Origin of the sequence: Streptomyces actinomycinicus (assembly GCF_016741775.1) — a bacterium.
In the GTDB taxonomy this organism is placed as follows: domain Bacteria; phylum Actinomycetota; class Actinomycetes; order Streptomycetales; family Streptomycetaceae; genus Streptomyces; species Streptomyces actinomycinicus.
In genome coordinates this window covers 1-113,317 of record NZ_JAERRK010000022.1, presented here as the reverse complement: position 1 = coordinate 113,317, position 113,317 = coordinate 1, and the positions used below count along the sequence as shown (strand labels likewise).

General features: G+C 72.8%; 105 protein-coding genes and 1 riboswitch (1 of these 106 cut by a window edge). Of the genes, 47 read left to right on the top strand and 58 right to left on the bottom strand.

The features are described 5' to 3' along the window. From JK359_RS31415 to JK359_RS31405, 3 genes are all read right to left on the bottom strand, one after another. A protein-coding gene (locus JK359_RS31415) for an ABC transporter substrate-binding protein (RefSeq protein WP_201842790.1) crosses the window boundary here: on the bottom strand, window positions 1-215 show its 5' portion. 1,156 nt of this gene lie to the left of the window's left edge; 215 of the gene's 1,371 nt are visible here — the first part of the coding sequence; its start codon is at window positions 213-215; the stop codon falls past the left edge of the window. Window positions 216-292: 77 nt separating this feature from the next. Further along, a complete protein-coding gene (locus JK359_RS31410; protein WP_201842789.1) occupies window positions 293-1,063 on the bottom strand; it encodes a DeoR/GlpR family DNA-binding transcription regulator in 771 nt (256 codons plus the stop codon). Window positions 1,064-1,479: 416 nt separating this feature from the next. Continuing rightward, the gene (locus JK359_RS31405; RefSeq protein WP_201842787.1) at window positions 1,480-2,289 is read right to left on the bottom strand and encodes an NAD-dependent epimerase/dehydratase family protein; all 810 of its coding nucleotides are present in this window, start codon (window positions 2,287-2,289) and stop codon (window positions 1,480-1,482) included. Window positions 2,290-2,534: 245 nt separating this feature from the next. On the opposite strand from JK359_RS31405, the gene JK359_RS31400 reads away from it, so the two are divergent. From JK359_RS31400 to JK359_RS31390, 3 genes are all read left to right on the top strand, one after another. After that, entirely contained in the window at window positions 2,535-3,476 is a 942-nt protein-coding gene (locus tag JK359_RS31400; protein WP_201842785.1) for a 5-dehydro-4-deoxyglucarate dehydratase, read from the top strand. Between the two features lie 76 nt (window positions 3,477-3,552). Beyond that, complete coding sequence (locus JK359_RS31395; protein ID WP_201842783.1) at window positions 3,553-4,716, top strand: hypothetical protein; 1,164 nt, start codon at window positions 3,553-3,555, stop codon at window positions 4,714-4,716. Window positions 4,717-4,979: 263 nt separating this feature from the next. After that, on the top strand, window positions 4,980-5,777 hold the full coding sequence (locus tag JK359_RS31390; protein WP_201842780.1) for an HAD family acid phosphatase: 798 nt from the start codon (window positions 4,980-4,982) through the stop codon (window positions 5,775-5,777). Window positions 5,778-5,873: 96 nt separating this feature from the next. On the opposite strand, the gene JK359_RS31385 is transcribed toward JK359_RS31390, so the two are convergent. The 6 genes from JK359_RS31385 to JK359_RS31360 form a co-directional block, all read right to left on the bottom strand. Continuing rightward, window positions 5,874-7,331, bottom strand: coding sequence for a peptidoglycan D,D-transpeptidase FtsI family protein (locus JK359_RS31385; protein ID WP_201842778.1), 1,458 nt, complete (start codon window positions 7,329-7,331; stop codon window positions 5,874-5,876). Between the two features lie 87 nt (window positions 7,332-7,418). Continuing rightward, entirely contained in the window at window positions 7,419-8,078 is a 660-nt protein-coding gene (locus tag JK359_RS31380) for a response regulator transcription factor (protein WP_201842776.1), read from the bottom strand. Continuing rightward, complete coding sequence (locus JK359_RS31375; RefSeq protein ID WP_201842775.1) at window positions 8,075-9,331, bottom strand: sensor histidine kinase; 1,257 nt, start codon at window positions 9,329-9,331, stop codon at window positions 8,075-8,077. Before JK359_RS31375 ends, JK359_RS31380 begins: the two co-directional genes overlap by 4 nt. Then, on the bottom strand, window positions 9,328-10,296 hold the full coding sequence (locus JK359_RS31370) for a hypothetical protein (RefSeq protein WP_201842773.1): 969 nt from the start codon (window positions 10,294-10,296) through the stop codon (window positions 9,328-9,330). Before JK359_RS31370 ends, JK359_RS31375 begins: the two co-directional genes overlap by 4 nt. Window positions 10,297-10,519: 223 nt before the next feature. After that, window positions 10,520-10,990, bottom strand: a complete 471-nt coding sequence (locus JK359_RS31365) for a GNAT family N-acetyltransferase (RefSeq protein ID WP_201842771.1) — start codon at window positions 10,988-10,990, stop codon at window positions 10,520-10,522. 157 nt (window positions 10,991-11,147) lie between these two features. Further along, window positions 11,148-11,921 (bottom strand): IclR family transcriptional regulator, encoded by a 774-nt coding sequence (locus JK359_RS31360; RefSeq protein WP_201842770.1) that lies wholly within the window; start codon window positions 11,919-11,921, stop codon window positions 11,148-11,150. Window positions 11,922-12,072: 151 nt separating this feature from the next. On the opposite strand from JK359_RS31360, the gene JK359_RS31355 reads away from it, so the two are divergent. Beyond that, window positions 12,073-13,602 (top strand): aldehyde dehydrogenase (NADP(+)), encoded by a 1,530-nt coding sequence (locus tag JK359_RS31355; RefSeq protein ID WP_201842767.1) that lies wholly within the window; start codon window positions 12,073-12,075, stop codon window positions 13,600-13,602. Between the two features lie 93 nt (window positions 13,603-13,695). On the opposite strand, the gene JK359_RS31350 is transcribed toward JK359_RS31355, so the two are convergent. Then, on the bottom strand, window positions 13,696-15,078 hold the full coding sequence (locus JK359_RS31350; RefSeq protein WP_201842765.1) for an MFS transporter: 1,383 nt from the start codon (window positions 15,076-15,078) through the stop codon (window positions 13,696-13,698). Between the two features lie 49 nt (window positions 15,079-15,127). Here JK359_RS31350 and JK359_RS31345 point away from each other — a divergent pair, with 49 nt between their 5' ends. The 3 genes from JK359_RS31345 (at window position 15,128) to JK359_RS31335 (ending at window position 18,189) form a co-directional block, all read left to right on the top strand. Then, window positions 15,128-16,126: a GlxA family transcriptional regulator gene (locus tag JK359_RS31345; protein WP_236678721.1), complete on the top strand. Its 999-nt coding sequence runs from the start codon at window positions 15,128-15,130 to the stop codon at window positions 16,124-16,126. 110 nt (window positions 16,127-16,236) lie between these two features. Beyond that, window positions 16,237-16,956, top strand: coding sequence for a DsbA family oxidoreductase (locus JK359_RS31340; RefSeq protein ID WP_201842763.1), 720 nt, complete (start codon window positions 16,237-16,239; stop codon window positions 16,954-16,956). A 171-nt stretch (window positions 16,957-17,127) separates the two neighbouring features. After that, a complete protein-coding gene (locus JK359_RS31335) occupies window positions 17,128-18,189 on the top strand; it encodes an aminotransferase class V-fold PLP-dependent enzyme (protein ID WP_201842761.1) in 1,062 nt (353 codons plus the stop codon). A 4-nt stretch (window positions 18,190-18,193) separates the two neighbouring features. Here JK359_RS31335 and JK359_RS31330 read toward each other — a convergent pair whose 3' ends face one another. Next, window positions 18,194-18,694 (bottom strand): MarR family winged helix-turn-helix transcriptional regulator, encoded by a 501-nt coding sequence (locus JK359_RS31330; protein WP_201842759.1) that lies wholly within the window; start codon window positions 18,692-18,694, stop codon window positions 18,194-18,196. Between the two features lie 143 nt (window positions 18,695-18,837). Between JK359_RS31330 and JK359_RS31325 the strand changes: the two genes are divergently transcribed. Then, window positions 18,838-19,899: an alkene reductase gene (locus JK359_RS31325; protein WP_201842757.1), complete on the top strand. Its 1,062-nt coding sequence runs from the start codon at window positions 18,838-18,840 to the stop codon at window positions 19,897-19,899. 55 nt (window positions 19,900-19,954) lie between these two features. On the opposite strand, the gene thpD is transcribed toward JK359_RS31325, so the two are convergent. From thpD to JK359_RS31300, 5 genes are all read right to left on the bottom strand, one after another. Continuing rightward, window positions 19,955-20,842: an ectoine hydroxylase gene (thpD, locus tag JK359_RS31320; RefSeq protein ID WP_201842755.1), complete on the bottom strand. Its 888-nt coding sequence runs from the start codon at window positions 20,840-20,842 to the stop codon at window positions 19,955-19,957. A gap of 6 nt (window positions 20,843-20,848) precedes the next feature. Further along, a complete protein-coding gene (locus JK359_RS31315) occupies window positions 20,849-21,253 on the bottom strand; it encodes an ectoine synthase (protein WP_201842753.1) in 405 nt (134 codons plus the stop codon). Window positions 21,254-21,277: 24 nt separating this feature from the next. Then, window positions 21,278-22,549 carry a diaminobutyrate--2-oxoglutarate transaminase gene (gene ectB / locus JK359_RS31310; RefSeq protein WP_201842751.1) on the bottom strand — a complete coding sequence of 424 codons (1,272 nt, stop codon included), beginning with the start codon at window positions 22,547-22,549 and terminating at the stop codon, window positions 21,278-21,280. A gap of 13 nt (window positions 22,550-22,562) precedes the next feature. After that, window positions 22,563-23,081 carry a diaminobutyrate acetyltransferase gene (gene ectA / locus JK359_RS31305; protein ID WP_201842749.1) on the bottom strand — a complete coding sequence of 173 codons (519 nt, stop codon included), beginning with the start codon at window positions 23,079-23,081 and terminating at the stop codon, window positions 22,563-22,565. A 282-nt stretch (window positions 23,082-23,363) separates the two neighbouring features. Then, window positions 23,364-24,509: a pyridoxal-phosphate-dependent aminotransferase family protein gene (locus tag JK359_RS31300; RefSeq protein WP_201842748.1), complete on the bottom strand. Its 1,146-nt coding sequence runs from the start codon at window positions 24,507-24,509 to the stop codon at window positions 23,364-23,366. 138 nt (window positions 24,510-24,647) lie between these two features. On the opposite strand from JK359_RS31300, the gene JK359_RS31295 reads away from it, so the two are divergent. From JK359_RS31295 to JK359_RS31275, 5 genes are all read left to right on the top strand, one after another. Continuing rightward, window positions 24,648-25,496, top strand: coding sequence for a transporter substrate-binding domain-containing protein (locus JK359_RS31295; protein ID WP_201842746.1), 849 nt, complete (start codon window positions 24,648-24,650; stop codon window positions 25,494-25,496). After that, window positions 25,493-26,326 carry an amino acid ABC transporter permease gene (locus JK359_RS31290; protein ID WP_201842744.1) on the top strand — a complete coding sequence of 278 codons (834 nt, stop codon included), beginning with the start codon at window positions 25,493-25,495 and terminating at the stop codon, window positions 26,324-26,326. The genes JK359_RS31295 and JK359_RS31290 overlap by 4 nt, the downstream gene beginning before the upstream one ends. Beyond that, entirely contained in the window at window positions 26,323-27,117 is a 795-nt protein-coding gene (locus JK359_RS31285; RefSeq protein WP_201842742.1) for an amino acid ABC transporter ATP-binding protein, read from the top strand. The genes JK359_RS31290 and JK359_RS31285 overlap by 4 nt, the downstream gene beginning before the upstream one ends. Before the next feature lie 18 nt (window positions 27,118-27,135). Beyond that, window positions 27,136-28,227: an amidohydrolase family protein gene (locus tag JK359_RS31280; RefSeq protein WP_201842740.1), complete on the top strand. Its 1,092-nt coding sequence runs from the start codon at window positions 27,136-27,138 to the stop codon at window positions 28,225-28,227. Between the two features lie 134 nt (window positions 28,228-28,361). Further along, the gene (locus JK359_RS31275) at window positions 28,362-29,270 is read left to right on the top strand and encodes an SCO1860 family LAETG-anchored protein (protein ID WP_201842738.1); all 909 of its coding nucleotides are present in this window, start codon (window positions 28,362-28,364) and stop codon (window positions 29,268-29,270) included. Between the two features lie 147 nt (window positions 29,271-29,417). On the opposite strand, the gene JK359_RS31270 is transcribed toward JK359_RS31275, so the two are convergent. After that, window positions 29,418-30,014 carry an NADPH-dependent FMN reductase gene (locus JK359_RS31270; protein WP_201842736.1) on the bottom strand — a complete coding sequence of 199 codons (597 nt, stop codon included), beginning with the start codon at window positions 30,012-30,014 and terminating at the stop codon, window positions 29,418-29,420. Window positions 30,015-30,127: 113 nt separating this feature from the next. Here JK359_RS31270 and JK359_RS31265 point away from each other — a divergent pair, with 113 nt between their 5' ends. Next, window positions 30,128-31,072: a helix-turn-helix domain-containing protein gene (locus tag JK359_RS31265; RefSeq protein ID WP_201842734.1), complete on the top strand. Its 945-nt coding sequence runs from the start codon at window positions 30,128-30,130 to the stop codon at window positions 31,070-31,072. A gap of 157 nt (window positions 31,073-31,229) precedes the next feature. On the opposite strand, the gene cobC is transcribed toward JK359_RS31265, so the two are convergent. From cobC to cobM, 6 genes are read right to left on the bottom strand one after another with little or no spacing between them, the layout of a single operon-like run. Continuing rightward, window positions 31,230-32,315: an Rv2231c family histidinol phosphate aminotransferase CobC gene (gene cobC, locus JK359_RS31260; protein WP_201842733.1), complete on the bottom strand. Its 1,086-nt coding sequence runs from the start codon at window positions 32,313-32,315 to the stop codon at window positions 31,230-31,232. Further along, window positions 32,305-33,222, bottom strand: a complete 918-nt coding sequence (locus JK359_RS31255; RefSeq protein WP_201842731.1) for a sirohydrochlorin chelatase — start codon at window positions 33,220-33,222, stop codon at window positions 32,305-32,307. Before JK359_RS31255 ends, cobC begins: the two co-directional genes overlap by 11 nt. After that, window positions 33,219-33,806 (bottom strand): precorrin-8X methylmutase, encoded by a 588-nt coding sequence (locus JK359_RS31250; RefSeq protein ID WP_201842729.1) that lies wholly within the window; start codon window positions 33,804-33,806, stop codon window positions 33,219-33,221. The genes JK359_RS31255 and JK359_RS31250 overlap by 4 nt, the downstream gene beginning before the upstream one ends. After that, complete coding sequence (gene cobJ, locus JK359_RS31245; protein ID WP_201842727.1) at window positions 33,803-35,512, bottom strand: precorrin-3B C(17)-methyltransferase; 1,710 nt, start codon at window positions 35,510-35,512, stop codon at window positions 33,803-33,805. Before cobJ ends, JK359_RS31250 begins: the two co-directional genes overlap by 4 nt. Next, a complete protein-coding gene (cbiE, locus tag JK359_RS31240) occupies window positions 35,509-36,744 on the bottom strand; it encodes a precorrin-6y C5,15-methyltransferase (decarboxylating) subunit CbiE (RefSeq protein ID WP_201842725.1) in 1,236 nt (411 codons plus the stop codon). The genes cobJ and cbiE overlap by 4 nt, the downstream gene beginning before the upstream one ends. Further along, entirely contained in the window at window positions 36,741-37,559 is an 819-nt protein-coding gene (gene cobM, locus JK359_RS31235) for a precorrin-4 C(11)-methyltransferase (protein WP_201842723.1), read from the bottom strand. The genes cbiE and cobM overlap by 4 nt, the downstream gene beginning before the upstream one ends. A gap of 83 nt (window positions 37,560-37,642) precedes the next feature. On the opposite strand from cobM, the gene JK359_RS31230 reads away from it, so the two are divergent. Further along, the gene (locus JK359_RS31230; protein WP_201842721.1) at window positions 37,643-38,374 is read left to right on the top strand and encodes a ZIP family metal transporter; all 732 of its coding nucleotides are present in this window, start codon (window positions 37,643-37,645) and stop codon (window positions 38,372-38,374) included. Window positions 38,375-38,388: 14 nt separating this feature from the next. Here the strand turns inward: JK359_RS31230 and cobI are convergent, their stop codons facing one another. The 10 genes from cobI to JK359_RS31180 form a co-directional block, all read right to left on the bottom strand. After that, window positions 38,389-39,120, bottom strand: coding sequence for a precorrin-2 C(20)-methyltransferase (cobI, locus tag JK359_RS31225; RefSeq protein ID WP_201842719.1), 732 nt, complete (start codon window positions 39,118-39,120; stop codon window positions 38,389-38,391). Then, window positions 39,117-40,568, bottom strand: a complete 1,452-nt coding sequence (locus JK359_RS31220) for a cobyrinic acid a,c-diamide synthase CobB (RefSeq protein WP_201842717.1) — start codon at window positions 40,566-40,568, stop codon at window positions 39,117-39,119. Before JK359_RS31220 ends, cobI begins: the two co-directional genes overlap by 4 nt. Continuing rightward, window positions 40,562-41,161 carry a cob(I)yrinic acid a,c-diamide adenosyltransferase gene (gene cobO / locus JK359_RS31215; RefSeq protein ID WP_201842715.1) on the bottom strand — a complete coding sequence of 200 codons (600 nt, stop codon included), beginning with the start codon at window positions 41,159-41,161 and terminating at the stop codon, window positions 40,562-40,564. The genes JK359_RS31220 and cobO overlap by 7 nt, the downstream gene beginning before the upstream one ends. Then, a complete protein-coding gene (locus JK359_RS31210; protein ID WP_201842713.1) occupies window positions 41,161-43,173 on the bottom strand; it encodes a putative cobaltochelatase in 2,013 nt (670 codons plus the stop codon). The genes cobO and JK359_RS31210 overlap by 1 nt, the downstream gene beginning before the upstream one ends. Further along, window positions 43,170-46,820, bottom strand: coding sequence for a cobaltochelatase subunit CobN (cobN, locus tag JK359_RS31205; RefSeq protein ID WP_201842712.1), 3,651 nt, complete (start codon window positions 46,818-46,820; stop codon window positions 43,170-43,172). The genes JK359_RS31210 and cobN overlap by 4 nt, the downstream gene beginning before the upstream one ends. Beyond that, window positions 46,817-48,325, bottom strand: a complete 1,509-nt coding sequence (locus tag JK359_RS31200; RefSeq protein WP_201842710.1) for a cobyric acid synthase — start codon at window positions 48,323-48,325, stop codon at window positions 46,817-46,819. The genes cobN and JK359_RS31200 overlap by 4 nt, the downstream gene beginning before the upstream one ends. Next, window positions 48,322-49,266, bottom strand: a complete 945-nt coding sequence (locus JK359_RS31195; RefSeq protein ID WP_201842708.1) for a cobalamin biosynthesis protein — start codon at window positions 49,264-49,266, stop codon at window positions 48,322-48,324. The genes JK359_RS31200 and JK359_RS31195 overlap by 4 nt, the downstream gene beginning before the upstream one ends. 101 nt (window positions 49,267-49,367) lie before the next feature. Continuing rightward, window positions 49,368-49,509, bottom strand: a riboswitch (cobalamin riboswitch). A 243-nt stretch (window positions 49,510-49,752) separates the two neighbouring features. Then, a complete protein-coding gene (locus tag JK359_RS31190; protein WP_201842706.1) occupies window positions 49,753-49,980 on the bottom strand; it encodes a hypothetical protein in 228 nt (75 codons plus the stop codon). Between the two features lie 34 nt (window positions 49,981-50,014). Further along, window positions 50,015-51,262: an inorganic phosphate transporter gene (locus JK359_RS31185; RefSeq protein WP_201842704.1), complete on the bottom strand. Its 1,248-nt coding sequence runs from the start codon at window positions 51,260-51,262 to the stop codon at window positions 50,015-50,017. 143 nt (window positions 51,263-51,405) lie between these two features. Further along, window positions 51,406-52,257, bottom strand: a complete 852-nt coding sequence (locus tag JK359_RS31180) for a lysozyme (protein ID WP_201842940.1) — start codon at window positions 52,255-52,257, stop codon at window positions 51,406-51,408. A 211-nt stretch (window positions 52,258-52,468) separates the two neighbouring features. Here JK359_RS31180 and JK359_RS31175 point away from each other — a divergent pair, with 211 nt between their 5' ends. The 3 genes from JK359_RS31175 (at window position 52,469) to JK359_RS31165 (ending at window position 56,105) form a co-directional block, all read left to right on the top strand. After that, window positions 52,469-53,146 carry a class II aldolase/adducin family protein gene (locus JK359_RS31175; protein WP_201842702.1) on the top strand — a complete coding sequence of 226 codons (678 nt, stop codon included), beginning with the start codon at window positions 52,469-52,471 and terminating at the stop codon, window positions 53,144-53,146. 241 nt (window positions 53,147-53,387) lie between these two features. Beyond that, complete coding sequence (locus tag JK359_RS31170) at window positions 53,388-54,515, top strand: alpha/beta hydrolase (RefSeq protein WP_201842938.1); 1,128 nt, start codon at window positions 53,388-53,390, stop codon at window positions 54,513-54,515. Window positions 54,516-54,686: 171 nt separating this feature from the next. Then, window positions 54,687-56,105: a hypothetical protein gene (locus JK359_RS31165; protein WP_201842699.1), complete on the top strand. Its 1,419-nt coding sequence runs from the start codon at window positions 54,687-54,689 to the stop codon at window positions 56,103-56,105. A 37-nt stretch (window positions 56,106-56,142) separates the two neighbouring features. On the opposite strand, the gene JK359_RS31160 is transcribed toward JK359_RS31165, so the two are convergent. After that, complete coding sequence (locus tag JK359_RS31160) at window positions 56,143-56,577, bottom strand: VOC family protein (RefSeq protein ID WP_201842697.1); 435 nt, start codon at window positions 56,575-56,577, stop codon at window positions 56,143-56,145. A 410-nt stretch (window positions 56,578-56,987) separates the two neighbouring features. Here JK359_RS31160 and JK359_RS31155 point away from each other — a divergent pair, with 410 nt between their 5' ends. From JK359_RS31155 to JK359_RS31140, 4 genes are all read left to right on the top strand, one after another. Next, the gene (locus JK359_RS31155; protein ID WP_307788339.1) at window positions 56,988-57,815 is read left to right on the top strand and encodes an outer membrane protein assembly factor BamB family protein; all 828 of its coding nucleotides are present in this window, start codon (window positions 56,988-56,990) and stop codon (window positions 57,813-57,815) included. A gap of 116 nt (window positions 57,816-57,931) precedes the next feature. Then, window positions 57,932-59,530 (top strand): ribosomal protection-like ABC-F family protein, encoded by a 1,599-nt coding sequence (gene abc-f / locus JK359_RS31150; protein ID WP_201842695.1) that lies wholly within the window; start codon window positions 57,932-57,934, stop codon window positions 59,528-59,530. A gap of 357 nt (window positions 59,531-59,887) precedes the next feature. Next, window positions 59,888-60,109 carry a helix-turn-helix domain-containing protein gene (locus tag JK359_RS31145; RefSeq protein WP_004002281.1) on the top strand — a complete coding sequence of 74 codons (222 nt, stop codon included), beginning with the start codon at window positions 59,888-59,890 and terminating at the stop codon, window positions 60,107-60,109. Window positions 60,110-60,226: 117 nt separating this feature from the next. Then, window positions 60,227-61,030, top strand: a complete 804-nt coding sequence (locus JK359_RS31140; protein WP_201842693.1) for an enoyl-CoA hydratase/isomerase family protein — start codon at window positions 60,227-60,229, stop codon at window positions 61,028-61,030. 212 nt (window positions 61,031-61,242) lie between these two features. Here JK359_RS31140 and JK359_RS31135 read toward each other — a convergent pair whose 3' ends face one another. The 7 genes from JK359_RS31135 to JK359_RS31105 all read right to left on the bottom strand — a co-directional run bounded on the left by JK359_RS31135 (window position 61,243) and on the right by JK359_RS31105 (window position 70,005). After that, on the bottom strand, window positions 61,243-61,998 hold the full coding sequence (locus JK359_RS31135) for an SDR family oxidoreductase (RefSeq protein ID WP_201842692.1): 756 nt from the start codon (window positions 61,996-61,998) through the stop codon (window positions 61,243-61,245). Between the two features lie 5 nt (window positions 61,999-62,003). Next, a complete protein-coding gene (locus JK359_RS31130; RefSeq protein ID WP_201842690.1) occupies window positions 62,004-63,788 on the bottom strand; it encodes a glycoside hydrolase family 15 protein in 1,785 nt (594 codons plus the stop codon). A gap of 171 nt (window positions 63,789-63,959) precedes the next feature. Continuing rightward, window positions 63,960-64,796 (bottom strand): SURF1 family cytochrome oxidase biogenesis protein, encoded by an 837-nt coding sequence (locus JK359_RS31125; protein WP_201842688.1) that lies wholly within the window; start codon window positions 64,794-64,796, stop codon window positions 63,960-63,962. Between the two features lie 16 nt (window positions 64,797-64,812). After that, window positions 64,813-65,046 carry a metallothionein gene (locus tag JK359_RS31120; RefSeq protein WP_201842686.1) on the bottom strand — a complete coding sequence of 78 codons (234 nt, stop codon included), beginning with the start codon at window positions 65,044-65,046 and terminating at the stop codon, window positions 64,813-64,815. A gap of 169 nt (window positions 65,047-65,215) precedes the next feature. Beyond that, window positions 65,216-66,208: a DEDDh family exonuclease gene (locus JK359_RS31115; protein ID WP_201842684.1), complete on the bottom strand. Its 993-nt coding sequence runs from the start codon at window positions 66,206-66,208 to the stop codon at window positions 65,216-65,218. 225 nt (window positions 66,209-66,433) lie between these two features. Continuing rightward, entirely contained in the window at window positions 66,434-69,040 is a 2,607-nt protein-coding gene (locus JK359_RS31110; RefSeq protein WP_201842682.1) for an MXAN_6230/SCO0854 family RING domain-containing protein, read from the bottom strand. A 329-nt stretch (window positions 69,041-69,369) separates the two neighbouring features. Beyond that, window positions 69,370-70,005 carry a TetR/AcrR family transcriptional regulator gene (locus JK359_RS31105; RefSeq protein ID WP_201842680.1) on the bottom strand — a complete coding sequence of 212 codons (636 nt, stop codon included), beginning with the start codon at window positions 70,003-70,005 and terminating at the stop codon, window positions 69,370-69,372. Between the two features lie 102 nt (window positions 70,006-70,107). On the opposite strand from JK359_RS31105, the gene JK359_RS31100 reads away from it, so the two are divergent. The 6 genes from JK359_RS31100 (at window position 70,108) to JK359_RS31075 (ending at window position 76,551) form a co-directional block, all read left to right on the top strand. Beyond that, on the top strand, window positions 70,108-70,905 hold the full coding sequence (locus tag JK359_RS31100) for an acetoacetate decarboxylase family protein (RefSeq protein ID WP_201842934.1): 798 nt from the start codon (window positions 70,108-70,110) through the stop codon (window positions 70,903-70,905). A gap of 82 nt (window positions 70,906-70,987) precedes the next feature. Continuing rightward, a complete protein-coding gene (locus JK359_RS31095) occupies window positions 70,988-71,872 on the top strand; it encodes an SDR family NAD(P)-dependent oxidoreductase (RefSeq protein ID WP_201842932.1) in 885 nt (294 codons plus the stop codon). A 13-nt stretch (window positions 71,873-71,885) separates the two neighbouring features. After that, a complete protein-coding gene (locus JK359_RS31090; protein WP_201842678.1) occupies window positions 71,886-73,196 on the top strand; it encodes an amidohydrolase family protein in 1,311 nt (436 codons plus the stop codon). After that, on the top strand, window positions 73,193-74,419 hold the full coding sequence (locus JK359_RS31085; RefSeq protein WP_201842677.1) for an amidohydrolase family protein: 1,227 nt from the start codon (window positions 73,193-73,195) through the stop codon (window positions 74,417-74,419). The genes JK359_RS31090 and JK359_RS31085 overlap by 4 nt, the downstream gene beginning before the upstream one ends. Window positions 74,420-74,559: 140 nt before the next feature. After that, complete coding sequence (locus tag JK359_RS31080) at window positions 74,560-75,270, top strand: VIT1/CCC1 transporter family protein (RefSeq protein WP_201842675.1); 711 nt, start codon at window positions 74,560-74,562, stop codon at window positions 75,268-75,270. Between the two features lie 225 nt (window positions 75,271-75,495). After that, a complete protein-coding gene (locus JK359_RS31075; RefSeq protein WP_201842673.1) occupies window positions 75,496-76,551 on the top strand; it encodes a zinc-dependent alcohol dehydrogenase family protein in 1,056 nt (351 codons plus the stop codon). A gap of 58 nt (window positions 76,552-76,609) precedes the next feature. Here the strand turns inward: JK359_RS31075 and JK359_RS31070 are convergent, their stop codons facing one another. After that, a complete protein-coding gene (locus JK359_RS31070; protein WP_201842671.1) occupies window positions 76,610-77,986 on the bottom strand; it encodes a CoA transferase in 1,377 nt (458 codons plus the stop codon). Window positions 77,987-78,049: 63 nt separating this feature from the next. Beyond that, window positions 78,050-79,576, bottom strand: coding sequence for a S8 family peptidase (locus JK359_RS31065; RefSeq protein ID WP_201842669.1), 1,527 nt, complete (start codon window positions 79,574-79,576; stop codon window positions 78,050-78,052). A 330-nt stretch (window positions 79,577-79,906) separates the two neighbouring features. On the opposite strand from JK359_RS31065, the gene JK359_RS31060 reads away from it, so the two are divergent. From JK359_RS31060 to moaA, 3 genes are all read left to right on the top strand, one after another. Continuing rightward, the gene (locus JK359_RS31060; protein WP_201842668.1) at window positions 79,907-80,263 is read left to right on the top strand and encodes a DUF485 domain-containing protein; all 357 of its coding nucleotides are present in this window, start codon (window positions 79,907-79,909) and stop codon (window positions 80,261-80,263) included. Next, window positions 80,260-81,885 (top strand): monocarboxylic acid transporter, encoded by a 1,626-nt coding sequence (locus JK359_RS31055; RefSeq protein WP_201842666.1) that lies wholly within the window; start codon window positions 80,260-80,262, stop codon window positions 81,883-81,885. The genes JK359_RS31060 and JK359_RS31055 overlap by 4 nt, the downstream gene beginning before the upstream one ends. A gap of 170 nt (window positions 81,886-82,055) precedes the next feature. Beyond that, window positions 82,056-83,045, top strand: coding sequence for a GTP 3',8-cyclase MoaA (gene moaA / locus JK359_RS31050; RefSeq protein WP_201842664.1), 990 nt, complete (start codon window positions 82,056-82,058; stop codon window positions 83,043-83,045). Between the two features lie 57 nt (window positions 83,046-83,102). Here moaA and JK359_RS31045 read toward each other — a convergent pair whose 3' ends face one another. Both JK359_RS31045 and JK359_RS31040 read right to left on the bottom strand, forming a co-directional pair. Further along, entirely contained in the window at window positions 83,103-83,324 is a 222-nt protein-coding gene (locus tag JK359_RS31045) for a hypothetical protein (RefSeq protein ID WP_201842662.1), read from the bottom strand. A gap of 233 nt (window positions 83,325-83,557) precedes the next feature. Beyond that, complete coding sequence (locus tag JK359_RS31040) at window positions 83,558-83,965, bottom strand: DUF3099 domain-containing protein (protein WP_201842660.1); 408 nt, start codon at window positions 83,963-83,965, stop codon at window positions 83,558-83,560. 244 nt (window positions 83,966-84,209) lie between these two features. Between JK359_RS31040 and JK359_RS31035 the strand changes: the two genes are divergently transcribed. Next, window positions 84,210-84,491 carry a GlsB/YeaQ/YmgE family stress response membrane protein gene (locus tag JK359_RS31035; protein WP_201842658.1) on the top strand — a complete coding sequence of 94 codons (282 nt, stop codon included), beginning with the start codon at window positions 84,210-84,212 and terminating at the stop codon, window positions 84,489-84,491. A 211-nt stretch (window positions 84,492-84,702) separates the two neighbouring features. On the opposite strand, the gene tyrS is transcribed toward JK359_RS31035, so the two are convergent. The 3 genes from tyrS to JK359_RS31020 are packed head-to-tail and all read right to left on the bottom strand — an operon-like array spanning window position 84,703 to window position 88,942. After that, window positions 84,703-85,971 carry a tyrosine--tRNA ligase gene (gene tyrS, locus JK359_RS31030; protein WP_201842655.1) on the bottom strand — a complete coding sequence of 423 codons (1,269 nt, stop codon included), beginning with the start codon at window positions 85,969-85,971 and terminating at the stop codon, window positions 84,703-84,705. 56 nt (window positions 85,972-86,027) lie between these two features. Further along, entirely contained in the window at window positions 86,028-87,422 is a 1,395-nt protein-coding gene (locus JK359_RS31025; protein ID WP_201842654.1) for a TldD/PmbA family protein, read from the bottom strand. After that, window positions 87,419-88,942 (bottom strand): TldD/PmbA family protein, encoded by a 1,524-nt coding sequence (locus JK359_RS31020; protein WP_201842652.1) that lies wholly within the window; start codon window positions 88,940-88,942, stop codon window positions 87,419-87,421. The genes JK359_RS31025 and JK359_RS31020 overlap by 4 nt, the downstream gene beginning before the upstream one ends. Window positions 88,943-89,182: 240 nt before the next feature. On the opposite strand from JK359_RS31020, the gene fabG reads away from it, so the two are divergent. From fabG to JK359_RS31005, 3 genes are all read left to right on the top strand, one after another. Next, window positions 89,183-89,887 carry a 3-oxoacyl-[acyl-carrier-protein] reductase gene (gene fabG, locus JK359_RS31015; protein ID WP_201842650.1) on the top strand — a complete coding sequence of 235 codons (705 nt, stop codon included), beginning with the start codon at window positions 89,183-89,185 and terminating at the stop codon, window positions 89,885-89,887. A gap of 5 nt (window positions 89,888-89,892) precedes the next feature. Then, a complete protein-coding gene (gene fabI / locus JK359_RS31010; protein ID WP_201842648.1) occupies window positions 89,893-90,660 on the top strand; it encodes an enoyl-ACP reductase FabI in 768 nt (255 codons plus the stop codon). Window positions 90,661-91,007: 347 nt separating this feature from the next. After that, a complete protein-coding gene (locus JK359_RS31005; RefSeq protein ID WP_201842646.1) occupies window positions 91,008-91,358 on the top strand; it encodes a hypothetical protein in 351 nt (116 codons plus the stop codon). Here JK359_RS31005 and JK359_RS31000 read toward each other — a convergent pair. After that, window positions 91,336-92,028 (bottom strand): FadR/GntR family transcriptional regulator, encoded by a 693-nt coding sequence (locus JK359_RS31000; RefSeq protein WP_201842644.1) that lies wholly within the window; start codon window positions 92,026-92,028, stop codon window positions 91,336-91,338. The two genes, JK359_RS31005 and JK359_RS31000, sit on opposite strands and share 23 nt — an antisense overlap. An 82-nt stretch (window positions 92,029-92,110) precedes the next feature. Here JK359_RS31000 and JK359_RS30995 point away from each other — a divergent pair, with 82 nt between their 5' ends. From JK359_RS30995 to JK359_RS30985, 4 genes are all read left to right on the top strand, one after another. Continuing rightward, a complete protein-coding gene (locus tag JK359_RS30995) occupies window positions 92,111-93,424 on the top strand; it encodes a CynX/NimT family MFS transporter (RefSeq protein ID WP_372445508.1) in 1,314 nt (437 codons plus the stop codon). Window positions 93,425-93,481: 57 nt separating this feature from the next. Continuing rightward, entirely contained in the window at window positions 93,482-93,601 is a 120-nt protein-coding gene (locus JK359_RS39990; protein ID WP_094374424.1) for an SGM_5486 family transporter-associated protein, read from the top strand. A gap of 402 nt (window positions 93,602-94,003) precedes the next feature. Beyond that, entirely contained in the window at window positions 94,004-94,210 is a 207-nt protein-coding gene (locus JK359_RS30990; protein WP_201842640.1) for a hypothetical protein, read from the top strand. Between the two features lie 78 nt (window positions 94,211-94,288). Continuing rightward, window positions 94,289-94,807, top strand: coding sequence for a SixA phosphatase family protein (locus JK359_RS30985; protein WP_201842638.1), 519 nt, complete (start codon window positions 94,289-94,291; stop codon window positions 94,805-94,807). A 95-nt stretch (window positions 94,808-94,902) separates the two neighbouring features. On the opposite strand, the gene serB is transcribed toward JK359_RS30985, so the two are convergent. Continuing rightward, window positions 94,903-96,111, bottom strand: a complete 1,209-nt coding sequence (serB, locus tag JK359_RS30980) for a phosphoserine phosphatase SerB (RefSeq protein WP_201842637.1) — start codon at window positions 96,109-96,111, stop codon at window positions 94,903-94,905. Between the two features lie 475 nt (window positions 96,112-96,586). Continuing rightward, the gene (locus tag JK359_RS30975; RefSeq protein ID WP_201842635.1) at window positions 96,587-98,380 is read right to left on the bottom strand and encodes a streptophobe family protein; all 1,794 of its coding nucleotides are present in this window, start codon (window positions 98,378-98,380) and stop codon (window positions 96,587-96,589) included. A gap of 241 nt (window positions 98,381-98,621) precedes the next feature. On the opposite strand from JK359_RS30975, the gene JK359_RS30970 reads away from it, so the two are divergent. After that, window positions 98,622-101,225, top strand: a complete 2,604-nt coding sequence (locus JK359_RS30970; protein ID WP_201842925.1) for an ABC transporter ATP-binding protein/permease — start codon at window positions 98,622-98,624, stop codon at window positions 101,223-101,225. Window positions 101,226-101,303: 78 nt separating this feature from the next. Here the strand turns inward: JK359_RS30970 and JK359_RS30965 are convergent, their stop codons facing one another. From JK359_RS30965 to JK359_RS30955, 3 genes are all read right to left on the bottom strand, one after another. Further along, a complete protein-coding gene (locus tag JK359_RS30965; RefSeq protein ID WP_201842633.1) occupies window positions 101,304-102,092 on the bottom strand; it encodes a transglycosylase SLT domain-containing protein in 789 nt (262 codons plus the stop codon). A gap of 299 nt (window positions 102,093-102,391) precedes the next feature. Continuing rightward, the gene (locus JK359_RS30960) at window positions 102,392-103,546 is read right to left on the bottom strand and encodes an S-adenosylmethionine:tRNA ribosyltransferase-isomerase (protein ID WP_201842631.1); all 1,155 of its coding nucleotides are present in this window, start codon (window positions 103,544-103,546) and stop codon (window positions 102,392-102,394) included. Then, window positions 103,543-104,238 carry an SDR family NAD(P)-dependent oxidoreductase gene (locus JK359_RS30955; protein ID WP_201842628.1) on the bottom strand — a complete coding sequence of 232 codons (696 nt, stop codon included), beginning with the start codon at window positions 104,236-104,238 and terminating at the stop codon, window positions 103,543-103,545. Before JK359_RS30955 ends, JK359_RS30960 begins: the two co-directional genes overlap by 4 nt. A 227-nt stretch (window positions 104,239-104,465) precedes the next feature. On the opposite strand from JK359_RS30955, the gene JK359_RS30950 reads away from it, so the two are divergent. The 3 genes from JK359_RS30950 (at window position 104,466) to chpE (ending at window position 106,694) form a co-directional block, all read left to right on the top strand. Beyond that, complete coding sequence (locus JK359_RS30950; RefSeq protein ID WP_201842626.1) at window positions 104,466-105,644, top strand: GAF domain-containing sensor histidine kinase; 1,179 nt, start codon at window positions 104,466-104,468, stop codon at window positions 105,642-105,644. Then, the gene (locus tag JK359_RS30945; RefSeq protein WP_201842624.1) at window positions 105,637-106,278 is read left to right on the top strand and encodes a response regulator; all 642 of its coding nucleotides are present in this window, start codon (window positions 105,637-105,639) and stop codon (window positions 106,276-106,278) included. Before JK359_RS30950 ends, JK359_RS30945 begins: the two co-directional genes overlap by 8 nt. 170 nt (window positions 106,279-106,448) lie before the next feature. Beyond that, window positions 106,449-106,694, top strand: a complete 246-nt coding sequence (gene chpE, locus JK359_RS30940) for a chaplin ChpE (RefSeq protein WP_201842623.1) — start codon at window positions 106,449-106,451, stop codon at window positions 106,692-106,694. Window positions 106,695-106,845: 151 nt separating this feature from the next. Here chpE and JK359_RS30935 read toward each other — a convergent pair whose 3' ends face one another. Further along, window positions 106,846-107,634 carry an Rv1486c family protein gene (locus JK359_RS30935; protein WP_201842621.1) on the bottom strand — a complete coding sequence of 263 codons (789 nt, stop codon included), beginning with the start codon at window positions 107,632-107,634 and terminating at the stop codon, window positions 106,846-106,848. Window positions 107,635-107,785: 151 nt separating this feature from the next. On the opposite strand from JK359_RS30935, the gene JK359_RS30930 reads away from it, so the two are divergent. From JK359_RS30930 to JK359_RS30920, 3 genes are all read left to right on the top strand, one after another. Beyond that, complete coding sequence (locus tag JK359_RS30930) at window positions 107,786-108,577, top strand: ABC transporter ATP-binding protein (RefSeq protein WP_201842619.1); 792 nt, start codon at window positions 107,786-107,788, stop codon at window positions 108,575-108,577. A gap of 72 nt (window positions 108,578-108,649) precedes the next feature. Further along, the gene (locus JK359_RS30925; RefSeq protein WP_201842617.1) at window positions 108,650-109,081 is read left to right on the top strand and encodes an NfeD family protein; all 432 of its coding nucleotides are present in this window, start codon (window positions 108,650-108,652) and stop codon (window positions 109,079-109,081) included. 123 nt (window positions 109,082-109,204) lie between these two features. After that, entirely contained in the window at window positions 109,205-110,161 is a 957-nt protein-coding gene (locus JK359_RS30920) for an SPFH domain-containing protein (protein ID WP_201842615.1), read from the top strand. A gap of 113 nt (window positions 110,162-110,274) precedes the next feature. Here JK359_RS30920 and JK359_RS30915 read toward each other — a convergent pair whose 3' ends face one another. The 3 genes from JK359_RS30915 to JK359_RS30905 all read right to left on the bottom strand — a co-directional run bounded on the left by JK359_RS30915 (window position 110,275) and on the right by JK359_RS30905 (window position 112,317). Next, complete coding sequence (locus JK359_RS30915) at window positions 110,275-110,781, bottom strand: HNH endonuclease (RefSeq protein WP_201842613.1); 507 nt, start codon at window positions 110,779-110,781, stop codon at window positions 110,275-110,277. Between the two features lie 168 nt (window positions 110,782-110,949). Further along, window positions 110,950-111,489: a YbhB/YbcL family Raf kinase inhibitor-like protein gene (locus JK359_RS30910; RefSeq protein ID WP_201842611.1), complete on the bottom strand. Its 540-nt coding sequence runs from the start codon at window positions 111,487-111,489 to the stop codon at window positions 110,950-110,952. Window positions 111,490-111,534: 45 nt separating this feature from the next. Beyond that, complete coding sequence (locus JK359_RS30905) at window positions 111,535-112,317, bottom strand: sporulation protein (RefSeq protein ID WP_201842609.1); 783 nt, start codon at window positions 112,315-112,317, stop codon at window positions 111,535-111,537. 101 nt (window positions 112,318-112,418) lie between these two features. Here JK359_RS30905 and JK359_RS30900 point away from each other — a divergent pair, with 101 nt between their 5' ends. Further along, complete coding sequence (locus tag JK359_RS30900) at window positions 112,419-113,069, top strand: DNA-3-methyladenine glycosylase (protein ID WP_201842607.1); 651 nt, start codon at window positions 112,419-112,421, stop codon at window positions 113,067-113,069. The last annotated feature ends 248 nt before the right edge of the window (window positions 113,070-113,317 follow it).

The window sequence follows — 113,317 nt, the reverse complement described above, 5'->3', positions numbered from 1 at the left end:
ACCTCGATGCCGGTCTCCTCGGTGAAGTGAGCGGCGGTCAGCTTCTGCAACTCGGTCATCTGCGGGTTGTTGACCATCAGGACGTTGATGGAGTCGCCGCCGGAACCGGTCCCGCCCGCGCCGACCCAGCAGCCGGAGAGCAGCGGGGCGAGCAGCGTCCCTGCGGCGGCCAGGGCGAGCGTGGCTCGCGGCCTCCGTCGGCTCTGGGTTCGCATGGATCACTCCTGGAAATTTCGGGAGGTAATGGACGTCGAAGGGCTGGGTGTGCCCGGCCGGGCCGGGGGCGGCCGGATCAGACCCGGACCACCTGGGGGCCCAGCAGGGAGTAGCGGTGGGCCTCCGCGGCCGGCAGCTGGGTGCTCGTCACGATCGCCTCCAGGACGCCGACCTCGGCGAACCGGCAGAAGCTGACCGCGCCGAACTTGGTGTGGACGCCCGCGAAGACGGTCCGGCGCGCGGCCCGGATCGCCTGCGCCTTGACCTCGCTGACCGCAGGGTCCGGCGTGGTCAGGCCGTGCTCACGGGAGATGCCGTTGGCGCCGATGAAGGCGAGGTCGATGACGAATCCGGCGAGCATCTTCGTCGTCCAGTGGTCGACGGTGGCCAGTGTGCCGGCCCGGACCCGGCCGCCCAGGAGCAGGACCGACATGTTCTCGGTCTCGGCGAGGGCGCCCGCGACGGGCAGGGACGCGGTGACCACGGTCAGCGGCCGGTCCCTCGGCAGCGCCTCGGCGATGAGCTGGGGGGTGTAGCCCTCGTCGACGAAGACCGTCTCGGCGTCCCCGAGCAGGCCGGCCGCGGCGGCCGCGATCCGGCGCTTGTCGGGTACGTGGCTGGTGGCGCGGAAGGCGAGCGTCGTCTCGAAGCCGGCACTCTCCACCGGATAGGCGCCGCCGTGCGTACGGCGGACCAGGCCGTGGTCCTCCAGGGCCCGCAGGTCGCGCCGGATGGTCTCCTTGGCCACGCCCAGCCGGGCGGCCAGCGCGGTGACGTCGACCGAGCCGGCCGCGCGGGCGGCCAGCACGATCTCGCGCTGGCGCTCTTCCGCCGTCCTCGTGGCCATGCCCCTACCCGCCTTCCCGCGGAACTGCCCGTTCGGGCCCTCGGGGGAAGTTCTACCGGGGGTGTGCGGCGCTTACCAGGCCTATTATGAGCCCGATCCTGCCCGTCTGTGCCCGTTTTCGGGCCGAGGTGCCCGGCGCGGACCTGCGGGGTCGTGCGCGGCGGAGCGGGAGCGGGCACGCCGGATGCCCGAACGTGGCGGCGGGCGGGCCCGTTCGGTGCCCGCCCGCGCGCGTGACGGTTCGTTTTCCGCCGCCCCCGGCCTCCGCTGAAGTACTCGGAGGGGCACCCGGCGCCCCGGCGGGACCGGCGCCCTGCCCTGACCAGGGCGCCGTGGTGGATCCGGGGTGCTGTAGGGGGTCAAGGCGCCTTGGTAGGTCCAAGGTGCCGTGGTGGGTCCGGGGCTGCCCGGCGGGATCAGTGCGGCCAGATCGGCGGGTCGTCCACGAAGTGCCCGCCCAGGTGGCTGTGGGCCGGGTTCGCCGGGTCCAGTTCGCCCTGCTCGGCGATGAGCTTCCCGGCGTACGGCTCGGAGTCGTCCTGCGGTTCGTAGCCGAGCGCCCGCGCGCTGGCCAGGTCCCACCACAGCCGGGTGTTGGCGGAGGAGCCGTGCACGACCGTGTGGCCGACCTCCTCGGCGGTCAGGGCGGCGTGGAAGAGGCGGGCGCCGTCGGCCGGGCTCATCCACACCGAGAGCATGCGCACGCTGGTCGGCTCCGGGAAGCAGGACCCGATGCGCACGGAGACGGTCTCCAGGCCGTGTCTGTCCCAGTAGAGCTGGGCCAGGTCCTCGCCGAAGGACTTCGACAGACCGTAGAAGGTGTCGGGGCGGCGGGGCGTGTCGACGGGGATCAGCGGCTCGCCCGCGCGGGGGGCCGGGGTGAAGCCGACGGCGTGGTTGGAGGAGGCGAACACGATCCGCGGCACACCCTCGCGACGGGCGGCCTCGTACAGGTTGTAGGTGCCCTCGATGTTGGCCTTCAGGATCTTCTCGAAGGGCGCCTCCAGGGAGATGCCCGCGAGGTGGAGGATCGCGTCCACGCCCCGCACCGCCTCGCGCAGCGCCTCCGTGTCGGCGAGGTCGGCGGTGATGGCCCCCGGCGCGTCCTCGACCGGGCGCACGTCGAACAGGCGGAGGGTGTAGCCGTACTCCGGCAGCAGCGACCGCATCAGGGTGCCGAGCCCGCCGGCGGCGCCGGTGAGCAGGACGGTACGGGGAGCGGGCATCCTTCGGTCTCCTTGACGTCCTCGAACCGGCCACCTGGGCATCAGCGGCCTCATGTATAGACAGTATTCACATTCATGGACACGCTAAGGATCGCCGACCTGCCTCGTCAAGTGGGTCGCGGCAGGAGGAATCCGTTCCCGTGCCGCCCGTGCGCGCGCTTGACCCGCTCCGGACGGGGCCCGTAGCGTGGCGTCGTTCAGAAATATAGACATCGATCAGAAGAATGCACCGCCAGGGAGCGCCTGTGACGCCAGCCCCTCTCGCCGCCCGGCTCCGCGAACCCGGCGGGCCGCTCTTCTTCCCCGTGACCGCCTGCGGCCCCGACGGCTCACTCGACCTCGACGTCTACCGCACCCATGTGCGCCGGGGCGTCGCGGCCGGTGCCGCCGCCGTGTTCGCCTGCTGCGGCACCGGAGAGTTCCACGCGCTGCTGCCGGAGGAGTTCGAGGCCTGCGTCCGCGTGGCCGTCGAGGCGGCCGGGGGGCGCGTCCCGGTCGTGGCGGGCGCCGGCTACGGCACCGCGCTCGCCGTGCGCTACGCCCGGCTCGCCGCGGACGCCGGCGCCGACGGCCTCCTCGCCATGCCGCCGTACCTCGTGCTCGCCGGCCAGGAGGGCCTGCTGCGGCACTACCGCGAGATCGCCGCGGCCACCGCCCTGCCCGTGATCGTCTACCAGCGTGACAACGCCGTCCTCACCCCGCGGACCGTGGTCGAACTGGCCCGCACCGAGGGCGTCATCGGCCTCAAGGACGGCCTCGGCGACCTCGACCTGATGCAGCGGACCATCAGCGCCGTCCGCACCGAGGCCCCCGGCGGCTTCCTGTACTTCAACGGTCTGCCCACCGCCGAGCAGACCCAGCTCGCCTACCGCGCGCTCGGCGTCACCCTGTACTCCTCGGCGGTGTTCTGTTTCGCGCCGGAGATCGCCCTCGCCTTCCACCGGGCCCTGGAGACCTCCGACCTGCCCACCGCGCACCGCCTCCTCGACGGCTTCTACCGCCCGTTCGCCGAACTGCGCGCCCAGGGCCACGGCTACGCCGTCTCCCTGGTCAAGGCCGGGGTACGGCTGCGCGGCCTGGACGTCGGCGAGGTCCGGCCCCCGCTCCGGGAGCCGTCCGACGACCACGTCAAACAGCTCGCCCAGCTGATCGAACGCGGACACGCCCTGCTGGAGGGGGACGCGTGAGCGAGCACCGCGGGGCACGGGCCGCCGACCGGAACGGCCGCACGCGGGACGGGCGGTACTTGCACGAGGAGGACGCGTGAAGGCATCGGCGTTCGTCTACCCCTGGGACGTCAACCAGGACCCCGGGGCGCCCGCCCGCATCGCCGGGCTCGGCGTCGAGCAGGTCACGCTCGCCGCCGCCTACCACTCCACCCGCGCGCTGACGCCGCGCCACCCCCGCCACCGCATCGTCACCGCCGAGTACGCGGCCGTGCTGTACCCGCCCGGCGAGCGCTGGGCGGGACGCGGCCTGCGGCCCTATCCCGCCGGCCGCTGGGCCCCCGGCGACGCCTACGGCAAGGCCGCCGAGGCGCTCGCCGCGACCGGTCTGGAGGTGCACACCTGGGTCGTCCTCGCCCACAACTCCCGTCTGGGCGCCGAGCATCCCGACACCTCGGTCGTCAACGCCTACGGCGACCGCTACCCGTGGGCGCCCTGCATCGCCCAGCCCGCCACGCGCGCGTACCTGGTCGACCTGGCCGCCGAGGCCGCCGTACGTCCCGGCGCGCACGGCACCGAACTGGAGTCCCTCGGCTGGTACGGGCTGCAGCACCTGCACGCCCACGACAAGACCGCCGGCGTCGGCCTCGGGGAGGCCGGGCAGTACCTGATGTCCCTCTGCTTCTGCCCGTACTGCCGCGCCGGTTACGACGGACAGGGCCTCGACGCCGAGGAGGTGGCGGCCGGCGTACGGAACGCGCTGGAGCCGCTGTGGCGCGGCCGGGCGGACGACGAGGGCTGGCCCACGGTGGCCGGGGCGCTCGGCGAGGACACGGCGGCCGGCACGCGCGCGTGGCGCGAGACGACCGCCCGCACCCTCCAGGACGAGGCCGTCGCCGCGGTACGCGCCACCGCCCCCGACGGCTTCCAGGTCCTGCTGCACGCCGACCCGGTCCCGTACCACTGCGGCGCCGACGCGGGCGTCGACCCCGCCCACATCCTGTCCGTGGCCGACGGAGTGGTGGTGCCCTGCACGGGCGGTACGGCCCTGCTGGCACCCTTCGCCGGCCAGGCGCGCGAGCGCACGGTCCTGGCCGCCAACCTCACGGTGGTCTCCGGCATGGGCGGCAGCCCGGGCACCCTCGCGGCGGACGCGGCACGCGCGCGTGCGGAAGGCGCGACGGAACTGCGGCTGTACCACGCCGGGCTGGCGTCGGACGACGACCTGGCGGGGGTGCGCGAGGCGCTGCCCGCACGCTGAGCGCAAGTCACCCGGACCGGCACCGACGAGTTCCCGGGAGCCGGCCGGCGACTCCTTCGCGTTCCCGGCCCGGCCGGGCTCGGTGCCGGACCCGTACGCGGGCTGCAGCACCGGCCCGGCTCCGGACCGCCGAACCCCGCTGTGAACAGCAGCCGTTCGCGGATCCGTATCGATCCGATAACAGGGCTCGCCCTGCGCTTGTGATGCGCGTAGACAGTCTCTGACCTGGTACATCACTCTCATCCACCAGATCCGGAGAATCCATGCGGAAGTCCCTCAAGGCGGTCGCTGCCGGCGCCGCCTGTGTCGTCGCCGGGGCGGCGCTGTACGGCGCGGGCACGGCCACCGCCGGCCAGTCGACGGCGAACTCCACCCACGAGCCGTACAACATCGGGCAGTTGGTGAAGGACATCGACACCTATTACGGCACCACCGCCGACAGCAACGGCGTCTACCAGGCGTCCCCGGACAGCCCGTACGCCAAGGACCTGGCGCGCCTCGACGGCGACGCCAGGCGTTACATCGACCGGGCCGCCCGCAAGGCGCACCACCGGGGCGAGCAGCCGGCCGTCGTCTTCGACATCGACGACACGCTGCTGCTCAGCCTCGACTACGAGAAGCGCACCAACTACACGTACAACCCCACCACGTGGAACGACTACGTGAACAAGGCGGACCGGCCGGCCGTCTTCGGCAGCCCGGAACTGGTGCGGTACGCCGAGTCCAAGGGTGTCGAGGTCTTCTACAACTCCGGCCTCAGCGACGCCCAGCGCGCCGCCGCCGTCGAGAACCTGAAGAAGATCGGCGCCGATGTGAACCTCGACGCCGACCACATGTTCCTCAAGGACAAGGCCAACCCGCCGGCCTACCTGAAGGACTGTGCCACCCCGGGCGCCTGGAACTGCACGACCGTGCAGTACAAGTCCGGCACGCGCCGGCACATCGAGGACGACCTGGGCTACGAGATCATCGCCAACTTCGGCGACCAGTACTCGGACCTGGACGGCGGCTACGCCGACCGCACGTACAAGCTGCCCAACCCGACGTACTTCGTCGCCTGACCTCCCCGACGGTCGGCCGTACGTCCTGAGCAGCCGCTCCCACCCGGCCCCCGCCACCGGCAGCACCGCGCCGGTGGCGGGGGTTCGTCAGTCCGCTCAGCTCTTCAGCGCGGCTTCCATCATGGCCTTGGCCACCGGTGCGGCCAGACCGTTGCCGCTCACCTCCGACCGTGCCGCGTCCGACTGCTCGACCATCACCGCGACGGCGACCTCCTTGCCGTTGCCGTCGGACTTGCCGTAGGAGGTGAACCAGGCGTACGGCGTCTTGCTGTTGTTCTCGCCGTGCTGGGCGGTGCCGGTCTTGCCGCCGACGGTCACCCCGTCGATCAGCGCGTTCGTACCGGTGCCGTCCTTCACCACCGTCTCCATGGCCGACTGCAGCTGCTCGGCGGTGGAAGAGCTGATGATCTCCTCGGTGCCCGCGCTGTCGTCGTAGTCCTTCAGCACATCACCGCCGCTGTCGGTGATCTGCGAGACCATGTGCGGCGAGACCAGCTTGCCGCCGTTGGCTATGGCGGCGGACACCATGGCCATCTGGAGGGGCGTGGCCGTGACGTCGAACTGGCCGATGCCGGACAGAGCGGTCTGCGCCTTGTCCATGTCCGACGGGTACACGCTGGGGTACGCCCGTACCGGCACGTCCAGCTCTTCGTCGTTGAAGCCGAACTTCTCGGCCATGGCCTTGACCTTGTCCTGGCCGAGCTGGACGGCCATGTGACCGAAGACGTTGTTGCACGAGTACTGCAGGGCGACCCGGATGGGCGCGTTCTTGCACGGCGCCGACTTGTTCTCGTTCCGCAGCGGGCGCACCGTGCCCGGCATGATGTACGGGTCGGGGCTGTCGGTGTGCACGTCGACGTTCTTGTAGAGCCCCTCCTCCAGCGCGGCAGCCGCCACGACGAGCTTGAACGTGGAGCCCGGCGGCAGCGGCTGGCGCAGCGCGCGGTTGGTGAGCGGCTTGTCCTTGTCGCCGGTGAGCTGCTTCCAGGCCTTGCCGGCGGTGTTGGCGTCGGTGAGCGAGGACGGATCGTACGAGGGCGTCGAGACGGCGGCGAGGATCCGGCCGGTCTTCGGGTCGATCGCGACGGCCCCGCCCTTGGTGTCGCCCAGCGTGCGGTAGGCCGCCTTCTGCACGGCGGGGTCGATCGTGGTGATCACGTCTCCCGGATCGGCACGCTCGCCGGTGACGGTGTCCATCACGGTCTTCAGCTGGTTGTCCGTGCCGTTGAGCAGGTCCTTGTAGATGCCCTCCAGCTGGGTGGGGGCGTAGGCCTGCGAGGCGTAGCCCGTCACCGACGCGTACAGGCTGCCGTCCTTGTACGTGCGCTTGTACGCGAGGTCGCTTCCCTTCGTCCGCGTGGAACCGGTGATCGCCTCTCCGGCCACGATGATGTTCCCGAGGGGCCGCGAGTACGTCGCGATCGCGTTCCGCCGGTTGTCGTTGTCGTCCGCGAGGGCCGTGCCGTCGTAGAACTGCACCCACGTCGCCCTGACCAGCAGGGCGAGCACGAGCAGCAGCGCGAAGACGGACGCCCGCCTGATCGTCTTGTTCATCCCGCACGGAAGACGAGCGGGAGGGGGACGAACGTTCCCGGGCGTCCGGTTTTCTCATCCCGGATTCAGGTCGCGCTCAGCCCGCACTCATCGTGCGCGCAGGAAGCCGGCCTCGTACGCGGCGATCACCGCCTGGGTGCGGTCCCGGGTGCCGGTCTTCGCGAGGACGGCCGCCACGTGCGTCTTCACCGTGGCCGGGCCCACCTCGAGGCGCCGGGCGATCTCGGCGTTGGTCAGCCCGGCGGCCATGTGCCGCAGCACGTCGCTCTCGCGGCCCGTGAGCGTCCTCACCCAGGGCGCGGCCGGCGCGGACGTGCCGGAGTGCGCAGCCGCGAGGGCCCGTACCGCCGACGGGAACAGCAGGCTGTCGGTCCGCGCGACCAGCCGTACCGCCTGCACGAGGGTGTCCGCGTCGGCCCGCTTCAGCAGGAAGCCGGCGGCGCCGGCGCGCAGGGCGTCGTACACGTACGAGTCGTTCTCGAAGGTGGTCACGACGATGATCCGCGGCGGCTCGTCCAGGGTGCCGGTGATCCGCTCGGTGGCCCGGATGCCGTCGGTCTCCGGCATGCGGACGTCCATGAGCACGACGTCGGGCCGCAGCTCCCGGACCACCGAGACGGCCTCCGTGCCGGTCGCCGCCTCGCCGACCACCTCCAGACCGGGCTCGGCGGAGAGGATGGCGCGCAGCGCGGTGCGGACCATGCGCTCGTCGTCGGCGAGGACGATACGGATGGGGGACCGGTTCATGCGGATCCTCTCAGGGGCAGTCGTACGTGCAGTCGCCACATGTCCCCGGACGGTCCCGCCTCCGCCGTACCGCCCAGCAGCCGGACCCGGTCGGCGATGCCGCGCAGGCCGTGCCCGCCGCCGGGCCGGGTCGTGGGAGCGGCCGGCCCCAGCGGGTTCTCGACGGTGACCTCCAGGCGGCCGTCGGCGCTGGTGATGCGGAGGGCGACCGGTTCGCCGGCGTGCTTGAGGGCATTGCTCAGACCCTCCTGCACGATCCGGTACGCCTCACGCGAGACCAGCGGCGGCAGCGCCTCGGGATCGGCGTCCACGGTGGCCGTCACGCGCTGCCCGCCGACCCGGGTCCGGCGCAGCAGCCCTTCCAGGTCGGACGCCAGGGTCGGCGCGGGCGCGGTGCCGGGCGCGTCCCCGTCCCGCAACAGGCCCAGCACGGCGTCGAGTTCGCCGACCGTGCGGCGGGTGGTGTCCTCGATGGCGGCGAGCGCCTCGCGGACGAACTCCGGGTCGCTGTCCAGGAGCCGGCGGGCGGCGCTCGCCTGGAGGGTGACCGCGCTCAGCGCGTGGCCGACGGAGTCGTGCAGTTCACGGGCGAGCCGGTTGCGCACGGCGAGGTCTGCGGCCCGGGCCTCGGCGGCGGCCAGCCGGTCGGCCGGGGTGGGTCCCAGCAGCGCGGGCGCCCAGTGCGCCAGCAGCGCCCCGCAGGCCGCGGCGAAGGCGGCGACCGCGAGCAGCATGGCAAGCCCCGCGACCGGCGCGAGCGCCAGCGCCCAGGGCCGGTCGAAGACCTCGGGGAGAACGAGCGGGGAGTCGCGCAGGCCGGCGAACAACGGCAGGACGATCACCACCACCGCGAACGGCGGCACGGCCAGCGACATCCCGGAGACGATCCCGCCGAGACCCAGGTGGAGCGTGAACCAGGCTGCCGTGCGCGCCCGTTCGGCACGGGTGCGGGCGGGACCGTGGGCGAGTTCACCGCCGGCGTCCCCGCCGATCCCGCACAGGGCCCGGACCGCGGCGGACTCCAGCGGCCGGGTCAGCGGGAACAGTGAGGTGAGGGCGGCGATCGGCAAACCGAGGGCGAACGCGCCCAGTTGCAGCGGAAGTGAGCCGAAGACGTTGTCCACGCCGGTCAGCGGCCCGACGACGACCGAGCCGACCAGGACGTACGGCATGGCGAGGGCGCCGCCCAGGATCAGGTGCACCCAGCGGCGCCGCGCCCGCCCGCCGAGGAGCAGGCCCAACACACCCGTCATCGCGGCTCCTCGGCGGAGCGGTCCGCGAAGTAGCGGGCGACGAGGGTCGCCACGAGGAAGCCGACGATCATCTGCACAGCGTAGGTCAGGCTCATCGCCGGTGTCGGGCCTCCGGCGGGGTCCCCGGCCATGACCAGCGTGCTGAGCGTCATCCAGCCGCCCCAGCACGCGGTGGCGCCGGAGCCGGCCCAGGCCAGTACCAACGGCACGGTGACCGGCAGGGCCCGGCCCCGGCGGAAGGCGAGCTGCCAGGCGCCGGTGCCGGCGGCGACGAGGAAGAGCAGGTGGACGACCTCGAGGAGCCGGTCGGTGCTCCCGTCCAGCCCGGCCGTGGAGCCCGCGGCCCACAGCAGCCGCAGCCCACCGGGGACCAGCGCGAGCAGCAGTGCCGTCAGGGCCGTCAGCCGCTGCGCGGGCGCGGTGGCCGGCGCGGGCAGCTCCCCGGCCCGGCCGCGCCACAGCCGCCCCCAGCGCCGCTGGGCGTATCCGGCGAACAGGGTGCCCAGGGCCAGTCCCTGCACGATGAACCCGCCGTACACCACGCCGAACACCCAGTCGTCGAGGAACGCCCGGTCGTCACCGCCGCCCGAGCCGCCCGGTACACCGGAGCGGACGAGCAGTTGCAGCGGGAAGCCGACCATGATCGGCGCCAGCAGTCCGGTGGCGGTCCACATGGGCACGGCCAGCAGCCAGGCCGGCACGCGCCGCCCCCACGGCCGGGTCAGCAGCAGGGCCAGTACGACGACGCACGCGTCCATGAGCACGGTGAGGCCGTTGGCGAGGGCCAGGGGCAGACGGTGCTCCAGCAGTGGGCTGCCGGCCGGTATGCCGAGGTGACTCCCCGCTATCCAGGCCACCTTGAGGCCGAGGTAGGGCAGACAGGCGCCGATGGCGACGAACCGCAGCAGTCGCGGTGCGGAGCGGCCGGCGACGGCGGCGGGAGCGGAGGAGGACGAGTGCGTCATGGCTCAACGTTCCCGCGCCGTCCGGGCGGTCCACGTCCTGCACCGCGACGATCCGGCTCCGCCGTTCGGGGGAGACCGGATCATCCGTGACACGGCCGGGCAGCGACACCGCCGTACCGGCGAGGCCGGGCGCCGCGGGATTCCGGCCGGGGCTGCTCAGCCTCGGCCCGCCTCGGCCCCGCCGGGCAGGCGTGCCGGGCCGGCGCGCCTGGATTCCGGCGGTTCAGACCGGTAGCCGGAGGACCACTTCCTCGATGTCCTGGTTCCGCACGTTCGCGAACCCGAAGGCCCGGGCTGACTCGCGGAAGCCGCACTTCTCCAGCACGCGCAGCGAGGCGGTGTTGTCGGCCGCCGCCCTGGCGTACAGCGGCCGTTCGGGAACCTCGGAGAGCAGTGCCCGCAGCGCCGCGGTGGCCAGCCCCCGGCCCCACCAGGCGCGGTCGATCCAGTACGTCACCTCACGCCCGCCCGGCTCACCGTAGACCGCCGCGTTGCCCACCACGCGGCCGTCGGCCAGGACCGTGCGCGTCACGGCGTCGGACGCCCGGATCTGCTGCCACCAGGCGTAGAAGGCGTCCCGGTCCCCCTGGTTCTCGGGGCCGAAGGCGGCCATGCGGAGCGCCTCCGGGTCGGTCATCTGCCGGAAGAACACCGGCAGGTCCTCGTCCTCCACCGTACGCAGCACGATCTCCATGGTCCCGAGCCTACGACCGCCACGGCCCGGCGGCCCGCAACGCGCGAGGCACGGATCTCCGTCCGTTCCACCGCCCGGCCGCGCGTCCCCGCAGCCCGGTCCGGGCCGTCCGGTGCGAGCGCGTGCGGTCCCCGGCGTCCGTCCCCCCGTCGCCGGTTCAGAGCCTGCGGGTCGCCAGGGCCAGCCGGTCCCGCGCGTCGAACAGCGCGTCCTTGATCATCTGCTCGTGGGCGGGGGTCAGCCGGGCCACCGGCACCGAGCAGCTGATCGCGTCCCGGGCCGGAGTGCGGTACGGGATCGCCACGCCGAAGCACCGCAGGCCCAGCGTGTTCTCCTCGCGGTCGACCGCGAGGCCCTGCTCCCGGACCTGGTGCAGCTCCTCGATGAGGTGCTCCCGGTCCGTGATGGTGTGCTCGGTGAGGCCGGGCAGCGTCTCCGGCAGCAGCTTGCGGACCTGCTCGTCGGTGTAGGTGGCGAGGATCGCCTTGCCGAGGGAGGTGGAGTGCGCGGGCAGCCGGCGGCCGACCCGGGTGAAGGGGCGCAGGTAGTGCTGGGACTGGCGGGTGGCGAGGTAGACGACGTTGGTGCCGTCGAGCCGCGCCAGGTGGATCGTCTCCGTGGTGTCGTCGGAGAGCCGGTCCAGGGTCGGGCGGGCGGCGGCCACCACCTCGTCGCCGTCGATGTACGACGTGCCCACGAGCAGCGCCCGCACCCCGATGCCGTACCGCGTGCCCGTCGCGTCCGTCTCCACCCAGCCCAGCTCCACGAGCGTGCGCAGCAGCATGTACAGGCTGGACTTGGGGTATCCCACGGCCTCCTGGACGGCCGCGAGGGAGTGCATGCCGGGCCGGCCGGCGAAGTATTCCAGCAGCTCAACGGTCCGCACCGCGGACTTGACCTGTGCTCCGCCGGCTGTGTCGCCTGCCGTCATCGCCCTTGACCCTTCGTTCGACGAGGACCTGAGTTATATAGTCTCCGAACAACTTATTCATCATCAGAGACAGTGTTCAGTATATCGAACGCGGCTGATGGCTGACCTGGGTAGTTCTGGATAGTGCGGCCTTTACTGGGAGGGACCCGCGGTGGCAGCAGGACCAGTCTGGAGTGTCGACCCGCGCACCGGGAAGCAGCGTGAACAGGTTGCGGTGGAGGCCACAGCCCAGGAGGTGGACACGGTCGTCCGGGCGGCCCACGCCGCGCGGGGCGCCCTCGCCGACCGCACGGTCCGTGCCGCCTTCCTGCGCTCGGCCGCCGCGGCCCTGGAGGCGGCCAGGGGCGGTCTGGTCGAGACCGCCGACGCCGAGACGGCCCTGGGGCCGACCCGGCTGAGCGGCGAACTCGCCCGTACCGTCTACCAGTTGCGTGCCTTCGCCGGCATCGTCGACGAGGGCGCCTTCCTCGACGTCGTCATCGACCACCCCGACGACACCGCCACCCCGCCCGTCCCTGACCTGCGCCGCTACAAGGTCCCGCTCGGGGTCGTCGCCGTCTACTCCGCCTCCAACTTCCCCTTCGCCTTCTCCGTCGCCGGCGGCGACACCGCGAGCGCGCTCGCCGCGGGCTGCCCGGTCGTCGTCAAGGCCCACCCCGACCACCCGGCCCTGTCCGAGCTGGTCGCCAAGGTGCTGCGCCGGGCCGCCGCCGAACACGGTGTCCCGGAGGGCGTCGTCGGCCTCGTGCACGGCTTCGAGGCGGGCGTCGAACTGATCAGGCACCCGCTCGTCGCCGCCGCGGGCTTCACCGGTTCGGTACGCGGTGGGCGGGCGCTCTTCGACGCGGCCGCCGCCCGTCCGGTGCCGATCCCGTTCCACGGTGAGCTGGGTTCGCTGAACCCGGTCCTGGTGACCGAGGCCGCCGTGGCCGAGCGTGCCGAGGAGATCGGCGCCGGGCTCGCCGGTTCGATGACCCTCGGCGTCGGCCAGTTCTGCGTCAAGCCCGGGCTGGTGCTCGTGCCGTCCGGTGCGGCGGGCGACCGGCTGGTGAAGTCCCTCACCGACGCCGTCAGCGACACCGAGGCCGGGGTGCTCCTCGACCACCGCATGCGGGACGACTTCGTCGCCGGGGTGGCCGGGCGTACGCGGTTGCCCGGTGTGGACAGCCCGGTCACCCCGGGCGCCGGCGGCGAACACACGGTCAGCGCGGGCTTCCTGACGTTGCCGGCGGACCGGCTGACCGAGGAGGGCGCGTACGACCTGCTGCTGGAGGAGTGCTTCGGTCCGGTCACCGTGGTGGCCCGCTATGCGGACGACGCCGAGGCCAGGGCGGTGCTGGGTCGCCTCCCGGGGAACCTGACGGCGACGGTCCAGCTGTCCTCCGAGGAGGCCGCAGGTCAGGGACGGGGCGCGGAGATCCTCGCCGAGCTGACCCCGCTGGCCGGACGCGTCCTGGTCAACGGCTGGCCGACGGGTGTCGCCGTGGCGCCGGCCCAGCACCACGGCGGCCCGTACCCGGCGACCACCTCCACCTCGACCTCCGTGGGCGGTACGGCCATCGAGCGGTGGCTGCGGCCGGTGGCCTACCAGAACGCACCGCAGGCGCTCCTGCCGCCGGAACTCCGCGACGACAATCCGCTGGGACTTCCGCGGCGGTTCAACGGGGCTCTCGAGCGGTAACGCCGCACAGCCGCGGGCCGTCCGACCGCGGGCGGCCCGCGGCCGGCCGGGCCGCCGCAGGCGGAGCCGCGCGGTGACACCTTCCCGCGGCCCTCAGACGCCTTCGGACGCCCCGCGCCGCAGGGTGCGGTGGCCCAGCGCGAAGGACGCCGCGAAGAGGCTCGCCCCCACCAGCAGGCTCGCCCGCATCCCCGCGGCGAAGCCGTCCGACACCAGCACGCCGAACACCGCGATCCCCAGGCCGCCGGCCACCTGCCGCGCCGCGTTGAGCACCCCGGCCGCAAGGCCGGCCCGCTCGGCGGGCACGGCGTCCAGCATCACCGCGGTCAGCGTCGGGATGGTCAGCGCGCAGCCGAGGCCCATCGGTACGAGGAGGGCGGCCACCACGGCGGCGGACGTGCCGGCGCCGACGCAGAGCAGGGCCAGCAGGCCCACCAGCGCGAGCGCCTGCCCCAGCAGCATGGGCAGCCGCGGACCGTACCGTCCGGACAGCTTCCCGGACACCACGTTCGTCACCGCGATCAGCGCGGACATCGGCAGGAACACCAGCCCGGCGACCAGTGCCGAACGTCCCTGCACCTGCTGGAGGAAGAGGGAGACGACGAACAGCATCCCGTAGAAGGTGACGCTGCACGCCGCCCCCGCCGCGACCGCCACCCGTACCGACCGGCCGCGGAACAGTGCGAAGGGGACGACCGGATGCGGCTGCCGCCGCTCGATCCGCACGAACAGTACGGCCGCGACGACGGCCACGGCGAACGCCGCGACCCCGGTCGTGCCGCCCTCGATCACCGCGAACGTGACCGCGGCCAGGGCGACCACCGCCGTCAGCTGGCCCGGCAGGTCCAGCGGGGCCGGCCGGCGCTCGGAACGCGGCGCGCGCAGCAGCAGGAGCAGGGTGACCGCGCCCAGCGGCACGTTGATGAAGAAGATCCCGCGCCAGTCCCAGACCGTGGTCAGCGCACCGCCCGCCACCGGGCCGAGCGCGATCGCCACCGACCCGCCCGCCGCCCAGGCCGCCACCGCCCGGCCCCGCCGCGCCGGATCCGGGTACGCCTGCCGCACCAGGGCGAGCGAGGCGGGCAGCACCACCGCCGCCGCCACGCCCTGCACCACCCGGGCGCCGACCAGCGCGGGCAGGTCCGGTGCCAGGCCGCAGGCCACCGAGGCCATGGTGAACACCGTGATGCCGAGGGCGTACGCCCGGCTCGCCCCGACCCGGTCCGAGAAGGCGCCGGTGGAGAGCATCAGTGCGGCGAGGGCCAGGGTGTAGCCGTCGAGGACCCACTGGAGCCCGGCCATTCCGCCGCCGAGGTCGGCGCCGATCGCGGGGATGGCCACGTTCACCACGGAGGCGTCGAGGGAGGTGAGCGCGAAGCCCAGGAGGGCCGTGGTCAGCGTCACGGCGGGGTGGACCGCGAACTGCCGCCCGGATGCGGGCAGTCGGGTGCCGCGCACGGTCTGGTTCGTTGACATGCGCCCATACTGCGGATCTTGCCCGGCGTACAGTAGTGGCCTGAATGCCATGCATCCGGAGGTTCTGGCCATGCTCCGTGTCGCCGTCGTCGCGTCACCGCCCGTGTCGATGTTCAACCTCGCCATCCCCGAGATGCTCTTCGGGAAGGTCGAGACGGACGGCCGGCCCGCCTACGACGTGGTGATCTGCGCGCCGGACCCCGGCCCCGTGCCCACGTCCGGCGCGCTGGAACTGCACGTCCCGCACGGTCTGGAGGCGCTGCGGGAGGCGGACACGGTGATCGTGGCGGGCACCGGCAGGCCCTTCGATCCGGACCCGAGGGTGCTGGCGGCCCTGCGCGAGGCCGCCGCGGCGGGCGTGCGCATCGCCTCCATCTGCTCCGGCGCCTTCTCGCTCGCCGAGGCCGGTCTGCTCAAGGGGCGTACGGCCACCACCTATTGGGCGCACGCCGAGGAGATGCGCCGCCGTCATCCCGACATCGACGTCCGGGGTGACGTCCTCTACGCCCAGGACGGCCAGTTCCTGACCTCCTCCGGGTACGCCGCCGGCATCGACCTGTGCCTGCACATCATCCGCACCGACTACGGCGCGGCCGTCGCCAACGAGGTCGCCCGGCTCGCCCTGGTGGCCCCGGTCCGGCCCGGCGGCCAGGCCCAGTTCACCCAGACCCCGCTGCCGCCCGAGCGGGGCACCGCCTGTGCCGACACCCGGGGCTGGGCCATGCGCAACCTGGACAAGCCGCTGACCCTGACCGACCTGGCCCGGCACGCCGGCGTCTCCGTCCGCACCCTCAGCCGCCGGTTCCACGCCGAGAGCGGGGTCACCCCGCTGCAGTGGCTGCTGCACCAGCGCGTCGAGCGCGCCAAGGAACTGCTCGAGACCACCCGGCTGTCCATGGACCAGGTGGCCGCCGCCTGCGGTCTCGGCACCGCCGACTCCCTCCGTGCCCACCTGGTCCGCCGTACCGGCCTCACCCCGAGCGCCTACCGGGCCCAGTTCAGCCGGCACGTGCCGGGGCAGCGGGCGGCGACGCCCCCGGCCGCGTGAGCGGTGACCGGACGGCGGGGGCCGTCCGGGAATGAAGCATCCTGCTTGAACGTTCACGTACCGAGGCGGGGGAGTTCCCGCACCCGTTCGACCTGGAGAGAGCCGAAGACATGCGCGTCGAGATCTGGAGCGACATCGCCTGCCCGTGGTGCTACGTGGGCAAGGCCCGCTTCGAGAAGGCGCTCGCTGCCTTCCCGCACCGCGACGAGGTCGAGGTGGTGCACCGTTCCTTCGAGCTGGACCCGGGCCGCGCCAAGGGTGACGTCCAGCCGGTGATCACCATGCTCACCAGGAAGTACGGCATGAGCGAGGCGCAGGCCGCGGCCGGCGAGGACAACCTGGGCGCCCAGGCCGCCGCCGAGGGCCTGCCCTACCGCACCCGGGGCCGCGACCACGGCAACACCTTCGACCTGCACCGCCTGCTGCACCTCGCCAAGGAGCACGGCAGGCAGGACGAGCTGATCCAGGTCTTCTACCGGGCCAACTTCGCCGAGGAGCGGTCCGTCTTCACCGAGGGCGACGAGCACCTGGTGGAGCTGGCCGTGGAGGCCGGACTGGACGCCGACGCGGTCCGTGCCGTGCTCGCCGACCCCGACGCGTACGCCGAGGAGGTCCGCGGCGACGAGCGCGAGGCCGCCCGGCTCGGCGCGACCGGCGTGCCGTTCTTCGTCCTCGACCGGAAGTTCGGCGTGTCCGGCGCCCAGCCCGCCGAGGTCTTCGCCCAGGCGCTGGCCCAGGCCTGGGGCGAGCGTGCCCCGCTGCGGCTGGTGGACCAGGAGGACGCCGGGGCCTGCGGTCCGGACGGCTGCGCGGTCCCGCAGCACGGCTGAGAGCACCGGCACGGCTCAGGGCCCCGGCACGGCTGAAAGCCCCGGCACGGCTGAGGGCCCCAGCACGCACCGCTGAAAGCGCAGGTCGGCGCGGTCGTATAAGCGCTCCTAAGGGGAACCGCGTAAAAATTCGCAATGGACGGGGAGTTCCCTGGGCCGCAGAGTGGTCCCATGGAGACCACGGAGACGTTCGAGAGCCTCGTCCGCGCCGAGTTCAGCCCGAAGAGCAGCTTCCTCAACACCGCGTCCAACGGCCTGCTGCCCGCCCGCACCGTGGCCGCCCTCCGGGAAGCCGCGCTGCTGCGGGCCGAGGGCCGGCCGCTGGCACCGCTGTACGAGGACGTGGAGACGAGCCGGGCCGCCTTCGCCCGGCTCGCCGGCGTCCCGGCCACCCGGGTCGCGGCGGGCGCCTCGGTCGCCGCGCACACCGGTGTGATCGCCGCCTCGCTGCCCGCGGGCGCCGAAGTCCTCACCGCCGAGGAAGACTTCACCTCCGTGCTCAACCCCTTCCACGTCCGTGGCGACCTGAGGGTGCGCGCGGTCCCGCTGGAGCGGATCGCCGAGTCCGTCCGGCCGGGCACCGCACTCGTCGCGGTCAGTGCCGCCCAGTCCGCCGACGGGCGGATCGCCGACCTGCCCGCCCTGCGCGAGGCCGCCCGCGCCCACGGCGCCCGCACCTACGTCGACTTCTCCCAGGCCGCCGGCTGGCTGCCGATGGAGGCGGACGCCTACGACTTCACCGCGAGCGTCTCCTTCAAGTGGCTGCTGGGCCCGCACGGCGCGGCCTTCCTCACCGTCCCGGAGGACCTCGGCGGACTGACCCCGCTGCTCGCGGGCTGGGTCGCGGCCGAGCGGCCGTGGGACAGCTGCTACGGCCCGGTGGCCGAACTCGCCCGCTCGGCCCGCCGGTTCGACCTCACCCACGCCCTGTTCACCTTCGCGGGCCTGCGCAGGTCCCTCGAACTCGTCGAGGAGCTGGGGGTGGCCGCGATCCACGCCCACGACGTCGCCCTCGCCGACCGTTTCCGGGCCGGACTCGCGGACCTCGGCCACGAGCCGGTGCCCGCCCCCGGCTCGGCGATCGTCTCCGTCCCCGGACTCGGAACCCGGCAGCCGGAGCTGAGCGAGGCGGGCATCGAGGTCTCCGACCGGGCCGGCAACCTGCGGGCGGCCTTCCACCTCTACAACACGGCCGCCGACGTGGACCGCCTGCTGGACGCGTTGTCCGGCTGACCGCTCAGGTCCCCGCCGCGTTCCGCCCGCACAGGTTGGCCTCGACCCGGCCGAGCAGCGCGAGCAGCTGCTCGCGCTCGGCCGGGGCCAGCCCGTCGAAGCTCTCCTCCTCCAGCGCGCTCCAGGCGCGCTCCACCTCGGCCAGCAGCCGGTTGCCCGACTCCGTCGCCTCCACCAGCACCGCGCGCCGGTCCGCGGGGTCGGGCAGCCGCCGCACGTGCCCGGCCTGCTCCAGCCGCTGGAGCATCTTGGTCGCCGTGGACGGGTCGATCCCGAGCCGCCGGATCAGCTCGGACTGGCGGGCCGGGCCGCTCTCCCACAGGTGCATCATCACCAGCTCCTGGCCCGGGTAGAGCCCGAGCCCGCGGAGCAGTCCGGCCGCCGCCGTGCGGTGCAGCCGTGCCACCCGGCTCAGTGCGTGGCTGACCGGGCCGCCCCGGGCGGCCGAGGGCAGCCCGCAGACGTGTCCGGCCGCCTCCGCCGCCGGTTCCCTGGTGGCGTCCATCGCCGCTCCCGCATCTCTCCGACTTCGGGTGACCGTCCCCCGAAGCCTACTCACGGCAATTTACTTGGTCGGCCAATGAATGTCGTAGGGTGGGACCCGGCCGCTTTACTTGGCCGACCAACTATTGGACCCGGGAGACCTCCGTGACCACCGCCTTCGACCCGATCGACGTTTCCGGCCTCCGCCTGGCCAACCGCATCGCCATGGCCCCGATGACCCGCAGCCGCGCAGCCGACGGCGGCCTGCCCACCGGCCTCACCGCCGAGTACTACGCCCAGCGCGCCTCCGCCGGACTGATCGTCACCGAGGGCATCCAGCCCTCGGCGGTCGGCCAGGGCTACCCGGACACCCCCGGCCTGCACACGTCCGACCAGGTCACCGCCTGGCGTACCGTCACCGACGCCGTGCACGCCGCCGGCGGCCGCATCTTCGCCCAGCTCATGCACACCGGCCGCATCGGCCACCCCGCCCTGCTGCCCGACGGGCTCGTCAACGTCGCGCCCTCCGCGGTGGCGGCGAGCGGTCAGGTCTACACCCACGAGGGGCCCAAGGACTTCGTCACACCCCGCGAACTCACCGGCGAGGAGATCGAGGCCACCGTCGCCGACTTCGCCGCGGCGGCCCGCAACGCCGTGCGGGCCGGCTTCGACGGGGTCGAGCTGCACGGCGCCAACGGCTACCTGATCCACCAGTTCCTCGCCCCCGGGAGCAACCTGCGCACCGACGAGTGGGGCGGCTCGGTGCCGGGCCGCATCCGGTTCGCCGTGGAGACGGTCGGGGCCGTCGCCGAGGCCGTGGGCGCCGGGCGCACCGCCCTGCGCCTGTCCCCGGGCAACGTCTTCAACGACATCGAGGAGCCCGAGCCGGACGCCGCGTACACCGCGCTCGCCGACGCGCTGGAGCCGCTGGGCCTGGCCTATCTGCACGTGATGGAGGCCCCGGGCCGCCGGGAGCTGACCTCGGTCCTGCGCAAGCGGTTCAGCGGGGTGTTCGTGCTCAACCCGGCGACCGAGGGCCCGACCGGCCCGGAGGCGCTGGACCTCGTCGCGGACGGCACGGCCGACCTGATCGCCTACGGTCAGCTCTTCCTCGCCAACCCCGACCTGCCGGCCCGGCTGAAGGCGGGCGGCCCCTTCAACACGGCCGACCCGGCGACCTTCTACGGCGGCGGAGCCGCGGGATACACCGACTACCCCGCGCTGTGACACACCCCGGGGGGCCTCCGCGCCGAACGCGGAGGCCCCCCGGGGTCGCGCGGGGTCACCGAACGGGAGTGAAGTCCCGTGCCCCGATGAACTCCGGCCGGCGGACCGGTGCCGCGAACGGATCCACGGCCGTGTTCTCCACGCTGTTGAACACGATGAAGACGTTGCTGCGCGGGAACGGCGTGATGTTGTCGCCCGAGCCGTGCATGCAGTTGCAGTCGAACCAGGTCGCCGAGCCGGCCTTGCCGGTGAACAGCCGGATGCCGTACTCGCCCGCCAGCTCCGTCAGCGCCTCGTCGGACGGGGTGCCCGCGTCCTGCATCTGCAGGGACTTCTTGTAGTTGTCCTTCGGGGTGGCACCGGCGCAGCCCAGGAACGTCCGGTGCGAGCCCGGCATGATCATGAGGCCGCCGTTGGTGTCGTGGTTCTCGGTCAGCGCGATCGAGACGGACACCGTGCGCATGTTCGGCAGCCCGTCCTCGGCGTGCCAGGTCTCGAAGTCCGAGTGCCAGTAGAAGCCGCTCGCGCCGAAGCCCGGCTTCACGTTGATCCGGGACTGGTGGACGTACACGTCCGAGCCGAGGATCTGCCGGGCCCGGCCGACCACCCGCGGATCGCGCACCAGGTTCGCGAACACCTCGCTGATCCGGTGCACCTCGAAGACCGAACGGATCTCCTTCGACTTCGGCTCCACGATCGAGCGCTCGTCCAGCCGTATCGCCGGGTCGGCGACCAGCCGGTCCAGCTCACTGCGGTAGACCTCGACCTCGTCCGGGGTGATCAGCTGGTCGACGGCGAGGAAGCCGTCCCGCTCGTACGACTGGAGGTCGGCCGTCGTGATCGGTCCGGGCGTGTCCGGGGAGCCCCAGACGACCGGGTCCTGGCGGGGGACGGTCACCTCGGTGGTGCCGCGGGTGGGGTAGAGATCGGTGACGGTGGTCATGGGATGTCACACCTCCTCGGGCTCGGTGAGCAGCGGGTAGACGCCGTTCTCGTCGTGGTCCTCCCGTCCGGTGACCGGCGGGTTGAACACGCAGATGCAGTGGAAGTCCTCCTTGACGCGCAGCGTGTGCCGCTCGTGCCCGTCGAGGAGGTACATGGTGCCGGGGGTGATCGTGTACGTCCGGCCGGCCTCGTGGTCGGTGAGTTCGGCCTCACCCTTGGTGCAGACGACGGCCTCGATGTGGTTGGCGTACCACATCGACGTCTCGGTCCCGGCGTACAGGATGGTCTCGTGCAGGGAGAAACCGACCCGCTCCTTGGCGAGGACGATCCGCTTGCTCTCCCAGGTGCCGGACGCCGCTCTGACGTGCCGGTCGGTGCCTTCGATGTCCTTGAACGATCGGACGATCACGGTGCTGTGTCTCCTCCTTGCAGATCAGACGGTTTCCCGGACGGCGCGGGCGAGGATGCGCAGACCCTCGTCCAGCTCGTCGGGGGTGATGGTCAGGGCCGGCAGCAGCTTGACGACCTCGCCCTCGGGACCGGACGTCTCGATGAGCAGCCCGAGTTCGAAGGCGCGCCGGGCGACCGCCGAGGCGCGGTCCTTGTCGCGGAACTCCAGGCCCCACACCAGACCGCGGCCGCGGTACTCCTTCACGTCGGCGAGGTTCTCCTCGGTGACGGAGATCAGCGCCTGCTCGACCTGCTCACCGCGGGCGCGGGTCTGCTTCTCCATGGCCGAGCCGTCGGTCCAGTACGCCTCCAGGGCCGCGGTCGCGGTGACGAAGGCGGGGTTGTTGCCGCGGAAGGTGCCGTTGTGCTCGCCCGGCTCCCACACGTCCAGCTCGGGCTTGAACAGGCACAGCGACATCGGCAGCCCGTACCCGCTGATCGACTTCGACACCGTGACGATGTCCGGTGTGATGCCCGACTCCTCGAAGGAGAAGAAGGCGCCGGTACGGCCGCAGCCCATCTGGATGTCGTCGACGATCAGCAGCATGTCCTGCCGCTCGCACAACTCCTTCAGCGCGCGCAGCCATTCGGGCCGGGCGACGTTGATGCCGCCCTCGCCCTGCACGGTCTCCACGATCACCGCGGCGGGCTTGTTCAGTCCGGAGCCCTGGTCCTCCAGCAGCCGCTCGAACCACAGGAAGTCCGGGACGGTGCCGTCGAAGTAGTTGTCGAACGGCATCGGCGTGCCGTGCACCAGCGGGATGCCGGCGCCGGCCCGCTTGAAGGCGTTGCCGGTCACGGCGAGGGAACCGAGGGACATGCCGTGGAAGGCGTTGGTGAACGAGACGATCGCCTCGCGGCCCTTCACCTTCCGCGCCAGCTTCAGCGCGGACTCCACGGCGTTGGTGCCGGTCGGGCCCGGGAACATCACCTTGTACGGCAGGTCGCGCGGGCGCAGCACCAGGTCCTGGAAGGTCTGCAGGAAGGACCGCTTGGCCGTGGTCGACATGTCCAGGCCGTGGGTGACGCCGTCCCGCTCCAGATAGTCGATCAACGCCCGTTTCAGCACGGGGTTGTTGTGGCCGTAGTTGAGCGACCCGGCACCGGCGAAGAAGTCGAGGTACGCATGGCCGTCCTCGTCGTACATGCGGCTGCCCTGTGCACGGTCGAAGACGGTGGGCCAGCCGCGGCAGTAGCTGCGGACCTCGGACTCGAGGGTCTCGAACACGCTGAGGTCGGGCTGGGTGATGGTCACGGTGATTCGCTCCTCAGTGGGGGGTGGAGTCGGTCAGCGGGCCGATGCGGAACAGGACTTCGGGGTCGTGCGGGCCGTCCGGGAACAGGTCGGCGCCGAACAGCACCTCACGCTCGACCCGGGCGCCGTGCCGGGCGGCGAACGAGGTGAACAGGCGCTCGGAGGCGGTGTTGCCGGGGGTGATGGTGGTCTCCACCTCGGTGATGCCGCGCTCGGCGGTGAGCCGTGCGGTCAGCTCGTCCAGCAGTGCCGCGGCGATGCCGTGGCCCCGGTGGGCGGAGTCCACGGCCACCTGCCAGACGAGCAGGGTGTGGGGGCGGTCGGGACGCACGTACCCGGTGACGAAGCCGACCGGCTCCCCGTCCGCACCGCGCGCCACCGCGGAGGTGCCGGCGAAGTCCCGGCACCACAGCAGATAACTGTACGAAGAGTTCAGGTCGAGCGTTTTCGAGTCCCTGGCGAGACGCCAGAGGGCGGCCCCGTCAGTCGTTGCAGGTCGTTCGATGAGCAGGTCTGCTGGTGCGGCAGTCATGCGGCACGAATTTAGCGAGGCGAATTCGAAAATGCACGGGAGGTCCTCCCTGGCTCTCCCAGCGCACTGGTGAAATGTCCGTAATCTACCGGGGCAAATCAGGACAGATTCTTGTTTCTGTGGAGTGTGTCACAGGGCTCAAGTCGCCGGAAATCGAGCCGCAAACTCCCCGGTTTAGCTCTGCAAAAAGCGGGAAGAAGAAGACGGGAAGCTATCGTCGGTGGAATTGGCGGGGATTGTGAAAGTAAATTGAATTCGCTATTCGCGGTCCCGTCGATTCGTTCACGCAGAAAACCCGCGGACCGTCTCGTCCGTCCCCTGCGCGGCCTGCCGCCAAGCCCGCTCCACGGCCTGCCGGGCGCTCACGGGGTCGACCGTCAGCCCCTCCCCGGCGAGTGCCGCCCCCAGCGCCGCCAGCGAGTCCTGCACCGCGCCCGGCGTCGCGTCCGGCCCGTAGTGGTTGACCCGGATCATCTCCTCGGCCAGCGCGCCCCCGCCCGCGGCCAGCGGCAGCGCCGGATCGCTCTCCAGGGCCCGCGCCACCAGCTCCGACGCCACCACCCCGGACGGCACCCGCAGGGTCGTGGCCACCGGCGCCGCGTCCTTCTCCGCGTACACGTACGGCTCCAGGCCCCCGCCCAGCGCCACGGCGCCGGCCCGCGTGGCCAGCGCGGCACCCCGGTGCCGCGCCATCACCGCGTCCAGACCGGCCGACTCGATCCGCTCCAGGCACGCCTCGAGCGCCAGCATCTCCAGCTGGGCCGGAGCGTGCGGCAGCGCCCGGCGGCCGGCGTCGATCCAGCGCTCCTTCCAGTCCAGCAGGGAGAGGTAGGAGCGGCGCGGGGCGTTCGGGTTGGCGGCCATCCGGACCCACGCCCGCTCGCTCACCGAGATCGCCGACACGCCCGCCGGGCCGCCCATCGCCTTCTGCGCCCCGATCACGCACAGGTCCACGCCCCACGCGTCCGGCAGCACCGGCTCGGCGCCCACGGAGGCCACCGCGTCCAGATAGAAGAGGGCGCCGTGCTCCCGCACCACCTCGCCGATCTCCGCCACCGGGTTGGTGTTGCCGGTCGCCGCCTCGGCGTGCACCAGCGACACGAAGTCGATCTCCGGGTGCGCGGCGAACGCCTCCCGGATCTGCTCCGCGGTCACCGCGGTGTGGAAGGGGACGGACAGGTCGTGCACCGTCGCGCCGGAGTCGCGCAGCCAGTTGCCGAAGGTCTGCCCGTACGGGCCCGTGATCACGTTCAGGGCCACCGTGCCCGGACCGGCCGCCGCACGGATCGCGCCCTCCAGTGGCAGCAGCGCCTCGCCCTGGGCGATCAGGACGTCCTGCCGGGTGTCCAGCAGCCGGGCCACGCCGTCCTCGACGGCGGCGAAGCGCTCGGCACTGAGCGGGGGCAGGTCGAGGAAGGGGTGGCTCACGGCGGTGCTCTCTTCGTTCTCAGGGGTCCGACTCCACCGATCTTAGGTCGAACCGCCTCAGAGCCATCGGTTTGATTTGAGAGACTCAAACCTTTCCTTATAATCGGAACCCTCAGTTCCCCCACAGGAGATCTCCCCATGAATACGCTCGTCGGGCGCCGGACCCGCCTTCTGGCCGCCACCACCGCGACCGCCGCACTCGTGCTCGTCGCGGCCGGCTGCTCCTCCAGCGACTCGGGGAGCGGCAAGACCACCGTCAAGGGCGTCCACCTCGCCAAGGGGGGACAGCTGACCACCTGCACCCACCTGCCCTACCCGCCGTTCCAGTCGGAGATCGACGGCAAGGTGCAGGGCTTCGACGTCTCCCTGATCGACCTCGTCGCCAAGGACCTCGGCGTCAAGCAGGCCATCCTCGACACCCCGTTCGAGAACTTCAAGACCGGCGCCTTCCTGAACTCCGGCGAGTGCGACCTGGCCGCGGCCGGCATGACGATCACCGACGAGCGCAAGAAGAACGTCGACTTCTCCGACCCGTACTTCGAGGCCACCCAGGCCGTCCTCGTCGACAAGAAGAGCGGCGTCGACTCGCTCGCCGACGTCAAGGCCAAGGGCAAGAAGCTTGGCGCCCAGGCGCAGACCACCGGTGAGGACTACGTCAAGGCCAAGGGCTACGACCCGATCTCGTTCGAGTCCTCCGACGCCGTCCTCAACGGCCTGCGCACCGGCCAGGTCCAGGCCGTCGTCATCGACTACCCGGTCGTCCAGGGCTGGCTGAAGGACAAGGCCAACGCGGACAAGTTCCAGGTCGTCGACAACCTCAAGACCGGTGAGCAGTACGGCTTCACCGTGAAGAAGGGCAACACGGCGCTGCGCGACGCCATCAACAAGGCGATCAAGCAGGCCAAGGCCGACGGCACCTACAAGAAGATCTACGAGCAGTGGATCGGCCCGTACAACGCGTCCGTCGCCTCTCCCGCGGCGTCATGACCGATCTCGAGGTACCGGTCCAGCCGAAGAAGAAGGGCCTGACCCGGCGTCAGAAGCGCAGCCTGTCCCGGGCCGCGCAGTACGCCGTGTTCGTCGCCGCCGTGATCGCCTTCGCGGTCACGGCGGACTGGGGCCGGCTGCAGAACCAGTTCGCCCAGGCGGACATCGCGAAGCAGATGTTCCCGGACGTCATCACGCTGGCGCTGAAGAACACCGTCCTCTACACGCTGTCCGGCTTCGTCGTCGGCCTCGTCCTCGGCATGGGTCTCGCGCTGATGCGGCTGTCCTCCGTGGGGCCGTACCGGTGGCTGGCGAGCGTCTACATCGAGATCTTCCGCGGCCTGCCCGCCCTGCTGATCTTCATCTTCGTCGGCGTGGCGGTGCCGCTCGCCTTCCCCGGCACGGAGATCCCCGGCGGGACGTACGGCAAGGTCGCCCTCGCGCTCGGCCTGGTCTCGGCCGCCTACATGGCGGAGACCATCCGCGCCGGCATCCAGGCCGTGCCCAAGGGGCAGCTGGAGGCGGCCCGCTCGCTCGGCTTCTCACCGGCCAAGGCCATGATCTCGATCATCATCCCGCAGGCCTTCCGGATCATCCTGCCGCCGCTCACCAACGAACTCGTCCTCCTCTTCAAGGACTCCTCGCTGGTGCTGTTCCTCGGCGTCACCCTGGAGGAGCGGGAACTGTCCAAGTTCGGCCGCGATCTGGCCAGTACGACCGCCAACTCCACGCCGATCCTGGTCGCGGGACTGTGCTACCTGCTGGTCACCATCCCGCTCAGCTTCGTCGTCCGCCGTATGGAATCCAAGGCCCAGGAGGCGATCCGGTGAGCCGCCCGGAGATCGAGGTCCGAGGGCTGCACAAGTCCTTCGGCGACAACGAGGTGCTGCGCGGCATCGACCTGGAGATCGGCCAGGGCGAGGTCGTCTGCGTCATCGGCCCCTCCGGCTCCGGCAAGTCGACGCTGCTGCGCTGCGTGAACCTGCTCGAGGAGCCCACCAAGGGCCAGGTCTTCGTCGGCGGCACCGAGCTGACCGACCCAGACGTCGACATCGACGCCGTACGCCGCCGGATCGGCATGGTCTTCCAGCAGTTCAACCTCTTCCCGCACCTGAACGTCACCGAGAACCTCACGCTGCCGCAGCGCCGGGTCCTCGGGCGGGACAAGGGGACGGCCGCGAGGATCGCAGCCGAGAACCTGGCCCGGGTCGGCCTGGCCGAGAAGGCGGACGCCTACCCGTCCTCCCTCTCCGGCGGCCAGCAGCAGCGCGTGGCCATCGCCCGGGCGCTCGCCATGGGCCCCGAGGTGATGCTCTTCGACGAGCCGACCTCCGCGCTCGACCCGGAACTCGTCGGGGACGTCCTCGCCGTCATGCGCAGGCTCGCGCGCGAGGGCATGACGATGATGGTCGTCACGCACGAGATGACCTTCGCCCGCGAGGTCGCCGACCGGGTGGTCTTCATGGACGGCGGGGTGGTCGTCGAGGACGGCAGCCCCGAGCAGGTCATCGGCGACCCGCGGCACGAGCGCACCCGGCACTTCCTCTCCCGGCTGCTCGACCCGGCGATGGCCGAGGTCGAGGAGGAGACCTCCGACCAGGTGGGGAAGTCCGAGCGGTAGCTCACTAAGGTGCCGGGTATGAGCGATCACGCGGTGCTGCACGTGAAGGGCCGGGTCCTGGCGGGGCCGGAGGACGTCCGCGACGAACTGTGGGTGGTCGGGGGCCGGATCTCCTACGACCGCCCCGCCGGGGCCCGGGACGTCCGGACCGTCGAGGGCTGGGCGCTGCCCGGCCTGGTCGACGCGCACTGCCACGTGGGCCTCGGCGCCCACGGCCCGGTCGACGCGGACACCGCCGAGAAGCAGGCGCTCACCGACCGGGGGACCGGCACCCTGCTGATCCGGGACGCGGGCTCGCCCTCCGACACCCGCTGGATCGACGACCGCGACGACCTCCCGAAGATCATCCGAGCGGGCCGGCACATCGCCCGCACCCGGCGCTACATCCGCAACTACGCGTGGGAGATCGAGCCGGACGACCTCGTCGCCCACGTCGCCCGGGAGGCGCGGCGCGGCGACGGCTGGGTCAAGCTGGTCGGCGACTGGATCGACCGCGACCTCGGCGACCTGTCCCCCTGCTGGCCCCGGGGGGCCGTCGAGGCCGCCATCGCCGAGGCGCACCGGCTCGGCGCCCGCGTCACCGCCCACTGCTTCGCCGAGAGTTCCCTGCGCGACCTGGTCGAGGCGGGCATCGACTGCATCGAGCACGCGACGGGTCTCACCGAGGACCTCATCCCGCTCTTCGCCGAGCGGGGCGTCGCGATCGTCCCCACCCTCGTCAACATCGCCACCTTCCCCAAGCTCGCGGACGGCGGCGACAAGAAGTTCCCGCGCTGGTCCGCCCACATGCGCCGGCTGCACGAGCGGCGCTACGACACCGTGCGCGGCGCCTACGACGCCGGCATCCCGGTCTTCGTCGGCACGGACGCCGGCGGCTCACTGGCCCACGGCCTGGTCGCGGAGGAGGTGGCCGAACTGGTCACCGCGGGACTCCCGCCGGTCGACGCCCTCGCGGCCACCAGCTGGGCGGCCCGCAAGTGGCTCGGCCGGCCCGGCCTGGAGGAGGGGGCCCCGGCCGACCTCGTCGTGTACGAGACCGATCCCCGGGCCGACGTACGGGTGCTGGCCGCGCCGCGACGGGTGGTGCTGAACGGGCAGGTTGTCGAGTAGACGTGCCCGTGATTCGAATCGGCGAGCGAGATATCCACGTTCGAGTGAAGTGACCCTGGAGAGCTGACCGTTCACCCACAGTGCGTACAAGGTTGACGGGTCCCAAGCATGTCCCGTCTGGGGGTCCCACCGCCTTGAACAGCAATGATTTCCGCATGCCCGCTCGCCGTCTCGTCGTACTCGCGACGGCCACCGCCCTCGCCGGGGCGCCCGCGGTCCTGGGCGCGAGCGCCGCGCACGCGACCGGTGACCACGGTCGCGCCTCCGCCGTCGTCCTGCGCACCGGGCTCGACGTGTCCCTGCTCAACAAGACCGTGAACGTCCCGCTCGCGGTCTCCCTCAACGAGGTCCGGGCGCCGCGGAGCGCGGACCGGACCACCCTCTCCGCCCGGCTCGACGGCGTCGACGGCGGCAAGCCGTTCACCGTGCTCGCCGCGGACGTCGCCGAGGCCAGGGCCACGGCCACGGCGAAGCGTGCCGAGGGCTCGGTCCGGGTCGCCCACGCCAAGCTGCACGTCCCCGGCCTGCCCCTGCTGTCCCTGATCGAGGCCGACACGATCACCGCGAAGGCCACCTGCGACGCCGGCAAGGCGCCGGCCGCCTCCGCGAACGTCCTCGGCGTGGTCCGTGTCCTCGGCAAGCGCGTCACCCTCACTGCCGGCGGCTCGACGGAGGTGAAGGTGCCAGGCGTCGGCGAGGTGCGCCTCGACCTGTCCCAGCACCGGACCACGACCCGTACGGCCGCCGCGACCGCCCTCCAACTCAAGGTCTCCGTCAACCCGGCGAAGCTCAACGTGGCCGACGTGCAGGGCACGGTCACGCTGGCCGAGGCCACCTGCGACTCCCCGATGGCCCCGCCCACCGGGAAGCCGGTGCCGAGCCACGACCCGGCCGCCGACGTCCGCCCGCAGGGCGCCGCGGCGCAGGCCGGCCTCGCGCAGACCGGCGGCAGCTCGGCGACCCCGTACATCGCGGGCGGCGCCCTGGCGTTGCTGCTGGCCGGCGGGGGAGCGGTGACGGTGGCCCGCCGCCGCAAGAACTGACACCGCCAACAGGGCCGTTCCCGGGCCGGCACCCGCCGGCCGCGTCCCGGCCGCGTCCGGGGTCCGGCCGACCGCCCACCGGCCGCGTCCCCGGTCCGTGGTCACCCGCCGGCCGCGTTCCCGGACCGGCGGTCGTCCCGGGTGCGGTCATCCCGGGTAGGGAGCGGCCTCCCGGCCCGCGCGGAGGGTGCCGGCCCACCAGGACAGCTGGTCCAGCAGGACCTTGGCGTAGCCCGGGGCCTCGGTGTCGAGCGGCCGGCCGTCCTGCCACGCGGTGAAGTAGTTCGGGAAGGCCAGCCCGTCCCGGACGGTCACCGCATGCAGTTCGGTCAGCACGTTCTCCAGGTGCAGTACGGCGTGCCGGCCGCCGGCCGCGCCGCCGTAGCTGACGAAGGCGACGGGCTTGGCCGTCCACTGCGTGAAGTGCCAGTCGATGGCCGCCTTCAGCGAGGCGGGGTAGCTGTGGTTGTACTCCGGCGTGACGACGACGAACGCGTCGGCCTCCTCCAGCGCCGAGGTCAGCGGGGCCATTCCGGCGGGCCGGGGGTAGCCGTCGCCGGCGAACTTCGGCGGTGCGGCCGGCAGCGCCAACGGGATCTCGATGTCCGCCAGATCGACGACGTCCACCTCGAACCCGCCGTGGGCACGGGCCTGTTCGGCCACCCACGATCCCACCACCGGGCCGAACCGGCCCTCCCGGACACTTCCGACGATGATCAGCAACTTGTGCGTGGTGTTCTCCATGCCCTCCACGATCAGGCGCTCCGCCGACGGTAGCCAGGCCGGGCTCAGGCTGGCCCCCGCAGGGCCACCCTGAGCCCTCCACCGGCCGCGGGCGACCCCATACCCTCGCACTCATGGGAACACCACTGGGGGACTTCATCCGGACCAAGCGGGACAGCATCCAGCCGGAGACACTGGGCCTGCCGGAGCGGGGCCGGCGCCGCTCACCGGGCCTGCGCCGGCTGGACCTGGCCGCGCGGGCCGGCATCAGCGTCGAGTACCTGACCCGGATCGAGCAGGGCCGGGACCGCAACCCGTCGATCCCGGTGGTGAACGCCCTCGCCGACGCCCTCAGCCTCGACCCGGCGGAACGCAGCCACCTGCGCTACCTCGCGAAGATCACCGGCGGCGAGTGCACCGCGCACCCGCGTCCGGCCCCGCCCCGGCGGGAGGTCCGGCCCTCGGTCCTGCGAACCCTGGAACTGCTGGAGCCGGGCATCGCCGTGGTGACCAACCGGCTCGGCGACATACTCGCCCACACCAGTGGCTTCGCGACGCTGACGAGCGGCACCGGGCTGCTGGACACCGACGCCCGGACCGGCAGCGGCAACGGCACCGGCAGCGACGCCAGGAACGGGAACGGCACCGGCACCGGTAACGGGAACGGCATCGCCCCCGCCCCCGGCACCGGCACCGGCACCGGCACACCGAACCTCACCCGGTACGTCTTCACCGACCCACGCGCCCGGGCGTTCTTCGCCGACTGGGACGACGTCGCGGACGAGCAGGCCTTCGACCTGTGGCTGGGCCCGTCCGTCGAGAACTCCGAATGGCTCAGCGCGGAACTGGCCCCCGTGGCCGGCCCCGACTTCACGAGCCGTCTGAACCGTCATGTGGTGCCGCAGCGGGGAACCCTCCGGCTGAACCACCCCGCGGGCCCCGCACTCCGGTTCATCCGCGAGACGCTGGACGTAGCGGCGGACGCCCAGCAGATCGTGGTGTTCCTGCCGGCCGACGAGGAGACCACGACGGCACTCGCACAACTCCGGGAACGCCCGAAGCTCAGGGCGATCTCGTAACCGCCCCGGCCTCCCGGCCGCCCTCACCCATAATTCCCCGTGCCGGGACCCGAGTTGCGAGGCCGACGGTTCCCCGCGCCGGGGCCCCGGCCTCCCGGCGGCCCTCACCCGTAATGTGCTGGGTCTTTCGGCCGGGGTCCGCCGGGAGCGGTGCCTCTCAGCTTGCCGGGGCTGGTGGGCCGGCGGGCGGAATCAGTGCGGCCGACAGGGCCTCCAGGAAGGCGTTCACCGTCGCACGGTCCCGTACGGCCACCCGTACCCACTCCACCCCGAGCCCCGGAAACGTGTCCCCACGCCGCACCGCGTAGCCGAGGTCCCGCAACCGTCGCCGTACCCCGGCCGCGTCCGGGATCCGCACCAGCACGAACGGCCCCTGCGCAGGCTGCACCACTCGCACCCCGAGCCCGGCGAAAGAAACCAGCCCGGCCACCAGATGCGCCCGGTCGCCGGCGATGCGATGCGCCGCGTGCCCCGCCTCGGCCAGCGCCCTCGGCGCCACACACGCCTGCGCCGCGGCCAGCGCCGGTGTCGAGACGGGCCACAACGGCTGGGCCCGCGCCAGTTCGGCGACGATCTCCGCGGACGCCAGCACGTACCCGATGCGCAGCCCGGCCAGCCCCCACGTCTTGGTGAGGCTGCGCAGCACGACGAGCCCCGGCACGTCGGTCCGCCCGGCCAGCGACTCCCGCTCACCCGGCACGGCGTCCATGAACGCCTCGTCGACCACCAGCGTCCGCCCGGCACGGGCGAGCCGGACGATCGTCTCCGCCGGATGCAGCACGGACGTCGGATTGGTGGGGTTGCCGATCACCACCAGATCGGCGTCCTCCGGCACGGCCGCCGGGTCCAGCCGGAACCCGTCCTGCGCGCGCAGCAGCACCCGGCCCACGGTGTGCCCGGCGTCCCGCAAGGCGGCCTCCGGCTCGGTGAACTGCGGGTGCACCACGACCGGCTGACGTACCTTCAGCGCCCGGGCGAGCAGTACGAACGCCTCCGCGGCCCCCGCCGTCAGCAGGACCCGCTCCACCGGCAGCCCGTGCCGCTCCGCCACCGCCGCCCGCGCGGCCCGCCCGTCCGGGTAGGCCGCGAGGGACGACAGCGAGCCGGCGATCTCCTCCCGCAGCCACCGCGGGGGAGTGTCCGCGCGGACGTTGACGGCGAGGTCGACCAGCGCCGACCCGTCGTCCCGCACTTCGGCGTCCCCGTGGTGCCGCAGGTCAGGTTCCCTGCCCTCAGTGCGCATGGCTGTGCGAGTGCCCCCCGTGATGGTGGTGCCCGTGTCCGTGGTGGTGGCCGTCGTCGTCCGGGTGGAAGTGCGGCTGCTGCGGCAGCCCCACCTTGTCCTCGAAGCCCGGCAGCGCGATCCGGTACACGCACGAGTCGCAGTTCATGCGCAGATCGCCCTTGACGGCCTCCTCGTACCGCTCCATCACCAGGCCCAGCAGCTCCGGCTCGGGCCCGATGACGTCGGCCGACCGCACCTCGGTCTCCGGGTGCGCGGCGGCCCACTCCTCGGTCTGCTGCCGCACCCGGTCCGGCAGGATCCCGGTGAACAGGAAGTACGGGAGGACGACGACCCTCCGGGCCCCCAGCGCCACGCACCGGTCCAGACCGCTCGGCACGTCCGGCGCCGCCAGTGACACGAACGCGGTCTCCACACCGGCGTACCCACGGCCCTCCCACAGCAGCCGCGCCGCCTTGAACACCTCGGCGTTGGCGTCGGGGTCCGTCGAGCCGCGCCCGACCAGCAGCACGGTCACCTCGGAGCGGTCCGCGCCGTCCAGCGCCTCCTCCAGCCGCCGCTCCAGCACGTTCAGCAGCGACGGGTGCGGGCCCAGCGGACGGCCGTAGGTGTACGAGATGCCCGGGTGCCGCTCCTTCTCTCGGGCCAGCGCGGCCGGGATGTCGCCCTTGGCGTGCCCGGCGGACACCAGCATCAGCGGCACCGCGGCGAACCGGCGCACGCCCTGCTCGACCAGCTCGGTCACGGCCTCGCCCAGCGGCGGCGGGGACAGTTCGATGAAGCCGCCCGCGACGGGCAGGCCGGGGTGGCGGCGTCCCAGCTCCCGGACGAAGTCGCGGAACGCCTCCGCTCCGGCGTCGTCACGGGTGCCGTGTCCGGCGATGAGCAGGGCGGGCGGGGTGGTCACGAGGTCTCCTCAGGTGAAACGGGGTGGTACAGCAGGGCGTTGAGCGCGGCGGCGGCCACCGCCGAACCGCCCTTCTCGGACACGTTGCTCACGGCGGGCAGCCCACTCGCCCGCAACGCCTCCTTGGACTCGGCCGCGCCGACGAAGCCGACGGGCAGGCCGATGACGAGCGCCGGGGAGGCGTCCAGGGTCAGCAGCTCCTCCAGAGCGGTCGGCGCGCAGCCGATCACCCACAGGGCGCCCGGCCCGACCTCCTCGTACGCGAGCCGGATCGCGTGGGCCGAGCGGGTCAGCCCCGGACCGGCCTCCGCGTCCTTCAGCCGGCAGACGGTCTCGCGCCGGGTGATGCCGGCCGCGACCATCTCCACGTCCACGACGACGGGCGCCCCGGCGTGCAGCGCCGCATGCGCCTTCACCAGGTCGTCCTCGGCCGTGACGAGATCGGTCGCGTACTCCAGGTCGGCGGCGGAGTGGATGACCCGCTCCACCACCGCCCGGGTCAGCGGCGGGAAGTGCGAGGTGTCCAGGCGGGCACGCAGCCGCCGGAAGGACTCCTGCTCGATGGGGTGGACCACACGCTTCACCGGGCCTCCTCCTGCTCCGCCTGCCAGCGGTATCCGCGCGGGGTCACCATGCGCCCCGCGATCTCCCGGGTCGCCGTGTTGCCCACGGTCACGACCGTCATCATGTCGACCGTCGCCGGGTCCAGCGCGCCGAGCGTCGTGACCCGGCTGGTCTCGTCCGGCCGGGACGCGTTGCGGACGACCCCGACCGGCGTCGCCGGCTCCCGGTGCCCGGCGAGGATCGCCAGGGCCTTGGGCAGCTGCCAGTCGCGGCCGCGGGAACGCGGGTTGTAGAAGGTGACGACGATGTCCGCCTCGGCCGCCGCCCGCACCCGGCGCTCGATGACCTCCCACGGCGTGTGCAGGTCGGACAGGCTGATCGACACGTGGTCGTGGCCCAGCGGTGCGCCCAGGATCGCCCCGGCGGCCAGCGCGGCCGTCACCCCGGGCACCCCGACCACGTCGATGTCGTCGGAGGCCTCGGCGAGCGCCGGGGAGGCCATGGCGTACACACCCGCGTCCCCGCTGCCGATCAGTGCCACCGCATGCCCCTCGCGGGCCTCGGCGACCGCCGTACGGGCGCGCTCCTCCTCCGCGCCGAGCCCCGACTCCAGCACCCGTGTGCCGGGCCGGAGCAGGTCGCGGATCTGGTCCACGTACTGGTCGAGCCCGACCAGCACCGACGCCCGCCGCAGTTCGGCCGTCGCACGCGGGGTGAGCAGGTCCCGGGCGCCCGGCCCGAGCCCGACCACCGCGAGCCGCCCGCGCCCCGGGCGGCGTACCACGGCACAGGTCGCCATGGCCGGCTGCCCGTCCGCCCGCACCGACTTCCGCTTCGGCACGAGGAGTTCACCCCCGCGCACCAGGGCGGAGGCCTCGGCGACCGACGGCGTGCCGACGGCCGCGAGCGGCGCGTCGGACGGGTTCGGCACCTCCACGCCCGCCAGCTCCTCGGCGGAGTACGTCACCAGCGGCACCCCGAGCCGCTCGGCGGCGGCCACGATGGCGGGCTCCTCCGCCTTGGCGTCCACCGTCGCGAGTTCGGCCACGGACTTGCGGGAGAGCCCCGCCCGGTCCAGCGTCTCCTCGATCAGTCCGAGCACCTCGGCCACCGGCGCGCCCTTCGACGCTCCGACCCCGACCACCAGCGACGGCGGACGCAGCAGCACTTCCCGCTCGCCGGGTTCGACGGCCCGGTCGGTGAGCCGGACGGTGTACGCCCCCTCGCTCCCGCCCCGCACCAGCGGCAGCGGCGGCAGCGGCCACGCCACCTCGGCCTCCAGCCCGACCGGCGCACCGTCCAGCAGGGCCCGCGAGACCGCGGCGACCGCACCCTCGTACGACAGCCCGAGCGTGTCCAGGCCGGGCAGTCCCACCGCGTCCGTCGCGGTCGTCACCACCGGCTCGGCGCCGAGCAACTCCCCGACCTCGCGGGCGAGTTCGTTGGCGCCGCCGCCGTGCCCGCCGACCAGCGACACCGCGAACCGGCCGCCCTCGTCCACGCACACCACACCCGGGTCGGCCGTCTTGTCACCGAGCAGCGGCGCCAGCAGCCGTACCACCGCCCCCGTCGCCAGGAAGCACACCAACTGCCCGCACTCCGCGAACGCGGCCCGTACGGCCTCCCCGACGGGACCCTCGTACACCCGCGTACGGTCCGGCCAGGCCGCGGCCAGCCGGTCCCGCGCCGCCGCTCCCGCCGCGGTGGCGGAAATGAGGCCGATCACTGGGCAACTCCTTCACTAGGCACCGGGGACCTGACACCCCAGAGCACGAACACAGGATTGGTGGCCGCCAGCCGGGTCACGTCCCCCGGCAGCGGCGCCAGCCGCGACGACTGCAACAGCACCCCGTCACAGGCGAACCCGGCGGCCGTCAGCGCTTCCCGCGCCGCCGGCACCCGGTCCAGGGCGGCCATGGCGACGACCACCGTCCGCCGGGCCCGCCGCGCACAGGCGGTGACCACGGCGGGCAGCTCCCGGCCCCCGCCGCCCACGAACACCGCGTCGGGCTCGCCGGCCAGCCCGGCCAGCGCCTCCGGCGCCGAGCCGTGCACCACGTCCACGTCGACGCCGTGGGCGCGGGCGTTGGCACGGACCCGCTCCACCCCGTCCGCGGTCTTCTCCACGGCGACCACGGCCGCACCCAGCCGCGCGCACTCCACCGCGACCGAACCCGACCCGGCGCCCACGTCCCACACCAGGTCACCCAGGCGCGGCCCGAGCCGGGCCAGCGCCAGCGCCCGCACCTCGAACTTGGTGATCATCGAGTCCCGGTGGGTGAACTCGGCCTCCTCCAGGGCCCACCGGGCGGGCTGCTCCGGCACACCGGCCACCGTACGCACCGCACCGAGCGCCCGTGCCTCGTCCAGGCACAGCACCACGCTCACCGCCGTACCCCAGTCCCGGGAGGCCGCCTCGGCGGCCGTCACCCGCTCCACGCGCTCCCGGTCCGGGTCCCCGAGGGCACGCGCCACGACCAGCACCCGGTCACCGGGCAGGGCGGCGCCCAGCTCGGCCGGTCCGGCGCCCGGGCCCGTCAGCACGGCCACCTTCGGCCGCGCCCGGCACACGTTCACCGCCGTACGCAGGTCCCGGCCGTGCGCGCTGACCACGACCGCGTCGTCCCAGGGCAGCCCGATCCGCGCGAACGCGGTGGCCACGGAGGACACCCCCGGCCGCACGTCCAGCAGCCCGGCACCGAACCGCTCGGCCAGCACCCGCACGATCCCGAAGAACCCCGGGTCCCCGGAGGCCAGCACGACGACCGGCAGCTCCTTGCCGACGTACTCCTCGATCCTCTCCAGGGCCGGCGCCAGCGGCCCGAGCACCACCCGCTCGGCCCCCGCCGGCAGTTCCGCGGCGTCCAGGTGGCGCCGCCCGCCGACCACCAGCGCGGCCCCCGCCGCGACGGCCGCGGGAACCGGCGCACCGGTGCCCGTACCGACGACCGTGATCAACTCTTCGCCCGCTGCTCGCGCAGGGCCCGGCGGGCCTCCGGGTCGGCCTTGCGGTACCCGTGGAAGTGCCCCGGGTGGTACAGGTGCGAGCGGGTGCCCTGCGCGTCCAGCGCCGGGCCGACCAGGAACAGCGTGTGCTTCCAGAGCTTGTGCTCCTTGACCGTCTCCTCCAGGGTGCCGACCGTGCACTTCACGACCAGCTCCTCCGGCCAGGTCGCCTGGTAGGCGACCACCACGGGCGTCTCCGTGGGGTAGCCGCCCTCCAGCAGCTCCCGCACGAGCTGCCCGCTGCGCGCCGCGGACAGGAAGATCGCCATGGTGGTGCCGTGCCGGGCGAACTCGCGGACCTCCTCGCCGGGCGGCATCGGGGTCTTGCCGCCGCCCAGCCGGGTCAGCACGACGGACTGCGCGACCTCCGGGATGGTCAGCTCGCGCTCCGCCAGCGCGGCCACCGCGGAGAAGGCGGACACACCCGGGACGACCTCGGTCGCGATGCCGATCCGGTGGCAGCGGTCCAGCTGCTCCTGCGTGCCGCCCCACAGGGCCGGGTCGCCGGAGTGGACCCGGGCGACCTTCAGCCCTTCCTCGAACGCACGTCGGTAGACGGCGACGACGTCCTCCAGCGACATGGCCGCGGAGTCCAGGATCTCGGCGTCCTCGCGGGCGTGCTCGAGGACCTCCGCCTGGACCAGGCTCGCGGCCCAGATCACCACGTCGGCCTCGGCGATGGCCCGGGCGGCACGGAACGTCAGCAGATCGGCGGCGCCGGGGCCGGCACCGACGAAGGTCACCTTGCCGGTGGGGGCATCGGCCATGGGAATCGGTCCTCTCCTACAAGTCAGTACGTGAACGGCTGTCGGACGTGCGCGCACGCCGGTCCATCGGATAGCAAAGGCCTATGGCGGTCCTCGTCGCGCTCGGCGCGTTCCTGATGACGCTGGCCGGCGGCTGGACGGCACAGCGCGTGACCGACCGCCGCCATCTCGTCCTGGGTCTGGCCGGCGGGCTGATGCTGGGCGTGGTCGGCCTCGACCTGCTGCCGGAGGCGCTGCACGCGGCCGGCCACGAGATCTACGGCGTACCCGCCGCGCTGCTGCTGTTCGTGGCCGGGTTCCTGGTGGCCCATCTGGTGGAGCGCACGCTGGCCGCCCGCCAGGCCGCGCACGGCGGTGCCGAGGGCCACGACCACCGGGCGCCCGAGGTGGGCCTGGCGGCAGCCGCCGCGATGGTGGGCCACAGCGCCATGGACGGCGTGGCCATCGGCGCCGCCTTCCAGGTCGGCGGCGGCATGGCCGCCGCCGTCGCGCTCGCCGTGATCGCCCACGACTTCGCCGACGGCTTCAACACCTTCACCATCACCAGCCTGTACGGCAACGCGCGCCGCCGCGCCATCGGCATGCTGGTCGCCGACGCCTGTGCGCCCTTGCTCGGCGCCCTGTCCACGGCCTTCTTCCGCATCCCCGAACCGGTGCTCGGCAGCTATCTCGGCCTCTTCGGCGGCGTACTGCTCTATCTCGCCGCCGCCGAGATCCTGCCCGAGGCCCACCACGAGCACCCGGCCCGCTCCACCCTGCTGTGCACGGTGGCGGGGGCCGCGTTCATCTGGCTGGTGGTCGGCATCACCGGCTGACCGCACGGACGGTCTCACAGCTTCCCGCCCCGGCCGCCGTCCCGCCGCGGGGGCGCGATCAGCGTCGACAGGTACGGCAGCGGCGACCCGTCCAGCTCGGCGGCCGGCCGCACCGACTCCTCCGGCAGCCCCAGCGCCGATCCCCACACGGCGTCCCCGAGCCGTCCGGTCCGCGCCAGTGCCTCGGCGACCTCGGCGGCCTGCCGCCCGAACTTGTAGGCCACGACCGTCCCCGGCCCGGCCAGCGCCTCCCTCAGCACGGCGGACCCGGCGGTGACCGGCACCAGGGTGAGGGGCTCGGTGCCCTCCGTCAGCACGGCCCCGGACCGGGCCGCGAGATCCTGCATGGCGGTGATCCCCGGGACGGTCTCCACGACGACACCCGGCACCAGCTCGGCGATGGTCTGCGCGAGATACGTGAACGTCGAGTACACGTTCGGGTCCCCGATGGTGGCGAACGCGACGGACCCGTGCCGGCCGAGCAGCTCGGCGACCCTGGCCCCGGCCGCGTCCCAGGCCGCCTCCCGCCGCGCCCGGTCGGTCCGCTCGTTCAGCGCGAACACCACCCGGACGACCTTCTCCGCGGGCACGTAGTGGAGCACGGTCGCCTCGGCCCGCCCCTGCTCGCCGGTGTCCATGACGGGTACGACGACGACATCGGCGGCCCGCAGCGCGTTGACCCCCTTGACGGTCACCAGCTCCGGATCACCGGGACCGACCCCGACCCCGACCAGCCTGCTGCTCATGACGTCCGGCACCTCTCCACGAACCGACGGGCGACACCGGGCCGGGAGGCCCAGTGCGTGTGCAGATAACTCGCGTGCACGCCCTGCTGTACGAAACCTTCGACCCGCCGGACCGGGGACCGCACGCCCCAGGCGGGAGCGGCACCGGCGCCCGGCTCGACGACGGTGCGGTGGAACTCGTGCCCCCGCATCCGTGTCCCGGCCGCCGCCAGCACGCTGTCGCCGACGGCCACGGCGTCCCGGTAGCCGAGAGTCAGCCGCTCGGTCATCCGCGCGGTGGCGTCCAGCACGCCGCACATGGGCTGCCCGTCCAGCTCACGGCAGAGATAGAGCAGCCCGGCGCATTCCGCCGCCACCGGGGCGCCGCTCAGGGCCAGCTCGGTGACGGCCTTGCGCAGCGGCTCGTTGGCGGACAGCTCGGCGGCGTACACCTCGGGGAACCCGCCGCCGACGACCAGACCCGCGGTGCCCTCGGGGAGCCGTTCGTCCCTGAGCGGATCGAACGTGACCACGTCGGCGCCGGCGGCTGCGAGCAGCTCGGTGTGCTCGGCGTAGGAGAAGCTGAACGCGGGCCCCCCGGCAACGGCCACGACGGGCGGACCGGCGGTCCACTCCTCGGCCGACCGAGCCGGCTGCTCGTCCCGCATTTCAGCCGACCGAGCCGGATCGGCGGTCCACTTCTCGGCCGACCGAGTCGGGTGGTGGGTGGGCGAGGCGGGGGTCCAGGGGGCGGAGCCCCCTGGGAGTGCACCGGCACCACGGGCGAGCGCCTCCAGCGCGCCCAGGTCACACCCGGCGGCGACCTGCGCAGCCATCGCCTCGACGGCACCGACCGCCGCAGCGCGCCGCTCGGCGACCGGCACCAGCCCCAGGTGCCGGGAAGGCGTGTCCACCTGAGGCACCCTCCGCAGCACTCCCAGTACCGGCACCCCGGAGGCGTCCAGCGCCTCCCGCAGCAACTCCTCGTGCCGGTCGGACGCCACCTTGTTCAGGATCACGCCACCGACCCGCACCTCCGGGTCCCAGGAGGCGAACCCGTGCACCAGCGCCGCCACCGACCGCGACTGCGAGGACGCGTCCACGACGAGCACGACCGGCGCCCGCAACAGCTTGGCGACGTGCGCCGTGGACGCGAGTTCCCCCTCGCCCGCGGCCCCGTCGTACAGCCCCATCACGCCCTCGACGACGGCGAGGTCACACCCGCGCGCCCCGTGCAGGAACAGCGGAGCGACCAGCTCCGGCCCGCACAGGTACGCGTCCAGGTTGCGCCCCACCCGCCCGGTCGCGAGCGCGTGGTACCCGGGGTCGATGTAGTCCGGCCCGACCTTGTGCGGGGACACGGCGAGCCCCCGCGCGGCGAACGCGGCCATCAGCCCCGTGGCGACGGTGGTCTTGCCGCTGCCGGACGACGGCGCCGCAATGACCAGCCGGGGAACGGACGTCACCACTCGATGCCCTTCTGGCCCTTCTGCCCCGCGTCCATCGGGTGCTTGACCTTGGACATGTCGGTCACGAGATCCGCGAACCCGACCAGCTTCTCCGGCGCGTTACGGCCGGTGATCACCACGTGCTGGGTACCGGGCCGGTCCCGCAGCACCTCCACGACCTCGTCCGTGTCCACCCAGCCCCAGTGCATCGGGTACGCGAACTCGTCCAGCACGTACAGCCGGTACGTCTCGGCGGCCAGGTCCCGCTTGACCTGCTCCCAGCCCTCGCGCGCCTTCTCCTCGTTGTCCATCTGGGCATCGCGCTGCACCCAGGACCAGCCCTCGCCCATCTTGTGCCAGTCGACGGTGCCGCCCTCGCCGGAGGCGCCCAGCACCCGCAGCGCGTTCTCCTCACCGACCTTCCACTTCGCCGACTTGACGAACTGGAACACCCCGATGGGCCACCCCTGGTTCCAGGCGCGCAGCGCGAGCCCGAACGCGGCGGTGGACTTGCCCTTCCCGACGCCGGTGTGCACGACGACCAGCGGACGGTTCCGGCGCTGACGGGTCGTCAGGCCGTCGTCCGGTACGACACTCGGCTGTCCCTGCGGCACTACGCGGCCCTCCTCGGTGTCCTCTGCGTCCCCTGCACATCCCTGACCAGCCCGGCGATCGAGTCGGCCCGCAGCTCGTCCAGCGTCACTCCCGTACCGCCCAGCTCCACCGCGAGCTGCCCGGCGAGCCCCAGCCGCACCGGACCCGACTCGCAGTCCACGACCACCGAGGCGGTCCGCTCGGCCGCGAACAGCCGGGCCGCCCGGCCCGCGAGCGCGACCGGCTCCGGGCCACCGGTGGCCCGTCCGTCCGTCACCACCACGACCAGCGCCCGTCGCGCCGGATCCCGCAGCCGCTCCACGCGCAGCACCTCGTGCGCCTTCAGCAGCCCGGCCGCGAGCGGCGTACGGCCACCCGTCGGCAGCGACTCCAGCCGCGCGGCCGCGGCGTCGACGGAGGACGTCGGCGGCAGGGCCACGTCCGCGGCGGAGCCCCGGAAGGTCACCAGACCCACCTTGTCCCGCCGCTGGTAGGCGTCCAGGAGCAGCGACATGACCGCCCCTTTGACGGCGCTCATCCGCTGCCGCGCCGCCATCGACCCGGAGGCGTCCACCACGAACAGCACGAGGTTGCCCTCACGTCCCTCGCGGGTCGCCTGCCGCAGATCGTCCCGGCGGACCACCAGCCCCGGCCCGGAGCGGCCCCGCGCCCGCTGGTGCGGGGCAGCGGCCTGCACGGTCGCCGCCAGATGCAGCTTGGTCAGCGCACCGCGGGGCCGGCGCGCCCCGGTGGTGCGGCCGTGCTCGGTCCGCGCCCGCGAGCGCCGCCCGGCGGCCCCCTCACCGATCCCGGGCACGCTCAGCACCTTGGCCCGGAAGGGTTCCGCGGCCCGTACGGCCGACTGCTCCCCGGAGCCGGCCGCCTGCGGCTGCCCGTCCTCGCCGGCCTCGGGCTGCGCGGTGCTCCCGCCGTCGCCCTGCGGACCGCTGTCGGGCGCCGGCTGCCCGCCGCCGCCACCGGGCCCGTCCGGATCCGGGTCGTCGTCGCTGTCGCCGTCGTCCCCCGAGTACTGCTCCAGCGTCTCGTCCAGCTTGTCCTCGTCCAGGCCCGGCGCGTCGAACGGGTTGCGCCGGCGCCGGTGCGGCAGCGCCAGCAGCGCGGCCTGTCGTACGTCCTCCGCGAGCACATCGGTCCGCCCGGCCCACGCGGCCAGCGCGGTGGCGGTCCGCGCCATGACGATGTCGGCGCGCATGCCGTCCACCTCGAAGGCCGCGCAGGTCGCCGCGATCTGCCGCAGCGCCCCGTCGCCCAGCCGCACCTGCGGCAGCAGCGCCCGCGCCGCCACGATCCGCTCCCGTACGGCGGCCTCCTCGCCGGCCCAGCGGGCGGCGAAGGCGGCGGGATCGTCGTCGTACGCCAGCCGGCGCCGGACGACCTCCACCCGCTGGTCCGGCTCCCGCGAGGCCGCGACCTCCACGGTGAGCCCGAACCGGTCCAGCAGCTGCGGCCGCAGCTCGCCCTCCTCGGGGTTCATGGTGCCGACGAGCAGGAACCGGGCCGCGTGCCGCACGGACACGCCCTCGCGCTCCACGTACGAGGCACCCATCGCCGCCGCGTCCAGCAGCAGGTCGACCAGGTGGTCGTGGAGGAGGTTGACCTCGTCGACGTACAGGATCCCGCGGTGCGCGTCGGCCAGCAGGCCCGGCTCGAACGCCTTCACGCCCTCGGCGAGGGCCCGCTCGATGTCGAGGGCGCCGACCAGCCGGTCCTCGGAGGCGCCGACGGGCAGCTCCACCATCCGCGCGGGCCGCCCGGTGCCGCCGCCGGCTTCGTGCGGCCCGTCCGGGCACGAGGGGTCGGGGGAGGCCGGATCGCACGAGAAACGGCACCCGGGCACCACGGCCACCTCCGGCAGCAGCGCCGACAGGGCCCGCACCGCCGTGGACTTCGCGGTGCCCTTCTCGCCGCGCACCAGCACGCCGCCCACCGCCGGCGACACGGCGTTCAGCAGCAGCGCGAGCCGCAGGTCGTCCTGGCCGACGACGGCCGTAAAGGGGAACGGGGTGGTCACTGGTCGCCCTCCAAGTCGCCTTCAAGCTCCAGGTACGTGGCGCGCAGCCGCTCCAGCGTGTCCGCGTCCGGCTCCGCCCACAGACCGCGGTCCGCCGCCTCGAGCAGCCGCTCGGTGATACCCCGCAGGGCCCACGGATTGGACTTCTTCATGAAGTCCCGGTTCTCCGGGTCGAAGACGTACTCGGCGCTGAGCTTCTCGTACATCCAGTCGTCGACCACACCGGCCGTGGCGTCGTACCCGAAGAGGTAGTCCACGGTCGCGGCCATCTCGAAGGCGCCCTTGTAGCCGTGCCGGCGCATGGCCGCCATCCAGCGCGGGTTGACCACACGCGCCCGGAAAACCCGGTGGGTCTCCTCGCCGAGCGTGCGGGTCCGCACCTGGTCCGGTACGGCGCTGTCGCCGACGTACGCCTCGGGGTTGGCGCCGGTCAGGTGGCGGACCATGGCGACCATGCCGCCGTGGTACTGGAAGTAGTCGTCGGCGTCGACCAGGTCGTGCTCGCGCGTGTCGACGTTCTTCGCGGCGACCGCGATCCGCCTGAACGCGGTCTCCATGTCCCCGCGCGCGGCCCGTCCGTCGAGCCCGCGCCCGTAGGCGTAGCCGCCCCACACCGCGTACACCTCGGCCAGGTCGGCGTCGGAGCGCCAGTTGCGGGCGTCGATCAGCGGCAGCAGGCCGGCACCGTAGGCGCCCGGCTTGGAGCCGAAGATGCGGGCCGTGGCGCGGCGCCGGTCGCCGTGCCCGGCGGTGTCCTCGTCGGCGTGCGCCTTGACGAAGTTGCGGTCGGCGGGCTCGTCCAGCTCCGCCACCGCCCGTACCGCGTCGTCGATCAGCCCGACCACGTGCGGGAAGGCGTCCCGGAAGAAGCCGGAGATGCGGACCGTGACGTCGATGCGCGGCCGGCCCAGCTCCGCCAGCGGGATCACCGCGAACCCGGTCACCCGGCGCGAGGCCTCGTCCCACACCGGACGGCAGCCCAGCAGCGCCAGGATCTCGGCGATGTCGTCGCCCTGGGTGCGCATCGCGGAGGTGCCCCAGACCGTCAGTCCGACCGACTTCGGGTACTCACCGGTGTCCTGGAGGTAGCGGGCGACCAGCGAGTCCGCGAGGGACTGACCGACCTCCCAGCTCAGCCGGGACGGGATGGCCTTGGGGTCGACGGAGTAGAAGTTCCGGCCGGTCGGCAGCACGTTCACCAGACCGCGGGTCGGGGAGCCCGACGGTCCCGCCGGCACGTAACCGCCGTCCAGCGCCCGCAGGATGTGCCCGATCTCGTCGGTCGTCCGCGCCAGCCGCGGTACGACCTCGTCGCACGCGAACTCCAGCACGGCGACGGCCTCCGGGAGTTCGGTGCCGAGCACGCCCCGCAGCACCGCGGGGACGACCGCACGGTCCCACTCCCGCGCCTCCATGGCCTCCGCGGTCCGCCGGCACAGCTGCTCCAGCAGGTCGATCGCGTCGGCGCCGGTACGGGACGGCCCTTCGACCAGGTCCGTCAGCTCCACCGGCACCTTCACCGGGGCGCCGGGCTCGGCCAGCAGCTCCTTCTCGTCCAGCCCGAAGTGAGCCGCCAGACAGGCCCGCAGACCGGGCAGCGCGTTCGCCCGGCCGCCCCACACCTGCGAGGCGCGCAGCACGGCCAGCACGAGGTTCACGCGCGGCTCGGCGACCGGCCCGCCGCCCAGGATGTGCAGGCCGTCGCGGATCTGCACGTCCTTGATCTCGCACAGATAGCCGTCGATGTGCATGACGAACTCGTCGAACGCGTCGTCGTCCGGCTGCTCGTCCACGTGCAGGTCGTGGTGCAGCTCGGCCGCCTTGACCAGGGTCCAGATCTGGGCGCGGACGGCCGGGGCCTTCGCCGGGTCCAGGTCGGAGACGAGCGCGTACTCGTCCAGCAGCTGCTCCAGCTTGGCGAGGTCGCCGTAGGTGTCGGCGCGTGCCATCGGCGGGACCAGGTGGTCCACGACCGTGGCGTGCCCGCGCCGCTTGGCCTGGGTGCCCTCGCCGGGGTCGTTGACGATGAACGGGTAGATCAGCGGCAGATCGCCGAGCACGGCGTCCGGGGCGCAGCCGGCGCTCAGGCCGAGCCCCTTGCCCGGCAGCCACTCCATCGTGCCGTGCTTGCCCATGTGCACGATCGCGTCCGCGCCGAAGCTGTTGTCCAGCCAGCGGTAGGCCGCCATGTAGTGGTGGGACGGCGGCATGTCGGGATCGTGGTAGATCGCGATCGGGTTCTCGCCGAAGCCGCGCGGCGGCTGGATCATCACGACCACGTTGCCGAACTGCAGCGAGGCGAGCACGATGTCCTCGCCGTCGACGTACAGGCTGCCCGGCGGCTCGCCCCACGCCTCGGTCATCGCGTCCTGCAGCTCCGGGTCCAGCTGCTCGAACCAGGCCCGGTAGTCGGCCAGCGGCACCCGCGCGGGCGCGGCGGCCAGCTGCTGCTCGGTCAGCCACTCCACGTCGTGGCCGCCGGCCTCGATCAGCCGGTGGATCAACTCGTCCCCGCCGGCGGGGTATTCGGTGAGCCCGTACCCGGAGTCCCGGAGCGCGTCCAGCACCCGTACCGCCGACGCGGGCGTGTCCAGGCCGACCGCGTTGCCGACCCGGGAGTGCTTGGTCGGGTACGCGGTGAAGACGAGCGCGATCTTCTTCTCGGCGTTCGGCTTGTGCTTCAGGCGGGCGTGCCGGACGGCGATCCCGGCGACCCGCGCGGCCCGCTCGGGGTCGGCGGTGTACACCGGCACGTCGTCGGGACCCTGCTCCTTGAAGGAGAACGGGACGGTGACCAGCCGGCCGTCGAACTCCGGGATCGCGACCTGCATCGCCGCGTCCATCGGGGACAGCGCCGCGTCCGACTCGTCCCACGCTGCCCGCGAGGAGGTGAGGCAGAGGCCCTGCAGCACCGGGATGTTCAGCTCGGCGAGCGCGCCGATGTCCCAGGACTCCTCGTCGCCGCCGGCCGAGGCCTGCGACGCGTGCGTGCCGCCGGCCGCGAGCACGGTGGCCACCAGCGCGTCGGCCCGCCCCAGCAGCTCGTACAGCCCGGCGTCCGCGCCGCGCAGCGAACCGCAGTACACGGGAAGGGCGTTGGCACCCTGAGCCTCGATCGCCTCGCACAGGGTGTCCACGAAGGCGGTGTTACCGCTCAGTTCGTGGGCCCGGTAGAAGAGCACGCCCACGGTCGGCCGGCCCTCCCGGACCTCGTAGGCGCCGTGCACGCCGAACTCCGGCATCTTCCGCGGCTCTTCGAAACCCTCACCGGTCAGCAGCACGGTGTCCGAAAGGAACCGGGACAGTTCCAGCAGATTCTCGGGCCCGCCCTCGACCAGGTACTTCAGTGCCTCCGCGACCACACCGGCCGGCACGGACGACTCGGCCATGAGCTCGGCGTCCGGCACGGCCTCGCCGCCCAGCAGCACGGTCGGGACGCCGGACGCCTTCAGCGCGGCCAGCCCCTCCTCCCACGCGCGCTTGCCGCCCAGCAGCCGTACGACGGCGATGTCCGCGCCCTCGATCAGTCCCGGCAGCTGCCCGGCGGCGTCCACGCGCGTGGGGTTGCCGATGCGGTAGCCGGCGCCGGAGGCCCGGGCCGCCAGCAGATCCGTGTCGGCGGTCGACAACAACAACACTGTGCTCATGCGGGCGCTCCCGGTGGAATGAAAGGCAGTCCTTGCGGCGCGCCCGACTCGATGAGCCGCCAGAGCGCGTCCGTGTCCGCGTGCTGTTCGATCAGGTCGCCGAGCCGGTCGAGCTGCTCCTCGCGCAGCGCGGCGAACGAGGTGTCCGGGGCGGGCACGAAGCGGCGGCCCGCGGCGGCGGCCACCTCGCGCAGGAAGGCCCGCCGGAAACCGTCCGACTCCAGCGAGCCGTGCCAGTGGGTGCCCCAGGTCTGACCGACCCGGCAGCCGTCCAGGAAGGTCTCGCCCCCGGCGACGGTGGCCACCCCGTGGTGGATCTCGTACCCCTCGACCGGCTCGCCGAGGGCTTCCCCGCTCGGCCGGGTGAGGGTCTTCGCGCGGGCGAACCGCACCCGCACGGGCAGCACTCCGAGCCCGTCGACCGCGCCGGCGCGGGACTCGACCTCGTCCTCGATGTGCTCGCCGAGGATCTGGAAGCCGCCGCAGATGCCGAGGACCGGACGTCCTTCGGCGGCCCTCCTGACGAGGGCCTGCGCGAGTCCGCGCTCCCGCAGCCACTGGAGCGCCCGCACGGTCCCGCGCGTGCCCGGGACCACCACGAGGTCGGCGTCCGCCAGCTCCTCGGGGCGGTCCACGAACCGCACCACGACCCCCGGTTCGGCGGCCAGCGCGTCCACGTCCGTGAAGTTGGACATGAGCGGGACCGCGCACACGGCCACCCGCAGCACGTCCTCGCCGACCGGGGGCGCCACGGTGGACTCGCGGACCGTGCCGCGCAGCGAGACGCGCAGTCCGTCCTCCTCGTCGATCCCCAGCCCGTGCCGGAAGGGGAGCACTCCGTACGTGTGCCGCCCCGTCAGCCCGTGCAGCATGTCCAGGCCCGGCTCCAGCAGGGAGACGTCCCCGCGGAACTTGTTCACCAGGAAGCCGGCGACCAGTTCCTGGTCCTCCCGCGAGAGCAGGGCCACCGTCCCGAAGAAGGAGGCGAAGACGCCCCCGCGGTCGATGTCGCCCACCACGAGCACGGGCAGCCGCGCACCCCGCGCGATGCCCATGTTGACGATGTCGGTCCGCCGCAGGTTGATCTCGGCCGGACTCCCCGCCCCCTCACAGATCACCGCGTCATACGTGCCCCGCAACTCGGCCAGGCAGTCCAGGACCGTGCCGAGCAGCCGCTGCTGGCGCCCGCCGTGGTACCCGCGCGCGCTCAGCTCGCCGACCGGCTTGCCCAGCAGCACCACCTGGCTGCTCTGCTCGCCGCCCGGCTTGAGCAGCACCGGGTTCATCAGCGCGGTCGGCTCGATCCGGCACGCCTGGGCCTGCATGGCCTGCGCCCGCCCGATCTCCGCGCCCTCCCGGGTGACGAACGAGTTCAGGGACATGTTCTGCGCCTTGAACGGCGCGACCTTCACGCCCTGGCGGACCAGCCAGCGGCAGATGCCGGCCGTCACGACGCTCTTGCCGGCGTCGGAGGTGGTGCCGGCGACGAGGAGACCCCCGCTCACTTCCCACGTCCCTTCAGGAGGCTGCGCACGGCGAGCGTGGCGCCGAGCGCGAGCAGGCCGACGCGGCGCGACAGCCGCACGGCACGGTCGATGTCGGTGACCCGGACCGGCCGTCCGGCACCGCCGTTGAGTACGGGCCGGTGTTCGACCCGGCCGCCGTAGGAGAGCGTCCCGCCGAGCCGGACGCCGAGGGCACCCGCGAAAGAGGCCTCCACGGGCCCGGCGTTGGGGCTGGGGTGCCGGCGCGCGTCGGCCTTCCAGGCGCGCAGGGCGCCCCGGGGGTCGGGTCCGGCCGCGGCGGCGAGCACGGCGGTCAGCCGGGCCCCCGGCCAGCCGGCGAGGTCGTCGAGGCGCGCGGAGGCCCAGCCGTAGCGCCGGAAGCGGGGCGACCTGTGACCCACCATCGCGTCGAGCGTGTTGACCGCCCGGAACCCGACGAGCCCCGGGACCCCGGCGACCGCACCCCACACCAGCGCGCCCACCACGGCGTCGGAGGTGTTCTCGGCGACCGACTCGACCACCGCGCGCGCGATCCCGTCGGCGTCCAGCGCCTGTGGGTCCCGCCCGCACAGATGCGGCAGCCGGGCCCGGGCGGCCTCGATGTCCCCGGCCGCCAGGGCGCGCCCGACGGCGCGGGCCTCCCGGGCGAGCGAGGTACCGCCGACGACGGCCCAGGTGGCGGCGGCGGTCAACGCGACGGAAGCGGTCCGGGAGGGGCGTACGGTGCGTGCGGCCACTGCGCCCAGAGCGACCGCGCCGCCGGCGCACACGACGGTGTGCACGGCGCCCCAGCCGCGGTGGTCGTGCCACAGAGCGCGTTCCACGGCCCCGGCCGCGCGGCCGAACACGGCGACCGGATGCCCCCGGTGGGGATCACCGAGGAGCAGGTCACCGAGGAGGCCGGCGGCGGCGCCGTACGCGTACGTGCGATCGGCACCCATCGGCTCAGCCGGCCGTGGGCACAGGGGCGGGCCTGGTACTGGTCCTCGAACGGCAGCCGAGCATGGCGATACGTGTCCTCACTCAGGGTGTCCGCGCCCTGGTACGACGAGATCCGGCGGCGAGAGTTCCTGGCTCCCGGGGATTCTTCCCCGGTGACAGTGGCGGGACCGCGCCGGATTCGCACCGGCTTCCTCTTCTGCCGCCGTACATGGCCTGGGCAGTCCACCACGCCCCCGGAACGGCCGTCAACTTGCCTTTGACCTGGGACGCCCGACTGTGCTGAGCCCCACATCACCGGTATGCCGGACGGCACCGGACGGCCGGAATGCGGTGAATCACCCAGGCGGGGGCCGGCGTTCACGGCCCGGACATGCGTCGGCCCCGCCGCGCCCGCTGAAGCGGGGCCCGGCAGGGCCGACAGTACGGTCTCGGACCGTCAGGACCCGGCGAGCGCCGGGCCGTCGATTCTCGTGAGCGTCAAGCCGTCAGGGCTTGGCGACGATCAGGTAGATCCCGTACGCCACCGCCGCCGCGCAGGCGGCGAAGCAGACGTACGCACCGGTCACGGCCAGCGTGGCGGAGCCGCCCTGGGCCGCGGCCTTCTCGCGGCGCGACAGGCCGTTGACGCCGAGGGTGAACAGGGCCACCAGGCCCACCGTGAACGCGAGGCTGACGCCGAAGACGGAGCCGAGGGCCGCCCAGTCGATCTTCATGGGGATGCTTCCTTCAGTAACCGTGTGCGCGGGGTCAGACCGTGGCGGCCGGAGGGGCGGCGGGAGCGGGCTCGGTGGCGGCCGGGGCGGGGATCGTGGCCGTCAGGTTCTCGGCGACCGTGCCCGCGGGCGGCGGGGTGACGGCGGCGATGGCGGTGGTGACCACGCCGGCCGGCTCGCCGGTCTCCTCGACCACGTTGGTGTGGTCCACGACCTCGCGGCGGGAGAGCTTCCAGATCCCCGCGCTGGCGGCGACCAGGAAGACGGCGACGGCGGCGGTACCCCAGTCACCCAGGTCGGTGACGGCCTCGGCGCCCGCGCCGACCAGCGCGGCGGCCGGGAGGGTGAGCGCCCAGGCGGCGAACATCCGGGTCGCGGTGGACCAGCGGACCACACCGCCCTTGCGGCCGAGACCCGCACCCATCACGGAGCCGGAGACGACGTGCGTGGTGGAGAGGGAGAAGCCGAGGTGCGAGGAGGCCAGGATGGCGGTCGCGGCACTGGTCTGGGCGGCGAAGCCCTGGCGCGGCTCGAGGTCGGTCAGGCCCTTGCCCATGGTGCGGATGATGCGCCAGCCGCCGATGTAGGTGCCGAGCGCGATGGCCAGGCCCGCCGAGAGGATCACCCAGGTGGGAGGGTTCGAGCCGGGGGCGATCGCACCGCCCGCGATCAGCGCCAGGGTGATGATGCCCATCGTCTTCTGGGCGTCGTTCGTGCCGTGGGCCAGGGAGACCAGGCCGGCGGAGGCGATCTGGCCGGCGCGGTAACCCTTGCGGGTGGCCTCGCCGTCGGCGGTGTCGCCGATGCCGTACGAGAACCGGGTGGCCAGGAGCGAGGCGAGGCCCGCCACGACCGGCGCGGCGACCGCGGGGAGCAGCACCTTGGTGACCAGGACGTCACCGTGGACGGCGCCGAAACCGGCGGAGGCGACGGTGGCGCCGACCAGGCCGCCCATCAGCGCGTGCGAGGAACTGGAGGGGAGGCCGACCAGCCAGGTCAGCAGGTTCCAGAGGATCGCGCCGACCAGGGCGGCGAAGATGACCTCGGGACGGATGCCGGTCTCGTCGACGAGACCCTTGGAGATCGTGTTGGCGACCTCCACGGAGAGGAAGGCGCCCACAAGATTGAGGACGGCGGACATGGCCACCGCGATCTTGGGCTTCAGGGCGCCTGTGGAGATGGTGGTGGCCATCGCGTTGGCGGTGTCGTGGAAACCGTTCGTGAAATCGAACGCGAGAGCGGTTACCACCACTATCGCGAGGATCAGCGAGAAGCTTTCCATTTACCCAGGCAATCGTTCGAGGTCATTGGCTGGATGAACGTAGGCAACCTGGGTGAACGGAAGATGAACTGGGGCGGGCGTCGAGGTGTCCCTGACCAAGGTTTGACCTTCCGCTTCCCTGCGGCGGCCCAGACGCCCCTTGGCTAGTGGCCGCGCGCGAGGGCCCGCAGCCGGCCCACGGAGCCGTTGAAGAGATTCTGGTCACCCGGCAGCGCGCCCTCGGTGCGGTACTGCCAGAACGTCCAGTACCGCCAGCCGCCCGGCAGCGACCCCGGCCGCGAGGTGCCGTGGCGGGCGATCCACAGGGCGTGGGACGAGGAGAAGGCACGGCTGTCTCCGGTGCACTGCTTCCACCACTGGGAGGTGGTGTAGATCACCGGCCGGCGGCCGGTCTCCCGCTTGATCTCATCGCTGAACGACCGGATCCAGCGGACCATCCGCGACCTGCTCAGCCCGTAGCACCGGTGCTCGTCGCTGTACGGGTTGTACTCGATGTCGAGCGCGGGCGGCAGCGTCCAGCCGTCCGCCCGCCGGTCGCCGCCGTGCCGCAGGAAGTACGCGGCCTGGCGCGCGCCGCCGGACCGGTCCGGCAGGGCGAAGTGGTACGCGCCCCGGAACAGGCGGGCCTTGCGCGCGTCGGCGTACTGCTCGGAGAAGTAGGGGTTGCGGTAGTCGGTGGACTCGGTCGCCTTGATGTAGACGAACCGCGCACCCGTCGCCCGGGCGGCCGACCAGTCGACGTCCTCCTGGTGCGACGACACGTCGTGCCCCTTGGGCAGGGCCCGCAGCGCCCGACCGGGCCGCGGCGCGCCGCCCGCCTCCGCCGCACCGCCGGGCACCCCTGGCTGCGCCTGCGGCTCTGCCCGCGACAGCTTCTGCGCCTGCGTCTGCGGGTAACCGGCCGTCGCCGGTGCGGTGCCCGCCAGGGCGAGGGCGGCCGTTGCTGCCGCGAGGACACCGGCGCGGCGACGGGCGAGGGTGTTCCTGCGGACCATGCGTCTCCCGGGGTGGCGGACGACGACCCGGACCTCACGGGCGGCAGCGATCGTCCAGTGGGCAAGAGAGATCATTGAAGACCTGCCGATGACCGAGTCCGTACCGCTCCCGGGCGTTTCACGGCGAGATCAGCCCGTTCGGAGGTACGGCTCCTGACCGGAAGCGATCGGACCGCCCGCCTTCCGCAGGGCGGGCTGGCAGGATCGCCGCATGGCTGAACTGCGGCGGAGCGCGGAAGAGACACACCCGGACGAGGCACGCCTCTGGACGGAGGTGGTCGCGACGGCGCGCCGGACCGTCGCCGACGGTCTAGTGGTCGGCACCTCGGGCAACGTCTCGGCGCGCATCGGCGACGTCGTGCTCGTCACCCCCTCCGGCGTCCCCTACGACCGGCTCACCCCCGGCGACATCACCGGTGTCGACCTCACCGGCCGCCAGGTGCTCGGCACGCCGGTGCCGACCAGCGAGCTGCCGATGCACCTGGCCGTCTACCGCACGACCGACGCGCGAGCCGTCGTCCACACCCACGCCGTGCACGCGACCGCGGTCTCCACGCTCGTGCCCGAACTCCCGGCCGTCCACTACATGACCGGCGCACTCGGCGGACCCGTCCGGGTCGCCCCCTACGCCACCTACGGCACCGACGAACTGGCCGAGAACATGCTCGGTGCCCTCGCGGGCCGTTCCGGCTGCCTGCTGCAGAACCACGGCACGATCACCTACGGCGCCACGCTCGACCAGGCCTACGACCGCACCGCCCAGTTGGAGTGGATGTGCCGCCTGTGGCTGACGGCGTCCTCGGTGCCGGGGCTGACGCCGTCACTGCTGACGGAGGCACAACTTGCCGAGGCCGGGGAACGCTTGAAGGGGTACGGCCAACGGAGGTGACCCCGTGCACGGCAGCGCAACGTTCCGCTCCCTCGTCCCCGCCCTTGCCCCGACCCCCACCCTCAGCCCGCCCCCCGACCCGCCACCGACCCCCCTCACCCCGGCCCGCCGCTCCCTCGCCGCCGCGGCCGCCTTCATCCTCCGCCGCGACGGCGCGCGGCCACGGCGCACCCGGCCGGCGGTGCCAGGCCGGTCGGCCGTTCCGCTGGCCGGGGGACGGGACCCGCACGACACTGGAGCCGTGCGTACCGCCAAGGCGACCGCCGCCGCCCTCGCCGCCGTCCTGGCCGCCGGTACGGCTTCCGTGGCCGCCGGCCGGATGGCCAGCGACGCCGCGCTGAAGGCCCCCGCGGGCCGTCCGCTGCCGACCGAACCCCGGCTCACCGTGCACGGCACTGCCACCGGCCGGATCGCGCTCACCCGCGACCTGGCCGCCCTGCGCCCCGGCACCTACGGCCTCGCCGGAGACGGCTCCCACGCGGTCGTCGGCCCCGTCCTGACCACGGCCGAGCACACCGCCGACACCGTCGTCCGCCGCCTCGAACGCATCACCCACGGCACCCTCACCGCCGGCGACTCGGTGTGGCTCACCCCCAACCTGTACGTCGGCAACCCCGGCACCGCCCTGGGCCTGGACCACGCCGACGTGGACGTGCCCGGCGAACTCGGCGCCCTGCCCGCCTGGTTCGTGCCCGGCGACCGGGACACCTGGGTGATCGCCGTGCACGGACTCGGCACCACCCGGGAGCACGCCCTGAACGTCATGGGCTTCCTGCACGGCCGCCGCCTGCCGGTCCTCGCCCTCGCCTACCGCGGCGACCTCGGCGCACCGCGCACTCCGGACGGCCTGAACCACCTCGGCGAGACCGAGTGGCGCGACGTCGAGGCGGCGATCCGCTACGCCGTCCGCTACGGCGCCCGCCGCGTCGTCCTCCTCGGCTGGTCCACCGGCGCCACCATGGCCCTGCGCGCCGCCGAGCACTCCGCCGTCCGCGACCGCATCGCGGGGCTCGTCCTCGACTCGCCGGTGCTCAGCTGGGAAGCCACGCTGCGGGCTCTGGCCAGGGCCCGCCGCACCCCGCAGCCACTGCTGCCGCTCGCGGTACGGGCCGCGCAGGGCCGGGCCGGACTGCACGCCGACCGGGCCGCCGAGACCGCCGACCCCGCCCGGCTGCGCGTCCCCACCCTGATCGTCCACGGCCCGGACGACCGGGTCGCCCCCTGGGAGTACTCCCGCCGGCTCGCCCGCACCCGGCCCGACCTCGTCGCCCTCCACACCGTGCCGCACGCCCCGCACGCGGCGATGTGGAACCCGGACCCCGAGGAGTACGAGGAACGCCTGCGGCGGTTCCTGACCCCCCTGATGTGACGCCCCGGCGCCGAGGCCGTCCGGCACCGGCGCCGGGCATTCCGCTCCGGGCCGTACCACTGGCTCGATCATGTCTCTCCGGCCGTGCCGGAGCCCGTGCGTTGGCCACCTCCGTCGCCCGCCGTGACATTCCGTTTGGGATTTCGCACCGTCAACCGGAAGACTGCACCCGTGACGTCCCGTATCCCGCGCGACTCCAGGCTCCGACTCGTCCGACCGCGACCCCTGGCCGCCGCCCCCAGAGCTGTGAACCAGCGGCGCCCGCGCCGCCCCTCACCCCGGCCGCCGGAGGGCACGCCCGCCCCCGCCGAGCTGGCCGGAATGGCCCGCACCGGCCTGGCGGGCGCGGCCCGCGTCGCCCGCTGGGCCGACGCCGCCCTCGGCCCCGGCCGTGACGCCGCCACCGCCGACGGCAAGGCCACCCTCTCCGACGCCACCGCCGAACGCGCCGCCGCCGACCTCGGCCTGAGTGCCGCTCAGGTCCGCGCCGACTGGGACACCGCCCGCCTCGCCGGACTGGTCGAGGTGCACGGCGACAGCGCGCGCCCCGGCTGGCGTCTGCGTGCCTGGAACCGCGACGACAGCGCCGTCCTGCGCGGCTGGGTCGCCCTCTTCGACGCCTGGTCGCTCGCCTGCCCCGAGCCCGACGGTCACGAGCCGGCCGCCGTCGCCGAGGTCGTCTCGGCCATGCCCCAGGTGCTCTCCTTCCTCCAGCTGTCCGCCGGGCCCGTCCCGGTCGAGCAGCTCCTCGACCTGCTCCAGCAGCGGGTGACCGAACTGCGCACCGAACGCTGCGAGGTCTCCTACGAGCCCGGCACCGGCCGGCCCGCCGGATCTCCGGGCCCGGCGGACCCCGTACCGGCCGCCGACGCCCAGCTCGCGCCCCTGCTCGACTGGTCGTTGCGGGCCCTCGCCTCCGTCGGCGCCCTCACCTACGGCACCGGCCAGGCCACCCTCACCCCGCTCGGCAGCTGGGCGGTGTGGGTCAAGCTGGAGCAGATCTGCGTGGCCGCGCAGAGCCCGGCCGGCAACATCGAGCAGTCCGCCGAGGACATGCTCCGCGGCTGCGCCCAGCTCCGTCCCAACGCGGCCCGCGCCGAGTACCGCGCCTGGCTCGCCGCCCGCCCCGTCGGCAGCGCCGTCACCGAGCTGATCGGCGCCGCCCGCGGCGACGACGCCCTGCTGCGCGGCCTCGCCTTCGAGGCACTGCGGGTCGTCGGCGCCCCCGCCGAGCCCGACGTACGGGGCGTCCTGGACGAGCCGGCCCTGCGGCCGTACGCCCTGCTGTGGCTGGCCGAGCACGACGGTGTCGACCCGGAGGACGCCCACGAGGCCCTCACCCGCGAGGAGGCCACCTGGCTGTGGGTGGACACCGCCGCCGCCGTGGCCGACCACGGCGAGGCGCCGATGCTGGTCCGGCATCTGGAGGCCGCGGTGCAGCCCACCGTCCCCCAGCTGCTCGACGAGGTCCGCGCCGTCGGCCACCCGCGCACCGTGCAGGTCCTGGTCGCGCTCGCCGCCGCCCACCCCGACCCGGCTCTGGCCAAGGCCGTGCGCCGGGCCGCGTTCCAGGTGCACACCGGGGGATGACCGCCGCACACCGGGGGAGGGGCGGGGACCGGGTGGCTCAGACGCCGACCTCCGGGGCGTACGTACCGAAACTCCAGATGTTCCCCTCGGCGTCCCGGGCCATGTAGTCCCGCGAGCCGTAGTCCTGGTCCGTCGGGGGCATCAGGATCTCCACGCCGTGCTCCACGGCCCGCTGGTGGTGGGCGTCCACGTCGTCCACCACGACGTACACCCCGGCGGGCCCCCCGTCCTTCAGCGCCGCGTCGAAACGGCCGCCGCGGCCCTTGGAACCGATCATGACCGCGCCGTTGCCCTGGACCAGCTCGGCGTGCATCACCTTGCCGTCCTCCGTCTCGTACACCGACAGTTCGGTGAAGCCGAGGGCCTCCGTGAGCTGCCGGATCGCCGCCTTCGCGTCCGTGTACAGCAGCGAGGGGTAGATGCTGGGCCGTGCGCCGCCCGTGCCTGCCATGCCGATCACTCCTTCGTGCATCGGTCGTGCTTCGTACGTCGGTTCTGTCGTGCGTGGGCTGTGTTTCGTGCGTCGGTTCTGTCGTGCGTGGGCTGTGTTTCGCGCGTCGGTTCTGCCGTGCGTCGGTCGTGTTCCTTGCGGTGGGTGCCGCCGGCGTCGGCCGGGACGCGCGTCGGCGGTGCCGTACTCCGGTCGTGCCGTGCCCCCGAGTCTTGCAGGCACGACTGACAACGCCCCCCGGAACACGTCGTCCGGGCCCGGGCGCGCGCAGACTCCCCCGTCCCGTCCCGTCCCGTCCCGTCGCCCGCGCCGCCGGCCCGCCCCCCGAACGGGGGACTTCCGGCCCGCACCCGCCGAGCCACCTCGCCGCTCCCGCCGGCGGTGACTACGCTCGGCGCCTGATCCGGGACGGTGGACGCAAAGGGGGCGAGGTGGCAGTTCCACCCCACGGGACCCGCCCACGGCACACCGCCCCGCAGCACGGCCCGGCCACCCCTCGTCCCCTGCTCCCTTCCGCCCGCCGCTCCCTCCTGGCGCCCGCCCGCCGTCTCCTCCGCCTGCCCGCCCGCCGTCTCTCCCTCCTGCCCGCGCGCTGTCGCCCTCTCGCCGCCGCCGGCCGTGCGGTCGCCGGTCTGCTCGTGGCCGCCCTCGCCGTCGGCCTGCTCGGTGTGGCGCATCACATGCGGCCCGTCCCCTACGGCGACCGGCTCCTGCACGGGGGACACGGCGGGGCCTGGTCGCCGCGCGCGCGGGGCGCCGTCGTGGTCGGCTACGACGCCCGGACCGGAGCGCCGCGTTGGCGGTACGCGCGCGCGGGCCACCGGCCGGTTGCCGTGCTGCCCGTGCGCGGGGAGGTGATCGCGCTGTGGGACGACGGACTGCTGACCGGCACCGACGGGCGCAGGGTGCACTGGCACCGGGCCCTGCCCGACGCCGCGGAGTGGCTCCCCGCCCACGGCGGCACCAGCGTGCTGCGCGACCTGGGCCGCGGCATCGTCGCGGTCGTCAGCCCGCACCGCGTCACCGCGTACCGCACCGCCGACGGCGACCTGCGCTGGATGCTGCACGCCCGGCAGGGCTGCACGTTCCGGCCCGAGGGCGCCGTACGGCGGGGCGCGGCCCTGCTCCTCGCCCAGCCGTGCGCGCACGACGCCTGGACCGGACAGCTCGTGGCCCTGGACGACCTGGGCCGGATCACCCCCGACCGCACCCCGCTCGGCAACGATCTCCCGCCGTTCGGTCCGAACGCACGGACGTAGAAAAACCGCTTGCCCGGCCCCGTTAGAATTGCCTCCATGGCCATTCTCCTCGCGCATTAGACGGCGGGAACGTCCTCAGCCGCCCACCGCCCACCCCATCGCCCTGGAGTCTGTCCGTGATCTCCGCCTCCGGTATCGAGCTGCGCGCCGGTGCGCGCGTCCTCATCGAGAACGCCACCTTCCGTGTCGCCAAGGGCGACCGCATCGGTCTCGTCGGCCGCAACGGAGCCGGCAAGACCACCCTCACCAAGTGCCTGGCCGGTGAGGGCATGCCGGCCGGCGGCCAGATCACCCGCTCCGGCGAGGTCGGCTACCTCCCGCAGGACCCCCGCACCGGCGACCTGGACGTCCTCGCCCGTGATCGCATCCTGTCCGCGCGCGGCCTCGACGTACTGATCCGCAAGATGCGCGAGAACGAGGAGCGCATCGCCAACGGCAAGGGCTCCACCCGCGAGAAGGCCCTGAAGCAGTACGAGCGCCAGGAGACGGAGTTCCTCACCAAGGGCGGGTACGCCGCCGAGGCCGAGGCCGCCACCATCGCAGCGGCCCTGAACCTGCCCGACCGGGTGCTCGGCCAGCCGTTGCACACCCTCTCCGGTGGTCAGCGTCGCCGTATCGAGCTGGCCCGCATCCTGTTCTCGGACGCGGACACGCTGCTCCTCGACGAGCCGACCAACCACCTCGACGCGGACTCGATCATCTGGCTGCGGGACTACCTGAAGACCTACCGCGGCGGCTTCATCGTGATCTCCCACGACGTCGACCTGGTCGAGACGGTCGTGAACAAGGTGTTCTACCTGGACGCCAACCGCTCCCAGATCGACGTCTACAACATGGGCTGGAAGCTCTACCAGCAGCAGCGCGAGGCGGACGAGAAGCGCCGCAAGCGGGAGCGCGCCAACGCCGAGAAGAAGGCCGCCGCCCTGCACTCGCAGGCCGACAAGATGCGCGCCAAGGCCACCAAGACGGTCGCCGCGCAGAACATGGCCCGCCGCGCCGACAAGCTGCTCTCCGGCCTCGAGGCGGTCCGTCAGTCCGACAAGGTCGCCAAGCTCCGCTTCCCGGAGCCGGCGCCCTGCGGCAAGACCCCGCTGATGGCCGAGGGCCTGTCGAAGTCGTACGGCTCGCTGGAGATCTTCACCGACGTCGACCTGGCGATCGACAAGGGTTCCCGGGTCGTCATCCTCGGCCTCAACGGCGCCGGCAAGACGACCCTGCTGCGCCTGCTCGGCGGGGTGGAGAAGCCGGACACCGGTGAGGTCGTCCCCGGTCACGGCCTCAAGCTCGGCTACTACGCCCAGGAGCACGAGACCCTGGACCCCGACCGCACGGTCCTGGAGAACATGCGCTCGGCCGCGCCCGACATGGACCTGGTCGAGGTCCGCAAGGTGCTCGGCTCGTTCCTGTTCTCCGGCGACGACGTCGACAAGCCCGCCGGTGTCCTCTCCGGCGGCGAGAAGACCCGTCTGGCCCTCGCGACCCTGGTCGTCTCCTCCGCGAACGTGCTGCTCCTGGACGAGCCGACCAACAACCTGGACCCGGCCAGCCGTGAGGAGATCCTCGGCGCGCTGCGCACCTACAAGGGCGCGGTCGTCCTCGTCACCCACGACGAGGGCGCCGTCGAGGCACTCCAGCCGGAGCGGATCATCCTGCTGCCGGACGGCGTCGAGGACCTGTGGGGTTCCGACTACGCGGATCTCGTCGCCCTGGCCTGAGCGAAGTCCGATCGGAAGGCCGACCCACGGCTGATCCACTGCGTATGGATCATTCGGCCGATCCGTGATCCATCATCTGTGTGAGATCTCCTCGTATCGAGGTGTGTCCTACACGGATTTTCCGGCCGATCCCGCAGCAGCCAAGGGATCGGCCGCCGTGCGTCCCTGACCTGGCACTTCGTGAATCCACCCGTTCGGCCCCATGGGCACCACCCCATGGAATCCCGCATTCCGCTTGTGGGGATCGACTCCTGTCGTCACAACGATGTCTCACGGACCTTGCCGAATGGGTGGCCATCACGCCCAAGAGGGGTGATCATGAGGAGACCAGAGCGCACTTCCCATGAGGAGGCACGGGTGGCCGAGACTCTGAAGAAGGGCAGCCGGGTGACCGGCGCCGCGCGCGACAAGCTCGCGGCAGACCTGAAGAAGAAGTACGACTCCGGTGCGAGCATCCGGGCGCTGGCCGAAGAGACCGGCCGCTCGTATGGCTTCGTGCACCGGATGCTCAGCGAGTCGGGCGTCACGCTCCGTGGGCGTGGCGGAGCGACCAGGGGCAAGAAGGCCGCATCGTCCTGACGCCGGGCGGCCCATCGGCTTCGGTGGTGGCCACCCGGTCGGCAAGCTGACCGGCCGGGTGGTTACTGTGCAGTCACTTAGCTCTGCTCTGCTGACCGCACCCATCGGAGGCGCCTCATGGCTACGCCCGACCAGGACCTCGCTCCTGCACTCGACAAGGACGGCGTACGGCTCACCGTCGACGACGCGATCGCCACGGTGACGCTGACCAACCCGGCCAAGCGCAACGCACAGAGCCCCGCCATGTGGCGGGCGCTCGCCGAGGCCGGGCAGCTGCTGCCGGGCTCCGTCCGCGTCGTCGTGCTGCACGGCGAGGGCAAGTCCTTCTCCGCCGGGCTGGACCGTCAGATGTTCACCCCGGAGGGGATCCCGGGCGAGCCGAGCTTCATCGAACTCGCGCGTCGTGACGACGCCGGGCTCGACGCGACCATCGCCGAATTCCAGGAGGCCTTCACCTGGTGGCGGCGGAACGACATCGTGTCCATCGCCGCCGTTCAGGGGCATGCGATCGGTGCCGGCTTCCAGCTGGCGCTCGGCTGCGACCTGCGGGTCGTCGCCGACGACGTGCAGTTCGCCATGCGCGAGACCAGCCTCGGTCTCGTCCCCGACCTGACCGGCACGCATCCGCTGGTCGGCCTCGTCGGGTACGCCCGCGCGCTCGAGATCTGCGCCACCGGCCGGTTCGTCGGGGCCGCGGAGGCCGTGGCGAGCGGGCTGGCCAACCTCGCGGTGCCCGCCGAGGAACTGGACGGGGCCGTGCGGGACTTGGCGGCCGCGCTGCTCGCCGCGCCGCGGGACGCAGTGGTGGAGACCAAGGCGCTGCTCCGCGGCGCGGTCGACCGTACGTACGACGAGCAGCGTGCGGCGGAGCGTGCCGCGCAGGCCCGGCGACTGCGGGACCTGGCCGGTCTCGGCGAATAGCTCTCCCGGGCCTGGGCGGGCTCGGCGGGGACCGCTTCCGGGCCTGGATGTGCTCGGCGAAGAGCGCTTCCGGGCCTGGATGGGCTTGCCGGACAGGTCGCCCGGACCTGGCAGGGCTCGGGCGCACAGTCGCCCGGGACGGGGCTCGGGCGGAAAGAGCCACGTGAGACGGAGGGGCGGGGCAACCGCCCGGCCCTCCCCTCGCCGCGCGCCTAGAACCCGTGCCGCATGCCGCCGTCGACCGGCACCATGATGCCGGTCAGGTAGGACGCCGCCGGGGACAGCAGGAATGCCGCGACCTTCCCGAACTCCTCCGGTGCGCCGTAGCGCCGCAGGGGGATCCGGGACTCGTTCGCGGCCCGGGTGGCCTCGGGATCGGCGGACAACGCGTCCAGCTCGCGCACGCGGTCCGTGTCGATCCGCGCCGGCAGCAGGCCCACCACGCGGATCCCGCGCGGCCCCAGCTCGTCGGCGATCGACTTGGCGAACCCGGCCAGCCCGGGCCGCAGCCCGTTGGACACGGTCAGCCCCGGGATCGGCTCGTGCACCGAACCGGACAGCACGAACCCGATGACCCCGCCCGGTTCCAGCTCGGCCGCCGCCGCGCGAGCGAGCCGCACCGCGCCGAGGAACACCGACTCGAACGCGTCGCGCCACTGCTCGTCCGTGTTGTCGGCGACGAACCCCGGCGGCGGCCCGCCCACGCTCACCAGCACCCCGTCGAAGCCGCCGAAGTGCTCACGGGCGGCGGCGATCAGCCGTCCGGGAGCCTCCGCGTCGGCGTTGTCCACGGCCACCCCCACCGCGTCCGGGCCCAGCCCGGCGGCGGCGTCGGCGACCCGCTTCTCGTCCCGCCCGGTGATGACGACCTTCGCCCCGTCGGCGACCAGTTCCCGCGCGGCTGCGTTGCCGAGTCCGCGGGTGGCTCCGGTGACGACGTACACCCGGTCCTTCAGTCCAAGATCCATGGTCCCTATCCTGCCTCCTGGTCCCCGTACAAGGTGAGGGCGGTGTTGACCAGACCGATGTGGCTGAAGGCCTGGGGGTAGTTGCCCAACTGGCGGCCGTCCACCGGGTCGTACTCCTCGGACAGCAGGCCCACGTCGTTGCACAGGCCCGCCAGCCGGTCGAACAGCTCCCGCGCCTCCTTCGTGCGGCCCGTCATGTGCAGCGCGTCGGCCAGCCAGAACGAGCAGGCCAGGAAGGCGCCCTCGCCGCTCGGCAGTCCGTCGATCACCGAGTCCTCGGTGTCGTAGCGGCGCAGGAAGCCACCGTGCCCGAGGTCGTCACGGATCGCGTCGACCGTGCCGACCACCCGTGGGTCGTCCGGTGGCAGGAACCCGACCCGGGGGATGAGCAGCAGCGCCGCGTCGAGTTCGCGGGAACCGTAGTACTGGGTGAAGGTGTTGCGCTCCGGGTCGAAGCCCTTCTCGCACACCTCCCGGTGCACCTCGTCCCGCAGCGTGCGCCAGCCCTCCAGGTCGCCGCGCAGCTCCTCGTGTTCCTCCAGGGTCCGTACGGCCCGGTCGGCGGCCACCCAGACCATCACCTTGGAGTACACGAACTGGCGCCGGCCGCCGCGCACCTCCCACAGGCCTTCGTCCGGCTGGCGCCACGCCGACTTCAGGAACTCCATCATCGAACGCTGCATGGCCCACATGTGCGGACGCGTGGGCAGGCCCGAGGCGCGGGCCAGTGACAGCGAGTCCATCACCTCGCCGTACACGTCCAGCTGCAGCTGGTCGACCGCGCCGTTGCCGATGCGCACGGGGGAGGAGCCGGCGAAACCGGGCAGCCAGGGCAGTTCGGTCTCCGGCAGCCGGCGCTCACCCGCGACGCCGTACATGATCTGCAGGTCGGCCGGGTCGCCGGCGACCGCCCGCAGCAGCCAGTTCCGCCAGGCCTCAGCCTCCTCGTGGAAGCCGGCGGTGAGCAGGGCCCCGAGGGTGAGGGTGGAGTCGCGCAGCCAGCAGTACCGGTAGTCCCAGTTGCGCACGCCGCCCGCCTTCTCGGGCAGTGAGGTGGTCGCCGCGGCGACGATCCCCCCGGTCGGGGCGTAGGTGAGGGCCTTGAGGGTGATGAGGGACCTGACGACCTCGTCGCGGTACGGCCCGTCGTAGCGGCACTGGCGCGCCCAGCGCCGCCAGTCGGTGACGCTGCTCTCCAGCGCCTCGTACGGGTCGATGAGCGGGGGGCGTTTCTCGTGCGAGGGGTGCCAGGTCAGCACGAACGCGACCCGCTCGCCCTCGGTGACGGTGAACTCCGAGTGGGTGGCGTAGTCCTCGCCCCAGGTGTGCACGGCCGGTTCGCTGCGCAGCCAGGCGGAGTCCGGGCCGGCGACGGCCACCCGGTGGTCGTCCGAGCGGCGCATCCACGGCACGATCGAGCCGTAGTCGAAGCGGAGGCGCAGCGTGCTGTGGACGGGGACCCGGCCGCTGACGCCCTCCACGATCCGCACGAGGTCGGGGGCGTGCTCGCGCTGCGGCATCAGGTCGGTGACGCGTACCGTGCCTTCGGCGGTCTCCCATTCCGTGTCCAGAACCAGGGTGTCGGGCCGGTAGGCGCGGCGGGTGCAGGTGCTCGCTCCCGCCGGCGCGATCCGCCAGTAGCCGTGGTCCTCGCCGCCCACGAGCCGGGCGAAGCAGGCGCCGGAGTCGAACCGGGGCAGGCACAGCCAGTCGATCGAGCCGTCCTTCCCGACCAGGGCCGCGGTCTGCTGGTCCCCGATCAGGGCGTAATCCTCGATGCGCGCGTTCACGTGTTCCGGCTTCCCGGCGGACCAGGGGGCCAATCAGGTGGTGCGCCGGGGGAGTGACGTGCCCAGCGGCGACCGCCGGGCGTGCCGGGAAGCGCGCGGGAGGACGGCCGGTTGGCGGGAATGAGTGGCGCTGGGGCGGTACCGGTTCGCGGGGCCGCAGGCTGCGGGCGTTCAGACCGCGGCCGGTTCGTTCTCCTCCGGCTGCTGCTGCTGCTCCGCCGCGGCCTCCTCGCGGTCGCGGATCTCCCGCCGGACCAGGAACCACCAGCCGACCGGGACGGCCGCGGCGAACAGCCACCACTGGATCATGTACGCGTAGTTCAGCGGGGCGTCCTCGCTGCCCGGGTCGGAGATCTGCTCCGGGGAGCCGCCCTTCGGTTCGGGCGCCGTCTGCTGGATGTAGCCGCCGAGCACCTGCGCGCCGAGCCGCCGCGCCTCCTCCCCGCTGTTGATCAGCATGATCTGCCGGTCGGGCAGGCCCTCGACGTTCTTGATGCCGCTCGCGGCGGTCGTCTCGTCGGCCATCAGCCGCCCGGTGACCGTGGTCCGGCCGGCCGGCGGCGCGGGGACCTTCGGGAAGGCGGTCTGGATGCCGTTCGCGGGGATCCAGCCCCGGTTGACGAGCAGCACCTTGCCGTCGGTGAGGACGAACGGGGTGAGCACGTGGAAGCCGACCTCGCCGTCGGCGCTGGTCCGGCGGCGGACCACGACTTCCCTGGCGGTGTCGAAGGTGCCGGTCGCGGTGACCGTGCGGTACTTCTCGGTACGGGTCACACCGTGCCCGGGGGAGGTGAGCCGCTCGACCGGGACCGGCTCGGCGTGCAGCGCGGCGGAGACCAGGTCGTTGCGGGCGGTGCGCTCCTCGTACCGGTGCTGCTGCCAGAAGCCCAGCCTGATCATCGTCGGGATCAGCGCGATCGCCACGAGGGTGAGAATCACCCACTGGCGGGACAGCAGAAAGCGGTAGCGGTGCACCCCACGACGGTACCCCTGGGCCGTGGGGTGCATTCAGGCGGGTACCGGGTCACACCCGGTCGACGATGCCGGCCCTGCCCTCCTCACGGGCGCAGTGCGCGCCGCAGTACCAGTGGCCCTCCACCTCCACGCCCTGGCCGATGATCTGCACCCGGCAGTGCTCGCAGATCGGGGCCATGCGGTGGATCGCACAGGAGAAGCAGTCGAAGACGTGCACCGCGCCCTGCGCGTGCACCTCGAAGGACATTCCGTAGTCATTGCCGCAAACTTCGCATGTCGCCATGCGCCACAGGGTGAGCCGTCGCCGATCCCCGGGCGAGCGGGGGCCGGGTGAGTCGTGTGGCAATCACCCATTCGTACGATCGGCCGACGGGCGGCCCGTCACCGGTCGACGGGCGGCCCGCCGTCGCTCGGCCGGCGGCTGAGGTCGGCTCAGGTCGGCTCAGGTCGGCTCAGTCGTCGGCCGGCTCGACGTCCCTGAGCAACTGTCCGAACGCGGCCTCGTCGACGATCGGCGTGCCGAACTGCCGGGCCTTGACCGTCTTCGAGGTGCCCGAGTCCGGGTCGTTGGTCACCAGCAGGCTGGTCAGCCGGGAGATGCTGGTGGCCACGTGCAACCCGGCCTCGACGGCGCGGTCCTCCAGCAGCTCGCGCTCGGTCGACGTGTCACCGGAGAAGGCCACCCGCATGCCCTGCTTGAGGGGTTTGCCGTCCTCGTAGCGACCTGGGTTGGGATAGGGGCATGCGGGCCTTTTGCGGGAGGGGCGCCAGCTGCCGGCCCGGTAGCCGCCGTAACCGCCCTGGCCGCCCGAGGCCTGCCGGGGCACCGGCCGGTCCGACCACTCCGTCAGCGGCCGGCACTCCAGCAGCGGCAGCCGTACGCCGCTCTCCGCCGCGGCCCTGAGGCTGGGCCGGAACGCCTCCGCCAGCACGCGGGCGTCGTCCAGCGCGTGGTGCGCCCGCTGCTGTACGACGCCGAAGTGCGCCGCCAGCGACTCCAGCTTGTGGTTGGGCAGCGGCAGCCCCAGCTCCTTCGACAGCGCGATGGTGCACAGCCGCTGCCGCACCGGCGCCTCGCTCTGCACGCGCGCGTACTCACGTGCGATCATCTGCCAGTCGAACACGGCGTTGTGCGCCACGAGCACCCGGCCGTCGAGGCGGGCGGCGAACTCCGCGGCGATGTCGCCGAACAGGGGCGCGCCGTGGAGCATCTCGCTCGTGAGACCGTGTATCCACACGGGGCCCGGATCGCGCTCCGGGTCGACCAGCGTGTACCAGTGGTCCTCGACCTCGCCGCGCTCGTCCAGCCGGTAGACGGCGGCCGAGATGATCCGGTCGTCCCGGGCCAGGCCGGTGGTCTCCACGTCAACGACCGCGTATCCCTTCGGATACGCGGCCGGCCACTGGGTGGGGGAGGACACTGCGGTCGCACGGTCTTCGAGCATGGTCATTGAGGATACGGGCCACGACCGACAGCGCCGTCCCTCAGGTGCCGGGCACGCGCCCCGGAGCCGCCACCCTGCTCGGACGTCGCACACGCGCACGCCCGTGAACGCGAGCGCCCCGGCGTCCGGTTGGGCCGCCCGCCGTGGCGTCGGCCCAGACCGTTCAGGGCCCGGCCGCCGTGGCGTCGGCCGAGTGCCGCCACCGGCTTCCCGCCCGCCGTGGCGTCAGCCGAGCGCCGCCACCAGATCCCCGGCCGCCAGCGCGGTGAGGCCGCAGCCGTCGGCCGGGCCGGGCAGCAGCCGGTACACCGCGCCCGTCGCGTTCTCCGGAGCCACCCCGCCGTGCACCAGCGCCAGCAACACGTGCTTCTTCACCGCCGCTTCACCCGCCCGCGCGTCGGCGTCCGCCGCGTCCCGCGCGGCCTCCCGCCGGTCCGGTTCCCCGAGGGTCCGTATCCGGGCGGCGAACGCGGTGTGCGCCTCCCCGTCCCGGCGCCGGTAGTGCCACAGCTCGTCCCCGCTGAGCGGAGCGGACGCACGCCGGACGACCAGCGCCTCGTCGCTCCGCGCGGCCGCGTGCCACACCGCGAGGTCCCACAGCGTCGTACGGCCGTGGGCGAAGTACTGGAACAGGTCCTCGGCGATCCGGCCCAGGGCGGCCCGGTGCCGGTCCACGTCGTGGTGTCCGTCGTCCGACGGCAGGTGCAGATCCGTCCACAGGAACGTGCGGCGGCGCAGGTCGACCAGCATCGGCACGTGGATGCGCGAGTCACCCTCCAGGTCGTAGCGCTGGCGCACCGCACGCGGGTGGTACCCGGCGCCGCGCGCCTCCTCGGCCGTCGACGGCAGCGCCATGAAGCCGGCGAAGGCGTCGAGCAGCTCCTCGAACGGGATGTTGTTGAAGCTGAAGACCACGGGGACGGCGTACCGCACGTTCCGCTCGCCGAGCGCGGTCAGGTCCAGGTCGACGTACTCGGTGGCGCCGTCCGGTGCCGGAGCCGAGGTCAGATCGCCGGAGTGGACGGCCGACCGGTCGCCGTACACGAGGTTCGTGTAGTCGCACAGCCCGGCGAACTCCCAGTCCTCGTCGTACAGCGCGACCGACAGGTCCAGGTCCACGCGGACCTTCAGCGGCTCCGTCCAGTGCAGGAAGAGCCTGAGCACCTCGCCCTCGGGTAGTGGCTGGGTGCTGCCGCGCGGCACCGCCACCAGGGCCTTGGCGGCGGCGCGCTCGACGGACGGCACCGCGAGCCCGGCGAGCGCCGAGTCGAGCACGGCGAGGTCGAACCGGGGCGAGCCGGCCAGCCGGCGCAGCGCCTCGGCCTCCAGCAACGCGCACACGCGCGTGGTGACCGCCGCGGCGAGCGGCACGCGCGTGTCGTCCGTCGTGAACGAGCGGGTGACCTGTCCGCGCGGGAAGAACACCCGGCGCCCGCCCGGCAGATGACGGACCCGCATCCTGCCCAGTGCGGCCAGCAGCGGACCGGGACCGGCCTTCGGCAGGGTGCGCCGCAACGCCTCGGCGAACTCCTCCGGCAGTACGCCGAGTTCCTGCAGCCGCAGCACATGGTCGAGCCGGCGCAGCAGCTCACCCGGACGCTGCCCGAGGAGGGCCAGCGCGGCGCCGGCGTCCCGCTCGGCCAGCGCCTGCTCCACGCGGGCGCCCCAGGTGGCGGCCCTGATCCGGTCGCCCGCGACCCGTACGGCCTCCGGATGGGCCGCCGCCGTCCGCAGCAGGGCCTCGGCCAGGGCGCTGCCGGGCACGAGCGGCGTGCCGCGCAGCACGGCGACGGCGAGCGCGGCCCGCGGGTGGCGGGCGTGGTGCTCGAACGGGTGCAGGGTCTCGGCGGCCCGCTTCCACACCGTGGGGTGCCGCAGGACGTCTTCCACCAGCGAGGGCACCGCGAAGGAGTCGAGCAGTCCGAGCAGCCGCCCGCGCAGGGCCCGGGGCAGCGAGCGCAGCCGCGGCGGCGCCATGAGGTCGGCCGCGCCGCCGGACCACACGCACAGCAGCCGCAGTACGTCCGTCGCCGTCGTGAGGTGGGTGTCGAGCAGCTCGCCGGCCGCCACGCGCGTGCGCCGGTCGCGCAGCAGGGTGCCGAGCACCAGCGCCTTCGTCTCGCGGACCGGGACGTCCGCCGGGAACCAGCCGAGGTCCGCGGGCGCGTGCGCCAGGAGCACCAGCAGGTCGGCACGGTCCTGCGCGGGCAGCGGAGTGCGCCGGGCCAGCAGTGTGCGCAGGACCAGGACCGTGTCCGCGCGGACGTCCGTACCGAGTGCGAGCAGCTTCAGCGGACCGGCCGCCACGTCCCGCGGCCGGCGCGGCTCGCCCGGTACCAGGAACGGGTCGTCGGGATCGATCCGGCGACGGCAGATCGGGCAGCCGGTGTAGTCCGCCCCGTCCCAGCAGGTGCGGCACACCAGATGTGCGCACGGTGCCACCGGGTGCACGCCGCCGACGGTGCCGCACAGCACGCAGGGCTGGGCCGGCCACTGGAGCAGCAGGGCGAAGACCCGGTCGACGTACAGTCCGAACGTGTCGTCGGGCACGGAGACGGGGAAGTTGCGGAACAGCGGCATGTGGGTGCGGTCGGCGCCCAGTTCGGAGTCCAGCTGCCGGACCAGCTGCCGGCCCGCGGCGGCGAGCCCGGCCGGGCCGAGCCAGGCGAGCGTCGCGCGCAGCTGTGCCGTCGGTGCGAAGCCCCGGTCGAGCAGCTCGCCCTCCAGGGCGACGAGTCCCTCCGCCGTCGACGGATCGCCCGGGCGTGGTCCGGCCTGGTCGACGTAGACGGTACGGAGACGGCGGAGCAGCACGGACGTCAGTGCGGACAAGCGGAATCCCCCGGTAGCGGAAAAGTGGTGAGGCGGGGGCGGAGAGTGGGCGCGCTGTGGATTCCTAGGGTTGGGAAGAGAAGGAAGCACGCCGGCGGAGCCGCCCCCGCGAAAGGAACGGTAGGAGGACGCCGGTTCGGACGCCACCGGTTTTCCGCGCCGCCCCGCCCCCGGCCCCGCACGGTGCGTCAGCCCCCGCCCCCGCCCCCGCCCCCGCCTCCCCGCCGTCGGCGGCGAGTGCGGCGCGGGTGCCCGTGTGGCGGTCACGCGGTGCCCGTGCGGCGGTCACGTGGTGCCCCTACGGCCGGGATGCGGTGCCCGTACGGCCGTCACCCCGTCAGCAGCGACCGCACCAGCGCCCGTACGGCTGTCACGAACAGTCGTTCCGTGTCCACCGGACGGGCCAGCGCGCGGGCGAGGGCGGCATCGTCCCCGGCGATTCCGGCGCTCTCCCCTCGCCACAGCTCCTCCTCGCCCGGGTCCTGCACCGGTGCCCGCTCGCGGTGGCGCTCCACCAGCACATGTCCGACCACCTGGAACTGCACGGCCCGGACGAACTCGGCGGCCCGGGCGCCGCGCAGCCCCGCCGCATGCGCCTCGCGCACCAGGACCTGCTGGGCGGGCAGGAACATCCGCTCGGTCAGGCCCCGTTCGTGCACGAGGGCCACCAGATGCGGATGGTCACGCAGCTGGCGCCGCAGGGCGCGCGCCACGGACACCACGCGCTGCTCCGGTGTGCGCCCGCCCGGGCGGATCTCGCCGAGGTCGGCGACGGTCCGCTCCACGAGCGCGTCGAGCAGTGCCTCGCGGCCCCCGACGTGCCAGTAGATCGAGGTCACCGCGGTGCCCAGCTCGGCGGCGAGCTTGCGCATGGTCAGCGCGTCCGGGCCGTGCTGCCGCACCAGCCCGGCGGCGGCCTCCAGGACCGCATCCCGACTCAACGCACTTCTCGACCCGCTCGGCATGGTTCCCCCAACTCCCCGTCGGTGCACGCGTATTTACCCGACAGGCGAACTGCTGTAACCCTGTTACAGATGACGGTCCGTCAGGAGAAGGGCGGTACGGACATGGCACGCGTACGGTACGGCGCACGGACCGGGCAGGAGATCGCCGCCACGCGCACCGCGAGCGCACGGCTCCCCGCCGTCTGGTCCACCGGCGTGATGGCCGTCTGGGAGACCGACCCGGACGCGGTCGCGGCGGTCCTGCCACCCCCGCTCAAGCCCGCCGCACGACCCCTGGTACGGGTGAACATCAGCAAGGTCGAGCTGCCCGGGTACCCGCTCGGCGCGGGCTCCGTCGCGGTCTCCGCCGCCCACGGCGAGGTCGACGGCTGGTACCCGCTGGTGATGCCCATGACCCACGAGCGCGCCCTCACCGGCGGCCGTGAGGTCTTCGGGGAGCCCAAGAAGCTCGGCGAGGTCACCGTCGAGCGCGACGGCCTCGTCGTCCGGGCGTCGCTGGCCCGGCACGGCATTGCCTTCGTGGAGGTGCGCGGGGCGGTGAGCGGCGACCTGCCCCTGCCGGAGCCGTCCCGCAAGACCGACTTCTACTTCAAGTTCCTGCCGGCGGTGGACGGTTCCGGCTTCGACACCGACCCCGTGCTGGTGCACTGCGTACGGCACGAGAAGGTGCGCCGGCTGGAACGGGTCGGCGGCGACGTCGTCCTGCGTGAGTCGATGTACGACCCCGTCGCCGACCTCCCGGTACGGCGGCTCCTGGAGATCACCGTCGGCGAGAAGACCAGCGACCAGCGCGGCCGGGTCGTGGAACGCGTCGACCCGCAGGCCCTGCTCCCGTACCTCCACCAGCGCTACGACGACCCCCTCCAGGTCCTCGACGCGCCGCCCGGGGGAAGCGCGTGATGCCGGCCCCGCCCGGGGCACGGCCCCCGGACCACCGGCCGGAGGCCAGGCCGGCCCCGACGAACCGAGGAGTGGAGTGACCGTGGAACTGCGGGCGGGACAGGTCGCCGTCGTCACCGGGGCGGCGAGCGGGATCGGGCTCGCGATGGCCCGGCGGTTCGCGGCCGGGGGACTGAAGGTCGTCCTCGCCGACGTCGAGGAGACGGCGCTGGACAAGGCCGCGGCGGACCTGCGCGCGGAGGGCGCCGACGTGCACGCGCGGGTGGTCGACGTCGGCGTGCGCGAACAGGTCCTCGAGCTGGCCGAGGCGACGTACGACACCTACGGCGCCGTGCACGTGCTGTGCAACAACGCGGGCGTCGGTTCCGGCGCCGAGGGCCGCATGTGGGAACACGACCCGAACGACTGGAAGTGGGCCTTCGCCGTCAACGTGTGGGGCGTCTTCCACGGCATCCAGGCGTTCGTGCCCAGGATGATCGAGTCGGGTCAACCCGGCCATGTGGTCAACACATCCTCCGCCGACGGCGGTGTCGCCCCGCTGCCGACCGCCTCCGTGTACGCCGTCACCAAGGCGGCCGTCGTCACCATGACCGAGTCCCTGTACGCCCACCTCAGGGCGGAGCACGCGCGCGTGGGCGCCTCGGTGCTCTTCCCCGGCCCGCACATGCTGCGCACCGGCCTGTGGGAGTCGCACCGCAACCGCCCCGCCCGCTACGCCAAGCAGCGGCCCCGCAGGACGCCGTACCGCAGCCTCGACCAGTGGGAGGCGGCGATGCGCGAGGCGGGCCAGGAGGTCCGCTTCACACCCGTCGAGGAGGTCGCCGAGCTGGTGGCGGAGGGCATCCGCGCCGACCGCTTCTGGCTGCTGCCGGCGAGCGAGGCCGGTGACGACCGGATCCGCGCGCGGGCCGGCTCGATGCTGGACCGCGCGAACCCGACGTACCTCGAAAGCTTCATACTCGACTGACCGGGAGGCTGACGTGGCCGGCCAGGACCCCTACCTGATCATCTCCTCCGACTGCCATGCCGGACTGCCCACCGAGCAGTACCGGCCCTACCTGGAGTCCCGCTTCCACCGGGACTTCGACGAGTTCCTCGCGGGCCGCGACCGGCGCCGCGAGGAGATGACCCGGCTCGGCGTCCGCAACGAGGCGTTCGCCGACCGGTGGTTCCGCGACAACGAGGAGGGCCTGCGCGGCGGCTGGGACCCCGCGCAGCGGCTGAAGGAACTGGACGGCGACGGGGTGGCCGCCGAGGTCGTCTTCCCGGACGCCGACGCCGTGGACAGCCGGACCGCCGCGCCCTTCGGCGTGGGGCTCGGCCTCTCCGGCGACCAGGACCCGGAACTCGGCATGGCCGGCGCGCGGGCGCACAACCGCTGGCTGGCGGAGTTCGTGTCCGAGCACCCCGAACGCCACTGCGGGGTCGCCCTGCTGCCCGTCACGGCACCCGTCGACCGGGTCGTCGCCGAGATCCACCGGGCGAAGGACTCCGGCCTCGGCGCCCTGATGATCCCGGCGATGTGGGCCGGCAAGGAGCCGTACCACGACCGCCGCTACGACCCCGTGTGGGCGGCCGCGGCCGAGTGCGCGATGCCCGTGCTCACCCACTCCGGCGCCGCCCCGCGCCACGAGTACGGCGACCACCTCGGCATCTACGTCTCCGAGGTCACCTGGTGGCCGGCCCGGCCGCTGTGGTTCCTGCTCTGGTCCGGCGTCTTCGAACGCCACCCCGGACTGCGCTTCGGCATCGCCGAGTCGGGCTGCTGGTGGCTGCCGAACCTGCTGTGGTTCATGGACCGCCTGTACCTCGGCGCGCACGGCGGCAAGAAGCTCTCCCCGTTCGCCGAACTGACCCGCCCGCCGCACGCGTACCTGGACCGGCAGGTGTTCGTCTGCGCCACCAACACCAAGCGGCGCGAACTCGCCCAGCGCTACGAGATCGGGGTCGACAACATCCTCTGGGGCAGCGACTTCCCGCACCCCGAGGGCACCTGGCCCGACACGCGCGCGTGGCTGCGCCGCACCTTCCACGACATCCCCGTCACCGAGACCCGCCGCATGCTGGGTCTCGCCGCGGCCGAGGTCTTCGGCTTCGACACCGGCAGGCTCGCACCGCTCGCCCGCCGTATCGGCCCCACCCCCGCCGACCTCGGCCAGCCGGCCGGCCAGCCGGCCGTGGAAGCCGCCTGGGCGCGCTCCCGCGAGATCGGCCGGCACTGGCTGACGGAGAACGACTTCCCGCTCCTCGGACCCGACCGCGACTTCCCCCTCCCGGAGGTGAACCGGTGACGGACCGCTACACCGTGATCTCGGCCGACTGCCACGCCGGCGCCGACCTGCTCGACTACCGGCCGTACCTGGAGAAGCGCTACCACGACGACTTCGACGCCTGGGCCGCCACCTACGTCAACCCCTACGAGGACCTGCTCGCCGACTCCGCCGACCGCAACTGGAACTCCGAGCGGCGCCTCGCGGAGATGGAGGCGGACGGCATCGTCGCCGAGGTGATCTTCCCGAACACCATCCCGCCGTTCTTCCCGTCCGGCTCCCTCATGGCCCCGCCGCCCGGTGCCGAGGACTTCCAGCGGCGCTGGGCCGGCCTGCGTGCCCACAACCGCTGGCTCGCGGACTTCTGCGCCGCCGCCCCAGGACGCCGGGCGGGCGTCTTCCAGATCCTGCTGGGCGACGTCCAGGAGGCCGTCAAGGAGATCCGCCGGGCCGCCGCCGCGGGCCTCAAGGGCGGCCTGATGCTGCCCGGGACCCCACCCGGCTCGGGCCTGCCCGAGCTGTACTCACGGACCTACGACCCGATCTGGGCCGCCTGCGCCGAACTCGGCCTGCCCGTCAACCACCACGCCGGCTCCGCGTCCCCGCCGCTCGGCGAGGAACCCGCCGCCCGCGCGGTCTTCATGGTCGAGACGACCTGGTTCTCCCACCGCGCCCTGTGGCACCTGGTCTTCGGCGGCGCCTTCCGCCGCCACCCCGGCCTGAGACTCGTCCTGACCGAACAGGGCTCCGGCTGGATCCCCGGGGTCCTCGACATGCTGGACTACTACCACGGCCGGCTGGTCACCGCGGCCGCGCAGCAGGACACCGCCGAGGCCAAGTTCGGCGCCGGGCTCGCCGAGGGCATGGGCGAGGCACCCTCCCGGGTGTGGCGGGACAACTGCTACGTCGGCGCCAGCTTCATGCGCCCCCACGAGGTTCCGCTGCGTGACCGCATCGGCATCGACAAGATCATGTGGGGCAGCGACTACCCGCACGACGAGGGCACCCACCCCTACACCCGCGAGGCCCTCCGCTTCGCCTGCGCGGGAGTCCCGCGCGCGGAACTGGCAGCCATGCTCGGCGGCAACGCGGCCCGCGTCTACGGCTTCGACCTCGGCCTCCTCGACCCCATCGCGGCGAAGGTGGGCCCCACGGTGGAGGAAGTCGCCGAACCCCTGGAGGAACCCCCGGCCGACGCGACGAGCCCGGTGTTCGCACGGGGGGCGTCGGTGCGGGTGTGGTGAGACCGCGCACCTGAACCCGGACCGGCCGGACCACCCTCCCCGGCGCTGCTCGCGCGGGACCGAGGAGCCGCACGCGCCCGCACGACGGCGCTGACGAGTCGGACCACCCCTGTGAGCGAAAGGGATGCCATATTCCGGGTGTGACCGAACCCACCCACGACGAGGCCCACGGGGGCGCGCTCGGCTCGCGGCTGAACTGGCTGCGGGCAGCCGTGCTGGGCGCGAACGACGGCATCGTCTCCACCGCGGGACTGGTCGTCGGCGTGGCCGGCGCGACCCAGAGCCGCTCCGCGCTGCTCACCGCCGGACTGGCCGGCCTGCTCGCCGGGTCGATGTCCATGGCGGCCGGCGAGTACGTCTCCGTCTCCACCCAGCGCGACTCCGAGATGGCCGCGCTGGCCGTGGAGAGACGGGAGCTGCGCGAGCAGCCGGAGGCCGAACTGCTGGAGCTGACCGAGCTGCTGGCGGAACGCGGCCTGTCCCGCGAGGTGGCCCGGGAGGCCGCCGAACAGCTCACCGCGCGGGACGCGCTCAGGGCCCACGCGCGCGTGGAACTGGGCATCGACCCGGACGAGCTGACCAACCCGTGGAACGCGGCCTGGGCGAGCTTCCTGTCCTTCACGGTGGGCGCCCTGCTGCCCCTGCTGGCCATCGTGCTGCCCCCGGCCGGCTGGCGGCTCCCGGTCACCGTCGCATCGGTGCTGGGCGCGCTCGTGCTCACCGGCTGGAGCAGCGCGCGGCTCGGCGCGGCCGCTCCGCGGCGCGCGGTGGTGCGTAATGTCGCGGGCGGCGCACTCGCGATGGGCGTCACCTACGCCGCGGGCACTCTGCTGGGGGCGACAGGGGTGTGAACCGGCCGCCAGGCCGTCCCCCGCCGGTCCGGGCACCCTCGCCGCCGAGCCGTCCCCCGCCGGTCCGGGTGCCCTCGGTATCGAGCCGTCCCCTGCCGGTCCGGGCGCCCTCGCCGCCGGTCCGGGCGCCCTCGACGCGCGGCCCGCGTCGGCCGCGACGTACCTTGAAGTGCGCTCGCCACCCCTGAGCGCCCGGTACGACCCCGCACGAGAAGGACCTTCGCCATGCGCGCCACCACCATCCACGCCCCTTACGACATGCGGGTGGAGGATGTGCCCGAGCCCGTGGTGCAGCTGCCCACCGACGCCGTGGTGCGCGTGCTGCGCGCCTGCATCTGCGGCAGCGACCTGTGGGCCTACCGCGGCGAGGCCGCCCGGGAGGCGGGGCAGCGCATCGGTCACGAGTTCCTCGGTGTCGTGGAGGAGACCGGCTCCGAGGTGGGCACCGTCAGGCGCGGGGACCTGGTGGTCGCGCCCTTCATGTGGTCCGACGGTGTCTGCGACTACTGCCGCGAGGGCCTGACCACGTCCTGCGAGCACGGCGGCTTCTGGGGCTCCGTCGGCCACGACGGCGGCCAGGGCGAGGCCGTCCGCGTGCCGTTCGCCGACGGCACCCTCGTCCAGCTGCCCAAGGAGGCCGCTTCCGACGACCACCTGCTGTCCGCCCTGCTGACCCTCTCCGACGTCCTCGGCACCGGCCACCACGCGGCCCTCGGTGCGGGAGCCCGGCCCGGCGCCACGGTCGCGGTCGTCGGTGACGGCGCCGTCGGCCTGTGCGCCGTCCTGGCCGCCAAGCGTCTGGGCGCCGAGCGGATCATCGCGCTGGGCCGGCACACGGTGCGGACCGACATCGCACGCCGGTTCGGCGCCACCGACGTCGTCGCCGAGCGCGGGGAAGCGGCCGTCGAGGCCGTCCGCGAGCTGACCCGCGGCCAGGGCGCCCACTCCGTCGTGGAGGCGGTCGGCACCGAGCAGTCCATGCGCACGGCCGTCGCCATCACCCGCGACGGAGGCGCCATCGGTTTCGTGGGCGTCCCCCACGGCAGCGGCACCGGCCTGGACCTCGGCGTCATGTTCGACCGGAACATCGCCCTGCGCGGCGGTGTCGCCCCGGTCCGCGCCTACATCCCGGAGCTGCTGCCCGACGTCCTCGACGGCACGATCGACCCCTCGCCGGTGTTCGACATGACGGTCGACATCGAGGGCGTACCGGCCGGCTACAAGGCGATGGACGAGCGCACGGCGCTCAAGGTGCTGGTGACCAACGGCGGCAGAGGCTGAGGCAAAGGCTGCGGCAAGAGCTGGGGCGGGGGCCGGGGCGGGGGCCGACTCAAGGCCGTCACCGCCACGCGGCCGGGTCCGACCCCCACGGCACCGGCGGGCGGGCCCACGCCGTGGGGCCGCCCGTGAAGGACACGGGCGGCCGGGCGTGCCGCAGCCGCCCGAACCCGCTGTCCGTCTCGGTCAGCCAGGCGTCCGGCCCCGGGTACGGCGCACTTCCGGCCGGTTCCGCGCGGACGCCCGTCGTCAGCCAGTGCGCGGTCCGGGCCAGCGCCAGCCGGAGCAGCCGGCTTCCGCCCTCGTACGACTGCTCGGTCAGCGCCCGCAGCACGGCCGCCGCCAGCAGGTAGCCGGTGCCGTGGTCCAGGGCCTGCGCGGGCAGCGCGCCGGGCTGCTCGGCCGAGCCCTCGGTGACCGCGATGCCGGTCGCCACCTGGACCACGCTGTCGAAGCCGCGCCGCCCACCCCACGGCCCGTACGCGCCCCACGCCGACACCTGCGCCACGACCAGACCGGGGCGCCGCTTCGCCAGGGCCCGCGGGGAGAGCCCGAACCGGTCCAGCGCACCGGGCCGGTACCCGGTGACCACCACGTCGGCCGTGCTCAGCAGCTCCTCGAAGGTGTCCCGGCCGCCGGCCAGGTCGAGCGTGGCGGACCGTTTGCCGAAGCCCGTGTCGGCGTGCTGGTCCCCGAGTTCCGGCAGCCCGGGGGAGTCCACGCGCAGCACGTCGGCGCCCAGCAGGGCCAGGGTGCGGGTGGCGACCGGGCCGGCCAGGACCCGGGTCAGGTCCAGCACGCGCAGCCTGGCGGCGGGCAGCAGGGGAGCGGCAGCGCGGGCCGGCGGGGGCAGCACGCGCGCGGGGGCCGTGTCCAGTCGCTCGTGCTCCACCAGCGGCCGTGCGGTCACCTCGGCGGCCTGCGGATGCGCCCGCCACTCCGCCGGGGTGCGCAGGGCAACGGCGAGGCCGCCGGCGCCGTACACCGCCTCCTCGACCTCCACGGCAGGTCGCTCGGCGAGCCGGCCGGCGACCTCCGTCACCGAGGCCTCCGGCGGCAGACCGAGCGCGCCGAGCAACCGGGCCCGGTGGTGGGGGTAGTTGGCGTGGGTGCGCACCCAGCCGTCCGCCGTGCGCCAGAACCGGGACAGCGGCGCGAAGGTCACCGGGGCCCGCCCGTCGACCCGCACCAGCCGCTCGCTGTGGAAGGCGGCGGCCACGGCACCGTCGTCCACCGTGACCTGCGGTACCGCGGAGAGGCCGGCCCGCCGCGCCCCCAGCTCGGCGCCGGCCAGCGCGCAGGCTCCGACACACGCGCGTGCCAGCTCCCGCACCGGCAGCCGTGCGCCGAGCGCGCCAGGGCGTGGGACGGCCGAGACACGCGGCAGGAGAGCGGGGTCCCCGCCCACCGCCCGCCACGCTTCATTGATCGCAGTCATGACTTCACTATGCAGTATTGATTCAATCAACACTGCATAGTGAAGCGTCGACTGCCGCTTGTACTATTCGACCGCGCGCAACGCGTTGACGACGCCGAAGCCGTAGAAGCCGTTCACCCGCTTGCCGCCGACGCAGGTCGCGTCCACGACCCCGTCGCCGTCACCGTCGTACGGCCCGCTCGGGCAGCCGGGGTTGTCCGCCTGCGCCTTCAGCAACGCCCGCAGCTGAGCCGGAGTGGCGTGCCGGTGGGACGACTTGAGCAGCGCGGCCACCGCGGCGACGTGCGGGGAGGCCATCGAGGTGCCCTGCAGGAAGCCGTACTGGTTGTTCGGCAGCGTGGACAGGATGCGGCCGTTCTTCGACGGCGTGTCCGGGATCTGGTACTTGTCGCCGCCCGGCCCGGCCACGTCGACCACGCCCTGGCCGTAGCTGGAGTAGTACGACTTAGAGCCCTTCACGCCCACCGCGCTCACGGTCACGACACCGGGCAGCTGGGTCGGTATGTCGAAGCACTTGTGCGGGTCGACCGTGCGCGTGTGGGCGGTCGAGTCGTCGGGGCTGGAGTCGTCCACGAGGGCGTCCGAGTCCAGGTCGTCGTTGGAGTTGCCCGCCGAGGCGACATTGAGCGTGCCCTTGCGCTGGGCGTACAGCTGGGCCCTGTTGACCGCGTCAACGATGGCACGTTGATCGGGGTCGTCCATGCAGTTGTAGAGCCAGGGGTCGACGTAGTAGCTGTTGTTGGTGATCTCGACACCGTGGTCGGCGGCGAAGACGAACGCGCAGACCACGCTCTCCGGGTAGAACAGCTGGGTGGAGTCGGGCTGGGCCACCGTGATGCTCGAGACCTTCACCCCCGGTGCCACGCCCGCCACGCCGGTACCGTTGCGGGCCGCGGCTATCTCGCCCGCCACATGCGTGCCGTGGTAGTGGTCGGCATCCGCCGGCCGCCATGCGCCGTACGTCGTGTCCGCCTTGCCGCTCACACAGTTCGCCGACTGGGACGCGGAGAAGTTCGGGGCGATGTCGGGGTGGGTGTCGTCCACGCCCGTGTCGATCACACCGACGGTGACGCTCCGGCTGCCCGGATCGATCGTCGCGGCCTTGTCGGCGCCGATCGCCCGCAGGTCCCACTGGTCGGCCTCGAGGGGTTCCTCGCCCGCCGCCGCACCCCGGGCGACCTTCGCGGCCTCCGCCCTGGACAGAACCTGTACCGCGCCCTCGTCCGTCGTCCCCGCCGTGCTGAGCGGCGCGGTGCGGGTGGCGCCCGCCGAGTCGACGCCGCGGACCGCGCGCATCCGCGCGCCGAACTCCGGGTTCGCGGAGTGGACGACGATCACGCCGATCCGGTCGTAACGGGCCACGACCGTGCCGCCGTTGCGTGCGATCTCGCGCTGTACGTACGCGATCGTGCGGTGATCCGCACGGGTGTTGACCACGTAGGCGAGATTCGGGCCGTCCGCCGCCCGTACCGCCGGGCCGGTGGCGGGCGACGCCGAGACCGGCGACGACAGGAAGCCGAGCGAGGCGGTCAGCGACAGCACGACCGGTACGGCCAGCGCGAGCCGGCGTCTGGAGCGCAGATGAGCCATGGGATCTCCACATCATCCGGATGCGAAACCGCCCGGGACACAGGTGGTGCTCGGGCAGGTACATGACGAGTGGTGCAGGCCGAAGCTATCTTCCGCGCCCGATCTCCGAAAGGGTCCGGCGCACTTGCCCCGAAAGAAGCCGGCTCCCGCCCCGAAACCGCGCGACCGACTTGAACCGCCCCGCGCGTGGCGCCGTGACCGTGGTCAGGGGGCCCAGCAGGATCGGGGCGCCCCGGAATCACACACGGGAGTCACCTTCTGACTCCCGGTAACGTGATCCCTGCTTACGTGAGGTCAGAAACGCGCACGTCCGTCCCCCGAGGAGACTTCGTGGCCACCGAGACACCGCCCCCCGCCAAACCAGGGGCCCCACTTCCCTCCACCGAGGAGTTCACCGCGGTGCAGCAGAGCGCGGAGTTCGGTGAACTGCGCCGCTCCTACCGCTCCTTCGCCTTCCCGCTGACCGTCGCCTTCATCGCCTGGTACCTGCTGTACGTCCTGCTGTCCAACTACGCGGGCGACTTCATGGGCACCAAGGTGGCCGGCAACATCAACGTGGCCCTCGTCCTGGGCCTCGCCCAGTTCCTCACCACCTTCCTCATCGCCTGGTGGTACGCGCGACGTGCCGCCACCCGGCTCGACCCGAAGGCAGAGGCCATCAAGTCCCGGATGGAGGGCGGAGCATGAGCGTCACGCAGCACACCCTGCTGGCCGCCGGCGAGGCGAGTGAGCACCGGACGCTGATCATCACCCTGTTCGCCGTGTTCGTCGCCGCGACCCTCGTCATCACCGTCTGGGCGGGCCGGCAGACCAAGGACGCCGCCGACTTCTACGCCGGCGGACGGCAGTTCACCGGATTCCAGAACGGCCTCGCCGTCTCCGGCGACTACATGTCCGCCGCGTCCTTCCTCGGCATCGCCGGAGCCATCGCCCTCTTCGGCTACGACGGCTTCCTGTACTCCATCGGCTTCCTCGTCGCCTGGCTCGTCGCCCTCCTGCTGGTCGCCGAGCCGCTGCGCAACTCCGGCCGCTACACCATGGGCGACGTGCTGGCCTACCGCATGCGCCAGCGCCCGGTCCGGACGGCCGCCGGCACCTCCACCATCGTCGTCTCGATCTTCTACCTGCTGGCCCAGATGGCGGGCGCCGGTGTCCTCGTCTCGCTGCTGCTCGGCATCACCAGCGACGGCGGCAAGATCGGCATCGTCGCCCTCGTCGGCGTCCTGATGATCGTCTACGTCACCATCGGCGGCATGAAGGGCACCACGTGGGTGCAGATGGTCAAGGCCGTGCTCCTGATCATCGGCGCCCTGCTGCTGACCTTCCTGGTCCTGCTGAAGTTCGACTTCAACGTCTCCGACCTGCTCGGCACGGCCGCCGACAACAGCGCCAAGGGCTCGGCGTTCCTGGAGCCGGGCCTGAAGTACGGCGCCACCGGCACCACCAAGCTGGACTTCCTCTCGCTCGGCATCGCCCTGGTCCTGGGCACCGCCGGCCTCCCGCACATCCTGATCCGCTTCTACACGGTCCCCACGGCCAAGGCCGCCCGTAAGTCGGTCATCTGGGCGATCGGCCTGATCGGCGCCTTCTACCTGATGACCCTCGCCCTCGGCTTCGGCGCCGCCGCACTGATCAAACCGGACGAGATCATCGCCTCCAACAAGGCGGGCAACACCGCTGCACCGCTGCTGGCGCTGCACCTGGGCGGCGTCGACTCCGACTGGGGAGCCGTCCTGCTCGCCACCATCTCGGCGGTCGCCTTCGCCACGATCCTCGCGGTCGTCGCGGGCCTGACCCTGGCCTCGTCCTCCTCCTTCGCGCACGACATCTACGCGAACGTCATCAAGAAGGGGCAGGCCACCGAGAAGCAGGAGGTCGGCGCGGCCCGCTGGGCCACCGTCGGTATCGGCGCGGTCTCGATCGTGCTCGGCGCCCTGGCCCGCGACCTGAACGTGGCCGGCCTGGTGGCCCTCGCCTTCGCGGTCGCGGCCTCGGCGAACCTGCCGACCATCCTCTACAGCCTGTTCTGGAAGCGGTTCACCACCTCGGGCGCGCTGTGGTCGATCTACGGCGGCCTGGTCACCGCGGTCGGCCTGGTGCTGTTCTCGCCGGTGGTCTCCGGCAAGCCGACGTCGATGTTCCCCGAGGCCGACTTCCACTGGTTCCCGCTGGAGAACCCCGGGATCATCTCCATCCCGGTCGGCTTCCTGCTCGGTGTCGTGGGCACTCTGCTGTCGAAGGAGACCCCGGACGCCGGCAAGTACGCCGAACTGGAGGTGCGGTCCCTGACCGGTACCGGAGCGCACTGAGCTTCGTACGGACGGCCGCGTCGTCCGGGACTGTACGGTCCTACGACGCGGCCGCGTCTCACCTCGTGGGATCGGGACGCTGTTGTTGTCGGAGGTCTCACGTAGGCTCGCGGGTGACGGGGGGACCCGTGACGGACGAACAACGGTGATCCGGAGAGGGAGGGGGCCCAGTGCTCATCGACACGTATGGCCGCGTGGCCACCGACCTGAGGGTTTCGCTGACCGACCGGTGCAATCTGCGCTGCACGTACTGCATGCCCGAGGAGGGTCTGCAGTGGCTGGCCAAGCCCGATCTGCTCACGGACGACGAGATCGTCCGGCTGATCGACATCGCGGTCCGGACACTCGGCATCGAGGAGGTCCGCTTCACCGGCGGTGAGCCCCTGCTGCGCCCGGGCCTGGCCGGCATCGTCGAGCGCGTCGCCGCCCTCGAACCGCGCCCCCAGATGTCCCTCACCACCAACGGCATCGGTCTCAGGCGTACCGCGACGGCCCTGAAGGCGGCGGGCCTGGACCGGGTCAACGTCTCCCTGGACACCCTCCGCCCGGACGTCTTCAAGGCCCTGACCCGCCGCGACCGTCACAAGGACGTCCTCGAAGGTCTCGAGGCCGCCCGTGAGGCCGGTCTCACGCCGGTGAAGGTCAACTCGGTCCTGATGCCGGGCCTGAACGACGACGAGGCCCCGGACCTGCTGGCCTGGGCGGTGGAGCACGACTACGAGCTGCGCTTCATCGAGCAGATGCCCCTGGACGCCCAGCACGGCTGGAAGCGCGAGGGCATGGTCACCGCCGGGGACATCCTCGCCTCCCTGCGCACCCGCTTCGAACTCACCGCGGAGGGCGCCGACGAGCGCGGTTCCGCACCGGCGGAGCGCTGGCTGGTGGACGGCGGCCCGCACCGGGTCGGCGTGATCGCCTCGGTCACCCGCCCGTTCTGCGCCGCCTGCGACCGCACCCGGCTCACCGCCGACGGCCAGATACGGACCTGTCTGTTCGCCACGGAGGAGACGGATCTGCGGGCGGCACTGCGTTCGGGCGCCCCGGACGAGGAGATCGCCCGGATCTGGCGCCTGGCCATGTGGGGCAAGAAGGCGGGAGCGGGTCTGGACGACCCGGCGTTCGTCCAGCCGGACCGGCCGATGTCCGCCATCGGCGGCTGAGAGCAACCCCTCCGGCAGCCGGCGAAGCACGCCGGGACCCGATCCCCGGCGCCGGGATCAGCCCCGCTGCTCCTGCTCCTGCCACTCGGTGAGCAGGACCACGTCCTTCAGGAACCCGCGCACGCCGAGGAACTGCGACAGGTGCTCGCGGTGCTCCTCGCAGGCGAGCCACGTCTTGCGCCGCTCCGGCGTGTGGATCTTCGGGTTGTTCCACGCCAGCACCCACACGGCGGCGGTGCGGCAGCCCTTGGCGGAGCAGATCGGGGTCTCGTCACTCACGGGTTTCGTCTCGTTCGTCTCACACAACGGGCGCAAACAAGGCGACGCCGAGCAGCCACGGGGGGAGCTGCCCGGCGTCGGTCCGTCGCTCCGACGGGGGATGCGGAGCGCGTACGCAGTATGTCACGGGTACCCCACCGCCCGGCACTGGAACAGCAGGATTGATCTGAGCTTTTCTTGAGCTTGACGGGTGGAGACGTTCCGCTTCTGCGACGGGCTGTGCGCAGCGGCGCTCACACCGGGCCGGGGCGTTCCTCACGCACACCGGCCGCCGGGTTCGTGGGCGCGTCCTCCGCCTGACGGTCCCGTGCGGACTCCGCCCGTTCCTCCTCGGTCCGCGGCGGCGCGATCATCGGCCGCACCGGCGCGGTCACGAACGTCGACGGAAGGGACGGCGGCCGCTCCCGGCCCGCGTTGGCGATCACCACGGCGATGTAGGGCAGGACCGCACCGAGCACGAGCGCGACGACGGCCACGTGCCGCTCGACGTTCCACAACGAGGCGGCGAGGATCACCGACACCGTACGGATCGACATCGAGATCACGTACCGCCGCTGCCGCCCCCGCACGTCCTCGGCCAGGCCGGTCCGGGCTCCGGTGATCCGGAACACCTGGCCGCTGTCGCCGTGCTGTTTCCGCATCAGATCCCACCATCCGCCCGCATCGGACTCTCCCCGGCCCGCACCCTTGTCCACGGCGGCGGGGAACCGGCCCGGGACAGGTCCCACGTTACGCCGCGCCCGCACCGCGTTCGAGACCGGGTCGCCCGCCGCCTGCGACGACGCCGCCGGCCGTGCCGCGTACGGGGGAACCCGACATGCGCCGTACAGCGGACGGAACCACACTGGCCGTAATGCTCACGTCGAGCCGTACGAGGAGGCAGCCATGGGCTGGTTGTGGGCGATCATCGTGGGATTCGTGCTGGGCCTCATCGCCAAAGCGATCATCCCGGGCAAGCAGCACAGCCCCCTGTGGCTGACCACGATCGGCGGCATGCTGGGCGCGATCGTGGGCAACGCGGTCGCCCGCGCGGTCGGCGTGGAGGCGACCCGGGGCATCGACTGGAGCCGCCACATCTTCCAGCTCGTCGCCGCCATCATCATCGTGGCCGCGGTGGACGCCCTCTACATGGCGACGCTGGGCAAGCGTAAGCAGCAGCGGGCCTGAGCGCTCGAAGCGTGAGCAAGCAGCAGCAGCCCGAGTACTCGAAGCGTGCGACGCCCGGGACGGCGCCGCCGCCTCCACGCCCGCACCGCGGTGCCGCCTCCACGCCCCCGCAGCACTCGAGCCACGTCTACCGCACTCAGGCCACCGCTACCGCACTCAGGCCGCCTCACGTCCCCACGGCGCCGAGGTCATGCCCTCACGCCCGCGACGCTCACGCGCCCGTGACCTCCACGGCGGCCAGGTTCTTCTTCCCGCGCCGCAGGACCAGCCACCGCCCGTGCAGCAGCTGCTCGGTGGAGGTGACGAAGTCCTCCGCGGTGACCTTGACGTTGTTCACGTAGGCCCCGCCCTCCTTCACGGTCCGCCGGGCGGCCGACTTGCTGGCCACCAGGCCGACCTCGGCGAACAGGTCGACCACCGGGCCCAGCTCGGCGACCTGGACGTGCGGCACCTCGGAGAGCGCCGCCGCCAGCGTCCTGTCGTCCAGTTCCGACAGCTCGCCCTGCCCGAACAGCGCCTTGGAGGCGGCGATCACCGCGGCCGTCTGGCCGGCGCCGTGCACCAGCGTCGTCAGCTCCTCGGCGAGCGCGCGCTGCGCCGCACGGGCCTGCGGACGCTCCTCGGTCTGCCGCTCCAGCTCCTCGATCTCCTCGCGGGACCGGAAGCTGAAGATGCGCAGGAACTTCGAGACGTCCCGGTCGTCCGCGTTGACCCAGAACTGGTAGAACGCGTACGGCGTGGTCATCTCGGGGTCGAGCCACACCGTGCCGGACTCGGTCTTGCCGAACTTGGTGCCGTCCGCCTTGGTGATCAGCGGGGTGCCCAGCGCGTGCACCACGGCCTCCGGCGCGACCCGGTGGATCAGGTCGGTGCCCGAGGTGAGGTTGCCCCACTGGTCGCTGCCGCCGGTCTGCAGCGTGCAGCCGTGCCGCCGGTACAGCTCCAGGAAGTCCATGCCCTGCAGGATCTGGTAGCTGAACTCGGTGTAGCTGATGCCCGCGTCGGAGTTGAGCCGCCGGGAGACGGCCTCCTTGGCGATCATCTTGTTGACCCGGAAGTGCTTGCCGATGTCCCGCAGGAACTCGATGGCCGACAGGCCCTGGGTCCAGTCCAGGTTGTTGACCATCAGCGCGGCGTTCGGCCCCTCGAAGTGGAGCAGCGGCTCGATCTGGGCGCGCAGCCGCTCCACCCAGCCGGCCACCACCTCCGGCGCGTTCAGCGTGCGCTCGGCCGTGGGCTTCGGGTCACCGATGAGTCCGGTGGCACCGCCGACCAGCGCCAGCGGACGGTTCCCCGCCTCCTGGATGCGGCGCATCGTCAGGATCTGCACCAGGTTGCCGAGGTGCAGGCTGGGCGCGGTCGGGTCGAAGCCGCAATAGAACGTGACGGGGCCGTCCGCGAACGCCTTGCGCAGTGCGTCCTCGTCCGTGGAGAGGGCGATGAGCCCACGCCACTTCAGCTCGTCGACGATGTCCGTCACGGTTCTCGTGTCTCCTTGGTGATCTTCGGGCAGTCGGGTGACAGCCGCCTACGAGGTTATACGCCCTGACTGACAGAGCTCATGTTGAAATCGGGGATCCGCAGCGCGGGCATCGCGGCCCGGGTGAACCAGTCGCTCCACTCGCGCGGCAGCGTCTTCTCGGTGCGCCCGGCCTCGGTGGCCCGGCCCAGCAGGTCCACCGGCGACTCGTTGAACCGGAAGTTGTTCACCTGCCCGGTCACCTCGCCGTTCTCGACGAGGTAGACGCCGTCCCGGGTCAGGCCCGTGAGCAGCAGGGTCGCCGGATCGACCTCGCGGATGTACCACAGGCAGGTCAGCAGCAGCCCGCGCCCGGTGTCCGCGACCATCTCGTCCAGGGACCGGTCGCCGCCGCCGTCCAGGATCAGGTTGCCGAGCACCGGGGCGACCGGCAGTCCGGTGAGGGCCGCGCTGTGCCGGGTGGTGGTCAGGTGCTTGAGCACGCCCTCGCCGATCCACTCGGTGGCGCGCGTCGGCAGGCCGTTGTCGAAGACGGACTGGTCGCCGCCCGATGAGTGGGCGACCACGAAGGGCGGGCACTCCAGACCGGGCTCGTGGGGGTCGCTGCGCAGGCTGAGCGGCAGCCGGGAGAGCTTCTCGCCCACGCGCGTGCCCCCGCCGGGCCTGGAGAACACCGTCCGGCCCTCGGCCGCGTCCCGGCCCGACGCCGACCACAGCTGGTAGATCAGCAGGTCCGCCACGGCCGTGGGCGGCAGCAGGGTCTCGTAGCGGCCGGCGGGCAGCTCGACCCGCCGCTCGGCCCAGCCGAGCCGTACGGCCAGCTCGGCGTCGAGCGCGCCCGGGTCGACGTCCTTGAAGTCCCGGGTCGACCGGCCGGCCCAGGCGGAGCGGACGCGGTCCGGCGACTTGGCGTTCAGCTCCAGCGTGCCGGTGGGCTGGTCGTGCCGCAGGCGCAGCCCCGTGGACGTGCCGATGTACGTCGACACCAGCTCGTGGTTGGCGAAGCCGTACAGCTCACGCCCGCCCGCCCGCGCGCGTGCGAAGGCCTCGCCGAGTGCCGGGGCGAAGTCGGCGAACACGGCCGAGGACGTCTCCGCCGGCGCGTCCGTGAAGTCCGGCGACTGTGGGGCACCGCCGACCAGCGGCTGCGCGTCCTCGGCGGGGCCCGCGCCGCGCGCGGCGGCCTCGGCGGCCCGCACCAGCGGTTCCAGGTCCTCGGCGGTGACCGCCGAGCGGGACACGACACCGGAGGCGGTGCCCTCCTTGCCGTCCACGGTCGCGATGACGGTGAGCGTACGGCCGCGGGTCACGCCGTTGGTGGTCAGCGCGTTGCCGGCCCAGCGCAGGTTGGCGGTGGAGTGCTCGTCGGCGATGACGACGCAGCCGTCGGCGCGGGACAGCGCCAGGGCCTGCTCGACGACCTCGTGCGGCTTGTTGGTGCGGGCGCTCATCGGCCGGCCTCCTGCGTGGTGTTCAGAATGTTGACGCCCCTGAAGAGGGCGGACGGGCACCCGTGCGACACGGCGGCCACCTGGCCCGGCTGGGCCTTGCCGCAGTTGAAGGCACCCCCGAGGACGTACGTCTGCGGACCTCCCACGGCGGCCATGGAGCCCCAGAAGTCGGTGGTCGTCGCCTGGTAGGCCACGTCCTTCAGCTGGCCCGCGATCCGCCCGTTCTCGATCTTGAAGAAGCGCTGACCGGTGAACTGGAAGTTGTACCTCTGCATGTCGATGGACCAGGAGCGGTCACCGACGACGTAGATGCCCCGGTCGACGCCCCCGATCAGGCCCTCGGTGGACAGCCCGGCCGGATCCGGCTGCAGGGACACGTTGGCCATGCGCTGCACCGGCACATGAGCCGGCGAGTCGGCGAACGCGCACCCGTTGGACCGCTCGAACCCGGTCAGCCGGGCGATCCGCCGGTCCAGCTGGTAGCCCACCAGCGTCCCGTCCTTCACCAGGTCCCAGGACTGCGCCTCGACGCCCTCGTCGTCGTAGCCGATGGTGGCGAGGCCGTGCTCGGCCGTGCGGTCGCCGGTGACGTTCATCAGCTCCGAGCCGTACTTCAGCTTGCCGAGCTGGTCGAAGGTGGCGAAGGAGGTGCCGGCGTACGCGGCCTCGTAGCCGAGGGCGCGGTCCAGCTCCGTGGCGTGGCCGATGGACTCATGGATGGTCAGCCACAGGTTGGACGGGTCGACCACCAGGTCGTACAGCCCCGGCTGCACGCTCGGCGCCCGCATCTTCTCGGCGAGCAGTTCCGGGATCTGCTCCAGCTCGGCGTCCCAGTCCCAGCCGGTGCCGGTCAGGTACTCCCAGCCGCGCCCGGCCGGCGGCGCGATCGTGCGCATCGAGTCGAACTCCCCGCTCGACTCGTCGACGGACACGGCCGTCAGTTCCGGGTGCAGCCGTACCCGCTGCTGCGTGGTCACGGTCCCGGCCGTGTCGGCGTAGAACTTGTTCTCGTGCACCGTGAGGAGCGAGGCGTCGACATGGCTGACGCCCGGCGCGGCCAGCAGCCGCGTGCTCCAGTCCGCCAGCAGCGCGGCCTTCTCCTCGCCGGGCACCGAGAACGGATCGATCTCGTACGACGAGATCCACGTCCGGTCGGCATGCACCGGCTCGTCGGCCAGCTCCACGCGCTCGTCGGACCCGGCCGCCTTGATGACCTGCGCGGACAGCTTGGCCATCGCCACCGCCTGCGAGGCGACCCGCGCGACGGCGCCCATGGTCAGATCCACCCCCGACGCGAAGCCCCACGTGCCCCCGTGCACGACCCGCACCGCGTACCCGAGGTCGGTGGTGTCCGACGACCCGGCGGGCTTGGCGTCCCGCAGCCGCCAGGACGCGCTGCGCACCCGCTCCAGCCGGAAATCCGCGTGCTCGGCCCCCAGCGCACGCGCGCGTGCCAGCGCGGCGTCGGCGAGGGCCCGTAGGGGAAGCGCCGTGAAGGCATCGTCGATCGAATGAGGCACCGAGGTCTCCCTGCTGTCGTGGCCTGTCGCGTCCGATCATGGCCCGGGACCCGCCCGGCGGACCACATCTTTCGTTCCGGGACCGGCCGATTCTGTAGGGATCCGACAGCGACACCCCCCACGCCACTGTCGGTGCCCGATTGCCCGCGGCAGGGGTGGTACCGATAGGTTTTCGATGAAGCCGCCTGTCATCCAGGTGTTCGGGCGGATCTGTCAGACCGCTATCGAAAGGGTGATCCGTTGAGCCGCTCGGTTCTCGTCACCGGAGGCAACCGGGGCATCGGCCTCGCCATCGCCCGCGCATTCGCCGACGCCGGCGACAAGGTCGCGATCACGTACCGCTCGGGTGAGCCGCCCGCGGGCTTCCTGGCCGTCAAGTGCGACATCACCGACTCGGAGCAGGTGGAGCAGGCCTACAAGGAGATCGAGGACCAGCACGGTCCGGTCGAGGTCCTGGTCGCCAACGCCGGCGTCACCAAGGACCAGCTCCTGATGCGCATGACCGAGGAGGACTTCACCTCGGTCGTCGACACCAACCTGACCGGCACCTTCCGTGTCGTCAAGCGGGCCAACCGCGGCATGCTGCGCGCCAAGAAGGGCCGGGTCGTCCTGATCTCGTCGGTCGTCGGTCTGCTCGGCTCGGCGGGGCAGGCGAACTACGCCGCCTCCAAGGCCGCCATGGTCGGCTTCGCGCGCTCCCTCGCCCGGGAGCTGGGCTCGCGCAACATCACCTTCAACGTCGTCGCGCCGGGCTTCGTCGACACCGACATGACGCAGGCGCTCACCGACGAGCAGCGCCAGAACATCGTCTCGCAGGTGCCGCTCGGCCGCTACGCGCAGCCGGAGGAGATCGCCGCGACCGTGCGGTTCCTCGCCTCGGACGAAGCCTCGTACATCACTGGAGCCGTCATTCCCGTTGACGGCGGACTGGGAATGGGTCACTGATCACCATGAGCGGAATTCTCGAGGGCAAGCGCATCCTGGTCACGGGTGTGCTGATGGAGTCCTCCATCGCCTTCCACGTCGCCAAGCTCGCCCAGGAGCAGGGCGCCGAGATCATCCTGACCGCGTTCCCGCGGCCGACGCTGACCGAGCGCATCGCCAAGAAGCTGCCGAAGCCGGCCAAGGTCATCGAGCTGGACGTGACGAACGAGGAGCACCTCGCGCGCCTGGCCGACGTCGTCGGCGAGGAGCTGGGCGGCCTCGACGGCATCGTCCACTCCATCGGCTTCGCGCCGCAGGACGCGCTCGGCGGCAACTTCCTCAACACCCCGTTCGAGTCGGTGGCCACCGCCATGCACGTCTCGGCGTTCTCGCTGAAGTCGCTGACCATGGCCTGCCTGCCGCTGATGCAGAACGGCGGCTCGGTCGTCGGCCTCACCTTCGACGCCCAGTACGCCTGGCCGCAGTACGACTGGATGGGCCCGGCCAAGGCCGCCCTGGAGGCCACCAGCCGCTACATGGCGCGCGACCTGGGCAAGCAGAACATCCGCTGCAACCTCATCTCGGCGGGCCCGATCGGCTCCATGGCCGCCAAGTCCATCCCGGGCTTCGCCGACCTGGCCTCCGTCTGGGACTCCCGCTCCCCGCTGGAGTGGGACCTGAAGGACCCGGAGCCGGCCGGCCGCGGTGTCGTCGCCCTGCTGAGCGACTGGTTCCCGAAGACCACGGGCGAGATCATCCACGTCGACGGCGGTCTGCACGCCATCGGCGCCTGACCTCCGCGACCGCGCCCGACGCCGGGCGAAGGCCCGCACCCGCGAAGGGTGCGGGCCTTCGCCGTACCGGTGACGCGGCTGCGGCCGTACGCGGCGGTGTGCGCCGCCGTACCAGGGTGCGGGTTGTGGAGGCCGTGCGCGGGGGCGTGCGTCGCCCTACCCGGGCGTGGGCTGCGCCGTTCGTGCCGCCCACGGCGCGGTCGCTGCGCACGGGGGTGGGCGCGGGGGTGCCGGCGCGGCCGTCACCCGTTCGGCTCACCGGCCGGGCCGTCCCGGCGGCGACGGCGCACCCTGGATTACGCGTCGTCCGGCACGTCCCTCCGCAGCCCGGCCGAGGAGGTCCCCTTGTGCGCCTGTCCCGCAGCCTGGCCCCGGTGACCGTGGCCCTGGCCCTCGTACTGACCCTGCCGTACGACGCGCTGCCCCACGCGCGCGCGAGCGCCGGCAAACCGCCCGCACCGAGCCGGTTCGGCGCCTCGTGCCGGACCACCGTCCAGGGCTCGCACGTGGTGACCTACTGCCACAATCCCTATGTCGACACCGACCGCGTCCGGCTGCACATCGAGTGCGCCCGCTGGTGGGACATCGACACCGACAGCGTCCCCGTGGACGCCGGGCCCGCCATGACCGTACGGCTCACCGGCCGGTGCTGGAAGGAGATCGGGTCCGTCTGGGTCAGCCACCAGAAGGCGCGGTGAACCGCCCCGGGTTGCAGAGGAACGGGTAGCTCGCGGCCTCCTCCGCCGCCGCCTCCGCGTCCCCCGCGCGGATCGCGTCCACCAGGCGCGCGTGGTCCATGTGCGTCTCCGGGGTCAGCTCCGCGCCGACGTCCGCGCGGAGCCAGTCCCGCAGCACCTCGCTCAGGTCGGCGTACAGCGCGGTCATCACGTCGTTGTGGGACGCGGCCACCACGGCCAGGTGGAAGGTGGCGTCGGCCGCGACGAACGCCTCCGTCTCGCCGGCCTCCCAGGCCTCCTCGCGCCGGGTCAGCTGCGCGTCCAGCTGTTTGAGGTCCTTCTCGGTGCGCCGCTCGGCGGCCAGCTTCGCCGCGGCCGACTCCAGGGTGGAACGCAGCTCGGCGATGTGCCGCGGGTCGGCGCCGGCGAACCGGCGGTGCATCACGCCGGCCAGCTCGCTCGTGGCCACCACGTACGTGCCCGAGCCCTGGCGGATGTCCAGCAGACCGTTGTGCGCGAGCGCCCGGACCGCCTCCCGGACGGTGTTGCGGGCGACCCCGAGCTGATCGACCAGTTCCGGTTCCGTCGGAATGCGCGAGCCGACCGGCCACTCGCCGGAGGTGATCTGGTTGCGCAGTTCTGCGATGACCTGCTCGGACAGTGCCGAGCGACGGGGGTGGCTCAAGGGCATGGCACACCTTCGCACGCGAGGCCGGGGCGGAGACGCACCGGGAATGGACAGCCAATCATCCCATGATTCTATGATGGGTCTCATGGCAAGTGAGGAAACCCGGACAGTGGAGACCCGTACGGCGATGTCACCGACCGAACGCGGCAGGGCCACCGCAGCGAGCACGCCCGAGACGACCCCATCGACAGGCCGCACGCGCGCGTGGGCGACCCGGCTCGTGGTCGTGGGCATCGTGCTGTCGGCGCTGAACCTGCGCCCGGCCATCACGAGCCTCGGCGCCCTCCTGGAAGAGGTCCGCGACGGGCTCGGCATGAGCGGCAGCGTGGCCGGCCTCCTCACCTCCGTCCCGCCCCTGTGCTTCGCCGTCTTCGGCGTCACCGCGCCTCGCCTGGCCCGCCGCTTCGGGCCGGCCGCCGTGGTGTGCGCCGGCATGGCCGCCATCACCGCCGGCCTGCTGATACGCCCGTACCTCGGCGGCACGCCCGGCTTCCTGGCCGCCAGCGCGCTCGCCCTGATGGGCATCGCCGTCAGCAACGTCTTGATGCCGGTCATCGTCAAGCGCTGGTTCCCCGACCGCGTCGGCTCCATGACCGGCCTGTACTCGATGGCCCTCGCCCTCGGCACCTCCCTCGCCGCCGCGGTCACCGTCCCGCTGACCGACGCGCTCGGCGGCAGCTGGCGGTCCGGTCTCGCCGTCTGGGCGGTCATCGCCGCGGCCGCCGTCCTGCCCTGGCTGCCGCTCGTACGGGACCGGGGCGCCGCACCCGCCCAGCGGCAGGAGGCCACCGCCACGCCGGAACCGCAGGCCCCGCTGCGCATCACCCGCAGCCGCACCGCCTGGGCCCTCGCCGTCTTCTTCGGCCTCCAGGCGACCGCCGCCTACATCACCATGGGGTGGATGCCGCAGATCTTCCGCGACGCCGGGGTCCCGGCGGGCACCGCGGGCGTGCTGCTCGCCGTCACCATGGTGATGGGCGTGCCGCTCGCCTTCGTGATCCCGCGGGTCGCCACGCGGCTGCCCCACCAGGGCCCGATCGTGCTGGTCCTGGGCGCCTGCGGCCTCGCCGGATACGCCGGCCTGTACTTCGCCCCGGCCGCCGGCGCCTGGGCCTGGGCACTGCTGCTCGGCGTCTCCAACTGCGCCTTCCCGCTGGCGCTGACGATGGTGGGCATGCGTGCCCGCAGCGGTCGGGGCGTCGTCCAGCTGTCCGCGTTCGCGCAGAGCACCGGCTACCTCATCTCCATCCCCGGCCCGCTGCTGGTCGGCGTGCTCTACCAGCAGAGCGGCGGCTGGGGCCTGCCGATCGCCCTGATGGCGGGCCTCATGGTGCCGCAGATGGCGGTCGGCTTCCTGGCGGGCCGCGACCGCATCGTGGAGGACGAGGCGACGCGCTGACGCGGCGCGGCGCCCCCGGCGGCCGGGGAGGGGGAGGCGGGGTGCGAGACTGGGCCCATGCAGCCTGTGCTCGACCCGAACCCGAAGAACGGCCAGAAGAAGATGCTGCTCGTCTTCGGCTCGTTCCTCGCCATCTTCGTGATCATCGCCGTCGTGGCGACCATCGCGTCCCCGTGACGCCGGCTCCCCGCGGATCCGCCGCTCGCTGAGGCGCCTCCGGGTTTCCCCGGCGCGCGGGGCGGGCGCCGGGGCACCACCGGCCCACTCGGCCGCGCAGGCCGCCTGGGCTCTCCGGTCGCCAGGGTGCACGGCTCCCCGGTTTTCCGGCCTCTGGTTTCCCGCAGGTTCCGGCTTCCCGGACTTCTGCCCTCGGTTTCCCGGCCCTCGGTTCTTCCGGTTCGCCCGGTTGATCCGGTTGGTCCGGTGGATGGTGGGGCTGGCCCCACCATCCCCTAGGGGGTCAGGGTCAGGGTCAAGTGGGTGGATCTCCGGATGGGTTGGCCGCCCCGGATTCCGTAGCTTCGAGATGTGACCGCACCAGGCGGTCCGGGACCCGCTCGAAGACCCACGGAGGCGACCATGCCGGCCTGCACCCACTCCCGGCCCCACCCGGCGACCACGGGCGGCGTCGACATGCGGCTTCCCTGGTGGGCGCTCGCGCTGCCCGCCCTCGCGTTCATCTCGCTGCTCGCACTGATACTCAACCCGTCGGACGCCCACGCGGCGGGCGACGGCCCGGCGATCGCGCACCTCGTGGAGCGCGCCCAGCAGCTCCTCGCGCGCTGACGGGGAGCCCCCTCGCGCGGTGAATCCGCATGTCAACTCCCTGCGCCGGGTGGTCTGTTTCATGCGAAGCTGGGTCCCATGAGCGTCGCAGAACCCCGCAGGATCGTCCTCTTCCGGCATGCGAAAGCCGACTGGCCCCAGGTCTCCGATCATGAGCGCCCGCTCGCCGAGCGGGGCCGCAAGGACGCCGCAGTCGCCGGACGCAGGCTGGCCGACACCGGCATCCCCTTCGACCTGGCCCTGTGCTCCACGGCGACCCGGACCCGCGAGACCTGGAAGCTCGCCGTCCACGAGCTGTCGCACCGGCCGAAAACCATCTACGAGGAGCGGGTCTACGAGGCCTCGCCCGGCGAGCTGATCGCCGTGCTGAACGAGCTTCCGGACGACGCGCGAAACGTCATCCTGATCGGCCACAACCCGGGCGTGCACGGCCTGGCCGACATCCTGGCCGGCTCCGCCGAGGCCGACGCCCGTGAGCGGATGAACCGCCGTGGCTTCCCCGCCGCCGGTTACGCCGTGCTGACCTACGACGGCCCCTGGAAGGGCCTCGAGCCGGCGGTCGCCACCCTCACGGACTACTGGGCACCCTCCGAGTGACCCGCGGCTGACACAGCGCGCCGAACGGCCGCCGAACGGCCCGGCACCGCACAGGGCGCCGGGCCGTCGGGCGAGGGACGCGTGCCGGGGCCGGGTCAGCCCTCGTCGTGGGTGTCGGCCGCCTCGACCTCTTCACGGGTGACGCCGAGGAGGTACAGGACCGTGTCGAGGAAGGGGAAGTTCACCGCCGTGTGCGCCGCCTCCCGGACCACGGGCTTGGCGTTGAAGGCCACGCCCAGACCCGCCGCGTTCAGCATGTCCAGGTCGTTCGCACCGTCGCCGATCGCCACGGTCTGTGACAGCGGCACCCCGGCCTCCGCGGCGAACCGGCGCAGCAGCCGCGCCTTGCCCGCCCGGTCCACGATCTCGCCGGTGACCCGCCCGGTCAGCTTCCCGTCGACGATCTCGAGGGTGTTGGCCTGCGCGAAGTCCAGCCCCAGCCGTTCCTTCAGGTCGTCCGTCACCTGGGTGAAGCCACCGGAGACGACGCCCACTTGGTAGCCGAGCCGCTTCAGGGTGCGGATCAGGGTGCGTGCGCCCGGGGTCAGCCGGACCTCCTGGCGCACCTTCTCCACCACCGAGGCGTCCAGTCCCTCGAGCAGCGCCACACGCGCGTGCAGCGACTGCTCGAAGTCCAGCTCGCCGCGCATCGCCGCCGCCGTCACCTCGGCGACCTTGTCCTCGCAGCCGGCGTGCGCCGCGAACAGCTCGATGACCTCGTCCTGGATCAGGGTCGAGTCCACGTCCATGACCACGAGCCGCTGGGCTCGCCGGTGCAGGCCTGCCGAAACGACCGCGACGTCGACACCGAGTGCCGCCGCGTCGGAGGCCAGGGCCGTGCGCAGCGGCTCGGTCTCCACACCGGACACCGCGAACTCCACCGCGGTCACCGGGTACTTGGCCAGCCGGAAGATACGGTCGATGTTGCCGCCGGCCTTCGCGATCCGGTCGGCGATGGCGGCCGTCGACTCGGCGGTGAGCGGGTGTCCGAGCACGGTCACCAGGGACCGCCCGTGACCCCGCGGACGGTTGTCGCCGTGCCCCGAGATGATCTCCGCCTGCATCTTCATCGACTCGGCCCAGCTGTGCACGGTCGCGCGCAGGTCGCCCTCGAGGCCGGCCGGCGGCTGGGTGACCAGCACGCACAGCACCAGGCGGCCCCGGGTGACGACCTGCTCGATGTCGACCACGTCGACCAGGTACGCGGCAAGGGTGTCGAAGAGGCCGGCCGTGATGCCCGGCCTGTCCTTGCCGAAGATCTTGACGAGGAGAGTGGGGACCTCGGAGGTCTGCGAAGCGCTCATGGTGCCACCACCGTAACCGGCACCCAGTGCCGCCCGCCGCAGAGGTCCGCCTGACGGACACGGAACAGTGGGTGTCGGGCCGGTGTCGGGGATCTTGCCGCCGGGGGACGACCCTGCCGCGCGGGTACGGCGCCACCCCGGCTCCCTCCCGAGCGTCCCACGGCAGACCCCGCCCGGCGATCCCTACGGCCCTGCCCACGGGCCCCCGACGCCCCGCGCCGGCCCGCGTGCCCGAGCCCGTCCCCGGCCGGCCCGGGGCCCATCTGGGCCGCGCCCAGCCCCTCCTCGCGCCGCGCCGAGGCCTGCTCGCCCGGCCCCTCCTCGCGCCGCGCCGAGGCCTGCTCGCCCGGCCCCTGCTCGTGCCGTGCTGAGGCCTCCTCGTCCCGCACCCAGCCCCTCCCCGTACCGCCCGGCCACACTCACCCGCGCCTGGCCACACCCACCCCGCGTCCCCCCGGCCCGCGTCCCGCTCGTCTCACCCCCGCCGTTTCGGTGTTCCGGGTGGGGGTGGCGGGGGTGGTGGTCCGTCGTCCGGCCTCCCCGGCGGGCGCGCCTCCGGGCGGGTACCGGGACGTTCCCGGGGTGGCGGGGGAGGCCCCAGGGGCCCGGCGATGGTCGGGGCGCCGTGGACCTCCTGCCCGGCGGCCGGCGGCCACACGTCCCGCGGCTCCTCCGGCAGCCGCAGATACGGATTGGTGTCGGGGTCGGGCGGCCGGTACGGCGCGCTCGGCACATAGGGGCCGGCCCCGCCCCCGTACCGGGACCCCCCGGCGTCACCGCCCCCGTACCGGGAGCCCCCGCCGTCACCGCTCCCGTACCGGGCCCCCCCGCCGTCACCGCCCCCGCCCGCGGCCCGGGCGTCGGCCCGGACCCCCAGCGCCGCCGTCCGCACCGCCCGCGAGCCCGCCGCCCCGGTCGCCCGGGCGAGCAGCGCTCCCGTAGCCCCCGCGCCCGCCCCCCATGCCGCGCCGAGCAGCAGGGCCATGGCGAGGTGGCCGTGCAGCGCGAGAGCCGCGCCGAAGGCGTCGAAGCCGAGGACGGACAAGGAGGCGTCCACCGAGACGTCCGTCAGCAGGGCGAGCAGGGGGAGGGCGAGCGCGGTCGTCACGCCCAGCCGCACCGCGCACCGGCCGGCGAGGCGCAGGGCACCGTCGGCCGGCCGCGCGACCGGCGTGCGGACCGCCGTCAGCACCCCGGCCAGCAGGATCATCAGTGCCGCCGCCAGCGCCAGCAGCCACACCCGGCCGTCCAGCCCGGCCAGCCGGCCCACCGTGACGGGCCGGCCGGACCCGGAACCGAGGAACTGGTCCAGGGGATGGGGAAGCACCGCACGCAGGGCACCGGTCGCCTCGCCGTCCCAGGGGACGAACAGACCGAGGGGCACGCCGAGCCAGACCCCGTTGGGCGCGCCCAGCAGGGCCGCGCCGACGACCCGCCGCGGATGGTCGTCGCCGATCGCCGCGTACGCCGCCGCCGCGAGCCCCGCCGCCACGGCCACCAGCAGGACGGTGACGAGGGCCGAGACCGCCGGGCGGACCACCCGGTGCAGGGCGTCCCAGCCGGGCGGCAGCGGAGCGCGGCGGCCGGCGAGCAGCGCGATCAGCAGGACACCGGCACACCAGCCGAGGCCGCCGAGCAGCGTGGCCGAGGTGTCCACGGTGAACCCGACGGCCGCCTTGGCGTCGATCAGGTCGCCGATCCGGTCCGGCAGCAGGCCGCTCACGTCGCCGAGACCGGGAACGCTCAGCCCACCGCCCTCCTTGCCGCCCCCGCCGGGCAGATCGTCCAGGCCCAGGGAACCGCCGTCGATGGTGATGACATCGTGACCCGCCCAGGCGAGACCACCGAGCAGCGTCACGAAGAGCACGACCACCGCGCCCGCGCGCGCCAGGAGTTCGGCCGGTGCGATCACAACTCCGGCCCCGCGCAGGGACCGTAGGAAGAACCACGACAGCAGCAGCGCACCGACCAGACCGACCCCGAGTGGCGTGATCTCGACGGCGGTATGCGCCTCCGCGCCTTTCAGTCCGAACGCGGACACATCGCCCGAGGGCGAGACCGAACCACCCGCCCCGAGCGCCACAACGGCCGCCGTCATGGGGCCGAGTGAGCCCGCCGAGTCCGCCTGCAGCAGATGCAGACCGAGCGCGGCGGTGCCCGCCATGCCGATCAACGCCCAGCTCACGGCGGCGATCGCGGAAAGCAGGACATCCGCCCAGGGCACCGGCGCACGGTGCCGCGTGGTCTCGACGCCCGGGACAGCACTCATCGCAGACCCCCCGATCCACGCAGCGGCGCTGTTGGCCGCGCTTGTCCCCCTCGCGGGGATTACCACTCTCCGGCCCGGTTTCAACCCCGTCAACGGGGCGAGTTGAAGCGCGCACAGGAGCGCTTGGCAAGGCCCGGGTTTCAGTCAGAGGGCCAAGCCTGAAATAGTTCCCCACGATGTTCGACATCCCTAGACTCCCTGTGATGGGGGTAACTCGGGGGACAACTCAGTGGGGCATGGAGTGCCGGAACTCGTACTGGAATCAAACGGACGGACCTGGACGCTAGACCCGTCCAGGCCCTACACCCTCGGCCGCGATCCGCAGGGTGACATCGTCTTCGACGACGCCAGGGTCTCCTGGCGGCACGCCACGGTCAGTTTCAACGGCCGTAGTTGGGCCATCGAGGACCACGGCAGCACCAACGGCACGTTCGTGCAGGGGCAACGGATCCAGCACATGGAGATCGGCCCCGGTTCGGCGCTGCACCTCGGCAACGCGACCGACGGGCCGCGGCTGAACCTGTCCGCGGCCGCGGCGCCGGTCGGCAGTCCGGGCGGGCAGCAGGCGGCGGCGCCGTACGCGGCCCAGGGCGCAGGCGCGCCCGGCTGGGCCCAGCAGCAGGCGGCCCCGCAGCAGGCGGCCCCGCAGCAGGCGGCGCCGCACCAGGGCGTGCCGCACCAGGCACCGGCCCAGCAGCAGCCCCCGCAGCCCGGCTGGCAGCAGACGCCCGGGTTCCCGCAGCAGCAGGGCGGCCCGGCCGACCAGTACGTGCAGAAGACCCCCGGTGGTGCCGCGGGGGCGCCGCCGGTCTACGGCGACCGCAGCCCGACCACGTTCCACCAGTTCGCGCTCGGCCGCGTGATGCGCATCGGCCGCGCCCTGGAGAACGACCTGGTCGTCTCCGACCTGCAGGTCTCCCGGAACCACGCCGAGTTCCACGCCACGCCCGACGGCCGCTTCGAGATCCGCGACCTCGGCTCGCACAACGGCACCTACGTCAACGGTCAGCCCATCGCCAAGGGCGGCTCCGCGCTGCTCGGCCCGAGCGACATCGTCGGCGTCGGCCACTCCACCTTCCGGATCGTCGGCGACCGCCTCGAGGAGTTCGTCGACACCGGTGAGGTCTCCTTCTCCGCCCGCCACCTCACCGTCACGGTGGACGGCGGCAAGCAGATCCTGAAGGACGTGTCCTTCGGCGTCCCGGAGAAGTCGCTGATCGCGGTCATCGGACCGTCCGGCTCCGGCAAGTCGACCCTGCTCAAGGCGCTCACCGGCTACCGGCCCGCCAACCAGGGCGAGGTCCTCTACGACAACCGGAACCTGTACAAGCAGTTCGCCGAGCTGCGCCAGCGCATCGGTCTGGTCCCGCAGGACGACATCCTGCACAAGGAGCTGAGCGTCAAGAAGGCCCTGAAGTACGCGGCCAAGCTGCGCTTCCCGGCCGACACCACCGCGCAGGAGCGCGACGCCCGCATCGACGAGGTGCTGCGCGAACTGAAGCTCGACATCCACAAGGACAAGAAGGTCACGTCCCTCTCCGGTGGCCAGCGCAAGCGCGTGTCGGTGGCCCTGGAACTGCTCACCAAGCCGTCGCTGATCTTCCTGGACGAGCCGACCTCCGGCCTGGACCCGGGTATGGACCGCGACGTCATGCAGCTGCTGCGCGGCCTCGCCGACGACGGCCGCACGGTCCTCGTGGTCACCCACTCCGTGGCCGAGCTGGCGATCTGCGACAAGCTCCTGGTGATGGCGCCCGGCGGTTCGGTGGCCTACTTCGGCCCGCCGGAGGAGGCGCTGAACTTCTTCGGCTACGACAGCTGGGCCGACGTCTTCTCCGCCTTCGAGAACTACCGCGACTACGACTGGGCGGGCCGCTGGAAGGGCTCGCAGCACTACCAGATGTACGCCGCGGACATCGACGCGATCGCCCCGCAGTCCGTACCCATGCCTCCGCCGCAGGCGATGAAGCCGCCCAAGCCGCAGAGCTGGGTCTCGCAGCTGATGACCCTGATGCGGCGCTACGTGTCGGTCATCGCCTCCGACAAGGGCTTCCTGGCGCTGACGGTGATCCTGCCCGCGGTCCTCGGCGCGGTCAGCCTGCTGATCGACAGCAACAAGGGGCTGCTGGTCAACGAGGCGGTCAACCCGAAGACCGGACTGCACGTGCCCAACGGCACGGCGACCACCGTCCTGCTGATCCTCGCCGTCGGCGCGTGCTTCGCGGGTGCCGCGAACTCGGTCCGTGAGCTGATCAAGGAACGGGTGATCTACGAGCGGGAGCGCGCGACCGGCCTGTCCCGGTCGGCGTACCTGATGTCGAAGGTGGTCGTGCTCGGCGCCATCACGGTGCTGCAGGGCCTGATGGTCGGCGTGATCGGTTTCTCCAGCCGGGAGATCCCGCAGGAGGGGCTCGTCCTCGGCGGCTCGACGCTGGTCGAGCTGTGCGTGCCGATCATGGCGCTGGGCTTCACCTCGATGATGGTCGGCCTGGTGATCTCCTCGCTGGTGAAGACCGCCGAGAAGACCATGCCGCTGCTGGTGATGTTCGCGATCATCCAGGTCGTCTTCACCGGCTGCCTCTTCACCCTGCACGGCACGCTCGGTGTGAACGAGTTCTCGTACCTGATGCCGTCGCGCTGGGCGGTGGCCGCGGCCGGCGCCACGCTCGACTTCAACAACATCGCCCCGAACACCGACGACCCGGGCAGCACCGACCCGCTGTGGGACCACCAGGCCTCGGCCTGGGGCCTGGACATGGTCGCGCTGATCGCGCTCGGTGTGATCTGCGGCTTCTTCGTGTCCCGCTTCCTGCGCCGCCACGAGCCGGAGGTCATGCGGAAGTAACCGCGGCCGGACGACGTGAAGGGCGGCACCCCTCGGGGGTGCCGCCCTTCCGCGTTGTCAGAGGTCCCGCGCCAGGCCTCAGTACGCGCTGTTCACGTTGTCGATCGAGCCGTACTTGTCGGCCGCGTAGTTGGCGGCGGCGGTGATGTTGGCGACCGGGTCGTAGATGTTCCACGAGGTTCCGGCGACGTGGTACGCCTGGAAGGTCGGCGGGATGACCTGCAGCAGGCCCTTGGACGGGATGCCGTTGATCGCGTTGATGTCCCAGTTGTTGATGGCGTTGGGGTTGCCGGAGGACTCACGCATGATGTTCTTGTGCAGGCCGTTGTAGCTGCCCGGGATGCCCTTGGACTTCATGATGTCCAGGGCCTGGCGGATCCAGCCGTCCAGGTTGTTCGCGTAGGTCTTCGCGGCGACCGGCTGCATCTGCGGGCGCTGCACGGAGCGCGTCGCGGCGGCCTGCTGGGCGGCGCGCTCCTGGGCGGCCTTCTTCGCGGCGGCCTTGGCGGCGGCCTCGGCGGCGGCCTTCTTCGCGGCGGCCTCCGCGGCCTTCTTCGCGGCGGCCTGGTCGGCGGCCTTCTTGGCGACGGCCTGGTCGGCGGCCTTCTTCTGCGCCGCGAAGGTGTCGAGCTTGATGTTCTCGGCGGCGAGCTGGTCGGTGACCGTGCCCTTGACGTTCTGCAGGGCGAGGCCGGTGGCGACCTGGGTGTTCGCGGCGGGGGCGCCGGTGGTGACCGTCTCGGCGCTGCTGGGGGTGGCCGAGAGGGCGATGGCGGCGGTGCCGAGGGCGGCGACGCCGGCGACAGCGATCTTGTGCTGCTTGGTCAGGACCCGACTATGAGCACGGCTGAGGATGTTCTTGGGCATGGCTGATGGACCTCTTCGTGTAGCGCGGAGGTCGCTCCTGCGTCCGCCGGGGGAATCTGCTCCTCCCGCACGAACGCCGCGTCTGGAACCCGCGGCGCTGAGCGACGGAAGCAATTCTTAGCTGGCGCAAAATGCCCAGGCAAAGGTGTGACGTACGACCCTGCATAGTGGATCAGGGAAGGGCAAATCGGGACAGACTAGGCCGTCTGTCCCGTTCACCTAGGGGTGGTTTATCTCCTATGCCCTTTCGTACGTGATGTGGGCCCTATGCGCGGGCTCACACGGCACACCCGGCATACTTACGACACGTTGCCGTCGCAATGCTCTGCGTGAGCGGTCTCATCCGGGAGGATGAGATGGACGTCGCCGAACTCGTGCCACAGATAGAGCCCGTCCAGCGCCTCCTCGTACGCACGGGCCACCGCCGCCGAGCCGGCCACCGCCTCCAGCATCAGCAGGTGCGAGGCCTCCGGCTCGTGCAGTCCGGTCAGCAGCCCGGCCACGACCCCCACCCCCCGCTCCGGCGTGACCACCAGATCCGTCCACCCCGAGGCCGCCCGCACCACCCCGTCCGGCCCGACCGCCGACTCCACGGCCCGCACGGCGGTCGTCCCGACCGCGATCACCCGGCCGCCCCCCGCACCCGCCTGGTTGATCAGCCGCGCCGACGCCTCGGGCACCACGAACCGCTCCGGATACGGCGGCTCGTGCGCCTCCGCCGACGACACCCCGGTGTGCAGCGTCACCGGCGCGAACTGCACCCCCCGGCTCACCAGCTCCGTCACCAGCCGTGCCGTGAAGGGGCGGGCCGCACTCGGCATCTCCGCACTGCCCGCCCCGTCCGGCGACGGCAGCGCGAACACCGTCTGGTACGCCGCCAGCGGCTGGTCCCGCTCCGTATAGGAGTAACGGATGGGCCGCCCGTGCTCCCACAGCACCTCCCTCACGTCCGCCCCGACCACCCGCGCCCACCACAGCCGCTCCCCGCCCGCGCCCGGCGGCCCCGCCGGCTCCACCCGCTCCCTCCCCGCGCCCGGCGGCTCCAGCCGCTCCCTCCGCGCGCTCAGCGGCTCGACCAGCTTCAGCCGGCCCCCGCCCGGCAAGGAGACCTCCGTACCCGCGGGCGAGCCCGCACGCGCGCGTGTAGTACCGCGCCCGTCCGGTTCCCGCAGCTCGACCGCCCACCGTCCGTCGTCCCCGCGTGTGGAGAAGTGCACCACCACGTGCGCGTGCCCGACCCGCCCGTCCACCGCGGCGGCCAGCGTCGGCGAGGTGTTCACCACCAGCACGTCCCCGGCCCGCAGCAGTTCCGGCAGCTCCCGGAACACGTGGTGCGCCACCTGCGTCCCGCGCGACACCAGCAGCCGTACGGCGTCCCGCCCCAGACCCGGCCCGCGCTGCTCGGCCGGCACCCGCGCGGACAGCTCCCCGGGGACCCGCGGGACCGTCCTCATCGCCCCGCCACCAGCGACGGCGCCGCGTACCGCCCGCTCGCCGGCCGCTCGTCCAGCAGCCGCAGGAAGGCCGGTACGACCCCCGCGGGCGCCGGACGCGGACCACGGTCGTCCGGTACGGCCGCCGTATAGAGGTCCGTCGCCATGTCCCCGGGATCCACCGCCCACACCCTCAGCCCCGGCTCCTCCACACCGAGCACGGCGGTGAGCCGGTCGAGGGCCGCCTTCGAGGCGCCGTAGCCGCCCCAGGTCTCGTACGCCTCCGCCGCCGCGTCCGAGGTGACCGCGATCACCGTGCCCGCCGGCGACGCCTGCAACAGCGGCAGCGCCTCCTGGACCAGCCCCAGCGCCGCCACCACGTTCACCTCCAGCGCCCGCCGCAATCCCTCCAGCGGCTGCTCCGCCAGCCGCACCAGGGGCTCGGCCCCCAGCGCGCTCGCATTGCTCACGACCAGATCGACACCGCCCAGCCGCCACGCGGCGGCCACCAGCCCGGCCCGGTGCGCGCCGTCCGTGACGTCACCCGGCAGCGCCGACACGCGCGTGCCGTGCCGCGCCACGGCCTGCGCGGCCTCCTCCAGGGCGCCCGCACCCCGGGCGTCCAGCACCAGATCCCAGCCGCGCCCGGCCAGCGCCTCGGCCAGCGCCCGCCCCAGCCCCTTCGAAGCCCCCGTGATGATCGCTACCGGCATGGTCACCGTCCCCTCGTCGGTCACCGCCCCCGTCGGGCGGTGACCACAACGTAGGAACGGCACCGCCCGGGCCGCCTCGGACGCGGGCCGCAATCCGCCGGGTCCCTTCGGCGTACGCCCCGCGTACCGGACCCCGGGCCTACTCCGGCGGCCCTAGGCCCAGCGGACCGGGTCCGGCCGCCACCGGTCCGATCCGCCCTGTCACACCCCGCCGGTACCGTGAGGACATGAGTCAAGGCCCCCGGTCCGGCCTCGCCGCGGTGAGTTCCGCGCTGCTGGCCATGAGCAGGCACCTGGAGGTGCGCGACGTCCTCAAGACGATCGTCGCCTCCGCCCGTGAGCTGCTCGACGCGCAGTACGCCGCCCTCGGCGTCCCCGACGACCACGGCGGCTTCGCCCAGTTCGTCGTGGACGGCGTCAGCGAGGAGCAGTGGCGTGCCATCGGCCCGCTCCCGCGCCAGCACGGCATCCTCGCCGCGATGCTGCACGAGGCGAAGGCCGAGCGTCTCGCCGACGTGCGCAAGGACCCCCGTTTCGAGGGCTGGCCGTCCGCCCACCCCGACCTGGTCGACTTCCTGGGCCTGCCCATCCGCGACGGCGACGAGGTGATCGGCGCGCTGTTCCTGGCGAACAAGCTGCGCCCGCCGGGCGGAAACCCCTCACAGGCCCCGTGCTCGGCGTCCCACGGGAGCTGCGGCTTCACCGAGGAGGACGAGGAACTGCTCGCCATCCTCGCCCAGCACGCCGCCATCGCCCTCACCAACGCCCGCCTCTACGAACGCAGCCGCGAACTGACCATCGCCGAGGAACGCTCCCGGCTCGCCCACGAGCTGCACGACGCGGTCAGCCAGAAACTCTTCTCGCTGCGCCTCACCGCCCAGGCGGCGGCAGCGCTCGTCGACCGCGACCCCGCCCGCGCCAAGGGCGAACTGCACCAGGTCGCCGCGCTCGCCGCCGAGGCCGTCGACGAACTGCGTGCCGCAGTGGTGGAGTTGCGGCCCGCCGCGCTGGACGAGGACGGCCTGCTCGCCACCCTCCGCACCCAGATCCAGGTCCTCGACCGCGCCCACACCGCGCGCGTGACCTTCATCGGCAACGGCTTCCGCGCCCTGCCCGCCGCCCAGGAGGAGGCCCTGCTCAGGGTCGCCCAGGAAGCCCTGCACAACGCCCTGCGCCACTCCGGCGCCGAGCACGTCGACGTCACCGTGGGCCGGCGCGGCGGCGGCGCCGTGCTGCGTGTCACCGACGACGGCAGCGGCTTCGACCCGACGGCGGTCCGCCGTGCCGGGCGCCACCTCGGCCTGGTCTCGATGCGCGACCGGGCCGGCGTGGTCGGCGGCACGCTGACCGTGGAATCGGCGCCCGGCAAGGGCACCACGATCGAGATGGAGGTCCCCGGTGGGTGAACCGATCAGAGTGCTCCTCGTCGACGACCACCAGGTCGTCCGCCGGGGCCTGCGCACCTTCCTCGAGGTACAGGACGACATCGAGGTCGTCGGCGAGGCCGCGGACGGCGCCGAGGGCGTCGCCCGCGCCGAGGAACTGCGGCCCGACGTCGTCCTCATGGACGTCAAGATGCCGGGCACGGACGGCATCGACGCCCTGCGCCGGCTGCGCGAACTCGACAACCCCGCGCGCGTGCTGATCGTCACCAGCTTCACCGAGCAGCGCACGGTCGTCCCGGCCCTGCGCGCGGGCGCCGCCGGGTACGTCTACAAGGACGTGGACCCCGACGCCCTCGCCGGCGCCATCCGATCCGTGCACGCGGGGCACGTCCTGCTCCAGCCGGAGGTCGCCGACGCCCTGCTGTCCCAGGAGGAGGCCCACACGGGCCAGGGCAGAGGAAGCTCCCTCACCGACCGGGAGCGCGAGGTGCTCGGTCTGATCGCGGACGGCCGCTCCAACCGCGAGATAGCCCGTGCCCTCGTACTCTCCGAGAAGACCGTCAAGACGCACGTCTCCAACATCCTCATGAAGCTCGACCTCGCCGACCGCACCCAGGCCGCGCTGTGGGCCGTACGCCATGGCGTCACCGGCTGAAACGCCCTGACCAACGCCTCACGCACGGCAACACGGAAAGTTCCGCTCCGGACTGAGATTCATACCGTCGTGGGAATGTCACCCGGACGGCGCATCCTCCGGTGATCTCCGCCGTTCTCCAGTGCGTGCTGCGGCGAACCGCCGCGGTGAACGCCTAGGAGGGGTTGAAAGTGAAGAACCTGAAGAAGGCAGCGGCCGTGACGATGGTGGCCGGCGGTCTGGTGGCCGCCGGTGCGGGAATGGCCTCCGCCCACGGCGGCGCCCAGGCCGCCGGCGAGGCCCACGGCTCTCCGGGTGTCGTCTCCGGCAACCTCGTCCAGGCCCCGGTGCACATCCCGGTGAACGCGGTCGGCAACAGCGTGAACGTCATCGGCGCGCTGAACCCGGCCTTCGGCAACCTGGGCATCAACCACTGAGGCCCACAGCGATCCTCTTCCCCGGCGCCGGCCGGCGAGGGACAGCCCGTCCGGCGTCCGGGGACCGGGCCCGCTCAGGGCCGCTGTGCAGGACCGGGGGCGGCCACCCCCGATGACGCCGACGGCAGGGGCGGGGCGGGACGGCCGACGCTCACCGGACTCCCCGCTCCCGCTCCTCCACGAACGCGTTGTACGCCGCCACCTGCGCCCGCCGGGCCGTCCGCTCCACCGGCCGCAGCGCCTCGGACCGCGCCGCCATCTCGGCGGAGCTGACCGCACCCCCGTGCCCGCGGTCGTACGCCAGCGACACCAGCAGACCCACCCGCTGCGCAAGCTCCAGCACGCGCACCGCCCGCGGCGGGTACCCCGGCGCCAGCACCTCCCGGCCCCGCTCGGACCGGGCCCGGTACGCGTCGATCGCCGCCTCCGCCACCGGACCCGACCCGGCGACGTCCAGTTTCGACAGCACCTCGGTCGCATCCCGGAGGGCCTCCGCCAGTTCCCGCTCGGCCTCGCCGAGCGACGGCACGTCCGCGGGCGGAGCCTCCCGCACCGGCAGCAACTGCCACACCACCTCGGCATGCACATCGCCCGCGGGCCCGGCCTCGTACACCTCCGGCACCAGCCCGAACGCGGCACCGTGACAGACCACGGCCTCCTCGGCCTCCAGCGCCCGCGCATTGAACTCCGGCGGACCGCTCAGCCCCAGCGGGTGCCCCGGCGCGGGCAGCGCCACCCGCAGCCCGGCCACCCCCAGCCTGCGCAGCCGCCCCAGCGCGAGCGTGAGCCCGACCGGCGCGGACTCACCGGGCAGCCCCTCCACCCGGTGCACGGCGTCCTCGCCCACGACGGCGAGCACGGCGTCATCGGGCGAGATAAGTCCGGCCAAAAGGGCATTTCCCCAAGCGGCGAGGCGTCCTGAACGCGGTTCCGAGAGCATGCCCCCACCCTAAGGACCGGACCGATGGAATGGAGCGGGGCACTCGTGGCGTAGATTTCATAAGGGCGGCGCCCACAGGCGCGGCGGACCCGAGCCACTGGCGTACGCGACAGCCGAGACCGGCCACACTGCAAGGGGAGACAACACGCTCATGAGCGACGTTCTGGAGCTTGAGGACGTATCCGTGGTCCGCGAGGGCCGGGCTCTGGTGGACCAGGTCTCCTGGTCGGTGAAGGAGGGCGAGCGCTGGGTCATCCTGGGCCCCAACGGCGCCGGCAAGACCACCCTCCTGAACGTCGCCTCCAGCTACCTGTTCCCCAGCAAGGGCACCGCCACCATCCTCGGCGACACCCTCGGCAAGGTCGACGTCTTCGACCTGCGCCCCCGCATCGGCATGGCCGGCATCGCCATGGCCGACAAGCTCCCCAAGCGCCAGACCGTCCTCGAGACCGTGCTCACCGCCGCCTACGGCATGACCGCGCACTGGCAGGAGGAGTACGACGAGGTCGACGAGCAGCGCGCCCGCGCCTTCCTCGACCGCCTCGGCATGAGCGATTACCTCGAGCGGAAGTTCGGCACCCTCTCCGAGGGCGAGCGCAAGCGCACCCTGATCGCCCGCGCCCTGATGACCGACCCCGAGCTGCTCCTGCTGGACGAGCCCGCCGCCGGCCTCGACCTCGGCGGCCGCGAGGACCTGGTCCGCCGCCTCGGCAGGCTCGCGCGCGACCCCATCGCGCCCTCCATGATCATGGTGACCCACCACGTCGAGGAGATCGCCCCCGGCTTCACCCACGTCCTCATGATCCGCCAGGGCAAGGTCCTCGCCGCCGGCCCCATCGAGCTGGAACTGACCTCCCGCAACCTCTCCCGCTGCTTCGGCCTCCCGCTCGTCGTGGAGCAGGTCGGCGAGCGCTGGACTGCCCAGGGACTGCCGCTGTCCTGACCCCGCGTCCGAGCCCGCTCCACCCCCGTTCGCGCTCTGTCCGCCGCCCGGCCGCGGTCCTACCATGACCATGTGAACGACATCGACGCATGGGTGTGGTGGCTCGTCGGCGCGGCGGCGCTCGGAATCCCGCTCGTCGTGACGGCCATGCCGGAGTTCGGCATGCTCGCGGTGGGGGCCGTCGCCGCGGCCGTCGTCTCCGCCCTCGGACCCGGCGCCGTCATCCAGGTCCTCACGTTCGTCGTCGTCTCCGTCGCCCTCATCGCCGTCGTCCGGCCCATCGCGGCCCGGCACAGCCGGCAGCGCCCCCGACTCGCCACCGGCGTAGAGGCCTTGAAGGGCAGACAGGCCGTCGTACTGGAACGGGTCGACGGCTCCGGCGGCCGGATCAAACTCGCCGGAGAAGTCTGGTCGGCCCGCGCCCTCGACACCGGCCGCGCCTACGAAGTGGGCCAGGAGGTGGACGTCGTGGAGATCGAAGGAGCCACCGCCGTCGTCATCTGAGGACAACTCACCGAGAACGACTCACGAGTTGCGCGACGGTCTGTCAGACTCGACCAGCAAGATCTTCAACAGTCATGAGATCTGCCGAAGGCGCCGAAGCGGAGAAGGGTACGGGGAACGACGATGGAACCGGTCATCATCGTCCTGATCATTCTGGTGGTGTTGGTCTTCATCGCCCTGATCAAGACGATCCAAGTCATCCCACAGGCGAGCGCCGCCATCGTCGAGCGCTTCGGCCGCTACACGCGGACCCTGAACGCGGGTCTCAACATCGTGGTTCCGTTCATCGACACCATCCGCAACCGCATCGACCTGCGCGAACAGGTCGTACCGTTCCCGCCCCAGCCGGTGATCACCCAGGACAACCTGGTCGTGAACATCGACACCGTCATCTACTACCAGGTCACCGATGCCCGGGCCGCCACCTACGAGGTCGCCAGCTACATCCAGGCGATCGAGCAGCTCACCGTCACCACACTGCGCAACATCATCGGTGGCATGGACCTGGAACGCACCCTGACCTCCCGCGAGGAGATCAACGCGGCCCTGCGCGGCGTCCTCGACGAGGCCACCGGCAAGTGGGGGATCCGCGTCAACCGCGTCGAACTGAAGGCCATCGAGCCGCCCACCTCCATCCAGGACTCGATGGAGAAGCAGATGCGCGCCGACCGTGACAAGCGCGCCGCCATCCTCACCGCCGAAGGTACGCGCCAGGCCGCCATCCTCACCGCCGAGGGCGAGAAGCAGTCCCAGATCCTGCGCGCCGAAGGTGAGGCCAAGGCAGCCGCCCTGCGCGCCGAGGGTGAGGCCCAGGCGGTCCGTACGGTGTTCGAGGCCATCCACGCCGGCGACCCGGACCAGAAGCTCCTGAGCTACCAGTACCTCCAGATGCTCCCGAAGATCGCCGAAGGAGACGCCAACAAGCTCTGGATCGTCCCCAGCGAGATCGGCGACGCCCTCAAGGGCCTGTCCGGCGCGATGGGCAACTTCGGCCCACTGGGCGGAGGTTCGCGGGGCAACGGCTCATCCGGCGACAGCGGCGCAGGCCAGGAGCGCCGCGAGAAGCCCAGCATCGACTGACGACCCCTCACGGACACCGGGTTCCTCCCGCGCGCCCCTGCAAGGCGCGCGGGGAACGGCGCGATCAGCCCGCGGCGAACCGCAGCCGCCGACGAGCAAAGCCCGGCAGGCGCCTAGGCCGCATCCCTGGCGAGCCACTCGGGAAGCGCGGCGAAGTCCTCCTGCCCCAGCGCCAGGAGCATCGCATCCGCCGGAGTAGGCTCGAACGGCTCCCGCAGCAGCGCCATCCCCGCCTCCGCCGGAGTCCGGTTCGCCTTGCGGTGGTTGTCCTCCGCGCACGCGGCCACCGTGTTCAGCCACGTGTCCTGCCCGCCCTGCGCCCGCGGTACCACGTGGTCCACGGTCGTCGCCCGCCGCCCGCAGTACGCGCACCGGTGCCGGTCCCGGACCAGCACACCCCTCCGCGACCACGGGGCTTGTCTTCGGAACGGCACTCTCACGTACCGGCACAGCCTGATCACACGAGGCGCGGGTATGTCGACATCGGCCCCGCGCATGCGCAGTTCGGGATGGGACTGCTCGACCACGGCCTTGTCCTGGAGCACCAGGACGACGGCTCGGTTCAGAGTCACCGTCGACAGCGGCTCGAAGCTCGCGTTCAGCACCAGCGTGTCACGCATCCAGCCCACCTCCCGTGCGCACCTGCCCGCCCCCCGGCGGGCATGGATCAACTCTGGACGGGCGCGCCGAGATGGACAACGCAATAAAAAATGCCCGCCTCCGATCACTTCCAAGACCGGAGACGGGCAAACGTTCAATGAACGCTCGGCTGAATCGAGGCGCTGCGGTCAGCCCTTCGCGGGGTTCTCGTACTCACCGATGAGCTGGGCGCGCGCGATCGCGTGGAACCGCAGGTTGAAGCCGACGACGGCCGGCGAGACGTCCGCATCCGGCCCCAGCTTCTCCTGGTCCACGGCGTACACCGTGAAGACGTACCGGTGCGGGCCGTCCCCGGGCGGCGGAGCGGCACCGCCGAAGTCCTTCGTCCCGTAGTCGTTCCGCACGTGCACGGCACCCGCCGGCAGCCCCTCGAACTTCCCGCTGCCCGCACCCGCCGGCAGCTCCGTCACCGAGGCCGGGATGTCGAACAGGACCCAGTGCCAGAACCCGCTGCCGGTCGGCGCGTCGGGGTCGTAGCACGTCACGGCAAAGCTCTTGGTCTCCGCCGGGAAACCCTCCCACCGCAGCTGCGGCGAGGTGTTGCCCTCCGCGTGGACCTGGTCGCCCTTGAGCGTCGCGCCTTCCTCGACGTCCGTACTCGTCACCGTGAACGACGGCACGGGCGGGTGGAAGTCGTGGGGGAGCGGCCGCCGCTTGTGCTCGGTCACCTCGGTACCTCCTGATCGATGATCTGGAACCAGCAGCTACCGAGCCTAGAACCAGTTGCGCTTGCTACCGACCTCGGACAGCCACTGGTTGAGGTACGCCGCCCAGTCGGTCCCCTGCCAGTCGTTCAGACCCACCTGGAAGGAGCGGTACGTGTCCGAGCCCTCGCTGAACAGACCGGGCTTCTTGTCCATCTCCAGCACGACGTCCATCGCGTGCTCGTCGGCCACGAAGCTCAGCTCGACCTGGTTCAGACCCCGGTACTGCGACGGCGGGAAGAACTCGATCTCCTGGTAGAACGGCAGCCTCTGCCGCGTACCCCGGATGTGGCCGCGCTCCATGTCCGCGTTCTTGAAGCGGAAGCCCAGCTGGATGAAGGCGTCCAGGATCGCCTTCTGCGCCGGCAGCGGGTGCACGTTGATCGGGTCCAGGTCGCCGGAGTCCACGGCACGCGCGATCGCCAGCTCGGTCGTCACACCGATGTTCATCCCGCGCAGCGCCTGGCCGTCGATCATGGTGACCGGGGTCTCCCAGGGGATCTCCAGACCGAACGGCACCGCGTGCACGGCACCCGCCTGCAGCTCGAAGGCACCGCCGAGCTGCACCTTGGTGAACTCGATGTCCTGCTTGTACTCCTGGTCGCCGCTCTCCACCTCGACCTTGGCCTGCAGGCCGACGGACAGCCCCTCGATGGCCTGGTTCACGGACCCGCCCTGGATCCGCACCTCACCCTGGACGACACCACCCGGGACGACGTTGACCTCGGTCAGCACCGTCTCGACCGACGCCCCGCCGGCCCCGAGGCTCGCGAGCAGCTTCTTGAACGCCATTGACTCTCCCTTTACGAATGGACCCTCGCCCCGTACAAACGCGATCCGCCCGCCGCCGGTTCCGCCGGCGCCGTGCTCCCTCTGCACTACCCTCGGAGGGCATGATCGCGCCCCCGGACCGTACGCCATTGCCCCGCGCCTTCTTCGACCGCCCGGTCCTGGAGGTCGCGCCGGACCTCCTGGGGCGCATCCTGGTCCGGGCGACACCCGACGGCCCGATCGCACTCCGCCTCACAGAGGTGGAGGCGTACGACGGCCCGAACGACCCCGGCTCGCACGCCTACCGAGGCCGGACCGCCCGCAACGCCGTGATGTTCGGTCCGCCCGGACACGTGTACGTCTACTTCACCTACGGGATGTGGCACTGCATGAACCTCGTCTGCGGTCCGGAGGGCCGGGCGAGCGCCGTGCTGCTGCGCGCGGGTGAAGTGGTGGAGGGCGCCGAGCTGGCCCGCAAGCGACGGCTTTCGGCCCGGAACGACAAGGAACTGGCCAAGGGCCCGGCCCGGCTGGCCACCGCCCTGGAGGTCGACCGGGCCCTGGACGGCACGGACGCGTGCACCTCGGACGAGACGCCACTGAAGATGCTCACGGGCACCCCGGCCCCCGCTGACCAGGTGCGCAGCGGACCGCGTACCGGAGTCGCCGGCGAGGGCGGCAATGGCGACCTCCACCCGTGGCGCTTCTGGGTGGCCAACGACCCGACGGTGAGCCCCTATCGGGCCCACGTCCCCAGGCGCCGCCGAAGTTGACTCGGCCCCAGAAGGTGCGTAATGTATCCCGAGCCGCTGAACCGGGTACGGCGATCGCCTGCAGCCGGAGCGGCCAAACCACTACCTAGCACAAGCCCCTCGACGGGGTCGTTTCTGGCGCGTCCGCGCGCCCGAATTCGAATCCCGCGAGACTCGATTATGAGTTGCCGAGGGAATGGGCTAACGTAGTGAACGTCGAAAGGCCGGAGGCGAAAGCCAAAAGCTCGAAGACAAACCCGCCGACAGGG

Bases quoted from the DNA above. Each gene is read 5' to 3' on its own strand.
- JK359_RS30920 (WP_201842615.1), top strand. From the start codon at position 109,205: ATGGAACCGGTCATCATCGTCCTGATCATTCTGGTGGTGTTGGTCTTC.
- JK359_RS31180 (WP_201842940.1), bottom strand. From the start codon at position 52,257: ATGGTCCGCAGGAACACCCTCGCCCGTCGCCGCGCCGGTGTCCTCGCG.
- JK359_RS31120 (WP_201842686.1), bottom strand. From the start codon at position 65,046: ATGGCGACATGCGAAGTTTGCGGCAATGACTACGGAATGTCCTTCGAG.
- JK359_RS30990 (WP_201842640.1), top strand. From the start codon at position 94,004: ATGCCGGCCTGCACCCACTCCCGGCCCCACCCGGCGACCACGGGCGGC.
- JK359_RS31335 (WP_201842761.1), top strand. From the start codon at position 17,128: ATGGAGACCACGGAGACGTTCGAGAGCCTCGTCCGCGCCGAGTTCAGC.
- JK359_RS31410 (WP_201842789.1), bottom strand. From the start codon at position 1,063: ATGGCCACGAGGACGGCGGAAGAGCGCCAGCGCGAGATCGTGCTGGCC.
- thpD (WP_201842755.1), bottom strand. From the start codon at position 20,842: ATGACCACCGTCACCGATCTCTACCCCACCCGCGGCACCACCGAGGTG.
- JK359_RS31135 (WP_201842692.1), bottom strand. From the start codon at position 61,998: ATGGATCTTGGACTGAAGGACCGGGTGTACGTCGTCACCGGAGCCACC.
- JK359_RS31290 (WP_201842744.1), top strand. From the start codon at position 25,493: ATGACCGATCTCGAGGTACCGGTCCAGCCGAAGAAGAAGGGCCTGACC.
- JK359_RS31265 (WP_201842734.1), top strand. From the start codon at position 30,128: ATGGGAACACCACTGGGGGACTTCATCCGGACCAAGCGGGACAGCATC.
- fabI (WP_201842648.1), top strand. From the start codon at position 89,893: ATGAGCGGAATTCTCGAGGGCAAGCGCATCCTGGTCACGGGTGTGCTG.
- JK359_RS30905 (WP_201842609.1), bottom strand. From the start codon at position 112,317: ATGGCGTTCAAGAAGCTGCTCGCGAGCCTCGGGGCCGGCGGGGCGTCG.
- JK359_RS30955 (WP_201842628.1), bottom strand. From the start codon at position 104,238: ATGCCGGTAGCGATCATCACGGGGGCTTCGAAGGGGCTGGGGCGGGCG.
- JK359_RS30995 (WP_372445508.1), top strand. From the start codon at position 92,111: ATGGCAAGTGAGGAAACCCGGACAGTGGAGACCCGTACGGCGATGTCA.
- JK359_RS31055 (WP_201842666.1), top strand. From the start codon at position 80,260: ATGAGCGTCACGCAGCACACCCTGCTGGCCGCCGGCGAGGCGAGTGAG.
- JK359_RS31230 (WP_201842721.1), top strand. From the start codon at position 37,643: ATGGCGGTCCTCGTCGCGCTCGGCGCGTTCCTGATGACGCTGGCCGGC.
- JK359_RS31295 (WP_201842746.1), top strand. From the start codon at position 24,648: ATGAATACGCTCGTCGGGCGCCGGACCCGCCTTCTGGCCGCCACCACC.
- JK359_RS30900 (WP_201842607.1), top strand. From the start codon at position 112,419: ATGATCGCGCCCCCGGACCGTACGCCATTGCCCCGCGCCTTCTTCGAC.
- JK359_RS31040 (WP_201842660.1), bottom strand. From the start codon at position 83,965: ATGCGGAAACAGCACGGCGACAGCGGCCAGGTGTTCCGGATCACCGGA.
- JK359_RS30985 (WP_201842638.1), top strand. From the start codon at position 94,289: ATGAGCGTCGCAGAACCCCGCAGGATCGTCCTCTTCCGGCATGCGAAA.
- JK359_RS31195 (WP_201842708.1), bottom strand. From the start codon at position 49,266: ATGGGTGCCGATCGCACGTACGCGTACGGCGCCGCCGCCGGCCTCCTC.
- JK359_RS31270 (WP_201842736.1), bottom strand. From the start codon at position 30,014: ATGGAGAACACCACGCACAAGTTGCTGATCATCGTCGGAAGTGTCCGG.
- JK359_RS31380 (WP_201842776.1), bottom strand. From the start codon at position 8,078: ATGAACCGGTCCCCCATCCGTATCGTCCTCGCCGACGACGAGCGCATG.
- cobM (WP_201842723.1), bottom strand. From the start codon at position 37,559: ATGGCCGATGCCCCCACCGGCAAGGTGACCTTCGTCGGTGCCGGCCCC.
- JK359_RS30915 (WP_201842613.1), bottom strand. From the start codon at position 110,781: ATGCGTGACACGCTGGTGCTGAACGCGAGCTTCGAGCCGCTGTCGACG.
- JK359_RS31365 (WP_201842771.1), bottom strand. From the start codon at position 10,990: ATGGAGATCGTGCTGCGTACGGTGGAGGACGAGGACCTGCCGGTGTTC.
- JK359_RS31025 (WP_201842654.1), bottom strand. From the start codon at position 87,422: ATGAGCGCCCGCACCAACAAGCCGCACGAGGTCGTCGAGCAGGCCCTG.
- JK359_RS31075 (WP_201842673.1), top strand. From the start codon at position 75,496: ATGCGCGCCACCACCATCCACGCCCCTTACGACATGCGGGTGGAGGAT.
- JK359_RS31370 (WP_201842773.1), bottom strand. From the start codon at position 10,296: ATGACGCACTCGTCCTCCTCCGCTCCCGCCGCCGTCGCCGGCCGCTCC.
- serB (WP_201842637.1), bottom strand. From the start codon at position 96,111: ATGAGCGCTTCGCAGACCTCCGAGGTCCCCACTCTCCTCGTCAAGATC.
- JK359_RS31345 (WP_236678721.1), top strand. From the start codon at position 15,128: ATGCATCCGGAGGTTCTGGCCATGCTCCGTGTCGCCGTCGTCGCGTCA.
- JK359_RS31125 (WP_201842688.1), bottom strand. From the start codon at position 64,796: ATGCACCCCACGGCCCAGGGGTACCGTCGTGGGGTGCACCGCTACCGC.
- JK359_RS30965 (WP_201842633.1), bottom strand. From the start codon at position 102,092: ATGCCCAAGAACATCCTCAGCCGTGCTCATAGTCGGGTCCTGACCAAG.
- JK359_RS31070 (WP_201842671.1), bottom strand. From the start codon at position 77,986: ATGACTGCGATCAATGAAGCGTGGCGGGCGGTGGGCGGGGACCCCGCT.
- JK359_RS31185 (WP_201842704.1), bottom strand. From the start codon at position 51,262: ATGGAAAGCTTCTCGCTGATCCTCGCGATAGTGGTGGTAACCGCTCTC.
- JK359_RS31105 (WP_201842680.1), bottom strand. From the start codon at position 70,005: ATGCCGAGCGGGTCGAGAAGTGCGTTGAGTCGGGATGCGGTCCTGGAG.
- JK359_RS30960 (WP_201842631.1), bottom strand. From the start codon at position 103,546: ATGAGGACGGTCCCGCGGGTCCCCGGGGAGCTGTCCGCGCGGGTGCCG.
- JK359_RS30935 (WP_201842621.1), bottom strand. From the start codon at position 107,634: ATGCTCTCGGAACCGCGTTCAGGACGCCTCGCCGCTTGGGGAAATGCC.
- JK359_RS31000 (WP_201842644.1), bottom strand. From the start codon at position 92,028: ATGCCCTTGAGCCACCCCCGTCGCTCGGCACTGTCCGAGCAGGTCATC.
- JK359_RS31140 (WP_201842693.1), top strand. From the start codon at position 60,227: ATGGCTACGCCCGACCAGGACCTCGCTCCTGCACTCGACAAGGACGGC.
- JK359_RS31065 (WP_201842669.1), bottom strand. From the start codon at position 79,576: ATGGCTCATCTGCGCTCCAGACGCCGGCTCGCGCTGGCCGTACCGGTC.
- JK359_RS31375 (WP_201842775.1), bottom strand. From the start codon at position 9,331: ATGACGGGTGTGTTGGGCCTGCTCCTCGGCGGGCGGGCGCGGCGCCGC.
- JK359_RS31330 (WP_201842759.1), bottom strand. From the start codon at position 18,694: ATGGACGCCACCAGGGAACCGGCGGCGGAGGCGGCCGGACACGTCTGC.
- JK359_RS30930 (WP_201842619.1), top strand. From the start codon at position 107,786: ATGAGCGACGTTCTGGAGCTTGAGGACGTATCCGTGGTCCGCGAGGGC.
- JK359_RS31160 (WP_201842697.1), bottom strand. From the start codon at position 56,577: ATGCACGAAGGAGTGATCGGCATGGCAGGCACGGGCGGCGCACGGCCC.
- JK359_RS31280 (WP_201842740.1), top strand. From the start codon at position 27,136: ATGAGCGATCACGCGGTGCTGCACGTGAAGGGCCGGGTCCTGGCGGGG.
- cobC (WP_201842733.1), bottom strand. From the start codon at position 32,315: ATGCGCACTGAGGGCAGGGAACCTGACCTGCGGCACCACGGGGACGCC.
- ectA (WP_201842749.1), bottom strand. From the start codon at position 23,081: ATGACTGCCGCACCAGCAGACCTGCTCATCGAACGACCTGCAACGACT.
- JK359_RS30950 (WP_201842626.1), top strand. From the start codon at position 104,466: ATGAGTCAAGGCCCCCGGTCCGGCCTCGCCGCGGTGAGTTCCGCGCTG.
- JK359_RS31035 (WP_201842658.1), top strand. From the start codon at position 84,210: ATGGGCTGGTTGTGGGCGATCATCGTGGGATTCGTGCTGGGCCTCATC.
- JK359_RS31385 (WP_201842778.1), bottom strand. From the start codon at position 7,331: ATGAACAAGACGATCAGGCGGGCGTCCGTCTTCGCGCTGCTGCTCGTG.
- JK359_RS31360 (WP_201842770.1), bottom strand. From the start codon at position 11,921: ATGACGGCAGGCGACACAGCCGGCGGAGCACAGGTCAAGTCCGCGGTG.
- JK359_RS31100 (WP_201842934.1), top strand. From the start codon at position 70,108: ATGGCACGCGTACGGTACGGCGCACGGACCGGGCAGGAGATCGCCGCC.
- JK359_RS31190 (WP_201842706.1), bottom strand. From the start codon at position 49,980: ATGAAGATCGACTGGGCGGCCCTCGGCTCCGTCTTCGGCGTCAGCCTC.
- JK359_RS31115 (WP_201842684.1), bottom strand. From the start codon at position 66,208: ATGCTCGAAGACCGTGCGACCGCAGTGTCCTCCCCCACCCAGTGGCCG.
- JK359_RS31405 (WP_201842787.1), bottom strand. From the start codon at position 2,289: ATGCCCGCTCCCCGTACCGTCCTGCTCACCGGCGCCGCCGGCGGGCTC.
- cobN (WP_201842712.1), bottom strand. From the start codon at position 46,820: ATGAGCACAGTGTTGTTGTTGTCGACCGCCGACACGGATCTGCTGGCG.
- JK359_RS31350 (WP_201842765.1), bottom strand. From the start codon at position 15,078: ATGTCAACGAACCAGACCGTGCGCGGCACCCGACTGCCCGCATCCGGG.
- JK359_RS39990 (WP_094374424.1), top strand. From the start codon at position 93,482: ATGCAGCCTGTGCTCGACCCGAACCCGAAGAACGGCCAGAAGAAGATG.
- cobI (WP_201842719.1), bottom strand. From the start codon at position 39,120: ATGAGCAGCAGGCTGGTCGGGGTCGGGGTCGGTCCCGGTGATCCGGAG.
- JK359_RS31390 (WP_201842780.1), top strand. From the start codon at position 4,980: ATGCGGAAGTCCCTCAAGGCGGTCGCTGCCGGCGCCGCCTGTGTCGTC.
- JK359_RS30975 (WP_201842635.1), bottom strand. From the start codon at position 98,380: ATGAGTGCTGTCCCGGGCGTCGAGACCACGCGGCACCGTGCGCCGGTG.
- JK359_RS31175 (WP_201842702.1), top strand. From the start codon at position 52,469: ATGGCTGAACTGCGGCGGAGCGCGGAAGAGACACACCCGGACGAGGCA.
- JK359_RS31340 (WP_201842763.1), top strand. From the start codon at position 16,237: ATGCGCGTCGAGATCTGGAGCGACATCGCCTGCCCGTGGTGCTACGTG.